The organism is Colwellia sp. 20A7 (assembly GCF_009832865.1).
In the GTDB taxonomy this organism is placed as follows: domain Bacteria; phylum Pseudomonadota; class Gammaproteobacteria; order Enterobacterales; family Alteromonadaceae; genus Colwellia.
Map to the genome: position 1 here is coordinate 288,358 of NZ_CP047130.1, position 115,343 is coordinate 403,700.

Sequence of the window (115,343 nt, forward strand, 5' to 3'; positions counted from 1 at the left end):
ATGTACTGGCTAATAGTATTGCACTGGAGAATCCGGGCAGTGTTTCAGGTATGGTCAATTTATCAAGTCCAGCTGATTCTGTCACTGTGCAGCTTTATAACAGTAATGGTGATCTAGTTGAAGAAAAGAACTTACCATATACCGGTGCTGGCTCATTACGTTTTGAGTTTGATAACCAAGGTGCTGGTGATTATGCCGTACGTGCTTATACAACCACAGACAATATACCTAAACAACTAGATACTTGGTTAAGTGGCGACGTTGAGCGCGTATCTGTAGGCGCTTCAAGCGACGATATTATATTACAAATTAATGGTCTGGGTAATTTTGAACTTACTGAAATTAACCAATTAGCTTAAATTATTAGGAAAGTAACATGTCTATATTGAATATTGGTCTTACAGGCCTGAAAAGTACGCAAACTGCGTTAGAAGTTACCAGTAATAATATTGCTAACTCGGCTACGGCAGGCTATAAACAGTCTGATGCTGAATTTGCCTCAGTATATAATGGTGGTCAGCAAGGTGGTGTTAAAGTTTCAAATATTAAAGAAGATTTTGTTACCAGTGGTGAAATAATTCGAACCGGTAATTCTCTCGATATCACAATTGACGGCCAAGGTTTTTTTGCTATTTCAGAAAACGGTAAAACAGCCTACACCCAAGCGGGTCAGTTTGGTTTAGATGCTGATTTGAATATAGTTAATGCCAATGGTAGTAGTTTACAAGGTTTTGGTGTTTCTGAGTCTGATGATGGCGGCGATCCAAGTATTGTGTCTGGTATATTAACTGATTTAAAAATTGAAGGTGCGAATATCCCAGCACAAGCAACGGATGGAATTTCTTTTAATGGTAATTTAAGTTCAGCGAGCGACCTTATTACGTATCCTATAGCCCCTGATACGTTTGATCCTACCGATGGCAGCCAATACAATTTTTCACAATCTACAGAAGTATTTGATTCATTGGGTAATAGCCATATTATGACGCAATATTTTAATCATACAGCTGTAAATACATGGCAAGTAATGTACTTTGTAGATGGCGAGCCTTTACCGGATACTGCTATAGCGAGTACTGGGGCGAATGGTACGCAAGATGTTGATGTAGATGGCACAACAATAACAGCAGGTGTCGTGACTATTTCATTTGATACTGATGGCCAAATGGATCCACTAGATCTTGCTTTCGTTGACCCCGTGCCACCAGCGGTAGCTGATAATAATGCCGATGATCCCTATGCTCAGCGTGAAATCACCCTAACGTTTACTGCTAGTGGCGGTGGTGCTGAGGTTGCTTTAAAACTAGATATGGTAAAAACCACCCAATTTGGTAGTAGTTTTGCCATGTATGAAAATGACGCAAGCGGTTATACGTCAGGTTCCTTTTCAGGCGTGACGGTTGCTGAAGACGGTAAGTTATATGCAACCTTTACTAATGGCGAATCTAAACTGCAAGGGCAAGTAGCATTGGCTTCGTTTGCTAATGTTAATGGCTTGCAGCCTGGTGATAATACTGTTTGGTATGAAACCGAAGACTCTGGTACGGCGTTGTTTAGTGAGCCCGATTCAGGCGCGATTGGCAAGTTACTTTCAGGCTCATATATGGGATCAAATGTTGATGTTAGTGAGCAGTTAGTTGGTCTAATGTCCTTTCAGCAAAATTATCAAGCAAATGCAAAAACAATTAGCACTGCTGATGAAATGATGCAAATCTTATTTAGTAATACCTAAAGGGCATAAGCAATGGAAAAGTTAATTTATACTGCTGTTTCTGGCGCGGAACTAAATAATACGGCATTGCGAGTCACTGCCAATAACCTAGCGAATGTCAGTACTGCTGGTTTTAAAGCCGATTTAGAACAAGCACAGTCAATGATGGTTACGGGTAGTGGCTTTCGAACCCGCTATCATGCACAAATGAAACCTGTGACTACAGATCTTTCACCCGGTCCTATTATGGATACTGGCCGCAATCTAGATATTGCACTCAGTGAAGGTGGGTATTTAGAAGTGCTTGATAACAATGGCGATCCTGCTTATACACGCTCGGGTAATTTAGAAGTAGATGCCGATGGCTTTGTAACTGTTAATAATAGACGTGTACAGGGTGCTGGCGGTGATATTCAATTACCTGAATTTGGTGAAATTGAAATCAGTCCAGATGGTATTATTAATTTAGTTCCTTTAGGTGGTGGCGTTATAGCAGAAGAAGCACAACTTAAACTAGCTAGCACCGATGGAATTTTAATTAAAGGCAAGGATGGCTTGTTACGAGCAGAGAACTTACAGCCACTTGCTCAGGACGATCAATTACGTCTTCGCACCGGAGCTCTAGAAGGTTCTAATGTGAACGCAGTACAAGAAATGATTAAAACAATGAATATTAGTCGTCAATTTGAAATGAACGTCAAAATGATGAAAGCAGCTGACGAATTAGCAAGTAGCGGCAATAAACTAATTAGTGGCAATGGTTAACGGTAAAAGGTTGTAACAATGAATTCAGCATTATGGGTAAGTAAAACAGGGTTAGCTGCACAAGATTTGCGCATGACCACTATTTCAAATAATTTAGCGAATGTTAGCACTGCAGGCTTTAAAAAAGACCGTGCAGTTTTTGAAGATTTGTTTTATCAGGTGCAAAAGCAGCCTGGAGCACAAGCTGATGAGTTGAATCAGTTACCATCAGGTATTCAAGTGGGTACTGGTGTACGTATTAATGGTACACAAAAACAGTTTACTGAAGGAAGTTTTGAAACCACCAGTAATCAGTTAGATGTGGCTATAGCAGGTCAGGGGTTCTTCCAAATAGAAAGTCCTGACGGTGAACTTTTATATACACGTAATGGTCAATTTCAACTTAATGCTGAATCCTTACTTGTGAATGGTAACGGTTTACCTTTAGCACAAAATATCGCGTTACCTGAAGGTACAACCAAAGTATCTATTGGCACAGATGGTACGGTTAGCGCTGTGGTAAATAATGATACTCAGCCGGTTGAACTAGGTCAGTTGTTACTTGTAAATTTTGCTAACCCTGCCGGCTTAGAAAGTCTTGGTGGAAATTTATATCGAGAAACTGCCGCGTCAGGAGAAGCCGTTGAAGGTGTACCCGGTGAAGAGGCATACGGTGGTTTACAACAATTTACTATTGAAGGCTCTAATGTCAGTGTTGTTGAAGAAATGGTAAGTATGATTGCCGTGCAGCGTGCTTACGAAATGAACGCTAAAGTGGTATCAGCCGCTGATGAAATGCTACGCTTCATTAATCAAAATTTGTAATTGCTATGTTTAATTTTACCGTAATCGTTACCGTCATTTTGTTACTAAGTGGTTGTAGTTCTAGCTACGACCAAGAGTATGTTCAATGCCCTGTTTTTGGTGGAGAACCTAAGTGTCCTAATATTAAAGAAGATAAATCAAAAGAAGATTACGAAATTGAGCAGGATGCTTCTCAAGTCGGCTTGAATTATGAAGATGGTAGTCTTTATAGTGAACAGTATATGTTTTCGCTTTATGCAGATAAACGCGCCTATCGAGTTGGCGATATTTTAACTGTGGTACTTAGTGAGCGAACTCAATCAAGTAAAAGTGCAGGATCTAGCCTTGATAAAAGCACCGATATTGATGTAGGTGTACCCTTTGCTGGTGGGCTCAATGTTGCAGATTTTAATCTGGGTGTTGGTTCAAGCACTGGCTTTGATGGTAGTAGTAGTACTAGCCAACAAAACTTTTTAAGTGGTGCGATCACCGTGCGCGTTACCCATGTGTTATCGAACGACACCTTGGTTATTCGCGGCCGTAAGCGTATTCAATTAAATCAAGGTGATGAATACATAGAAATTGAAGGGTTAGTCCGACCAGGCGATATTGATGTCGCTAACAGAATTTCCTCATTACGTATTGCGGAAGCGCAAATTAGTTATACAGGTAAAGGAACCTTTGCTGATGCATCAAGCCCAGGCTGGTTTACATCTTTATTCTCGCGTTATTTAAACCCATTTTAATATTGAGTATTTGACCTTATGTTGAAAAAAACTTTTACCGTAATGTGTATTTTCATCGGCTGCTTTTCGTTTAATACTCTTGCGGCTAAGTCACGTCCACTGCTTGATATTGTTGATGTATTAGGGGTTAGAGAAAATCAGTTGGTAGGCTATGGCCTAGTGGTGGGTTTACCTGGCTCTGGTGATAAAGCACAAATAAAATTTTCGGCACAATCGCTGAGTAATATGCTCAAGCAATTTGGTGTCACGATGGATGAAACAACGTTACCCAAATCTAAAAATATTGCCGCAGTGGCAGTACATGCTACTTTGCCCGCAATGGCAAGCCCAGGTCAAGCAATAGATATCACGGTTAATTCATTAGGTGATGCCAAAAGCCTTCATGGTGGCAGCCTTATGCTAACACCATTAAAAGGTGTCGATGGTAAGGTGTATGCGTTAGCGCAAGGTAATTTAGTTGTTGGTGGTATTAATGCCAGTGGTCAAAATGGCTCTTCGGTTACTATTAACGTTCCTACCTCAGGAATAATTCCCGGTGGCGGAATTATAGAACGAAATGTTAGTGATATGTTTAAAGTGCAACCAGATGTAGTGCTTAATTTAAAAGAGCCTAATTACCAAACTGCACGTAACGTTGTTAAGGCTGTTAACCAAGTGTTTGGGCCTGGAGTCGCACGTGCACACAATTGGGGGCGTTTGGTATTAAGCGCACCAATAGATGCTAATAGCCGCAATACCTTTATGTCTATGTTGCAAGATATTGTGGTTGAAGAGGGTTCTGAACAACCGCGTGTTATTTTTAATAGCCGCACAGGTACTGTTGTTATGAATGATGTGGTGAGAGTTAATCGTGCTGCGGTCAGCCATGGTAATTTAACAATAACAATTGCTGAATCTGAAGGCGCATCGCAGCCGGGAGCATTCTCCAATGGTAGAACAGTGCCTTTACAAGCAAGTGCTGTTGATGTGAATGAACAAAAGAATCATATGGTATTACTACCAGAGGGCACTTCGCTAGAGGTAATTGTTAAAGCAATAAATACTTTAGGGGCGACCCCAAGTGAGTTAATGTCTATTTTATTAGCTCTTGATAAAGCCGGAGCCCTCGAGGCTGAGCTATTAGTAATTTAGGAAAAGAAATGATAATTGATCCCCCAGATATCAGTGCGCAATCACTGGCGATTGATCCAAAAAAATTAGACTATATTACCGCTAATTTAAGTGAGCAAGATGGTATAAAAAAAGCTGCAGAACAATTTGAGGCTATATTTCTACAATTAGTGTTAAAAAATATGCATGCGGCGACTGAAGCAATGTCGTCAGAGAATGGTTTCTTTTCAAGTAAGGAACAAGCTCAATTTCGTGATATGCATGATGCTCAAACCGCCCAGCACTTAGCGGCAACGCAACAGCTAGGTTTAGCCGAAGCGATAATCCGTCAATTTGATGAAAAGTTTGAACCAGTAGAAAATAAATTTAAGGAAATGGCAGAAGGGGTCGCTGTACCTGATAAAGCTCATAATAAAAGTATTGTGCATGCAGCTGACCAGAGTGATTTTTATTCGAGTTCAGCATTTGCACAATCTTTAAATATAATTCCGATTAGGTAATTACAATGTCAATGATAAATAATGCACTCAGTGGACTTAATGCAGCCAATGTAGCCTTGACTGTTGCAGGTCAAAACGTGGCGAATGCTGCTGTTGAAGGTTACTCGCGTCAAGCTGCACATTTTGAAACCGCAGGCTCGCCCTTAGGTGGTGTAAATGTAATGTCTGTCGAGCGTATTGTTGACGCATTTTTAAATGATGACATATGGCGTACTAGTTCGGCTCTAGGCTATTATGAAGGTAAACAGGCTTATCTAGGTTATATTGAAGAAGTAGTTGGTACTGACACGTTAAATTTTAATGATGCTATCACTGAAATTAGTAATGCGTTTAGTGCCGCAGCGACAACACCTGACTCTTTAGCCTATCGTCAAGAGATAATTTCCACTTCAGAGGCTTTATTACAAGACTTGGCACAACTAAATGGAGCCTTAGAAGGACAATTAAGCAAGCTTAGCTTAGAAATGAGTAACCTGGCACTTAATTCTAGTTCAACAACGGCTCAAATTGCAGAGCTCAATAGTCAAATAACGCAGGCCGAAGCAAAAAACTTACCTACTTCTGAACTTAAAGACAACCGTGAACGTTTAGTGACAGAGCTATCAGATACTATAGGCATAGCGATAACAGACCGTGCTGATGGCAGTATAGATATAAGTACTTTAAGTGGTGCACCATTAGTTATTGGAAGTAAAGCGGCAGAAATCACCGTAAGTGGTACCACGGTAACAGCCGAGTTAGCTGGTCAATCTTTTCAGCTCAGCGATCAAGTTGGTGGCCGGTTTGGCGGTTTAATCAGTGCTGATACGCAAGTAATCCAACCTACTTTTACAAGTTTAAATACACTAGTAAAAGATTTGGCTGATGATATGAATACGGCATTGTTAGAAGGCTTTGATTTAAATGGTGCTGCCGGTATAGCGCTATTTGATTATAATCCTGTTAATCCTCTTGGCACGATAACTATCAATACAGCAATAACACCAGAGAAACTAGCACTTATTGGTGGTGAATTTGATATTGGCGGTACTTGGGTTGCTGCAGGTGGCTCCGGTGATAATACTAATATTGCTAATGTTGTGGCTGCAATCGCTAACAATGGCAGTGGCTTTACCTCGCTAGTTGGCGAGCTTGGCATTAATAGTCAACAAAATCAAAATAGCATCTTAACATCAACCACATTGAATGATAGCGCCGTATTAGCACGAGACAGCCGTAGCGGTGTAAACCTTGACGAAGAAGCGGCAAGCTTAATACATTTTCAACAAATGTATAGCGCAAATGCTAAAGTGATCACCACTGCTGGTCAAATGTTTGATTCACTATTGAATATGTTTTAAGGAAGAATACCATGCGTGTTAGCAGTCATCAGTTTCATTTAAATGCAATTAGTAATATCCAATATAATACAGCGCGCTTTAACGAAGCCTCTGTTCAATTAGCAACAAATGTAAGAATTGCGAAGCCTTCGGATGACCCGCTTGGTGCTGTTCTGTTGCTAAATTTAGATGCTGAATTAGACTCACTATCACAATATCAATCTAATATAGCATCGATTGATTTTACGTTAAGTCAACAAGAAGTAAAATTAACAGGTATTGTTAATCAAATATATTCGTTACAAAGTTTAATTACCACGGCCGCCGATGGCTCATGGGGTGAAGAAGAATTAAAAGCGCTTGGGCAAGAAATGTCAGTTATTTTTCCTGGCATCGTTGATTTACTTAATGGAACTGACAGTGAAGGGAAATATTATTTCTCAGGCAGTGAAACAAACACTAAACCTTTTGATTTAGATGCCGCGGGTAATTATGCTTATGTTGGTGATGACAATGTTCGTAACGTTGCTGTAACGGCAGACTCTAGCGTAGCCAGTAATATTACCGGAAATGAACTAGACCCCGGCGCTAATTTTTTAAATGCGATGAAAGATTACCTGGTCGATATTAATAATCCACCTGCGACAGGCGTTGGCAATGAATCTCGTGCTATGATTACTGAACTGGCTACCTTTTTAGGGACTATTACTGGTGGAGTTACCAAAATTGGTGGTACGATAGCATCGCTTGGCTCACTTGCGGATAGCAATCTTGATATTACTGCTGTTACTTCTAATTTACGTGATGATATAAGCTCAGTAGATTATCCCGCAGCACAGATTCAAATGAACGAAGCAATGGCTGCGTATGAATCATCTATGCAGGTATATGCAAGCGTGTCGTCATTATCGTTATTTTCATTTATATAACCAGTACATCATAATAGGCCATTGTCACTATGCTCGTTACAAGTAGCGAAAAACCCCAAGCCCCAGATGCTATAAAAACGGCTAAATCTGAGTCACTTGTAACCCAGCTAAAAGAGCGTGCGCCAAATCAAAACATAAATAAAGTAACGGCTAAGCAAGAGCAAGTAGATGTTTTGTCACGCTGGTCAGTGCGTGGCAAACTAAGTCAAGCATTAGCACAAGCAGAATATAGCGAAGCAACCTTACGTCAAATGTATACTGCATTAAGCGCTTTAGCTAACAAACTTAATACTCAAACGGCTACCGCTAAACCGAATTTCACACAGAAGAATGATGTACAGTCAACAATTGAATCAATGCAGAAACTGGCGGCGCAATCAGGCAGTGGTTTAAATAAGCAATTAAATCTTCGTAGTGAAAGCGATGTAAGTGTACGTCAGCTCAATGCGAATATTGATTTACTTTCAGCACGACCGCATGACGAAAAAATTAATTTATTAATGGGGCGAAGTGGTAAGTCGGTGGTGTTAAATTTACCTGCAAACCAAGGGGAAGCTAAAAATTTAACTAATATTCAAAACGCATTTGCTCGACAAGATATTAGTGTAGAGCTAGACCGAAATAATCATTTATTATTTAGCACTACTAAAGAACATGCGGGTTTACTTGATGAAACCTGGATTATGAGCGGTGAAGGTGTCAGAGTAGCAGCAGGCAACCCAATTTCAGTACCTTTAGTTGAGCCAAGCAATCCGCTTGAACAACTCGCACAAGTGTCTGAATCAAATAGCGAGATTCAAGCACATCGTGATAAAATAAAACAAGTACAACAACATTTAAGATCAAGCATACTTAAAGTTCAAGCGCAGCGTAAAGAGCTGTCTAGCCAGTTGCTCGAAATTGAAAGAGCAGCAACAAGTCTACAACCAAGCGAACTAACTGACTTAACCAATAGTATTGGTGACCAAATGTTTTATGCTGGTACTAACAGTATTAGCACTATTATGGCGCAAGCCAACATAACACATAGTCTAGTGCGCTATTCTCTTTATTAATATCAATAAAAATCAATTCAGCGAAAGATGACGCCGCGGCTTAACAAATAGCTTTATATTAAAATGCGTAAGTTAATATAAATGGCTATATCCACAGGATATGGCCATTTTTTTATGTCTATTTTATAAACACTATGTCTTGGCTGACTGTATATTATACCAATTTGATTAAATTTCTTCCCAACTCAGAGCTCTGCTCGATGTTCAATAACAAGGCAAATTTGTTTCGGTTTAGTCATTCTAAATCACATAAATTTAACGATGTTAGTGTACATCGAGCAAGCTCCCAGAGGGCGAGTTTAAACGGCTTATATGCTGCGTTATTAATTTTGACAAGGGAATAACCATTCTCTTCAATTAACGCCTTGCCTCTAAGTCTTTTAATTCTCGCTGAGTGGGAAAGAACTTAATCAACTTGGTATTATGCTAACAATACTTGTTGCCATGCTGGGTATTAGTTAATTACTCCGGGAATGTCCCTTGAGCAGAAAAATTTTACTTACTTACCTCAAATAAATACCAAATAATAAAGCCAAATTATTAAATTTTATAAATAATGCATTAAAAATGAAAAAAAATTTAATTTTATAAATTTTATGGTCGCTATAAGTTTTTAGGCAATGTTTATTGTTTTGTTATGACGATAAACAAATTTAACTAAAAAAGGAAATCTCATGGCTTTATCAATTCAATCAAATATGGCATCAATGTCAATCCAAAATCAACTAAGTCGTAGTAATGACAGTTTATCAACAGCACTTGAGCGTTTAGGTTCTGGTTTTAAAATTAACTCAGCGAAAGATGATGCCGCAGGTTTACAAATTGCAACACGTCTAAATGCGCAAGTAAAAGGTCAAGAAGCCGGTTTGTATAACAGCGCAAACGCGATGTCAATGATGCAAACAGCTGAAGGCGCGTTTGATGAGATAACGAATATTGCTTACCGCATGAAAGAGCTTGCTACGCAAGGTGCCAGTGATGCTAATGGCACTACTGAATGGGCTGCACAAGATGCTGAGTATCAAGCTTTGTCTGAAGAAATTCAGAGCATTATGGCGAATACTCGATTTGGTGATACTCAATTATTAGATGCTACAAATGGTAAATTCATAGCTGCAGTTGATTTTCAAGTAGGTGCTGATACTGCTGAAACCCTAAATGTTGATATTTCAGGTGGTTTAGCTGATGTTGAAACTGCTATTGCTGCTTTTGGTACTATTGGTACCGATGTTGCTACAATCCAGACTGAGATAGGTACTGTCGATGATCTTATCGCGGCAATAGGTACATCTCGTTCTGCATTAGGTGCATCAATGAACCGCCTTGAGCACACAATGACAAACGTAACAAACATGAAAGAAAACACCCAAGCGGCATCAGCTACATTGATGGATGCTGATTTTGCGGCTGAAACGTCTAACATGACTAAGCAACAGTTATTAATGAACTCAGGTATTTCGGTATTGAGTACAGCTAACAGCACAACACAAATGATTGGTTCATTACTTAACTAATCGTTTGATTATTTAAAGAGCTAAATTAGTTCGTGTTATAACGTAAAATAGCTATATAACTTATAGCTATTTTAATAAATAAAAATTCTTTGAGTTTTTATTTATTAAAATAAATACTTGGAGAATAAAATGTCTTTATCAGCATTAGGAATTGACCCAGCTAACTTGGCTAGTCAATATACACAAATTGAACGTGCCTCAAAAGATCAACTTTTAAGCAATAAAAGCAATGAATTTTCTAGTAAAATAAATGCATTTGATAGTTTGCAAAGCACATTAACCAGCTTTTATGATAGTTTGTCTGATAACCTTGCTAGTGATAGCAATTTTTTGGCAAATTCATCTACTGTGACTAATGAAACTGCACTTAATATCACAACGACAGGCAGTGCATCGCCAGGTGAATATGATATTTTTGTTGAACAATTAGCGCAATCACACCAGGTAGGACTCAGCTTTGATACCACTATACCGTTAAGTACTAATGGCGAATTGAATATTGATTTAGCAGGTGATTCGTTTAGTATCGATTTATCGACACTGGCAGCAGGCGCTTCGTTAAGTGACTTAGCAAGTGCTATTAATTCACATGTTGATAATAAAGGTGCTAAAGCAAGCGTTATACGCTCAGGCACTGAAACCTTTTTAGTGATGACAAGTGAAGAGTCAGGTGCTGCAAATCAAATAGCGATTAGCTTTTCCCCTGCTGCAACTTCTCCTGATCCGAATGGTAGTAATATAACTAATGCTATTACAGGGATTAGTGAACTTACAGCCGCACAAGATTCAATTGTTAAATTAGGGGCAACATCTGCTATTACAATTACCTCTACAACCAATACACTTGAAGATGTTATTGAAGGGGTAACATTAAACCTTACTCAAGCACAGGAGGTCGGTGATAGCCCTGCTCATGTTTCGGTTGGACAAGATGTAGATACGACCAAAAGTAATATTCAAGGTTTTGTTGATGCGTTTAACAATTTATCAAACAGTATAACAACAAACGATGATTTAAAAAGAGACAGCTTAGCCAGTAGTTTAGCTCGATCATTACGTAACGATTTTCAGGGCACGTTTGAAGGTAAAACACTGTATTCAGTGGGTATTGAATTTGACCGCAGTGGTAATTTACAAATTAATAGTGAAAGATTAGAAGCGGCATTAAGCTCTGATCCTGAATTGTTAACTAAAATGCTTACCGGTGAAAACGGCATAATGGCGAAATTAGAAGAAAGAATAGAGCCTTATACTAAAAGCTACGGGATAATGTCTGACAAAAAAGGTACTCTGCAAGCCAGTTTAGATATTGTTATTAGACAACAAGCGAGTCATGAATCTTCAATGCAGCAAGTATATCAACGTTATTTATCGCAATTTACACAAATGCAACAGACTATTGCGCAATTAGAATCTACAATGGGTCAATTTGGTTAGGGATTAATAATGTTAGATATAAATGACGGTTTTTCGGCTTACAAAAGTACGTCGATTGACGGACGTGCTGCCGGTGCAGATATTCATAAGTTAGTATTGATGTTATTTGATGGCTTTTTAGATGAATTAGAAAGTGTAACTGGCCATATTACTCAAAAACGCCATGATAAAAAAGCGCAAAGTATTGAAAAGATGATGCGTATATTAGGTGGTTTAGAAGCATCACTTGATTTAGAGTCGGGTAGTGAAGTTGCTGGTAATATGAAAAATTTATATGAACATTGTGGACAATCACTTTTACAAGCAAGCTTAAAGAATGATTTAAGCTTTATTGACTCTGTTCGCACTGTGATGACTAACTTACAAGAAGGTTGGAAAGGGTTAGGTTCACAGGTAGCATAAAGTACTAAGATGAATGTTTTTTATAAACCAGTTGCGATGCAACTGGTTTTTTGCTTTTAAGAGTACTCTGTTAGTGAGATTGGTATAAATACCTAAACGTTGTAATTAATGACAATTTTTCTACTTTAGTCCAGAAAAACAAGGTGAGTTTCGCGTCAATGGCTCGTCTATTACAAGTAAATTTAATAATGAAGTTAGGAAAATCAACTACAAGAGCAGCGTTTATTGAGCCGAATTCAGGTTAACGAATAAAAGGGGATCTTTTATTACATCTACTTCCCTTGGCTTCCGTTGTGCGGAAGTTCCGCTTCCGCATTGTGTTATACAAGCTGACTTTATTGCTTATATATCAATGCCTTGATAATTGGTGTGTTTTTTGCAATACTTCTAGATGAAATAAATTTGGTGTAGTCATTGCGAGTTTTTAAGCGGAACAATTATTTATGAATAAGTTGCAGGCCGAACAAAAAATACAATCACTTTTATTGTATATGGCAGAATCTATTGAAAAAGGTAACTGGCATAAAATTCGTGAAGCTGACCGCCAATTGATGTCTTTGATTAATGAGGCTAAACAAGCTGCTTGGTTTGTATCTTTTGAACCAAAGTTACTATTATTAAAACAAGATTATGAAAAGAAAATACAACTGATTAATGCTCAAAAACAAGATGTGAGTAAAAAAATGCAACGTCATCAAATTGATAGTGATGGAATACTGGCTTATAAACAATTGACAGAGAGCGCTGACTAATGACGGTTCAACTACGCCCACAATCTATAGCGCAACAAGACGTTTTAGGCGGTAGCCAAATAAAGGCTAATTCTTCACTGAGCAAAAATTCTTCTACGGGTCTAAACCCTTCATCAGGTGCAAATACGGCTGACTTAAGCTCGGCTACACCAACGTTAGCGAAAACATCGCAATCGATGGACTCGCAGTCGCTAGAGCAGTCTACTGATACTGGTGAAATATATGACGAGGCAGAGCAAGCATTTGTTTTTGTACTGCCTGATATTTCGACCGAGGATAACAGTTTAGAAGCGAGAGGTACGTTGCTTGATAATGAGCAACTAGACACTACAAATCAAGACACGCCTAATGAATTACAAGCCTTCATTCAAAACCCAAGAGCACAGAGCTTTAAAATACAAGCAATAACGTTACCAGTAGGTGCTACTGAACAGGCATTGGTACCAAACAATATTGCTGGTTCGTTATCAGGTTTAGCGCCTTCATCATCGGTTGAAAATGAAGCTGAGGTTAATTCTGCTCCGGTAACACAAGCGTTAGTTAGTAACGTTAACTCAATGAATAACATCGATGACAATGATACCTTGCCACTTCCAACGACTATTCAACAGGTTTCAGCCGCTCTTCATAACACAGTAAATGTTAGCACAACGTCAGAAGCTATTGTGCCGCTAATACAAGTAGATAAATTAATCTCAAGTAATCAACAGCGTGAATTATTAGTAAAGCCTGCAGGAGGTAATAATACAGTACAAGACCAATATTTAGCTACGCGACTTTTATCTGAGAATTCATCAAGCAACAGTGGTGTAAGTAATATAAATCATAAGTCTACAACGGTTGATGCTATTAATACACTGGCTTCATCTATAGTATTAAATGAAGAGAAAGACTTTCAAAAAGGATTAACTCAACAGGTTTTTAGCGGTGCTGAAAATCGTGAGCATACCTTCTCGAAACCTGCTTTTGGAGCAACAACAGATACTCAAGCTGTCAGTCAACAATGGCGTAAAGAGCAGTTAAGCAGTAATACCAGTGAGTGGGGACAACGTTTACTACATGTCCTGAGTGATAAAGTTAATTTACAAATAGGTCAACAAATACAGCGAGCACAAATACGTTTAGATCCGCCGCAGTTAGGTAGTATTGAAATTGCTATTAGTGTGGAAGGGGATAAAACGACAGTTCATTTAGTTGCAGGGAATGCGCAAGTACGTGAAGCTATGCAACAAACCTTGGATCAGTTACGACATTCATTATCGCAAGCTGGTGACGTTACCGTTGAAGTTGATGTGGGGGAAAAGCAACAACAATCAGATAATTCAGGTGATACATCTGAAATGGATATAGCTGACAATGCGGCTATTGAAGAAGAAGCTACTTTAAAAACAACAGAAAATAGTGCCAGAGATTGGTTGAATAGATTAGTTTAAGAATAGTTGGAGTACGGATAAGTGAATAAAATTGTCATAGGAATTATTGGAGTTGTGTTACTTGCAGGTGCTTTTTTTGCAGGTAAACTGTTAGACAGTCAAGACTCAGAAGAGCAAAGCAAAGGAGACGTTGTGAGTGCAACTGAGCAATATTTTGCTATGGAGCGTTTTATTATCAGTATTAACGATGAAAACTTGACTCGTTATTTAGTACTCGATTTAACGTTAGCTATCCCTGCTGATGCACAAAGCTTAACTACTGCGCAAACCTATACCCCACTTCTGCGTAATGAATTAGTAAAAATATTTGTGAACTTAGAGCGAGAACATGTGAAAAATGAGTTTTCTGATATAGAAGCAATGCAAAAAACATTGCTAGAAAAATTTAACTCGGTATTAAAGGCGAAATCGAGCCTTGAGTTAAGTAATGTTCTTATTACTAATGTTTTTATCCAGTAAGGAAAAGCATGTTAGTTCAAGCGGAATGGTCTGAACAAGCCAGTGATACTAGTACGTTGACGGCACAAAAAGAAAGTGAGTTACTCGCACAATATGCTTATTTAGTTAAGCGTGCAGGGGCTCATATGCGTACTCAACTAGGTGTTATTGTTGATGTTGATGATATTCAACAGATTGGTTTGGTTGCCTTGCTTTCATCAATACGTCGTTATGGACGTGATGCAGATGAAAAATTTGCGGCCTATGCGTTTAAATGTATTCGTGGCGCGATGCTTGATGAATTTAGGCGCGTTGATTGGCGACCGAGACAGTTAAGGCAGAAATCTCATAAATTAAGAGATTGCACCAGAGCATTAACAAAAGCCCTTGGCAGAGAGCCTAATGATAGTGAGCTATGTGAGGCATTAAAGGTAAGCCCTGATGAGTTATTAGAACTTCATTATATTACGCAAGCAGAAGCGATGGATAGCTTAGAAAGTTTACTTGATGACGGTGGTCAATATTGTGCTGCTGCTGATGATACACTGTCAAAAGCTGAATCAACAATGGAATTACAAACAGCGATGGCAACACTGCCGGCGCGAAATAAACTGTTACTACAGCTTTATTATACTTATGAAATGAATATGAAAGAAATAGCTTTGACCCTTGAACTCACTGAAGCAAGAGTGTGTCAACTCCATAAAGAGGCGTTAGTTGCCTTAACCCGAAAACTTCAACATAGCGAATAACTAAGGAAGCAAATATGCAACGATTGATAGGTCTACTGGTGGTGCTTGGTACCGTATTAGGTGGTTTTGCATTCGCCGGTGGGAATCTAGCCACAATGTGGCAGCCTGCTGAATTTTTAATTATATTTGGCGCTGGTATAGGGGCGTTAATTGTAGGTAACTCAAAGTTTGTATTGCTCGAAATGTTATCGCAGCTGAAGTACCAATTATTTAGTACTAAAAACAGTCATACAACAGACCTTTATCATGACATATTAATGGTAATGTACTCATTGCTTGATTTAGTTCAGAGTAAAGGTATAAAGGCATTGGATGATCATGTAGAGAATAGTGAAACTAGCTCGATATTTTTAGCTTATCCAAAAGTGGCTGAGTTTCCACAATTGGTCACCTTTATTTGCGATAATTTTAGACTTTATAGTATGGGTAAAATTAACTCTCATGACTTTGATGCGATATTAGAGCAAGAGATTTATACCATTGAAGAACAAAAACTAAAACCATCACATGCATTAGGTGATGTTGCCGAAGCAATGCCTGGTTTTGGTATTTTGGCTGCGGTTGGCGGGATTATTATTACCATGCAGCATCTTGATGGCCCAATGAGTGAAATTGGTTACCATGTTGCTGCTGCATTAGTTGGTACTTTTATCGGTATTTTTGCCTGTTATTGTTTGATGGCGCCTTTATCTTCAGCGATGGCTTCGTATGTAAAAAAACAAATGGCGTTGTTAGAATGTGTTAGAGCTATGCTCGTTGCGCACTCTAAAGGACATGTTGCTATTGTTGCTATTGATTCTGGACGCAAGCTTATCAATGAAGAAATCAAGCCTAGCTTTACCACCATGGAACAATGGATTAATAACCGAGCAGCATAATGTCAAATTCTGAACTGATTGTAATAAAACGTGGCCGTCGAAATAAAGGTCATGCTAAGCATGGTGGAGCATGGAAGGTTGCGTTTGCTGATTTTACGTTGGCAATGATGGCTTTCTTTATGGTACTTTGGATTTTAGCTATCACTAACGCTGCTGAGCGTAAAAGTATCGCACATTATATGCGTACTCATTCAGTGTTTGACGGCAGTCCTTCTTTTTTTGAACCGGGTAATAGCCCGTTCCCTATTGATTTAGGGGGGTCGCCATCAATTATTGATAATCAGGCCTCAAATCGTTTGCCACCGGATAATCCTATTCCAGGTATAAGTGAGTATCTTCAGGTTCCCAAAGGAGATAAAGAGCCACTTGCAGGGACGGGAGATAAACTAAATTCTGCTATTGATAGTGAGTTTGCCGCTTCATCAGAATTAAGTCTGTTATTAAAAAGTATTGAAGAGCTTTCTAAAGAAGAACTATTACATAACAATATATTAGTTGAAGAAGTGCCTTCAGGGTTAAGGATAATCATTAAAGATGATGACAATCATACAATGTTTGCTAGCTCAAAAAAAACAATGTCACCTTTTTTTGAAGATTTATTCTTATATTTAGGCGGAATGTTTAAAGATATTAATAATAAAATTATAATATCAGGGCATAGTGATGCAAGCCCATTTAAAGGGCAATCCTATACAAATTGGGAGCTTTCAGCTGCACGAGCACAACAGGCTAGGAAAATTATGGCCGCGGGTGGTATGCCAGCTTCGAGAGTCACGCAGGTTAATTCATTTTCTTCAAATCGTCTACTGAACAAAACAAATAAAACAGCAAGTGAGAATAGAAGGGTTGAGTTGTTAATACTTACAGCTGACGCTGAAAAGAAAATGAACGATCTATTTTCTGATGATAATGTTCAAAATCCTATTAAACAGTCAGCTAGTGCGGCTACGGCAAATAAGCCAGTAATGCGCTTGGAAAGTAATGATGAATGAAGAACAGATAATAGAACAAGAGCTGAAAAAAGAAAACGAACGCAATTATAAGCGTTGGTATTTAAATCATAAAGATGAGCATTTGTCGTTGGCAATACAACGAAGTGGTATTGCAGTTAAATTAAAGCACCCTTGGTTATTTGGTTATCAAATTTGCCAAGGAGTTATTAAAAATTTCAGTGTGGGTGGTGCAGGGTTATTGGTTCCGGCTGAAAAAAAATTACCGAAAAAAGTGGTTGTTGTTTTTAATCAAATAGACAGTTTTACTGCCTTGGTTAAATACAGTAAAAGCATTAACGACCAGTTGAAATTTGTTGGACTTGAATGGGCAACAAAAAACGAGCAAGAACGAATTGATTTAGTCGCAAGCTTGCAGACTTTATCCAAGTAAGAAAAATAACATGAATGTACTTACATTTTTAATTGGAAAGCGATAGCAATGAAAATTTTTTCCCCGTCAAGAAGTAAGCTTATTAAAGCTGAACAAGCGAGTAAATTAGCAGTGCTGCCTTTGACTTTAGAGCAACGAATTCACGAAGCGGCTGTTAAGTCGGCTGCCAATGTAAATTTAAATAAAGTGATAGAGATTGAACTGGCGAAGTTGTTTAATGATAGTAGCTTCTCTATTGAGGTAACGCCTTGTTCGTATTCGGCTATTTACAGTTGGTTCAATGAAGCTCCTCGGGTGTTTGTGAAAAGCGCCTCTTTTGTGCCAGAGGATGAAGATACCTATTTATCGTTCGATTATCAAAGTGCTAATCGGATGGCTGACTTATGCCTAGGTGGCGTGCTAAATCCAGTAAGTAAAAAAACACCAGATGACAGTTCAGCAGCAGATGAAAGTTCAGCTACAGATGACAGTTCAGCGGCAGATGATAGTTCAGCTACGGATGACAGTTCAGCAGCAGATGATAGTTCAACTACAGTTGACAATTCAGCCTCAGTTGAGAGATCAAAGTCTGAACTTAGTGCAACTGAGGCGCGAATTTGCGGCCGTCTGTTACAAAGGCAAATACAAGGCATACAATATTTATTATTTAAAGAACGCGGTAGTCTTGCTGCAGAAATTTGCAAAGATAAAGCTATACCCAATTCATTAAACCATTTAGCATTTAAAGTGAGGCTTATTCTTGAGGCAGAGGTAATCAGTTGGTTTATTTGGTTGCCGGTTAGTTTCTTTAGTACGTCAAAAGTGACTCACGGTCACAACACAGATGCCCAGCCATTATCGATGGCTTGTAGTCATAAATTTATAGTAAAGGGCTGTGTTGAAATGGCCTCAAAAAAAGTGACATTAAAACAATTAAAAGCGTGTATGAATGGCGCTATTTTACCTATTGAATTGAATACACCAGCGCTATTTAAACTGGGTAAAACAACATTTTTAAAAGGACAGGTTGCCGAGCAAGATGCTAACCTGACATTTCAAATTACCGATATACCAGAAAAGAGTGAATTATAGTATGAATGACAATTTAGATGCTGCATTAGACGCCTTAGATTTAGAAGATATCGACAGTGAATTAACTGATAGTAAGCCAAGTGATAATATGGCTTTATTTGAAGGTGTGCCTTTAACTATTACACTTGAAGTTGCTAGTACTGAGATTACCTTAGGTGAGTTAAGCCAAGCTAAGCAAGGTGATGTTCTTCGCTTAGATAAAGAGGCGGGACAACCTTTAGATGTTAAAGTAAACGGCGTTTGTTTTGCTCAAGCTGAAGTGGTGATGGTTGATGGTCAATATGGTTTGAAATTTATCAACGACGAAGAGTCATCTACGCAGGAATCATAAAGCAATGAGCAAAAGCGCATACATTAAAATAGGCTTTTTGTTATTGACTTTGCTGTTGCCGGGTTGGTTAAATGCGCAAGAATTAACGTTATTTTCTTTAAAGTCGACAGAGGAAGGTCAAGATTATAACGTAAAGTTACAAATTCTATTAGTAATGACTCTGTTGAGCTTAATTCCTGCGTTACTGATGGTACTTACTTCGTTTACTCGAATTATTATTGTGTTAGCTATTTTGCGTCAAGCGATGGGCTTACAACAAAGCCCACCTAATCGCGTATTGATTGGTATTGCGTTAATGCTGACTGTGTTGATAATGCGGCCTGTTTGGCAAGATGTTTATCATAATGCCTACATACCATTTCAAGAAGAAACTATTGGCCTTGAAGAGGCGTTACTTAAGGCTGAGGTACCACTTAGAGCATTTATGCTTAAACAAACGCGTGAAAGTGAATTGCATCAGGTATTACTTATTGCAAATGAACCCACTACGTTGAGTGCAGCAGAGATACCTTTTGAAGTGCTTATGCCTGCGTTTGTATTAAGTGAATTAACAACCGCCTTTCAAATAGGGTTTATGTTATTTATTCCTTTTTTGATTATAGATTTGGTGGTTGCGAGTATCTTGATGTCAATGGGGATGATGATGCTATCACCGTTAATTATTAGTCTGCCCTTTAAGTTAATGATATTTGTATTAGCGGATGGTTGGGCAATGTTGGCTGGAACGCTAGCAGCGACTTTTGGTATGTTACCATGACCCCAGAAATGGCAATGGAGCTAGTAGCAAGTGCAATTTATACTATCATCAAAATGATTTTAGTCTTAATTGTCCCTGGTTTAATTCTTGGCATTATAGTAGCAGTTATTCAAGGTGCGACTTCTATTCAGGAACAAACACTGACTTTTTTGCCTCGAATGATATTAACGCTATTGATGATAGTCTTTACCGGGCATTGGCTTGTACGGACGATGTTAGAATGGTTTGATAATTTAAAATTTATGATTCCAGGAATACTTGGTTGAACTCATTAATTGAGCTTACTAGTGGAGATATCGTTAGTTGGATGGGTACCATGTGGTGGCCATTTGTACGGTTTTCTGCATTACTTTGGTCCATGCCTATTCTTGACAGCCCAGTGGTAACACCTCGATCTAGAATTTTACTGTCGATGATGTTGTCCTTTTTAGTTGCCCCACAATTACCACTTGCTCCAGCGATTGATATTTTCTCTTTTGATGCTGTTATATTAACCGTTGAGCAAATTTTATTTGGTGTAATGATGGGTGTTTCATTACGTATTTTATTTGAAGTTATGGCCTTAGTTGGGCTTGTATTGTCAATGCAAATGGGCTTATCTATGGCACTTGTTATGGATCCCAGCAGCGGTAGCCAAGTCGCTTTATTGGGACAGATATTTTGGTTGATGGCAGCGTTACTTTTTTTTGCTGCAGATGGGCATTTAATAACCTTACATATTATGACACAAAGCTTTACGGTATGGCCGATAGGAACAAGTATTTATGATGTTGATATTCGTGCCATTCTCAATTTGTTTGGTTGGCTATTTGCTTCTACCTTGTTGTTATCTTTGCCTGGTGTTATCGCAATGTTATTAGTTAATTTAACCTTTGGTGTTGCTAGTAGAGCTGCTCCTTCTTTAAATATTTTTGTATTAGGTTTTCCAATGGCTTTGTTAATGGGCTTCTTTTGTGTATTTATGACGCTAACCTATACTGGTGGTGCTTTTTCAAGTCTGACTTACTATGTATTGTCTGTTTTTAATGATGCGATGGGCTAAATAATGTCTGAAGATAGTTCACAAGAAAAAACAGAAAAACCTTCCGAAAAACGCTTGAAAAAAGCACGTAAAGATGGACAAGTTGCGCGTTCTAAAGAATTGAATACCGCTATTTTGTTAATGACTAGCATTGCTGGCTTACTTTTTTTTGCGGATATGTTTTATGGCTTATTGTTAGAGATAATGCATAATACGATGATTTTAGATCATAGTATTTTGGATAATACAAAACTAATGCCTATTGCGATAGGCAATGCACTTTTAGATATGCTTTCCACGTTAGTCCCTTATTTACTTTTAGGATTTTTAGCCATGTGGATTACAGGTATTCTACCCGGTGGATTTGTTTTTTCAATTGGTCTGGTAGCACCTAAGTTCAGTAAACTTAATCCGATAAAAGGTTTAGGGAAAATGTTTGGTAAACAATCATTAACCGAATTACTCAAATCAATAGTAAAAATAGCGTTGCTTAGTATTTGTTTATACACCTTTTTAACGCAGTTGTGGGGGCAACTGGTGGCTTTACAAAGCCAAGACCTCAATGTCGCTATTTCTCATGGCATAGAGTTATTATTTCTAGCAATGATTATTACGGTGACATTATTACTCATTGTTGCAGCCATTGATGTACCTATTCAGCAGCATCAAACGCTGAGTAAGATAAAGATGAGTCACCAAGAAGTAAAAGAAGAACGAAAGTCATCCGATGGTAGTCCTGAAATAAAGAATCGAATAAGGCAAATTCAATACCAGCAAGCGAATAGGAAAATAGAAGAACGAGTGCCTAATGCTGATGTAATTATAACAAATCCAACCCATTATGCTGTTGCCATTCGCTATAGTGAAGACAAAGCAAAAGCGCCTTATGTTGTGGCTAAAGGGATGGATGAAATGGCTTTACGTATTCGTGAAGTTGCTCGTAGCCACAATAAGGAAATTATTTCATTACCTGCGCTTGCACGAGCCGTTTATTTTTCAACTCGTATTGATCAAGAAGTACCAAGAGGGCTTTATACTGCAGTTGCCTATGTTTTAACGTATGTTATGCAATTAAAAGCTTACAAACAGGGGCGCGGACAAGCCCCAGCCCCATTACCTAAACTTAAAATTCCTGCAAATTTGCAGAAACCATAACTGTGGAGTATAAAATTGAACTGGCGTAGCTTTACTCGACCTTATACAGCAATACCTGTATTACTTTTAGCCATTTTAGCTATGGTTATATTGCCTTTACCTGCCTGGCTATTAGATACGCTATTTACTTTTAATATCGTACTTTCTGTTATTGTTTTATTAGTGGCCGTATCAAGTAAAAGGCCACTAGATTTTTCTGTCTTTCCAACCATTTTATTAGTTGCGACGTTAATGAGGCTTACGCTTAATATTGCGTCAACTCGTGTTGTTTTACTACATGGTCATGAAGGCTCAGATGTTGCCGGGCGTGTAATCCAAGCTTTTGGTGAAGTTGTTATTGGTGGTAACTATGTAGTTGGTATTGTTGTATTTATTATATTAATGGTGATCAACTTTCTAGTTATTACTAAGGGTGGAGAGCGAATATCTGAAGTTGCTGCTCGTTTTACCTTAGATGCTATGCCTGGTAAGCAAATGGCAATTGATGCCGATTTAAACGCAGGTTTAATAGGTCCTGAGCAAGCGAAAGAGCGACGTGTTACAATCGCGCAAGAAGCCGATTTTTATGGCTCTATGGATGGCGCTTCAAAGTTTGTTCGTGGTGATGCTATTGCCGGACTGATTATTTTAGTCATCAATTTACTTGGTGGTGTCAGTATTGGTGTTTTCCAGCATGATTTGAGTATGGCTGAAGCATTCCAACGATTTGCTTTATTAACCATTGGTGATGGCCTTGTAGCACAAATTCCTTCATTACTACTTGCCGTTGCTGCGGCGATTATTGTTACTAGAATGAATGATGCAGGTGATATTAGTGAAACTGTTGGTTCGCAATTATTAGCCTCTCCTCGTGTCATTTTTACTGCTGCCCTAATAATGCTGATTCTAGGTGTTGTGCCAGGTATGCCAATGTTTGCTTTTGTGAGCTTTGGTTTACCCTTATTATATGCTGCTTGGCGTTTGCAAAAATCATCACCTGACGATGGCTTAATTGAAGCTGAAAGTATTACCGAGACAATATCTAATGAACTGATCGCACTTAAATGGAAAGACATACCGCATGTTGAACATTTGTCTGTTGAGTTAGGTTTTCGACTTGTTTACCTTGCCGACAAAAGCAAAGGTGAAGAATTAGTGAAAACATTGCGAGGTGTTCGTAAAAATTTATCTGAGCAATTAGGTTTTTTGCTGCCAGAAATTAGAATTAAAGATAATCTGAGATTAAATCCACAAGAGTATAAAATCAAACTTGCTGGGATAGCGGTCGCTGCGGCGCAATTAAATGCGAAACAATTGTTAGCGCTAAATACCGGTGATGTATACGGACAACTAGATGGTGAGTTAACAACCGATCCTGCCTATGGCCTAGAGGCTGTTTGGATAGCTGAAGAGGCGAAAGCTAAGGCCTTAAACATGGGGTATTCAGTTGTTGATTTAGGCACTGTGATTGCGACTCATACTGGTAAAGTTATCAAAGAGCATCTAGATGAATTATTTGGTTATGAGGATATTCAACGCCTCAATGAGCGTTTAAAAGAGATTTCACCAGGTTTAGCTGAAGCACTTGAAAAAGCATTACCGATTAATTTACAACTGAAAGTTATGCGCTTACTTTTACGTGAGCATGTTGCTTTGGGTGATATAGTAACCATTGCAGGCACTCTTATTGATAGTGTTGAAGTAACAAAAGATCCTATTTTACTTACCTCTGATGTTCGTTGCGCACTGCAACGAGTTCTGGTGAAACAAGTGATGGGTGAACGAGATGAACTAGCCGTATATAGCTTAGACGAAAAACTAGAACAAACGATGCAAAGTTCACTTGATCAAGCAATGCAGTCAGGCAAAGTGGCATTAGATAGCTTTCCGGTGGATCCTAATTTGCTCGGCCAATTTCAACGTACAATGCCAGCTATTATGGACGATATGAAAAGTAAAGGTATTACCCCTGTACTTATAGTGATTCCACAGTTACGACCTTTATTAGCTCGTTATGCTCGTTCGTTTACCAAAGGTAGCTTAAGTGTATTATCTTATAATGAAGTACCGGATAATGTGAGAGTGAATATTATTGGATCGTTAGGTTAGTATCCGTACTATATTTTAGGGGAAGGTTTTGCGTGAATGGCAGAGCCTAAATATAGTAGATTAACGCTTGTTTTTATTTTTTAGTATTGGCTTATTAGCATTCACTTAGTTGTCACACTTTTACATTATTGTGGTAGTTGTTTGCTAATGTGTTATTTGTTAAAAATAATGCTTGTTTAATTCACTTTATTAAAAAGCTATTAATTACAATACATTAAATATAAAGTAAATATAAAGTAAATATAAAGTAAATGCGAATTATGTATGAATATTTGATAGTAGATGATTGCAATTCAGCCGCCGTTACTTATAATGAATGAATCGAAATAGTAATTAATAGCTATTTTTTATGGAATCGGGTAGGAATAAACTAAGAAAATTAAATAGCAAACTATTTGAAAGAATAGGACGCAAAGCTTCCAATCTAAAGCTTAATTATTAAGTCAAGATTGTGGGAGTTACATTAACTTAGCGGTAGTTTTCATCTCACCTATATATATATGTGATGTTCCGCTTATTGCTAGTATTTTACAAGGAACGGGTACATAAATGTTAAATTGTTTCCCTCAATTTTTTAGTTTTATTCTATTTTTTTCAACCTTATTATTTACGCAGCAAAGTAAAGCAGAGCGTAACATTCAACAAACCTACGAAGACAGCACTTGGCAAGTCAGTGGTGATTCTTTTCATTGTCAGTTAACACAAACCATTGATGAGTACGCACAGCTGAGTGTAACATCTAAAGCAGGTGAGCCTCAAAACTTGAGTCTTCAGTGGTTATTAACTGATCGCGAAATTACCAATGTGCAAGTGTTTGCACGCCGAGCAGATTGGCAACCAGCACAAATATCACCTCCTAAGATAATGTTTAATTCATCTGAAATAGAACAGCAACAAGTTTATTTTTACTCAGGCATTGCCTCGTTATTACGAGTGATTAAACAAGGTTTTTGGCTTGATGCTATTATTGGCTTTGGTGATGAAGAGTTACGTTTAACGTTTGCAAATACGTTTAGTGATAATGTGATTTCAAAGTATCAAGCTTGTCGTCACCAGCTTGCGCCATTATCGTGGGATCAAGCACGAGATCATGGTTTTGAATTTGAATTGGGTGAGCGAATAGTAAAAAAACAGGCAGACATTACTTTTTTAAAAAATTTAGCGCGATATATAGCATTAGATCCTAACGTTGAAAAAGTCATGATAGATGGCCATACTGATGATGTAGGTTCACCACTGGCAAATAGATTGCTTTCTAAAGAACGAGCAGATGATGTAGCTGCTCGTTTAGTCGAATTTGGCTTGTCAGAAAATATGCTAGAAGTGCGTGCACATGGTCAGCGTTATCCTGTTGCTAACAATAGTACAATTCTTGGGAAATCTTCAAATCGACGAGTATTAGTTCGTTTATTTAGACGCTCAAATTGATTTCGACCAAGGAGAAAATGATGGATCAAAAATACCTATTGTGGTTTGCACACACAAAACCTAGTCGAGAAATTGAAAATACTGTAAGTGGTGAAAACTTTAAACTGTTACATACTAACTCACTTCCCGATGCAATTAGTTATTGTTTAGACTTAAAGCCTCAGCTGATTTTTATTGATGCTGATAATGATCAAATGTCACTCGTTGACTTAGTAACATTAGTTCGTAGAACTTGCAAAAATGGTCAAATAATATCACTTGTTGACTCCTCCCAAAGTGAGCTTGCTTCCCTGTCATTAAGTAAGGGCGGCGCAGTTGACTTTTTACTTAAACCTTTTTTTCCTGAACAGCTTAAATTAACTATCCGCAATGCTGAGTCTATGAAGCAAGGAGCAGAAGGTTTAATTGCTGTCTCTAATAAATCTCAACAATTGTTACGTTTAGCCAACCGTGCAGGGCAGACTAATGCAAGTGTGTTGATTATGGGAGAATCAGGAACGGGCAAGGAGAAATTGGCGCATTTTATTCATAAGGCGTCTGCTCGTGCAGATAAACCTTTCGTTGCTATTAATTGTGCAGCAATTCCAGAGAATATGCTTGAGTCAATGTTATTTGGCTATAACAAAGGTGCTTTCACTGGGGCTACTAGTAATCAAGTCGGTAAGTTTGAATTAGCTAACGGTGGGACGATTGTATTAGATGAAATTTCTGAATTACCATTAGAACTTCAAGCTAAGTTATTAAGAGTTATTCAAGAACGAGAAGTCGAGCGATTAGGCAGTCATCAACGTATTAAGCTTGATATTAGAATTATAGCTTCTTGTAATAAGCCGTTGCGAGAGCAAGTAGAAAAAGGTTTGTTTAGAGAAGATTTATTTTATCGTTTAGATGTTTTACCCCTTAGTTGTCCAACGCTTAGAGAGCGCTCTGAAGATATAATCCCATTAGCAAAACATTTTATTACTAAGTATGGATCAGAGAAGTTTAGTTTCAGCCCACAAGCTGAAGATATTTTACTTTGTTACAACTGGCCGGGTAATGTTCGTGAGTTAGAAAATGTGATTCAAAGAGCGATTGTCATGGCTAGAGGAGCAGAGATCCAAGTTGATGATTTGAATTTACCTCATTGTTTTCAACAAGCAGCAAAAATTTGTGCTAGCCAGTTAAGAAGTAATAAGAAACAAGCGGAATTTGATTATATATATGATTTATTAGGTCGCTTCAAAGGACACAGAAAACAGACTGCAGAGGCTCTAGGTGTTAGTACTCGTGCACTAAGATACAAACTTGCTGCTATGCGTGAAAATGGCATCGATATAGATGCAATAGCTTAAATTTAAGGAATTAAAAATGTCACCAATTGAAAGCCAAAGATTAATGCTGGGTAAAATGACTGATATGCAGCAAATTGCGACTGATCGTATTATGCCTGCTGATATTACTGCAGATCGAATTATGTCTACTGAGATTAATACGCAGTTTTATGGAAGTAGTGATTCTATTAGTGGAGATTTTAAAACGGTTGTGCGCTCTATTAATGAGCAGCAAAATATTTCAGGCCAAATGATGGCTGCTGTTGATACTGGGCGTAGTGATGACGTCGTAGGTGCAATGGTTGCAAGTCAAAAAGCTAGCTTGAGTTTTTCTATGTTAATGGAAATTCGAAATAAAGTGTTAAATGGCGTTGACGATGTCATGCGCATGTCGCTGTAATAGGAAAGTATTAAAGTATGAAAGGTGAATTAACAAAAGCTGAACCACAACCAGGTAATGAAGTGAACTTGCGCGAGAAAGTGGTTAACTTTTCCAATAAAATTAGTACAGCAGCGAGCCATGGTGAAAGAAACGTAGCAACAATTGCACTATTAGCTACTTTGGTTGCAGCCACTATTGTTATTATTTTATGGACATCAGCAAAAAATTACGTGCCTCTATATGGCAATCAAGAAAGTTATGATAAAGCTAATATTCTTGAAATTTTAGATAAAGAAGAAATTACCTTTCGAATAGATACTGATAGCGGTAATATCTTGGTGCCTCAAGAAAAGCTTGCTGATGCTCGTATCACTTTAGCTGCAAGAGGCATTAAAGCTTCTATGCCAGAAGGTATTGAAAATATTGGCACTAAAGTCTCAATGGGTACTAGTCAATTTATTGAATCAATGCAATATCAACATGCGCTCGAAGGAGAGCTTGCTCGTACAATAATCAATATGCAGGGAATACGTAATGCTCGTGTTCATTTAGCTATTCCGAAGCGTACTTTATTTGTTGGTCGTAATGAGCAACAAACTGCGGCATCGGTAATGGTTGATTTAGCACCTGGGCATGAATTGAAAGCTGAAAATGTTGAGGCGATTATCTCGTTAGTGATTGGTAGTGTACCTGGGCTAGATCCACGTTCTGTTTCTGTTGTTGATCAACGTGGCAAGTTACTCAGTGGTAACTTATACGATAGTACCCCTATCGGTAAGGAAACAGATAAGAAGCTCGCTTTTATTGAAAAAGTAGAGCGTAACATCGAGCAACGAGCATCGATTATGCTATTACCTATTTTAGGTGAAGGCAACTATCGAATTCAGGTCTCAACAGAAGTTGATTTCAGTGTTGTTGAGGAAACTAAAGAAGCCGTTGACCCTCAAAGTGTTCTTAAGCAAGAGCGATTAAAATCAGACTCTATGGAAGACCAATTTGCAGGCGGAATTCCGGGAGCACTGGCGAATGAACCACCATTACCTGACGCGAACGAAGAAGAAGATAACAACGAGCGAATTTCTGAACGTAGTGAGAGCAGTCGTGAATATGAAAATGGTCGTTCTGTAACACATACTCGCTATGAAGTTGGTCGTTTAACTACTATGAGTTTATCCGTACTGGTAAATGAGGCTGCATCGAGCACTGAAGACGGTTGGCAGCAAGAAAATCTTGATTCTTTAGGTCAAATGGTAAAAACCGCAACGGGATATAACCTAGAGCGCGGTGATCAGTTTAATATTACCAGCTTCGCTTTTGTTGAGGCAAAAGTACTAGCACCGGGTGAAGGATTACAGTGGTGGCAGATGCCTGAAGTACGTGAATATGCGCGTTATATTTTTGGTTTGTTGATAAGTATACTACTGATTTTATTTGGTGTACGTCCACTTGTGAACCATTTAATTAAAGGTAAAAATATTACGACTCCTGCTGCAAGCCTTGCTGATGATCAAGCGAATGCAGCTAACTCAGAGCACACGTTTGAGCGTCAAAGTACACCGCTTGATGACGCACTTGAGAAAAGTTCAACTGAAGAAAGTAAAACTGCTGGATCTAATGCTAATGCTAATTCTACTATTGCGCTACCTAAAATTGGTAGTGACTTTGAAGAGCAAATTGCACATATGCAATTATTGGCGAGCCGTGAAACTGAGCGTGTGACATCAGTCATTAAATATTGGGTAGAGCAAGGAGTTGAAAGTGAATCAGGAAAATCATGATGGTATAGATATATCAGCAAAAGGGCCAGATCGTGCCGCTATATCAATACCAGCACTAGACCGTGCAGCTATTTTATTACTCAGTATGGGTGAAGAAAATGCGGCAAGTGTTATACGTAAATTAGGTCGACGAGAAGTTAAAGCTATTTCAGAACGTATGGCAAAAATATCCAATATTACCAAAAATGATGTTGCTAATACACTGACCCACTTTTTTGATTGTTATCGTAATGAAAGTGGCGTAAATGGTGCTTCTCGTGCATACCTAGAACGTGCTTTGGATAAGGCTGTAGGTCGACGTCTTGCTCGAGGTATGCTTGATGATATTTACGGTGGTGCTATGAATGATGATTTACGTCGTTTGGAATGGGTGCCTGCCGAACTTATTATGCGTTTTTTAGAGCAAGAACATGTACAAATGCAGGCGCTATTTTTGGCTTTTTTACCGCCAGAGCAAGCGGCAGCTGTTATAGCACTATTTCCAGAGGCAAAACATGATGATTTATTGTACCGGATAGCAAGTTTACGCGAAGTCAGTGAACATGTAATGGACGATATTCGTTTGACAATTGAAGCTTGTATTGAATTTGTCGGTTGTCAAGTTGGTGCACAGGTTAATGGTGTTGATAAAGTAGCTGAAATTATGAGTCGATACAGTGGTAATAAGAGTCATATTATCTCGGTAATGAAAAAGCACGATAATAATGTTGCGGATGCGATCCAAGAGCGTATGTATGACTTTAGCAGTCTAACTTTACAGTCAGACGAAATATTATCTCAATTGTTAAATGATATACCAGATGAACTTTGGACGATGGCATTAAAAGGATCGAAACCTGATTTTATGGAACGTCTATTAAGCTCGTTACCTAAGCGTTTGGCACAAGTATATACACAGCAAATTGAAAACTTAGCATCACAGCCTGTTAGTAAAGTTGAAGGCGCTAGACGGGAAATTATGAACATAATACGAGATATGAGTAAAAAAGGTGAAGTTGATTATAGGCTCTTCCAAGAAGAAACGGCTGGTTAATGATGAGTGAACCGTTTCGATTTCCTACGCTGGAAAAAACTGATCAGCAGCAAAGCTTACATCAACGATTAGAGCAAGCCGAAAAGTTTGGTTGGCAAAAAGGCTTTGATGAAGGCGTGCGTCAGAACACTGAAGAAAAAAAAGAAAAAATGGCTCAGGAAATTAATGAGCGAGTGGAAGCGTTAATTAAAGAGCAGTTAGATGAGCATAAACAAGCATTACTTTCGCGCTTTAATGTTCTATTTGAACAGTCTGAAAAAAATATTAACTTACAGTCAGATGACGTTATTAAAGAGTTATGTGTCTTAATCACTAAAGTCACAAAAACGGTATTAGATTGTGAGTTAAAAATGCAGCCTGAACGTATGATAGTTCTTGTTCAGCAAGCTATAGAACTATTAGCTGGGCGCGACAAGATCAAGGAAATTATTTTTTCATCAGCCGATAAAGATTGGCTTGATGGCGTTGGCTTAGAGGTTTTTACCACACAGGTTACGTTTGATGAACAGCTACCCCAAGGTGATGTTCAACTGATTGCTGATAAGCAAACGCATAGTTTATCATTCTCGCAACGTTTAGATGCCTTGCTAAGTGAAGCTACTACTGCGCTACTGAGCGATGATTAATGAATAACACCCTATTAGATCGCTTAGGAAAAGCAACTTCCGCGTTAACATCTCCGCCGCTATTACAAAGCTATGGCCGCTTAGTCCGTGTAAATGGCTTAACACTAACAGCGGTGGGTGGCGTTTTTACTATGGGGAAAAAATATCAAGTAGAGAGTATTGATGGTACTTGGTATGACGTTGAAGTAATTGGTTTTCATGAGTCTGAAGCTTATTTAATGCCATTAAATAAAATACAAGACTTGTATGCTGGCGCTCGTGTTAGAGTGGCAAAAAATGAGCCTTCTATTTGTATTGATAAGCGATTATTGGGGCGTGTACTTGATGCACAAATGAATCCTATTGATGGCCTAGGGCCATTGGCACAAGATCAAAGTAGTGTCCCGCTTAAACTTTCAAAATCCGCTCAATTGAACCCCTTACAACGTAAAGGTGTAACAGAACCATTAGATGTTGGTATTCGAGCTATTAATAGTTTATTTGCTGTGGGTAAAGGCCAGCGCTTGGGGTTGTTTGCAGGGTCAGGGGTAGGTAAAAGTAAACTATTAGGTATGATGACTAAGTTTACCTCGGCGGATGTTGTTATTGTTTCGCTTGTCGGTGAGCGAGGTTGGGAAGTTAAAGAATTTATCGAACAAAGCCTGGGTCCCGAAGGCTTAAAAAAAGCAATTATTATTGCTTCTCCAGCTGATGATTCTCCTTTGCTTAGGGCTAAAGCTGCTGAGTTAAGCCACCAACTGGCAATTTATTTTCGTGATCAAAATCTCAATGTGCTGCTACTGATGGATTCATTAACGCGATATGCGCAAGCATACCGTGAAATAGGCCTATCTGTAGGAGAATTACCTGCTTCTAAAGGCTATCCACCTTCAGTGTATAGTAAATTAACTCAGCTGGTTGAAAGCTCAGGTAATAGCGAAAAAAGCCAAGGGTCAATGACGGCGATTTATACTGTACTAGCCGAAGGTGATGATCAGCAAGATCCTATTGCTGATAACGCGCGGGCAATCTTAGATGGTCATATTGTACTTGATCGTACGTTGGCTGAAAAAGGGCATTATCCGGCGATAAATATTGGTGCCTCTATTAGTCGTGTTATGCCAAATATTGTTAATCCAGCGCAACTGCAAAATTGCTATACATTAAAGAAATTATACAGCCGCTACTTACAAGTTCATGAGCTTATTCCTCTTGGTGCATATCAAGCGGGTAAAGATGCAGAACTCGATGCCGCTGTGACTTTATATCCAAAAATTGAAGCATTTTTGTGTCAAAATCTTAATGAAAAAATTAATTTTTCGGACTCTGCTTTACAGTTAGAACTGATAATGGGGAAGTATAATGCTAACTAAGTTTAAAGATATGCAAAAAGACAAGCTTGACCAAATGCTAGTTAAACAATCAGAATTACAGCAACGCAGTGCCCAAGAAAAACAACGTTTACAATTATTACAACAGCATATTGACAGCATGGAAAAGAATGTAAGCATGCAATCATCAATAGGTTTGCAAAATCTTTCTGGTATGAAAGTTATATTGAACAACTTATCTAACCAACAAAGTGAATTAATAACTCAGTCACAAAATGACGAAACACGCCAACAAAAAGCCTGTTTAACACAGATGAACTTCACAAAAGGAATAGAAGGGATTGTTCAAAGTCGGCATCAAGTAGCACGAGAACAAATACAGCATCAAGAAAATAAAGACCTAGATGAAATGGTTATTCAAGGCTATGTTCGGAATAAACAGATAGGCTAACCCCATTTACACTTAGTTGATAGGGTTAAATTACAGCGTAACCCTATAATGATAATAACTCATATTTAATCGATTTAACCCCATTTTACTCCTTCTTCAGGAGTTACCAATCTCACTAGCTATGTGATCATTTCTACTTGCTAAAATCACCAACTACATCGTTATTTAATAATTAGAACAACTAGTTATTGAAATAAATGCCTGTATTTAGCAATTTTTTCTACGTATAAAATTGTTCACTGAATTAATGAAACGAGTATTAAAATCAATCTCATGATCTTTTTCATCTTGATATTTATACAGTTCATTGTTTTTATTTGTATTTTCTTATTTATATTGCGATAAATAAATCAAAAAATACAAAAGTTAGTAATGAAATTAACGATAGCTGTCATTATTTTTATTAACAAATCTGTTGACTATATAAACTCTTGGTGGGATTATGCTCGGTAGTTGGGCATTTGCCCTGATGTGTTTATAAAAATAAAATAGTTAAATAAAGTGAAATTATTGCGTTAAATAATAGCTTCACTTTCTCTAGGTCTGATTTTGCTAATTGTTACGCAAATACTTTCGATCTTACTGAATTTACGGTTAATACATAAAATAAAATAAAAGAAAAATAATAGAGGAATAAATATGTGAATACATATTTATTCCTCTTAATATATGTTTATAAAATGAAAATGGGGAAGAACTTAAATGTCTGATATTCAGAGAGATAATTCATTTAGTGATATAAATGAAGAACAAATGCCCGTTGCAAAAAGCAAATTACATGGCTGGAAACATTTTGCCGGTTTATATGCTGGTGAGCATGTGGCCGCAACAGAATTTGTAATTGGAGCAACCTTTGTTGCCTTAGGTGCATCGACCAAAGATATCCTCTTAGGTTTGGTTATCGGTAACTTATTAGCAATGATGTCTTGGCGGTTATTAACAGCACCAATTGCCGTTGAAACCCGCTTAAGTTTATATAATTACCTTAATAAAATTGCGGGTAATTCAATGACTAAGCTTTATAATTGGGCTAACGTCGTTATATTTTCCGTAATATCCGCAGCCATGATCACCGTATCCTCTACCGCGGTCAGATTTTTATTTGATATTCCAGCACAGCTGAATTGGTACCCAAGCAGCTTTTGGTTTGTGGCTATTGTTCTAGCGGTAGGCTCTATAGTCGTGTTTGTTGCTATGTACGGGTTTTCTACGGTCGCTGACTTCTCCAAAATATGTGCGCCTTGGTTATTTGTTATTTTCATCGCGGGCTCATTCACGCTTTTCCCTGCGTTATCTAATCATGTTTTAGGAACCACAACCTTAACAGGGTGGGGCGATTTTATGACTATTGGTGATAGCTCTATTTGGACCGGATTTACCAGTGATGGTGAAAAGGGCATTGGCCTGTTTGAAGTTATTGGTTTCGCTTGGGCAGCTAACTCAATTACACACTTTGGTTTAATTGATATGGCTATATTCCGTTTTGCTAAACGTAAAAGTTATGGTTTGTTTTCTGGTGTTGGTATGTTCTTCGGTCATTACCTAGCATGGATATCGGCAGGTATTATGGGCGCAGGCGCTGCGGTATTACTTAAAACAAGTATTACCTCATTAGATCCTGGTGATGTTGCCTACCACGCATTAGGTTTAACTGGTTTTGTGATTATTATTATTGCCGGCTGGACAACAGCTAACGCTAATTTATACCGTGCAGGCCTAGCTGCTCAGTCTATTTTTGTAAATCAATCACGTGAAAAAACAACGGCGATTGTTGGTGTTGTTACTGTAATTATTGCGTGTTTCCCATTTGTATTCTCTCAAATGTTACCGCTATTAACTTATGCTGGTTTATTAGTTGTGCCCGTTGGCGGTATTGTATTTGCGGAACATGTTTTATTTCCAAAGGTTGGTTTAACGCGTTACTGGGCTCAATACCAAAAAATTTCTCGTAGTGTTCCAGCGATTGCCACTTGGGCTTTAGCATTAGTATTTGGCTTTGGTTTAAATATTTTAGATGTTATGTCTTTTTATTACTTATTCATCCCTACCTGGATATTTAGCATTGTTATTTATACCTTCTTAGCTAAGCAATATGGTGCTGATAAAGATTACACAAGAGAAGAAGCAGCAGAATTATTTGAGCAACAAGAAATTATTGCCTATCAAGCTGAGCAAGCTATTAACAACAAGCCTTTTATTCTTGATACAAGTTTAATAAGCAAACTGTTAAATGTTGTCTCAGTTATTTCATTATTAGTTATTACTGGCTTTGCTTGTCAGGTTATGTTTTTTAGCGAAAGCATGGACATTTATGATGCTAATAAAGCGGAATTTGAATTTTACTGTTTCATTTTTACTATCACGTATTTCGCTAGCGCCTATATGTCGCTTAAACGTGAAAAAGCGCTGAACAAGTAACAATTCAGTAAATAGTAATTTAAATAATACATCTAAAAAATTGGATAGCCTGAATGAGTGTTATCCAGCAAATATTTTAGGGTTAATCCTATTAAGTAAGGCTAAATACATGACCACTACCCCACTAAATGAAACCCAAAGCAGCTCGTTAAACCAGTTAACATTAGCTAATTTACCTAGCAATATTGATATTCCTACTTATGATCGTACTAAGCTTAAAGCGGGTATTGTGCATATTGGTGTCGGTGGTTTTCATCGTGCACATCAAGCGATGTATGTTAATGAATTATTGAAAAAACCTGGCTCAGAGCAATGGGCTATCTGTGGTGTGGGTTTACTAGAAAATAATCGTGGTTTACGTGATATTTTAGTTAAACAAGACTACTTGTATTCTTTAGTGGTACGTCACCCTAATGGCCAAATAGATAATAAAGTTATTGGCTCGATGATTGATTTTATCTTCGCACCAGACAGCAAACAAGCAGTGATAGAGAAGTTAGCACATAACGACACTAAAATTGTATCGTTAACTATTACAGAGGGTGGTTATAACCTAAACCCTATTACAGGCGATTTAAATTTAGAAAACGCCAGTATAATACACGATATTGAAAACCCTGAAGATCCAACTACCGCATTTGGTTATATCGCTGCGGCTTTGCAAATACGTAAAAACCAAGGCATGCCAGCTTTCACTGTGCAATCTTGTGACAACATTCAACATAATGGTGCTGTAACTCGTAAAATGTTACTTACTTTTACACAGCAGCAAGATCCTGAATTAAGCCAGTGGATTGCAACGCATGTTGAATTTCCAAATGCTATGGTAGATCGTATTACGCCGGTAACAACAAAAACTGATATCGAATACGTTGCTGACACTTTTGGTTTAACCGACGAATGGCCTATTACTTGTGAGTCATTCTCGCAATGGGTAATTGAAGACAACTTCAGTGACGGCCGTCCAAATTGGGATTTAGTTGGTGCTCAGTTTGTCACAGATGTAACACCGTTTGAAAAAATGAAAATACGTTTATTGAACGCAGGTCATTCAGTATTAGGTTTATTAGGTTCAATCCACGGTTACGCAACGATAGATGAAACCGTATCAGATAAAGACTTTGCCCAATACTTACGCGCTTTTATGGATTTAGAGGTTACGCCATTACTTGATGAGCTAGAGGGTATTGATTTAGAAGAATACAAAGACACGTTAATTGAACGTTTCTCAAATCCAAATATTAAAGATAACCTAGCGCGTATTTGTTCGGAAAGTTCAGCTAAATTGCCTAAGTTTTTAATCGCAACGATTAGCGAAAACTTAGCGCTGGGTCGTGACTGTTCATTAGCCACGTTAGTTATTGCAACCTGGTGTTTATACAGCGACAAACAAGTTAATGAAGCAGTAGAAGCGTTAGATATTCAAGATGCAATGCAAGGTGAACTTGCTAAGTATGCGCATAAAACCACTGAAGACAAGTTAGCTTTCTTAAGAATTAATAGCTTGTTTGGCGATCTTATTGAACAACCTGCTTTTAGTGAGCTGTATGCCCAAGCGATTGATGAATTATATTTACCAATAAGCAATATCAAAAATATTATGAAAAACACGCTTAACCAAAAACTAGCAGCGGAGAAATTATAATGAATAGCTTATTCATCAATGATAAAGCGCCAAGTGAAATCACCATCAATTGCTTTGGTGAAGTGTTATGGGATTGTTTTGCTAGTGGTAAACGTTTAGGTGGCGCGCCATTAAACGTATGCTTACGCTTAAACTCTCTTGGCATAAAAGCGCAAATGCTCAGTGCTGTGGGTGATGATATTTTAGGCCATGAAATATTAGAGCAAATTAAAAGCCGACAAATGAATACTGACTTTATTGCCGTTAATTCGACAAAGAAAACCAGTACGGTTGAAGTGACATTAGATCAAAGTGGCTCAGCCTCTTACGAAATTGTGGCAGATACAGCTTGGGATAACATTGTTTTAACGCCTGCACTTATTGAACAAGTAATGTCTGCTGATATTTTTGTTTTTGGTAGTTTAATTGGCCGTCAAGCAACCTCATTAAACACATTAAGAGAGTTAATAGAGGTAGCAAAATTTAAGATTTTTGATGTTAACTTACGTAAACCTCATTATCAGCTTGAAACTTTAGTTGAACTGATGAAAGTGGCAGATTTTGTTAAGTTGAACGATGATGAACTATATGAAATTGCGCATGCTATGGGCTCTAAATTTAACTCGTTAGAACAAAATCTTGAGTTTATTGCCGAAAAAACTAATACACCTTATATGTGCGTCACCAAAGGTTCTCATGGGGCTTTGCTTAAAATTAATGATAAAAACTATTATAACTCAGGCTTTCTTATCAACGTTGTTGATACGGTAGGCGCGGGTGATTCATTCTTAGGTTCTTTGATTTATCAGCTCTGTAATACAACTAATGCACAATATGCGGTTGATTTTGCCTGTGCTGTTGGTGCTATGGTGGCACAAAGTCATGGTGCGACACCTGAATTATCAATTCAAGATATTGAACAGTTTATTAATCCAGCGTAACGACAGCTAATTCAGTCATTGATTATATTGAAGAACCATTATCTGGCGCGACTTAACTTTTAATTAGTGCTGAATGGGTAATAACATAATCAATTTGGTATTATTGTAGTAGTATCTGTTGGATTAACTGACTGATTAACTAAGTAATTGAGCAAAACTCAATAAGGATAAGTAGAGTTGACCAAATCTATAGCTATATCTACACATGAACCGATACATTTAATTATCTTCGATTGTGATGGCGTGTTAGTCGATAGTGAAATATTAAGTCAGCGTGTATTGCTAAGCATGCTTAAAGAGCTAGGCGTAGTAGTATCTGAAGATTATTTCCTTACTAACTTCCTAGGGTTTAATTTTAAGCATGTTACGGCTAAAGTCTTTGACGACTTTTCAGTTATCCTTACTAGTGAATTTCGCGAACGCTATCGAGCAGAGCTTATTAAAGTTTTTGCCGTCGAGCTTCAACAGACAAATGATCTTGAGTGGATGCTATCTCAGCTTAAGGTAAACAGCTGTGTTGCTACGAGTGGTAGCCCAGAAAAAGTAAAAAACTCGTTACATTATACCAAGCTTGAAGACTATTTCGCTGGCAAGGTATTTACCTCTTCTGAGGTTAAAAACGGGAAGCCAGCCCCTGATCTATTTTTACATGCCGCTAAAAAAATGGGTGTTGCACCTGAAAATTGTTTAGTAATAGAAGATTCGAATGCAGGTGTGTGCGCTGCCCAAGCGGCTAATATGAATGTCATCAGGTATGTTGGCGCTAGTCATTTTAAAACTATCGTTACTCAAATGCCTGATGGTATTAATATTGATAGATTTAATAGTGATAGTTTTAAGAGTGTTTGTACAATTGAGCATTGGCAACAATTATTAGAGCAAGTACCTTCGCTTATTTCATCATGCAACATCGAGAGGTAACACGTGTTAAAGCGATCTAAGTCAGAAATAAGAAAGTTAGACGATGCCGCTAAAGCCGGTTGGTTGTATTACGTTGCAGGTAATACGCAAGAAGAAATAGCTAAAAAACTCAATATATCGCGTCAATCAGCGCAGCGAATGGTAGCATTATCAGTTAGCGAAGGCTTGATTAAAGTCAGGTTAGAGCATCCAATAGCTAAGTGCATGGACCTTCAGCTCCAGCTTAAAAGTCGTTTTGGCTTAACGTCATGTACGGTTGTGCCAAGCGACAATAGTGAGCCAAATTCTACATTAGGACTTGCTCAAGCGGGCGCTAAAGAAATAGAATTTCATTTAAAATCGCCAGAGCCGAAAGTAATAGCGATGGGAACTGGTCGAGTTTTACGTGCTTGTGTGGAAGAATTGGCTTTATTGAACTGTGAACAACATCAAATAGTTGCTTTATTGGGTAATATGGCTTTAGATGGTTCAGCTTCATCATACGATGTTGTGATGCGCATGGCTGAACATATTAACGCTAAGCATTATCCTATGCCTTTACCTGTACTTCCGAGCAGCAAAGAAGAAAAAGAACAATTGCATGCTCAGCGCTATATTGCGAATAATTTAAAATTAGCATCGCAAGCTGACGTTACTTTTATTGGGGTAGGTAATTTAGCCATTAATTCACCGCTTCATATAGACGGTTTTGTCAGCCCAGAAGAACTTGAAGAGCTACAAACTAAAGGCGCGGTAGGAGAGTTAATTAGTTGGGTATTAGATGTTGACGGTAATCTGATTGATTGCACTGTTAATCAACGAGTTGCTAGCACTCCTTTGAAAGTAAACCCTGATAAGGCTGTGTATGCTATTGCTGCGGGTGAAGAAAAGGTATTAGCAATATTAGGTGCGCTTAGATCTAAACTAATTAATGGCTTAATCACCAATGAATACACAGCCGAACGCTTATTAAGCATAGCGTAAAACCAGCAACATTTACTGGTGCTATGCTAAATTAATGATGACGACTAAGCTATCATGTTTTGTCAGACTCAATTATTGAAACAAACTTAAATTTTATTATAAAGGCTTATTAAACATGTTAACTAATTCACTGGCATGGCAAAACTTACAAATTCATTATTTAGACAGTAAATCAATTCATCTTAAATCATTGTTTCGTATGGATCCTGAACGATTTGATAGATTTACAATATCTGCCTCAGGATTAACCTTAGATTACTCAAAAAATCATTTAGTACCAGAAACTAAAGCGTTACTTGTTGAGTTAGCAGAACAATGCGGTGTTAAAGAAAAAATAGAAAAAATGTTTTCAGGTGAGCCGATTAATACTACTGAAAACCGTCCGGTGTTACATACAGCGCTACGTAATTTTTCTGATGAACCCGTGTATGTTGATGGCGAAAATATAATGCCATTAGTAAAAAGTACCTTAGACAAAATAAAAAGTTTTGTGGATGATGTCTCTTCAGGTGTTACCAAAGGTTATAGCGGCAAGGCATTTAAAGATATAGTGGCAATTGGTATTGGCGGCTCTTTTTTGGGGCCTAAAATTATGTCTGAAGCACTAAAACCATATCGTCAAAAGCACTTAAATGTACACTATGTTGCCAATGTTGATGGTTGTCATATTCATGATGTGTTGTCAGGGCTAGATCCAGAAACAACCTTGATAATTACCTCATCAAAAACCTTAACGACTCAAGAAACACTAAGAAACACTGAAACAGCTAAAGAATGGTTTTTAGAAAAAGCTGACATTAGTGATATTCAACATAACTTTGCTTGTGTATCGGCCAATGTTGAAGCGGCTAAAAGTTTTGGTATCAGCGAAGAAAATATTTTCCCAATGTGGGACTGGGTTGGCGGACGATACTCAATTTGGTCAGCCATTGGCTTACCACTTGCCATTGGTATTGGTTTTGACAACTATTTAGAGTTTTTAAATGGTGCATTTGAAATGGATGAACATTTTAGAAAAGCACCTTTTGAAGACAATATGCCAGTAATTATGGCGCTATTGGGTATTTGGTATCGAAATTTCCATGGTGCACAGTCGCAAGTATTATTACCGTATTATCATTATTTACGTGGTTTACCTGCTTATATACAACAGCTTGATATGGAAAGTAATGGTAAGTCGGTTAATCTAGATAATAAAGAAACAGACTACGATACTGGTCCTATTATTTGGGGTAGTGAAGGCACGAATGGACAACATTCATTTCATCAATTAATTCATCAAAGTAAAACACCTATACCGGTCGATTTTATTTTGCCGCTTAATCCGCATGTAGATATTTCGGATCATCATGACATGTTAATTGCTAACTGTTTAGGGCAAAGCCAAGCATTAATGGAAGGTCAAACAGAAGAACAAGTTATTGCCGCAATGACAAAAGCAAAATGCAGCACTGATGAAATTAGTTACTTGTCATCTCATAAAGTGATGAAAGGTAACAAACCTAGCAATACTTTACTTATGCCAAAACTAACACCTAAAGCGTTAGGTAGTCTTATTGCCTTGTATGAACATAAAGTTTTTGTGCAAGGTGTTATTTGGCAGATCAACTCGTTTGATCAATGGGGTGTAGAATTGGGTAAAGCCCTTGGCAATGAAATATTTAGTAAGCTGTCGAATGTGGATATGCCTTTGAACGAAGATGGTTCAACGAAAGGTTTGATAAACATTTGCCGAAACAGACGTAATATAAGTTAACGTCGTTAACCGGTTAAATACACAAAATATATAAGCCCTGGTGATTAATGTTATTGCCAGGGCTTAATTTTTAACAACACAACACAACACAACAAAATAGGCATTAATACTGCCAACTTTACCATCGCACCATTATCATTTTTACTTCATACTTATAAGACAATTCGAATGACTCGAATCTAATCTGCTAATTTTCAGTTAGTTTGATCTTTTAAGTTTGTCCTTATTAATAAAAAGTAGAGTATTGAAAAATTAGCCTTCCAATTCATAAAATATTAGCTGACTTGTTGCGTGAGCTAAAAGAGAACCCGAGTGTAGTATTGCAAGCTGAGCCAGGGGCTGGTAAGTCTACCGTTGTGCCGCTTGAGTTGTTAAAAGCTGACTTTTTGAATGGCCAACGAATTATTATGCTTGAGCCTAGACGAATGGCGGCAAGATCAATTGCTAATTACTTAGCTAAATGCCTGGGTGAAAAAGTTGGGGAAACCGTCGGTTACCAAGTCAAAAATGATAAGAAAATATCTGCGGCAACTCGGCTTGAAATTCTAACCGAAGGCGTATTAACAAGAAGGCTTCAGTCAAATCCTGAATTAGACGGTGTTGGGCTGATCATCTTTGATGAATTTCATGAGCGCTCTATTAATACTGATTTGTCACTTATGCTTTCGCTCGAAATTCAACAAGTGATCCGTGAAGATCTCCGTTTGTTAGTGATGTCAGCAACACTAGACACTAATTTAGTATCAAAGTACCTTGATGATGCCCCCGTAATGTTGTGTGAAGGAAGGGCTTATCCTGTTAGTGTTTCTCATCAGAAAACTGACAACAGACAGTTAGCATCAAATGTCTGTAAAGCGATATCTAATGTTATTCAAGATGAAGGTGATATTTTAGTATTCCTACCCGGAGTTGCTGATATCAAAAGGTGTATTTCACAGGCGACAACCGTATTTTCATCACATCAAAACCTTAAACTTATTGCCTTATATGGTGCATTGCCATTAGAAGAGCAGGAAAAGGCGATTGCATTAGCACCCCAAGGCACTCGAAAGGTTATTTTCACCACCAACATTGCAGAAACGAGTTTAACCATTGAAGGAATTACTTGTGTAATTGACTCAGGGCTTGAAAAGACACTTATTTTCAACCCTTCAAGTGGCATGTCAAAGTTAACAACAACAACGATATCAAAAGCCTCAGCTGAGCAACGCAAAGGTCGTGCCGGTAGGTTATCTGAAGGGAAGTGCTTAAGATTATGGAGTGAATCCGAACATAGATCGTTGAAGGACTATCAAGAAGAAGAGATCTTAAATGCAGATTTAGCTGATGCGGTGTTAGAGCTTGCCAGTGCTGGTCATTCTAGTTATGAAGAAATCAATTGGTTAACGCCCCCGCCAAAAGCCCATTATGATTCAACTCAAGATTTACTCGTAAAACTAGGAATGTTAGACACTTTAGGCAAGATCACTGCACTTGGTAAAAAAGCAAGTGGGCTACCAATTCATCCAAGGTTAGCCAAGATGATGTTGGCTGCCAATGACAAGCAAGAGCGCGAAGTTGCGTGTAATCTTGCTGCTCTTTTGTCAGAGCGAGATATATTACAGGGTAGCGGTAGTGCCGATTTATTGATGCGATTACAGGTTTTGATTGAGAGTGATACAGACAATATTAATAAAGCTTATGTCAATAGAAATACACTGAAAACGGTCGTAAGAGATGTTCGGACACTGCAGTCATCGATACAACATAAGAAAAGTAAAGTCGACATTTCAGGTCTTCCAGATATTGCCGCCTATTTATTGTTGCTAGCATTTCCAGAAAGATTAGCTAAAAGGCGTTCAGCCAATAGCCATAAATATCAATTAGCGAATGGTAAGGGGGTTTTTCTGGCAGAAGAAGATCCGCTCATTAATAATGAATATTTAGTGGTTAATGACTGTGATGCTCAAACCAAAGAAGGCCGTGTTTTTAGCGCCATTATTTTTAATAAGTATATTTTAGCTGAAAAGTTTTCTCATGAAATGTCAGAGAAAGTAGACTATGAATTAGCACCTAATAATAGCCGAGTATATGCAAGAATACTGAAAAAATATGGCAGTTTGATTATTGAAGAAACAAGAAGTAATGATGTTCCCGCAGAGTTCATATTAGACAGCATTCAATCTCTGATAAAAACCGATGCTAAAAGTATATTACACTGGACTCAGGAGTGTGAAGATTGGTTGAAACGAGTGGAATGGCTTGGTGGTAAGGTGGAAGCTTTTCCGGTGTTATCAGAAGCATTAATGATGGAAAGTGCCGAAAACTGGTTATTGCCTTACGTTACCAATATTAAAAAAATATCGGAATTAAAGCGAGTGAAAATACTGCCGTTATTATCCTCATTATTAACCTATGACGAATCAAAAATACTCGAGAAAGAAGCACCGGTAAGCTATACAACACCAAGCAATAAAAAAGTGTCAATCTTGTATGATAAAAACTCAGAACCTACCGTTGCTGTTGTATTACAAGAATTATTTGGTGAGCTTGCATCTCCCATGTTGGCTGGTAATAGCATTGCACTGCGCTTTGAATTATTATCACCAGCGCGAAGACCAATACAAATCACCAGTGATTTAGCTAACTTTTGGGGCGGATCTTATGTTGAAGTTGCTAAAGATATGCGCGCTAAATACCCTCGACATAGATGGCCTGTTGATCCATTTTCTGAAAAAGCAGGTAGCTCTAGAAAAAGCCGTAATACTTAAAAATTTAGATGATAGGCTTTTTCGATATTGATAATATATTGAGATTTTCAGCGTCAATGGTGAACAGGTAATTATTACGATTTATAGATGGCCTGTTGAGCCATTTTCTGAGAAAAGCAGGCCGTGCTATTAAACAAAAATAAGCGGTATGTAATATAAAGTATCAATTAGCATTTTGAATATGAATAAAAATTGTAGTTAAATAGCGGTATATCATTTGCTTAGATCTTTAACATACTATTAATACTTTACTTTTTCGAGGTCTCTTATTAGCACTCAAACACCATTATCATCAATTGTTGCTGGCCCTGTTGTCCGTCATTGTGATGTTGACCAAGTTAACTTTTGGTTGGTAACAACACAAAAATATAGTATTGCTTGTAAAATAGTGATGGCTAAAGATCATAACGTAATTTTTGATAAGCATTTAGATTCTGCAGAACTACAACAAATTCAAGTTGGTAAGCAGGCATTTATCAATCTTATTTCAATCAAGGTAGCTGACGGTTTACCTGAAAATGAATTATTAGCATATGATTTTTGCTTTAAAGACAGCGTTGCAGAATATAGCTTAGTTGAGTTATTACCCGAGCTGGTTTACCCGAGCCAAAGTCTACCTAGTTTCGTTATTAAAAAAAATATTAATAAGATATTACATGGCTCTTGTCGAAAACCTCACTTTAAAAGTAGTGATGCGTTATGTCAGGTTGATAACTTATTAAAAGGCAGTGATTTTTCAGCTGAAAAACGTCCTTCAATGTTAATGATGTCAGGTGATCAAGTCTATGCTGATGATGTTTCAGGCCCTATGCTGGTTGCTATTCATCAAGTAATAACAATACTTGGTTTATTCGATGAATCATGGAGTAACGAGTCATCGAATTCTCTTTTTATCAATAATAATCAGCAACTTTTTGACAGCCCATTTTGTTACTATCAAAGAGAAAAAATATTACCTCATGAAAGTGTTAACCGTGGCGGGATTAGTAAATATTTACCACTTAACAAACAACCTATATTCACATCTGATAATGCCAAAAATCATTTAGTGACTTTTGCTGAAGTCATGGCAATGTATTTGTTAGTTTGGTCGCCAGAGTTATGGGGCGTTGTTGATTTATCGTTAGAAAAACAGTCGAACATCCCTCTTTCATTTCATCAAAAATATCAAGATGAGCTTATTGTTATTAATGATTTTTCATCGGGGTTAACAAAGGTTAGACGTGCGATGGCACATTTACCGAGTTATATGATTTTTGATGATCACGATGTAACGGATGACTGGAATTTAACGCGAGGTTGGGAAGAAGCGGCCTATAACAATAGCTTTTCTAAACACATTTTAGGTAATGCATTAATTGGTTATTGGTTGTGTCAGGGGTGGGGGAATGCTCCTGACAAATTTACCGCACTGAATGAGGATATTCCAAAGCACTTTACTGACGTCGGCATAGAAGAGCATACGTCATTAATTAATAAGTTATTTTCTTGGGAAGAATGGCATTACACTTTGGCCACTTCACCTAAAGTAGTGGTGTTAGATACTCGAACAAGACGCTGGCGCTCTGAAAGTAATGCAGGAAAACCCTCAGGCTTAATGGACTGGGAGTCGTTATCTGAATTACAACAAGAATTGATAAATGAAACTGATGTTATTGTTGTTTCTCCTGCGCCAATATATGGAGTGAAGTTAATTGAAACCATACAGCGAGTATTTACTTTTTTTGGTAAACCTTTACTGGTTGATGCTGAAAATTGGATGGCGCATCCAGGCACCGCTAACGTAATGCTAAATATTTTTCGGCATTACAAAACACCGCCAAATTTTATTATCTTGTCGGGTGATGTTCACTATTCTTTTGTTTATGAAGTTACACATAGATTCATACGTAGCCATTCAAAAATATTACAAGTAACGTGTAGTGGTATCAAAAATGAATTCCCTTCCACTTTATTAAATACCTTAGAAAAGCTTAATCGATTTTTATATGCCACATACTCACCTCTTAATTGGTTTACGAAACGAAGGCGCATGAAAATTAAAGTACGTAAATTCAGTGATGAATCTAACATGAGTTTGTATAATGGTAGCGGTATAGGCTTGCTTAAAATAAGTGAAAATAACCAAAAAATAGAAACGTTTGTAATTAATGCTAATACTGGTGATTCTGTTGAGTTTACTAAGGTGTAACACTAATACAACTACAGCAGTTTAAATACTCAATGATTTATTAAACGGTCAATATCAGACAATCATCAATACTGGAATTTTATACCTAAATGACAACAAAGAAAAAAAGTAATAAAGCAGAAAATCCCGTTACATCAAAGCAGGGGAAAAGTGTTATTAAGTCACAAAAAACATGGCTACGCCGTATTACTATTATCGGTGCAAAACTTGCTGTAACGCTTTTTTTTACCCTCGCTATCTTTACTATTTATCTTGATGCTAAAGTGCAGCAAACGTTTGAAGGTCAACGTTGGCAAGTACCGGCGCAAGTCTATGGACAAATTGAATCGTTAACTATTGGTGAACAGCTTAATCTTAACCATTTAGCCAAATCGTTAAAATTAAATGGCTATAAGAAAGTACGAACCGTTACTGCTTCAGGGCAGTATGCTCAATCAGCTCATCGAATTATTATCTACCGTCGCTCGTTTGCCTTTCCACAAACAGATATTGTTAGCTCAGCTAATGCAACTCAATTAACCATTGATGTTTCAGCAGGAAAAATCAATCAGCTTTTTATTGATGATGTTCCCGTAACCTCATTGCAATTAGAGCCAATATTACTCGCTCGGTTAGTCCCTAATAATAAAGAAGATCGTATCTTAACTGCTTTAGAAAAGACTCCAACATTATTATTAGATACATTATTACTTATTGAAGATCGTGAGTTTTATCATCACCAAGGTATTTCTCCCTTGGGCATATTACGTGCGCTTTATAATAATATTATTGCAGGGCGAACTGTTCAGGGCGGTAGCACGCTAACCCAGCAACTAGTTAAGAATATGTTCTTAACGCAAGAGCGTACGCTGACGCGCAAAGTGAAAGAAGCAATAATGGCTATCATTATTGAAGTGCGCTATAGCAAAGATCAATTACTTGAAGCTTATATTAACGAAGTTTATTTAGGTCAACATTATGCTAATGGTATTTATGGCTTTGGTTTAGCGGCTAAATTCTATTTTGGCACAACACTTGAGGAATTGAATAGCGCACAAATAGCGTTGTTAGTTGCACAAGTGAAAGGGCCGAGTTATTACGACCCATGGCGAAACCCAACAAGGGCAAAAGAGCGTCGTGATTTAGTGTTAAGGTTAATGTTTGAAGAAAACTTTCTTACGGTGGAAGAGTTCAAACAAAGAGTTAGTTCGCCGTTATCAATACGTAAAGATAGACGTTTTAAAGCACAAGAATATCCCGCTTATTTGCAATTAGTGAAGCAAGAGTTAAATCAATTATTACCCTCTGTTCAGCAAAAAAATGGTATTCGAGTATTCACCGGATTCTCTCACTTGTCACAACAGTTTTTAGAACAAACTGTAGCGAATCAATTAACGACCTTAGAGAAAAAATATAAGCAGACTGACTTACAAGCTGCCATGATTGTTACCGATATTAATAGTGCTGAAATTAGAGCCGTCGTTGGTGACAGAAAAGCAGGTTACGCAGGTTTTAATCGGGCAATAAATGCGAAACGTCCTATAGGATCATTAATCAAACCGGCTATTTATTTAGCGGCTTTAGAGCGTTATGAACAATTTAATTTTGCTACTTTATTGGCGGATGAGCCTATTACGTTAACGAATGGTGTAGATACAAGTAATAAACAAGGAGAGCAAGCAGAGAAAGCGTGGCAGCCTAAAAACTATGATGGCAAGTACCGTCATCAAGTACCCTTAATTGATGGCTTAGTTAATTCTCTTAATATTCCTACTATTAATCTGGGGATGGCGTTAGGGTTAGATAATGTTGCTAAAGCGATCCACTTATTTGGTTTTGACGAAGATATTGTTATGAGGCCATCAATGCTACTGGGGGCGATTAATATGTCACCTTTACAGATTAATCAGTTGTATTTATCGCTGGCTAATCAAGGCTATGCTGAACAGGCGCATACAATTAACATCATTACGTCCAACAAGGGGGAAACCCTATGGCAATATCAAGCGAGTAATGCCCAAGTTATTTCAACTAATGCTGCTTATTTAATTGATTATGCTTTAACGCAGGTTGCCAAAACAGGTACTGCCAGATCGCTGACATGGCGATTGAAAAATAATGACGTAGCAGGAAAAACAGGTACCAGTAATGATTTACGTGATAGCTGGTTTGTTGGATATGATAACCAGCACTTAGTTACTACGTGGTTGGGAAAAGATGATAATAAACCAACAGGATTAACCGGAAGTAGTGGGGCTTTGGTGTTATTTTCTGACTTTATTAAAAAGCAGGGGGTTATGAATAAAACACGTATTAAACCTGAAGCTATAGCGACAACGTTATTTGAGGAAAAAACAGGACATGCAGTGTCTGATGAATGTGATAACACTAAAGCTTACCCTGCAATATCGGCTGGAATAACAGTAAAAGAAGGTTGCCTCAAGGAAAAAGTAGATGAGCGATCTTGGTTTGAAAAGTTATTTTCTGATTGATGTAAGCTTACCGTACGAAGTACACCTTAAATATATTCTGGTAAATGACAATGAAACAACTGTTTTTATATACAGCTTGTTATTTGTTGTGATATTGTTAGTTTATTAACAATGAAAATTTTATTTTTATTGAGCTCTCTTTTAACATGACTAAGGAAGAATAATGGCAGTTGAAAGTCGATTCGTCGTCATTAGACACGGGGTGGAGGCAAAAACATTTATGGATAAGAAATCAGCAGATGAATATGACAAAATGTTGGATATGGCTGATAACTTGGCTGATGTATTTGCGCAATCACCAATAGAATTAAGTGACAGTATTAGCGAAGAGCTAAGTATTTATTTAGCTCAACACCGTGAAGAAGTACTCGTTGCGTTACTTGCGAAGAAGCCAGCCAGTAAAGCACCAGCCAAAAAATCACCTAAAAAAGTTGTTGATAAAGCCCCTGAAAAAGTGGCTGAAAAAACAGTTGAAGCAAAGCCGGCAAAGCCAGCTACCAAGTCAGCTAAATTAACTAAAGAGAATTGATTTTTTAACACAAAATCAAAGGTTATCATGATTGATTATCAAGTTTTACGCAGTCACCGTAAAACACTTTCGTTGCAAGTAAAGCAGGGGCTTGTTTTTGTTCGTGCCCCTCATCATGTTGATGAAAAGTTCATTAGCCTCTTTATTAAGAAAAAAAGTGCGTGGTTGAAAGCTAAAATTACTGAACAAAATCAAACTGCTGATCTTTGTTGTGATTTTACACAAGGCTCAAAGCTATTTTTATTTGGACAATTGGTTACACTCAATATTGTCTTTGCTGAATCAGCTGAGAAATTAGACTCAAAAAATAGTGTATTTCTTGCTGAAGCAGTTACCGAACAACCAACGCTTACTGTTAAATTACCAACACGTATTCAGCATAAAAAACTCGATAAATTAAGCTTGGCAATGGCGGTTAAAAAACAGCTTGAGTGTTTTTTGAAGCAACAAGCCGAAGATATTATCTTACCTAAAGTCGAATTTTACGCGAAATTAACGAAGTTAGACTATAAATCAATAAAGATAAGACAATATCGTGCCCGCTGGGGAAGTTGTAATAGTAGAGGCGAACTAAGTTTTAACTACTTATTAATGATGTTACCAATGCAGGTTATTGATTATGTTATTGTTCATGAATTGTGCCACTTACGTTATTTAAATCACTCAAAACACTTTTGGCAATTGGTGGCTCAACACTTTCCCAATTATATTGAAGCACAGCAATGGGTAAAAACTCATCAGTCAGCTTTATATTGGCAGCCTCCTTCTTAGAGTTAAAGCGAGAGTAAACTGGCATTAATTTATCTGCATATCATTTTATGGGTAAATTCTATGGGTAAATTTTTTCTTGTCGTCTTTGTTAGGTTCTCTTGTAATTAGTTAACTATTAATATGTTAATCCACTTTAACTGAATAAAAATCATTCTATTATTGCGTTTTTATCAAAAATAATGAATATATCGATACCCTCTAAGGCTTATATACCCGTGATATGGTTGACTAATAGCCATATATAGCGTTTTTTTAATATATATGCATAACCTATAACTTTTTATTCTGTTTCTAATTGGTCAATAAATGTTGACACTATTAAGTAAATCAGGCATTTTATGACCCATGAATATTACATTTAGCCAAATTATTATTATTATAACCACCACCACCCGAATAGGATGATGGTTGCCGGCTGACGTGTAAAAAAAATAATTTTATCGAAGCTCGTAACCTGTAAAGGTTACGAGTTTTTTGCTTTCAAGAAAGGGAAAAAATAATGCGTGTACTTAAATTTGGTGGCTCATCGTTGGCATCAGCTGAGCGTTTTTGTCAAGTTGCTGATATCATAAAAGATAAAAGCCAATTGACCAAAGTTGCTATCGTTGTTTCAGCACCCCAAGGTGTTACTAATCATTTGGTAGCTATGGCTGAAAACATTACTGATGAAGCAAAATTAATCACCGATTTAGGACATTTCAAACGTGCTATTACCACCATTATTGAAGACTTGTCTGCAAGCTTAAGTAACTTTAATTCACATCATTGTGAACAAGCTTTGGCTAATTATGAGCATCAGTTACAGCGTTATATGCAAGGCGCGACTATGCTGACTTATTGTCCTGATCATATCCGTGCTCGAATTATTAGTACAGGCGAGCGTTTAAGTGTTGCCATTCTTGATTCAGTTCTACAATCTCAAGGTTTACAAGTTTCATTACTTTCACCAGAAAAATTCCTTTGTACTAATGACTCATCATTAAATGCTGTTGCTGACTTAGTGCTTTCTAAAGAGAAGTTTTCAATAGAATACGACAAATTGAATCAGATCTCATTAATGCCAGGCTTCATTGGTATCTGCATCGGCAAAGATAATAAAGAAGATCAGGTGACAACATTAGGGCGTAATGGCTCTGATTATTCTGCAGCCGTTTTAGCGGTATGTTTACAAGCAGAGTGTTGTGAGATTTGGACAGATGTTGACGGTGTTTATAATGCTGATCCTCGTATGATTAAAGAAGCTAAATTACTTGATTACTTGTCTTATCAAGAAGCAATGGAGTTATCTTATTTTGGTGCAAGCGTGTTACACCCGAAAACAATTGGTCCAATTGCTCAATATCACATTCCTTGTTTGATCAAGAATACAAGTAACCCTGCGGCACCAGGCACACTTATTTCAAATGAAAATGATCAGAAAAAGCGCGTTAAAGCGATATCTAACCTTGATGATTTAACTATGGTTAATGTTTCAGGCCCAGGTATGAAGGGGATGGTAGGCATGGCGAGTCGTGTGTTTGCTACCATGAGTAGAGAAAACATCTCGTTAGTATTAATTAGTCAATCATCAAGCGAATATTGTATTAGTTTCTGTATTCATTCAGCGGATGCTCAGCAAGCTGAAGAAAGCTTAAAAGAAGAGTTCGAACTTGAATTGCTTAATGGTTTACTTGAGCCAATTGCTTTAAAAGGTCAATTATCTATTGTGTCTTTAGTTGGTGATGGTATGCATCATCAACGTGGTGTTGCAGCGAAATTCTTTAGTTCACTAGCACAAGCACGCGTTAACGTTGTTGCGATTGCTCAAGATTCTTCAGAGCGTAGTATTTCGGTGGTAATCGAAGAAAGAAAATGTACTGCGGCAATGAAAGTTAGTCATCAAAACTTCTTTTCACATAAACCAGCAATTGATGTGTTCTTAGTTGGCTGTGGTGTAGTAGGCAGTGAGTTAATCGCACAAATTTCACGTCAACAAGAAAGCTTGAAAAAGCAGAATATCGCCTTAACTGTTTATGGTATCGCCAACTCAAAAGGTATGGTATTTGCTAAAGAAGGTATCGACTTAGATAACTGGCAAGAAGCGATGGCACAAGGCATTGAAAATAAAAATGCAGTTGAAGTTAATGCTAAAAACTTAAAAACTTTTGTTAGCGACAACCATTTAATTAACCCTGTGCTAGTTGATTCAACATCTAACGAAGCGTTAGCAATGAGCTACGTAGATTATCTAGCAGAAGGTTTTCATGTTGTTACACCGAACAAAAAAGCCAATACCGATTCATGGGAATACTATCAAGAATTACGTAGTACCGCGCAAGCAACTAATCGTCGATTCTTATATGAAACAACGGTAGGCGCAGGCTTACCTGTTATAGATACGTTACAAAGTTTGATTAAAGCTGGTGATGAACTACTACGTTTTGAAGGTGTATTATCAGGTTCGTTATCATACATTTTCGGTAAGCTTGATGAAGGTATGTCTTTGTCAGAAGCAACAGCCATCGCTAAAACAAATGGTTTTACTGAACCAGATCCTCGTGATGATTTAAGTGGTATGGACGTTGCGCGTAAATTATTAATTATGGCACGTGAATCAGGCATGCAGCTTGAACTTTCAGATATTAACATTGAGTCAGTATTACCAAGTGATTTTGATGATAGTGGTGATGTTGATACCTTTATGAGTAATTTACCAAAATTAGATGCTTCTGTGAGCGCTCGTTGTGCAGCAGCAAAAGCGGAAGGAAAAGTATTACGTTATATTGGTAATATCGTTGATGGAAAATGCCAAGTTTCTATTGAAGCGGTAGATGCTAGCCATCCACTTTATAGTATTAAAGATGGTGAAAATGCGTTGGCAATTCACAGTCGTTATTATCAACCTCTACCATTTGTTTTACGTGGCTACGGCGCTGGCGCTGCAGTAACTGCTGCCGGTGTTTTTGGTGATATATTAAGAACACTAGCGTGGGAGCAACAACACTAATGTCTACTTCATCTTCTTTGTCAGCTAATGTCTCTGTTTTCGCTCCTGCCTCAATTGGTAATCTTAGCGTTGGTTTTGATGTATTAGGCTTAGCCGTTAAACCTGTTGATGGTACTTTACTCGGTGATGTTGTTACTGTGGAAAGTGCAACGGAAGACAGTTTAGTTGTGGTTGGCGCTTTTGCTGATAAATTACCTAAAGAGAAAGAAAGTAATATTGTTTGGTCATGTTTACAATTGTTTAATCAAGCATTGGTTGCTCAAGGCCAACCGGTTTTTACTGTACAAATGACCTTAGACAAAAAAATGCCGGTAGGTAGCGGATTAGGCTCTAGTGCTTGTTCGGTAGTTGCAGCACTTGCTGGTTTAAATGCCTTTTACAGTAAAAATCATAACTTCAGTTTTGATGAAAAAACTGTACTCAAAATGACCGGGCAAATGGAAGCGCAAATTAGCGGAAGTTTACATTATGATAATGTCGCGCCTTGTTACTTAGGTGGCTTACAATTAATGGTGCCAGATAGCGAAGTTATCAGTCGAGTTTTACCCGGCTTTAATGATTGTTATTATGTTATGGCTTATCCTGGTATTGAGGTGTCTACTAAAGCGGCTCGTGATGTATTACCAACAAGTTATAGTCGTGCTGATGTGATAAGCTACGGGCAAAATTTAGCAACGTTTGTTGATGCATGTCATCGACAAGATAAAGCGCAAGCATTTTCGGTATTAACGGATGTTGTTGCTGAACCTTATAGAATTAATTTATTACCTAAATATCAACAAGCCCACGATTATTTAATGGCTGAAGGCGCTCACGCGGTTGGTATTTCTGGTTCTGGCCCCACATTATTTTGTATATGTGATAACGAACAACAAGCACAACGCTACGCGTTATGGCTTAAAGAAAATTATTTACAAACAGCACTAGGCTTTGTACATGTTTGCCAAGTAGATGAAGCGGGTGCAGTAGAAGTTTAATAGCATGGCTATAAGTCGCTAAAACATATTTAAGAATTAGTAGGATAAAACAGTGAAATTTTATAATTTAAAAGAAAATGACGAGCAAGTAAGTTTTGCTCAAGCAGTTAAACAAGGTTTAGGTAAAAATCAGGGATTATTCTTTCCTGAAACTATGCCTAAATTTGACAATATTGATGAATTATTAGCACTACCATTAGTTGAGCGTAGCGTTAAAATATTACATCCTTTTGTAGAAGAAGATCTCAGTGAAGCTGAATTAACTGAAATTGTTACTGATGCTTTCAATTTTCCTGCTGTGTTACAACCTATTAGTAATGATCGTGCTATTTTAGAATTATTTCATGGACCAACGTTAGCGTTTAAAGATTTTGGTGCACGTTTTATGGCGAAATGCTTACAAGTATTTGTTGCCAAAGATGCTAAAGCGACAGGTGAAACGAAACCGTTAACAATACTAACGGCTACTTCCGGTGATACTGGTGCTGCTGTTGCTCATGCTTTTCATGGTATTGATAATATCCGTGTAGTAATTATGTACCCTAAAGGCAAAATTTCACTACTACAAGAAAAGATGTTTACTACCTTGGGCGGTAACATTGAAACATTGATGGTTGATGGTGATTTCGATGACTGCCAAGCATTAGTTAAAAAATCTTTTGATGATAAAGAATTAGCGAATACTATTGGTTTAAACTCTGCTAATTCAATCAATATTAGCCGTTTACTAGCGCAAATTTGTTATTACTTTGAAGCTGTTGCTCAGCTTTCTCGTGCTAAAAGCGATTTAGAAAATATTGTTTTTTCTATTCCAAGCGGTAACTTTGGTAACTTAACTGCTGGTTTGTTTGCTAAAGCAATGGGCTTACCAATTAAGCGTTTTATTGCCGCAACTAACTTAAATGATACTGTGCCACGTTATTTAGAAACAGGTGAGTGGACCCCTCATACCACGGTTGCTACTATTTCTAACGCAATGGATGTGAGTAACCCTAATAACTGGCCGCGTGTAGAACACATGCTTAAGTCAGGTATTGTTGAAGATGGCTGTGTAACATCGGTTTCAATTGATGAAGAGCAAACACAATCTACAGTTATTGGCTTAGGTAAGTTAGGTTATATTAGCGAACCACATGCAGCTATTGCTTATAAAGCATTAAAACATAGTGCTGAAGAAGGTGAGTTTGGTGTTTTCTTAGGTACTGCTCACCCAGCTAAATTTAAAGATGTGGTTGAAAGTATTTTAGGCCAACCTTTAGGTTTACCAAAAGAACTAGCAGACTGCGCAGGCGAGCCAATCTTATCGCAAGATATGAGTACTGACTTTGCAGACTTACGTGCTTATCTTTTAAAGTAACCCACTGAAATAAGCGTTTATTATGATCAAAGCTCACTGGCAGCAGATAATTAAGCAAGAACAATTGCAAGATTACTATTGCCAGCTACAGGCTGAAATTACTCATCAAAGAGCACAGGGAATCACTATTTTTCCTGAAGAAAAAGATGTTTTTTGTGCGTTTGAATTTTCAGACTTAGCGGATGTAAAAGTGGTTGTGTTGGGGCAAGATCCCTATCATGGTGTTTCAGGAAAAGCGGCCTTAAAACAAGGTATGCCTGATGACATTCCTCAAGCTCATGGTTTAGCTTTTTCGGTTCAGTCTGGCGTCAAAGTCCCACCTTCATTAGTGAATATATACAAAGAATTAACTACCGATGTTGATGGTTTTGTTACGCCGAAACACGGTAATTTAACCGCTTGGGCCGAACAAGGTGTTTTATTATTAAACACTGTGCTGACCGTACAGCAAGGCATGGCGCATTCACATGCTAAGTTAGGCTGGGAAATTTTTACCGACAAAATAATTGAACAAATTAATCGACACAATAAGGGCTGTGTTTTTATTCTTTGGGGCGCTCACGCACAAAAGAAAGGACGCAATATTGATAACGCAAAACACCTTATATTAAACGGTCCTCATCCTTCACCGCTATCCGCTTATCGCGGTTTTTTTGGCAGTCAGCCTTTTTCCAAAGCAAATAATTGGTTGGTAGCGCAAGGTGTCGCTCCAATAGATTGGTGTTTGAATGCTTAACGCTACTCAAAATGTTGGTTTTGGGGACAAGTGTTGTAGCATAGCGGTATATATTGGTAATCAGCCACCAATGGAACAATATCAAGAGTTAAGTCAATTAACTACGCTTAGCTCAGGTGATATTGCTAATATAGTGCAACATTGCGGTAACGGCTGGCGTAAGGTTTTTAATGTTTACGCAAAGCTACTCTATAGCTTAGACACAGAACTTTTTTCTTTCAAAAAATTAGCCCCTACATGGCAAGAGTATAGGGACAGCTTTTTATTACAAGCCCATTCCAATACCGCATTATTATTCAATGCACCGATTTTATCGAGTCATAACCAAACAGCCTTTTCACACGAAAAAGTTATCCATATTATTATGGGAAGAACCTATGCTAAGTCGTTAGTTAATTCACAACTATTAACGGCACCACTGACTTGGCTTGATGATGAGTTTGCGATTAACCAGCAAGCAGGTGTTATTGTTTGTCCTTATTTTGATTATCGCCAATTATCTAATATCAAAATTGTGCGGTTAGCAGCATTAATGAAAAGTGTGCGTTAGCATGTTGATACGTATTCTTATGACTTTTATGTTAGCGAGTTTGGCTGCTGTTGTAGGCGCTGACACGTTAAAGCCTTTTACAAGTGATGGCTGTAGTGCATTTCCTGACGGTACTTTTGCACAAAAGAAATTGTGGTTAACCTGTTGCCAACGACATGATTTTGATTATTGGCAAGGAGGCACCTATCAACAACGATTAGCATCGGATAACCGTTTAAAAATGTGTGTAACACAAGTAGGCGAGCCTACTATTGCTGCACTGATGTTAGCGGGGGTCAGGGTGGGTGGTACACCTTATTTACCAACAAGTTTTCGATGGGGTTATGGTTGGAGTTACCCTAGATTTTATGGCGCGCTTTCTGTCGAAGAGTTGCGACAAGTTCAAATCCTTTCAGCAGATATAGTGCTTCAAATAAATTGATTTAGCGGGTTGGAATGGCGTTATTTAAAATAAATAATCATTTCCGCAGCTTCACAATGACAGTCATACCCACACAGAGTACAGTTATACCCCTGCTTACTGTCTTCGTTCCATTTATCTGGGTGAGATTTAACTAATTCCCCACCGCAATGCGTAAAGTAAGCGACAGCGCTATTATTAGGGCTCTGTTTCCAAAGGTGTGATATTCCAGCTTGAGCGCCTTGCTTTTTAGCTGTTTGAATAGAGAGTTGTAATAATGCTTTTCCTATACCTAAACCACGATACGCTTCATCTACAGTATTACACTTGAAGTAACAGCATTGCTCTTTAGGTACTTGCCATAACTCTGGGCTATACCATTGATCTATATTCCAATGCTCTGGCGCAAAAGTAATCCGAAAACCAATAAGTTTTTTATCGAGCTCTGTTTTCTCAGGGCTCGCATCTGAACTCCATAATGCGACATAACAACAGTTTTCACTTTTACTTATGCCACGAGAAGCCCAATCGGCGATGCTTTCTTCATTGAGGTAGCCATCACCATGTACTTCATTAGCTAAATGAATAACCTGTTTGAAGTATTGTGGTGTTAATTTTTCGTAACTAACATGTGGCATAATATTTATAAAAACTCCGCATTAAGGTTTATCGATAAGCTCACACTTGCTTTTGTGAGTATAGCGATCATACCGCAAATAAATAAAAAATAACAAAATCATCTCGCTATAATATAAAGTGTATTCATGCTTAATGCTCATATAGAGTAAGAGTTAATTTACCTAGTCAGATTAGAGTGATCGACAATGAGTGTCTATGAGACAGCTAGTAAATTTCAGTAATTGAGAGAATGAAAGATGTACGATCCAATGTTAGATGATTCACCTGGTTGTGGTATTCATTATCCTAATAGTTATTGGGCAGATGTTTCTGGAGGGCATAGCGAGAATAAACCTGAAGATGACGGACCGCTTACTAAAGATATTACAATTGACGTTGCCATAATAGGAGCGGGTTATACCGGACTTTCTTGTGCGCTACATTTGGCGCGCGAACATGGTGTTCAGGCACATATATTTGAAGCGAATCAAACAGCGTGGGGATGTAGCGGTAGAAATGCTGGCTTTATTTTAAAATCATCTGGCAGAAAACCTTACACTACAATGCAAAAGCAATGGGGTGAGGAAGTTATGCGTGGTATTTATCAAGAAATGTGCGCAGGTGTAGAAACCGTTAATAGCTTAATTAGCGAAGGGATTGATTGCGACCAACAAGAGGCCGGTTATATTAAAGTTGCGCATAATCCTAAGATGTTTAAGTCACTGCAAACACAGGCGACATTGCAGAAAAAAATGTTTAATTATGATGTACAAGTACTCTCAAAAAGTGAATTACATCAGAATTTTATGGCCGATGAAAATGCCTATGGCGCTATTCGCTATCAAGATGGTTTTGGGTTAAACCCGCTTAAATTAGCGTGGGGTTATCAAAAGTTAGCACGTCAAGCGGGCGTAAAAGTACATACGTCAACACCAGTACAGTTTGCACAAAGTAAAGCAAAGCATCAAGCTGGACAGGATATTGTGCTTACTACGCCGCAAGGCACTGTAAAAGCTAAAAAAATAGTTATTGCCACTAATGGATATACACCTAAAGGGTTTCATCCTTTAATAACGAATAGAACCTTACCTGTATTGTCACAGATTATAGTTACTGAGCCGTTATCGGCCGAGCAATTAGCGGCGTGTAACTTTTTAACGAGTAATGTGGTGATGGATACACGCGCACTAAAGTACTATTATCGAAAACTACCTGATAACCGTATTTTATTTGGCGGAAGAGGTGCTATTACAGGTAAAAGTGCTGATGATCCTTATTATGCTCAACGATTGTTATCGGTGTTAAAAACCAGTTTTCCAGCGCTTACTGCATTGAATATTGACTATGCTTGGTCAGGTTGGATTTGTATGGCACTTGATGATTTACCGCATATTTACCAAGGTGAAAAAGGTACTAAAAATGAAAATATTTTTTATGCCATGGGCTATTGTGGCAGCGGTGTGTCATTTTCGGTACAAGCAGGTAAACGTTTAGCCGAGAAGGTGGTAGGAAAAACATTACCAAACCTGCCTTTATATAACACGGCGTTACCTAAATTCCCCTTTGCCCCATTACGCAGAGTAGGGCAATGGGGATATTTTCATTACGGTATGATCAAAGATAACTATTTCTAGGCTAATTAATTTTAGGTCATTGATTTTAAGTTAATTAATTGTAAGTTAATTAACTTTAGGTCAATTAAAGGTTGTCGAGGCGACTTAACTTTTCATCTTGTTTAAAGGCGGCAATATTCTCGCTAAGCAAGTCAATTAATCGTTGTTGTGATTCATTACTTGCCCAAGCAATATGGGCAGTAATTTTTAAATTATCTACACTGTTTTCTTTTAAGGCAAGTAATAATGGGTGATCAGCAGGTGGTGGCTCTTGCTCTAATACATCAAGCACAGCGTAAGCTATTTGTTTAGTTTTTAACGCAGCCAGTAAATCAATGCTATTCACTAATGGTCCACGTGCCGTATTAATTAACAACGCATTAGCTTTCATGTTCGCTAATACATTTTTATTAATTAAGTTGGTTGTTTCTTTAGTTTGTGGGCAATGTAGGCTGATAATATCTGCTTGTGCTATTGCTTGTTCAAAGCTAACTCTTCCTTGGCGCACTGTCGTACTACCTGGTCGTTCGCTAATTAATACCTTCATATTAAATGCCGTAGCAAGATCCACAACCGTTTTTCCTAAACATCCGTAGCCAATAACGGCTAAGGTTTTACCTGAAAGCTCGGTAATAGCATTGCCATGATAGCAAAAAGTATCACTTTTTTGCCAATGCCCCTGAGCTGTATTGCTATTATGGTGAGATGTTTGTTGATAATACTCAAGTATTTGAGCAAAGACATATTGCGCAATAGAATTACCAGCATACCCACTAACATTGGTAACAGCAATATTGTGTTGGTTTGCCGCGTTGATATCAATATTGTTATACCCGGTAGCAGCGATACAAATTAATTTCAACTGTGGTAGTTGCGCTAACATTTCAGCGGTAAAAACTACTTTATTAGTGATAATAATCTCAGCATCTATACAGCGTTCAAGTATCTGCTCTGTTGTCGTTGTTGGGTAGCAAGTAAGGTTAGTAACTTCTTGCTCTATTGTCGCAAAAGATATGTTTGCGCTAAAAGTTTTACTATCTAAAAAAACGGCTTTCAAATTGAATTATTTCCTATTGTCTTTTTTGTCTTTATTGTTATCTTGCATGTTAGCAGTTTTTCGCCACTTAGCATTAATAAGGCTACGTTGTTTTATCCAGGGCGACCATCTTTTCTAGCGCGCATTAACATAGGCGCATAAGTTACTACAAATATTCCAAAGGCTAATAGCCAAAAAGACCCACTAATATCGATAAATAATAGCGTTTTTTCAGGCGCAATCCAGGGACCAATAGCACGAATAAGTGCAGCCAGTGTTATGAATATATAAGCCAATGTCATTGCTTTTGGAGGAGATAATGGACGACCTGTATGGCCTAATGACACCCTTGATATCATAGCTAAAATTAAACCACCCATGCCGCCAATAGTGATCAAATGCCAAATATGATTACTTGGTATTTCAGTCGTTAAGTAACTAGCGCCTAAAATGATTAACCCATAAGCAATAAATTTAATTGAGATATGTAAAGACCATAATAGTGGTACTTCAAGCGTTAACCAAGGTTTCCATCTTAACCAGCGCATTGTTTGAAACAGCCCTGCAATAATTAATAATACGCCAAAACTCAAATCAGCAAAGCCGAGAACAGGCTCTAATAACAAATACAACATTGCTATACCTAAACTGCCATTAGTGAGCAAATCTAACCATGGTAAAGGGTTTACTTTAGGCGTATTAGTACCGTTAGCAGTAAACATAGGCGTAACGCGCCCCGCCATTACTGACATTAAAAAAGTAACTAGCATCACGCCCGCGTATGCCGAATAATTGATGGTAAAGGTGTCAGGATAATAAATTGCTAAATGCATTTCTAAATTGGCAATAGAAAACAATAGTAGTACAGGCACAAAAAATAAATTGCGATATTGTTTAATCGCTATCAGTGGTTTTGCTAAAACAAAAGCAACGGCAGGTAAAAAGCTTAAATCAATAATCGTTGTTAATGTATTGCCTAATATGGCAGGAAACAGCAGGGCAATACGACCCATGAGCCAAATTAAAAACAAAATCAGTAAGGTAGTACCTTGAGCACCACGGGTTCCAGTCCAGTTTTGTACAGCGGTAAGTAAAAAACCTGCAATAATTGCACAGCCAAAACCAAAAATCATTTCGTGAATATGCCACCAATAACCTCCACCCAAAGGTAATAAAGTGATTGTGCCTTTATACATTAATAGCCAAAGTGTGACTGCAACCATACTGAAAATAGCACCACTAAGAAAAAATGGGCGAAAGCCTAAACGTAATAGTGGTGTGATTTTTTGCTCTTTTTCTAGGTCGGTAATTTGCATCATTGTTACCTTGTAAAATTCTTGAGTAATTTACTCGGGTATTATGGATGTATTGTAATGAAATAGTTTTTAATTTGCTTGAATTAGATCAATAAAATGTTCTTATCCGTAAGAGCTAATACAATTAATTAGAAGGTACATTAATTAAAAGTTAAAAGTTAAAAGTGACAGTCGCTCAAAGATGACTTCTAGTTTAGCGAGTTAACTGTAACCACTCAATTATAATAACCAGCTACCGATATCACAGTTGATTTTTCGCACGTATAAGAAATAATTAAAGCTATTTTGAATCGCTATTTCGCTTATGTTGTTATTTTTTGTTTTAAGGTGTTTTATAGACGGTCGACATTGTTAACCCTGAATTTTTATGATGTACGTTACACTTAATAACAAGCGTAAGTATAAATTAAATGCAAAGCTCGCAAGAAAGTATTCTATCGTCAGACAACCACAAGTTCAGAACTTAATAAATGGTATAACTTGACGGTTTTACTTTGAAGTAAGGATTATTTTTGTGTAATATACAGTTATATTTTATACATATATATGGATTAATAGTATTTTAAGTCCATATATATATGTATTTGTTATCCATAAAGTTCCATGTAAAGGTGGGATTTATTGGTTTTTGTTCCTTGTATATGGATAATTTTACGGTGTTAACATGAGTATAAAATATATTGTTATCAAGCAATATCAAGAAATTATTGATGCGGCAGCAAAACAAGTATCAAAATTGAAAATGCCTCCAGAAGGATGGCTTCGCACAAATAGAAAAGCACTACAAATGCCTGCAAAAATCATCATGAACAATGCCGGTATAAAATCAAGTGAGCTTTACCGTATAGAAAAAGCAGAAGTTGACGGAACGTTAACCCTTAATAAATTAAGAGACACTGCTCATGCTATGGGTTGTGATCTTCACTATGCTATTGTGCCAAAGGATGAAATTAAAAACCTTATTAAAAATAAAGCCCGTCTTCATGCGCTTACCTTACTGAAAAACGCCAGTGTGCATATGCAACTTGAAGAGCAAGGTACGACAAAAGCGCAAATAGAATCACAAGTTGATGAATTATCTAATAAGCTAATAAAAGAAATGCCTGAATGGTTTTTGGGGGAAACTAATGATCACTAACGACAGTATCGAAGGAGCTACCCCATTAGATCCCGATGAATTATCAGGTTTGAAATTCAAACATATTACTACACGGAATCAACTCGACGAATTAGAACAAGCTAATATTGTAAATGGTTTACTTTGGCTAAAGAAAAACAGTAACCGAGAGGATGTGTTAACGATTAATTTTGCTTTAAATTTACATAAAGCACTGTTTAAAGACGTTTGGAAATGGGCTGGGACGATTAGATTAACAGAGAAGAATATTGGTGATGACCCTTTTCAAATATCTGTAAATTTAAGAAACTTACTTGACGATTGTTCTGCTTGGATTGAGTTTGATACGTATCCGGCACACGAATCCATTTTAAGGTTTCATCATCAACTTGTAAAAATACACCCTTTCCCAAATGGTAATGGTCGATTTTCTAGAATCTACGCAGATCTCATTGCCAAGAAAGCATTTGACATACCCCTATAAACTGGAGAGGAAAAGCATTGGATACAATGACAGAAACTAGATCAAAGTATATTCAAGCCCTTCGTATTGCTGATAGCGGTGATATATCTGCAATGCTTTCTTTATATGGAGAAAGCTAGATTGTTTTCAGTAAAATTAACAAGGACCGTCGCTCAAATTTATATTGAACTATATCAATAAAAGATAATATAAAATGAAAGGTTAGCTTTTTCTAAAGGTTGGATGCTAACCAAGATAAAAATGAACACTTGGTTAGCCTTAACTTATTGATTAACGAAAGCTCTAATTTTACTGACCGATGAAGCCCCTACATTGGTTGCAATTGGCTCTCCATTTTTTAATAACAACAGTGTTGGAAGACCTCTAATACCATATTTTATCATTAGCTCTTGACTATTATCTGCGTCAATTTTAACTACTTTAAGGCTTTCGTTTTCTTGTGCTATTTGCTCTACTACAGGCGCAATCATTTTACACGGCCCACACCAAGGGGCGTAAAAATCAACCAGAATATCTCCTTCAAATTGCAGTACCTCTGTTTCATATTCTTCTGCAGTGATGGCTTTAACGGTATTTAATTGTGTTTGAACAGTCATTTTTTATTCCTTAAGTTTACAAATAGGTTTCCAAATAAATTTACAAACCGAAGTATATTCAAGTTGTATTAACTTGATTAGCCGTGTTTAATGAGAACTATTGTTCCATAAATGAAACAGTGATGTTTAATGATAACTAATTTAGATGATCTATTACTTTTTGTTGTATTAGTAGAAGCCGGGACTTTCACCGCTGGCGCCAAAAAACTCAACATGCCTAAATCAACATTAAGTAGGCGGCTAGCGCAGTTAGAAGATAAGTTAGGTAGTGAGCTATTGATACGTACTACACGTAACCAAACGTTAACAGAAAGCGGGCGCTTACTTTATTGTGCTTGTAAAAACCACATTGATGCGTTGAGCAAAGTGGAAGAGAAAATTGGCTCATTGATAGACCAGCCACAAGGTAATTTGAATATTCTATTACCGTTAGAATTCTTCAATAAAGTGATCAGTACGTTGATTGTAGACTTTGTGCAGTTATATCCAAAAATAGCCTTGAACTGTCAACATTACTCAGCAGCAATGCCTGAATTTGATCATCATTACGACTTATGTTTTGTGTTGCACGAGCAGACATTACCAGCATCTAATTGGATAGGAAAAGAACTGTTAAGTTTTCCTCAATCTATTTATGCGTCATCAGAATTTGATACGCGCAACATTAAAACGCCAGAAGATTTATCTCAATATCCCTGTATTCTATCGGAAGATGGCCAGCCATGGTTTTTTCGTGATAATAATAAGTTACAAGCTGTTTATGGTCAGAACCGCATTACACTTTCTAGTCCTGAAATGCGTTTACAGGCGACTCAGAAAAATCTTGGTTTGTGTAAGCTTGCTGATTATGTTTTACAGTCTTCGTCTCAAAAAGAGCAGCTACAACGTTTATCATTAACTAAAAAACCGACTGCGCAACGTTTAAGCGTGCTGTATCAAAGTAGAAATGTTGCGATGAAAACCCGCATTTTCTTGGATTTTTTTCAAAGTAATATTGGTCAATTACTTTGATTTTATTGCTGCTTAAATGTAGCTGTATATAAATACAGCTTAGTATGATTCCTTCTTTCTACAAGAAAGAAGGCAAAATGCCTTCTTTTACACATCAACCAGTCAAGTGGTATGTTTTTAACTAATTGATTTGCTGATAACAATCGAGTAATGTGAATATATTATAAAATTATGGACGATTAATACTCTCTTGTAGAAAGAAGGTATGTTGCCTCATAATAAACTGTTAGCACTATAGTCAAATTTCGGAGTAAATTTAAATTATGATTTTCCAAATTGAAAACTTAAATAATCAATCTGAAATATGTGAAGCATTAAAGTCACTTATTGAAGATAATATTGATGAATTAAAAAAAGAAATTATCGCGGATTTGTCTCATATTGATCAACGTGCGACAAACTATACAGGGTTAAGAATTGACAATATTTCCCATGCTAAAGGCAATGAATATCAATTAGACTACAGCTATGATTATAATATTTATAATGGTTGTGCTGATATGGATGTAAACGATGAGGTTGCAGATTGCTTACTTTTTACTATCGACGATGATGGGGAGTTAGAATTTGATTACCCCGTTTATGAAGAAAGAAGCACAGCCGATGAATTATAGTGCTAACAAGTTGCTCAAAAGGACAAAAAACAGTTTGCTGTTTTTCGTGCCTCAAACATTTTAGCAAACTATTTTTTGCCTCTTAGTAAGGCGTTAGCCTTCTCTCTTACATGGTGTTCATTTGTGACCTCTGTATTTAAATACATGCAATATAGACCTGAGTTCTTTGATAATTTCTTTTTGAAATTATCTCGCTTTGGCGAATTCAATGATCCATTTGAAATGGTTATGGGTAATTATCTAAGTTCCGCAGATAAAGAAGAATATGATTTAATCATGTCACTTTCTAGCACATTATCTGATGGGGCTGCATATTACGATATAGCATACGACGCGCAAGCTGGTGTTAGAGCAAGTATTGGAGTGTTATGTTTTGCGTCAGAAGAGAGCAATCTTTTAATGTGGGCGCACTACGCCAATAATCATGAAGGTATATGCATAGAGCTTGATAAGACGGCTGACTTTTTTACTGGAAAATATAAAAATGCTACTGAATTTTTTGGCGAAACAATGGATGATCACTACCAAAACATAGGTGAGTTACGAAAAGTTAAATATACACTTGAACGTCCAACTTACATTGAGCCAAGTGAGCTTGAATACGATACTGAGTCATGGTTTGTTAAATCACCAGAGTGGGAATATGAACAAGAGCATCGCTTGTTATTGCCTATTGATCTAGCTACGAAGCCTCCTAAATCAAATATGTATTTTTATGCTCTAGAACCAAAAATGATAAAATCAGTCATATTAGGCTGCCAAATGACTGTGGCTATAAAAAAAGAGGTTTATGAAAAATGTAGAAACCTTGGTATAAAGGTTCGTGAAGCGTACGTTCATTCTCATCAATTCAAACTTGATATTGTTGATTACGATGAACAGAATCAAAGTAAGTATATCAATATGTATAACTTAAATAGAATGACTCGCTAACAAAGAAGGCTAACAAGAAAATAAACAAGGACACGTAACAGTTGGCTACGTTTCGCTTCGCTCCACAATTTTAGCCAACCATTACTTAGCCTGTTATTTAGGCGTTATATGTATATTCCGATTGATGTTTGGTTTTTTGGAAAGGGCGTTTATAAACTTAACTATTTGTAAATGTTGCTACGAGTTTTAGCTATAATCGTTTATCTAAAGTTGTTAACTAGCTTTGTATTTATGGTAAGTTTTAACGTAACAAGTTAATCTATTATTAGTTACTGTTTGTAAATAGCTCAAATTTTAATGCATTTAAAACTACCGATTTTTACTCGTAGCTTTAGCGTTTTTAGTTTAAGTTTATCAACCATATAACAAGCAATTCAACGGGACACATACAGCTGGCTGTGCTCGTGCCTCGCAATTTTAGCCAGCTATATTTAGCCCATTAATTGGGCGTTATATGCCAATGAAATTTAGCTTTAAATAAAGTGATTTTTAGTGGATAGTTTTACGCTAAAGTAGGGTGTTCGTTTACACGAATAAGCATTGCCTTTTATTCCTTTTTCAAAGGAGGCAACGCTATTCATTTAGCTTAACCTTTTGTGTGTAGCGTAAAAGTTCACAGTTAGGTTATATTATTACGTGTGGCTTAACTTGTTGTAGTGATTGTTTATACTTTCGTTGCATATAACAAGGTTTTAAAGCCGGACAAATAACAGTTGGCTTTCGCTTCGCGATTATAGCCCAACTATCATTTGCCACTTAAAATGGCGTTAGGCATTTAGGGAAAGTATGGATACATCTCAACTCGAACATGAAGCCGAAGATTACATTTCAAGTTACCTAAATCGTCGTAGTTTACTTATTGCTAAACCAAAATTTGACGTTTTAGGTACTGATCTTTTAGCTTTTTCAGAAATGAATGACGGTGTTAAATTTTGCCGGATTCAATGTAAAGGGCGTTCACTTTTAAATAGTGATAACTCTAATGTTCATATTCCCTTAAATTATGTGTCAGATGGCTTTATTGTTTTTCTGTACATTGATGCCCCTTTAGTTGAACCTCAGTTATATGTATTTTTTCCTCAAGAGGTCAAAAATTGGAAACTAAATAAAAAGAATGATTTTGTTTTAACATTTTCAAGAAATAACTTTGAATCAAAATTATCGCCTTATAAGGTTTCAGACCTAAAGGTTAAAGCATTAAAATTGTTTATAGAAAATGCTAATGTAAGCGGGGAGTTTAAGAACTTGGTAGTTTCAGAAATTAACTTTTCTATCCCTGCACCAGTTTTTTCTATAAAGGCAACAGTTACGGGTGGCGAATAAATGCCTAACAAGCTGTTAAACAAGGACAAAAAACAGTTGGTTTTGCTCCTTCGTCGCTAATTTTAACCAACTATTTTTTGCCTGTTAACAGGGCGTTAGTTTACATGGATAGTTATGCGATCTACTCAAGTCTTAGGGTTATTATTTGCTGTAAGTGCCTTTTTTTTAGGCTCATGGATTTTAGGTGGTGTTGACTATGAAACATCAGCATCTGCTGGAGCGGGTGCCTTTTTTGGTTTAATGATATCCGCTATTCCTTGTATTGTAATTTCTGCAATATTATTAGTCCCATCATCAATCCAGCTGATTTCTAAAAAAAAGAGAAGCGCTTATGGGTTTAATAATACAAAATGGCAATTACTTCTTTTAGTAAACTTAGTAATATCATTTGGATATGTTTGCATTATTACTTTTATTATATTCACATATATAAAGGTGAAATTTGGGTTAATGTAAACTAACAAGGGTTTTCAAGCCGGACAAATTACAGTTGGCTATTTGTTCGTGCCTCACTTATTTTAGCCAACTGAAATTTGCCGCTTAAAACGGCGTTATATTTTTCTTCGTACCAGCATCAACTTTAGGCACTTTCAATGACTCCTGAATATAGAATCGAAACTGAAAAACAGATCACGGAATATCTAAAGAGTAATGATTTAGAAAACATTAAATATATGCAGGTTGAACAGACTTTTGATGATCTTGGTGTAGAAATCAACGTTTGGAATGTTAAGTTTTCTGAAAGCTCTTGGTGGGTAGTAGAAGGTGAAGGAGCACCAATGAATTTATACTCACAAGATGCAAATTATTTTTCGGCCGATGAAGCTTATTCATTTCATATGGGAATTACGCAGAGGTTGCAAGCTAAGCATCACCAAGAGTTTAAACATATCATTGATGAACTCCCATTAGACATTGAGCATGTTAAATCAATTAGCCGTCGTTTAAACCTAGCGTCCCAAGAACTAAATAATGTTAATGGCCCTGAAGATATTCAAAGTATTGGTCTTACTTGCAGAGAAAGCCTTATTGAATTGGCAGGAGTATTGGTAAATGATAACTTAACTGTTCTCAAAGACAATGACCTAAAAGCTAGCGACTTTAAAGGTATTTCTAATGCTGTCATTGCTATTTATGCTCAAGGTAGCAGTAATGCTAAATTAAGAAAAAGGTGTCGCGCCATTGCAGAAGCCGCATGGGATCATTCTTCCGAAATAGTACATTCACCAAACAGAAATATTCCTGACGCAAAGATTTGCTTGTTATTCACTTGCTCTGTAGTTTCTATTTTCCAAAATTTGTATTTAAAACATCTTGGGTTTGATTCAGAGCCTAAATGTAGTGAATGCAACAGCCTAAACTATGAGTTTCATGGAACAGACAATGAATTAGTTCTCGTTATGCAGTGTAATAGTTGTGGGCATGAAGAGGCTGTTCAACTGGAATCTGAGCAATAAAAAATATAACAAGTTGCTCAAGCAGGACAAAATACAGTTGGTTTTTTGCTCAATGGTATGGACTCCTCACCTTTGACCAAATAGGTTAAGGTGAAGACGCGAATCATTAGGAGCCCAAACCATGAAAAATTCTACCACTATCAGTATCGATTTAGCTAAAACTGTTTTCCAAGTTGCCTTATTTAATAAATATGGCGTAATGAAATCTAATAATAAAATGAGCCAAGCTAAAATGGTTCAGTTTATCGCCCAGCACCCAGAAGCAACTATTTGCATGGAAGCATGCGGAACCGCTCATTATTGGGGGCGTCGTTTTCAACAAAGTGGTCATAAAGTATTACTTGTTCCTGCACATATTGCCGCAAAATACCGCACAGGTAATAAAAATGATGCTAACGATGCGTTAGCTATTTATGAGTCAATTAATCGTCCTAAAACTTATTTTGTCCAAGTAAAAAACCTTGATCAGCAAGACTTGGCAAGTTTACTTAAGCTACGACAAGGCTATGTAAAACAACGCACTCAAACAGCAAATAGAATAAGGGGCTTAGGCCTAGAATATGGGGTTAAAATTCCTAAAGGTATTGCTAAAATACGCAAAGATTTACCATGTTTCCTGGAAGATGCAGAGAATGAGTTGACGACGTCTAGTCGATTTATTTTAAGGGATCTACTCGATCAACTTTTGTTGCTGGATGGTCAAATTGATGAATCAACGAATAGATTAGTTGCTAGAGCTAAGGAAGTACCTGTTTGTATACGATTGATTGCGTTGCCAGGTGTTGCTTGGATAATTGCCAGTGCGCTTTATGCAAGATTGGGAGATGGCTCAGCGTATAAGTGTGGTCGTGATGCCAGCGCAAGCGTTGGTGTAGTTCCTGCTCATTCAGGAACGGGTGGAAATAATAAGTTATTAGGGATAACGAAACGAGGTGATAGGTGTTTACGCTCATTACTTGTTCATGGAGCACGTTCAGTTGTTAGTCGAATTAAAGACAAGCAAGATGGGTTGAGTTGTTGGATAAGAGAGCAACTATCAAAGAATCATTTAAACAAAACTGCGGTTGCTTACGCCAATAAGCTAGTCAGAATGGCATGGGCTATTTTGAAGAGTGGTGAAGAATATCGAACACCTTTAGCTCAGTAGTGTTTGATAAACCTTGAAAAAGTAACTAAGTTAACCGAGTATAAGCAGTCGTAAAATAATAATGTAAAGTGTATCAACGCACGCAAGGCAAAACCTGTGAGGCACGACGGTATTCAAATACCTCTTACTCGTTAAGGAGCTTTGTAAGTGGATTAAGCCATTAAGGTTCGGGGTAGCTCCCCATCAGAAACCGAATATACGTGAACTTGCTACATACATTTAAATTTATTACGATTAACGGCTTGCTATGCAAGAGGAGTCCATATACGTGCCTCGCTTATTTTAACCAACTATATTTTGCCTCTTAGCAAGGCGTTGGTATGACTCCCCACGTCAAGTTAAACCGTAAAACATCCTGCTTTTTTTTGAGCCATGATTTTTCTCTTTTCAAGTTGAGTGAGTTAACGCATAGAATGAAGCAAGTAATTTCGTCGGTTATCATGCTGATATTCGTGGATTATTAACCTATTGGCTAACAGCGCCTACCTTACTTTTTCCGTCGTGACACCTAATTTCAGTCTATGCTCGTGGTTCAATGGCCGTTAGGCTATTGCCATCCTAACGCCCTCGGTGGTTGTGCCACATCCGATGCTTGACTCCATGCGCTAACTCAAAACTTTTTCTCATTTAATCTTTTCTCTTTTTCATGTTGTTTTCTTTATTTACGACTCACTTTTTGATTATGCTGGTACCCTTGAAATACGCGTACTTGGGTCAACAGGCACTAATATTACTTCTCGTGATATCGCCCAAATATATGCGAGCATTTCACGGGCAATGGCAGCGACAACAATATTACGATGCTTACCGCGTTGCATCAGGTGTTTGTATCGTCGGCAAAGCCTTAGTTGGGCTTTCCAAGCAATATCAATAACGACCTTAGGCAGTGTTTCTTGCCGCTTTTGTAGCTCGGTTGACACGTTTGCGTTGTGCTTATAGGTTTGAGCCCCTTCAATTAATAATCGACGTGCTCGGCCATTACCACATTTAGTGATGCCGCCTAGCTTTCGATTATCCCCACTTGAGTTTTCTTTGGGAACTAATCCTAAGTAAGCCATTAGCTTTCTCGGGTGGTCAAAGCGTCTTAAATCACCTAACTCAGCAATGGTACCTACAGCGACTAAAAAACGAATACCTCGCATCGCTTGCAATGCTTGAACGACGGGATAATAGCGCCATAGTTTTGCTTGATGTGCTAATTCATTAACTAATCGTTCAACGCGCTTAATACGTTCGGTAATGGTTTGTATCATTTCTTGCAGCACAATTTGTTGGCTTGGATGCGGCAAAACTAACTCAGTTAGCCAACGTAAATGTTGATTTGACCAATTGTCATTCACTTTGCAGGTGATGTTGTTGCGCAGAAATAAACCTTTAAGTTGGAATTTAGCATCTTTTAAGTCTTTCATAGCGGTTTCTCTTGCCCTGGATAAATCACGTATTGCTTCGTCTTCAGGCTCGGGGACATAAATCGGGGTTAGCTCCTCGTCTTTAAGGAGTTTGGCCAACTTCATTGCATCACGTTTATCGGTTTTGACTTTATCTCCTGGTTTTTTAGGGATAAGCGATGGCGCAACGACATAACAGCAATGACCTAAACTTGTCAGTAGACGGTAAATCCAATAGCCACATGGACCTGCTTCATAAACAAAATGCAATGTCGCATTAGGGTATTTAGATTGATATTGCCGAGCAAGTTTAGTGATTGCTGCTTTGGTTGTTTTAATTTTTCCTTGATGAACAGTTTTTGCGCCACGTTGGTCTTCAATGTGTGCAACTTCAGTAGATACTTTATGGGTATCTAAGCCAATGAAAAGTATGTTATGTTTATTCATGCTAGCCTCTATTTTATATTGTTGATAAATATATTATGGCTCTGGTTTGTAAAACTAACCCACGAATTTAGAGGCTAGCACTTTGTGGGGAGTCATTATGTCTATGAGTTTAAGTATGAATCAAGCTTTGAAAGTGTCGATAACTGAAGGTTTTAAAAATACTGCTTTAGGATTTTTGAGAATAAGAAAAAATCTAAATGTCACTCATTTTTCAGACGTTGAAACAGAAGGTTATTTAAAAGAAATCCTATTATCAACCCCGCTTGAGGATATAGAATCGAAGGGTAAAAACCATTATTTCAAATGCATTAGTAAAAATGCAATTTTAACGGTTAACTCTCATAGTTTCACTATTATCACCGCAAAGGAAATAAACAAGAGTCCGCGGGTAAAAAACTCATAACAAGTCACTCAAAAGGACAAATAACAGTTGGTTTTTGCTCCTTCGTCGCTTATTTTAACCAACTGTTATTTGCCTCTTAGTGGGGCGTTATTTCTCTATCGTAATTTCAACCAAAGGAGTGAATCGAAATGTTTTCACAAAAGGAAAAAAAAGACTTACAAAATATTATCCAATCAAATAAACATGAAATTTATGTTGTTTCATTTGAAGAAATGGATGCAATAATTAAGTCTTCGCCAAAAGGTAATAATCAAAATGTTCAAGTGGCGTGGAAAAAGATTAAAGGGAAAGTAGGTGCGGGAGTGAGTTATTATGCATCTGCCGATGATGTTGTAACAATGACTAAGCTTGTTGGTGATCTAGGTGGCGTTGGTGCAAGGGCATATATAAAGAATTACAGTGGTAAACCCCATATAATAATTAAAGGCCATCCAGGTTTAAGGACTATACTGACTGGAACCAAGTATGGAATAAAAAACCCGAAAGTAGTCTCTATTGGTTTAGGAAAGACGGGGGCAATAGCGGCAGCAAAGCAAGGCGGTATTCTAACGGTAATTCTCTTGTCAACTTATCGAGTTGTGGATTATTTCCTGACAGATCAAGCCACACTTACTCAGCTTATTGGTACTCTAGCTACTGATATTGTAAAAGTTGGCATAGCTACAGCTGCGTCAATAGGGACTGCAGTTATTGCTGGAGGTTTGACTCTTGCAATCGGACCAATTTTAGCAGTGGTTGTCGTAGGTGTTGGTATGTCAATGCTTCTCGAGTACGCTGATAATAGCTTGGGGATCACTAAACGAGTTATCGCTGGGTTAGATGAATTAGAGAGTAATGCCAAAAATTACCTAGCTCAACAAAAGAGAAATGCGGTAAACGCAACTGCTAAATCTGCAAATAAAATCATCGACCATACCATCAAGTCCGCGCAAAGAATTGCTATCAATTGGGTTAGGAATGCTTTGAGGGAATATATATCACCTTCAAGGAAAGTATGGTAATGGAAGATAGAGAAAAGCCATCATTAGCTACTCGCATTATTGGTGCGTTACTTTTCATTGCAGGCTCTTGTGCTGCATTATTTTGGTTCTTTTATCGAGTAGTTATTCTATTAAGTACTTCGCAGTCAGAAGTCGTAGTATTTGATAAAGGCTCCTTTTATATGCTGGGTGTTGGTGTTGGCATGTCTGTTCTCGCTTTCGCGGCTGTTCAAGAAGGTTGGATTGGGAAAGTATTATCAAAGAAACAGGCTGCTATTTTAACGAGGATTGCGATTGTTAGTCTTGCTTTAATCTTTATTACCCCCAACCTCTTTCACTATATTTCAGAGGCTTACTTTTCAAGTGAAGGTTACTCTGTATGTGAAGAGGCATCGAGCCAGTGGCTATTTGTTCGGGATATTGTCTATATCCAAGACACAATAGAATGTGGCGCTAAACTAAAAGAGAAATAACAAGGCGCTCAAACGGAAAAATTACAGTTGGCTGCACTCAATGGTATGGACTCCTCACCTCTGACCAAAATAGGTTAAGGTGAAGACGCCAATCAACAGGAGCCCAAACCATGAAAAATTCTACCACTATCAGTATCGATTTAGCTAAAACTGTTTTCCAAGTTGCCTTATTTAATAAATATGGCGTTCTAAAATCTAATGATAATTGGCTAACGTTAACAAAAGACTTTAGGCGGTTGTTTCATGGCGCAGTAGGACACAGTGATGTATTAACTGATTATTGCGAGCATAAAGGATTGAAGCGACGAACCAATGTTAATTGTTGTGATAAACTTCTCGCGTAACCATAATAACCACCTACCTATATCACGGTTAAATTTCCGCACGTCTAAAAATCGGTATTTCTCTTATTTATTTGATAATTTTATAGATATTGTCGATTATAACCGACATTATCTATCGCAGACTATTAGTGCGTTAAGCTTTCAAGTAAATCATGAATTTCTTGTTTAAGTTCTAAATCGCTAATTTTATTCGCACTTACTTTAGCATTTTGTAAACTTGTGCGGGCAGCTTCATTCTGACCTAATTCAATCTGTAGGCTAGCCATTGAAAAACCAATTGATGACATATGATCTTTAGAGTTGATGGCGATAGATTTTTCTAGTGCTTTTGTATAAATAATTAAAGCGTCTTCTAACTCTTCGGTAAAGTCAGCCAACGTTTCCCATTGTACTGGGTGGTCTTTAGGTGTATTTTCGTTGTCGATACAGATTTGATTTAGCTGAACATATAATAATTCAAATGTATTGTTATCATCTCTTTCCGCTGCTTCCATCAACCTTCCAGCCAAGTCATGAACTGACTTGTATACTTTTGTATTCATCATTGTTGCTAGTACCTTATTTATAACTAATTAATTCACTTACTCATTTGAACAAGTATATTATTTAAAAATTTTCCATACTAGGATTCATTTCAGTGTTTATATAGAGAATGGTTCAAGTAATCGCTTTTGTAATCTAGTATCGCCAAATTTTATCAAATTTGAATAAACAAACTTTTCAACTAATGCTTTATGAGCGAGTGTCCTTCTAATTCGTCGTGTGAAGGTACATAACAAGAAATTTTGATCTCCCCGATAAAACGAACACCAAAATCTTATTAAAAATGAGGTGAATGATTAATAAGGACCGTCGCTTAAGTGTACTCATATTTAAACTGCTCTCGATAAAATCAAGAGCATTTAAATCAAATAAGTTTAACCGCATACAATTTAAGATGAATACCTTAGCTACCCATTTCTTTATAGGTAGATACTTGTTAATGTGGTTTTAATTAAAAAAGATACCTTTATTAACCAAAGCATATCTTTTTTGTACACATTCACACTCTAGCTCGAGATGACTATGAAAAAAACAATCGTATCTACTTTTTTATTATCAAGTATTTTAATGGCCTGTACAGGAACGAACTCTACTGTTGAGAAAACAGCAACTGAAGCTAAGCTAGCAGTAATGTCAGCAGCGGAAAATGCGAGTGACGTTGAGCAATCTAAAGCATTATTGTTGGCAAAATGGGAAGGTCCTTATCAAGGTGTACCAGCATTTGATAAAGTTTCATTAGCCGGTTTAATTCCAGCAATGGAAGAAGCGATGAAAATCAACCTTGCTGAAATTGACGCAATTGCTAATAATTCAGCATCACCAACATTTGAAAATACGATTGTTGCGATGGAAAGAACGGGTAAAGATTTAGCTCGAGTTTTCACTTACTATGGCATTTGGCGTTCAAATGAATCTTCACCGGAATTTCGTGAAATTCAAGCTAAAATGGCACCAACACTTTCTGCCTTTTTCTCTAAAATAAATCAAAATAAAGCACTTTTTGCACGCGTTCAAGCAGTTCATAATAGTGATGAAGTTAAAAGTTTAACGCCAGAGCAGCAACGTTTAGTACACCTAACTTACAATGGCTTTTCTCGAAATGGTGCTACGTTAGATGGTGATGCGAAGAAGCGTTATGCAGCAATCAATCAAAAGTTAGCAGAATTACATACAAAATTTGGTGATAATGTTTTAGCCGATGAAGAAAACTATGTATTGTATTTAACTAAAAACCAGTTAGGTGGCTTATCTGAGTCTATTATCAGTAGTGCCGCTTCGGCAGCTGAAGCACGTGATCATAAAGGTGAGTATGCCATTACGAATACTCGTTCATCAATGGACCCGTTCCTAACTTATTCAACTGAGCGTGAGCTTCGTAAGAAAGTATGGGATAGCTATTATAGCCGCGGTAACAATGGTGATGAATTTGATAACAACGCCATTATTGCTGAAATTTTACAACTGCGTCATGAACGTGTTGGCTTACTTGGCTACAAAAACTATGCGTCTTGGCGTTTAGAAGATCGCATGGCTAAATCACCAGAAAATGCTATTAAATTAATGGAAAGTGTATGGCCAGCAGCAATCGCACGTGTTGATGAAGAAGTTGCCGATATGCTTGTTATTGGTGAAGCAGAAGACGGTATTGAAAAAATTGAACCGTGGGATTATCGCTTCTATGCTGAAAAAGTACGTAAAGATAAATACGATTTAGATTCAGCTGAAGTTAAAGAATACCTTCAATTGAATAAATTACGTGAAGCTATGTTCTACGTAGCAGGCCGTTTATTTAATTTTGAATTTACTGAAATTAAAGATGGCTCTGTGCCCGTTTTTAATGATGATGTACGTGTTTGGGAAGTTACAGATAAAACATCTAATGAGCATATTGGATTATGGTATTTAGACCCGTTTGCACGTAAAGGTAAACGTTCAGGTGCGTGGGCAACAACTTACCGCAGCTATACTACCTTTGATGGTAAAACAAACGTATTGTCTTCGAATAACTCTAACTTCACTAAAGGTGTTGATGGCGAACCGACATTAATTTCATGGTCTGATGCAGAAACTTACTTCCATGAATTTGGTCATGCATTACATTTCTTATCAGCAAAAGTAGCCTACCCAACGTTGAACGGTGGCGTTCGAGATTACACTGAATTTCAATCTCAGCTGTTAGAGCACTGGTTAGCAACGGATGAAGTAATCAACAACTACCTGGTACATTACAAAACGGGTAAGCCGATGCCAAAAGAGTTGATTACAAAAATTAAACAAGCTGCGAAGTTTAACGAAGGCTTTAAAACAACTGAGTACTTAGCGTCAGCGTTAGTTGATATGAAATTTCATACAGTTGACCCTACTGGTATCGACGCACAGAAATTTGAGCGTGATACCTTAGCCGCTTTAAATATGCCTGAATCTATGGTGATGCGTCATCGTTCAACCCAATTTGGTCATGTATTTAGTTCAGAAGGTTATGCTTCAAGCTATTATGGTTATATGTGGGCAGAAGTATTAACGGCTGATGCGGCGGAAGCTTTTGAGCAATCACCAGGTGGTTTTTACGATAAAGATGTGGCGGCTAAACTTGTTGAACATTTATTTAGTGTTCGTAACGCAGTTGATCCAGCAGAAGCTTACCGTGCCTTTAGAGGCCGTGACGCTGATGTAAAAGCATTAATGCGTGACCGTGGTTTCCCTGTTACCAAATAACTTGAGCTAGGTTTAAACAACTTAAGCTCGGCTTAAATTAAAATTAAGTGTTAAGTCTTGATTTAAAAACTCGCTTCGGCGAGTTTTTTGTTTCTGCTTACTTGTATTTGGCAGGTTATTTGGCAGATGATTTAGCAATTATCATGTCATCCTTTTTTGATTTAGCCAAAGTTTGTTAGACTAATACTTACTTGAATAATGAAATTGGTATTAACAGCATTTTTATGAAAAATTTATTGGCGTTATCGCTCATCATATCTTTCACCGTATTACTCAGCGCTTGCTCAGTTAGCCAAGAAAATTCCCCTTGGTTATTAATTGACAACTTTGAGCAGCAAACCTTAAGCAGCTGGCAGAATGCGGATACACAAAACAATACTAAGCCTTATGTTGCTAAGCCGCAAATAACAGAAATTCGTCTTGATAATTATATGGTTAACAATAATGATGTGGCTAACAGTAGTGATACGGTTAACAACAACCATTATCTGATTAAAAAACCGGCCAAAGATGGCGTTATCGGAAACCGTAAGGCACTTAGTATTAAAACATTACCTGAGCCTGTCGCAGTAGGAGAAACTTATACTTTTTATACGCGTATTCTGGTAGAAAGCTTTCCTAATAACCATGCTTTTGGCATTAGTAACCTAACTCCAGCACAGGTTAAAGACACCGGTTATAATGCATTTGAGCCGACATTAAGAGTTACTGATAAATTTGAGTCTAATGGCTTTAAAAATGATGGTACTTTAATGGTGAAAATTGACAGCGATAACAAGTATCGTCAGTACAGCAATGTTCAAAACTTCCTTGATGGGCGTTCAGCCAACCCTATGCAAACTAATGTTTGGTATCAAATTTGGTATGTCGTTAATAACAGCCGAACTGATCAAGGAGGACAATCTTATGATGTCTATTTGCAAGGCGGTGAATTTACAAAGCAAACCTTAGTCTATAAAGATGCCGCGTTTAGAATGAAAAGAGAGCAGGCCTTAATCACTTTTTTTGCTAATAGTAATACTGGTTCACATAAAAAGCCTTATGGTAATGGCGGCTTGGCGTATGACGACATTTATATGAGTAAAGGTGTTAATTTAACGAATCCTACAAAATGATAGGCAGTGTCTTACATTGCTTGTTCTCGTTACTTTGCAATTCATTAATGTGAATTACAGAGTAACGCTAAGCAGTTAACATTAACTACAGGCTTTAATCAGGCAGTTTTTTACCGTGTCGCCAAAACTTCTTCCACCGAGAAAAAATATTCTTAGGTAAGTAGCTGTGGTTATTACGTTTTATTCGTTTATAAATGTGCCATTGTTTTGGTATTAAATGAATAACAATATTTAAGTAATTTGGAATATGAAAATAGATTATTTCGTGATCTGAAGATAGCTCTTTTAATAACGTTAATAATAAATTAACTTCGTAATCAGTGGCGTCAGGCAAATTGATAGACAAACAAGTGTTAGGCGTTATATTCGCCGTTAAATGCTCTAATTGATCGACCGTATTATTGTAACTTTGAATTTCTTGCTGATAAACATCACAAACATACCAATCATAATCACGAGTATTCTCTTGTAGCCATTTTTTACTATCGTTGTACACTAAGTTAGCTTGATTATTTTGTGGATTAAAATATTGGTTAAAGCAATCTATTACTGTGTTGCTATGCTCAATACTCTGTAGGTTAATGTTGTTTGATATGTGGTGAATAAAGCGCTGAATATTACCGCCACCTAAACCAAGTTCAATCATGCTATTAGGTTTAAAAAATAATAACGGTAACATCATTGCTGTTTGGTGAGGCAGGGTTAATTTCCAAGGTTTACGCTTAAGCATGACGCTTTGAATCACTTGCTCGCTATGCTCATTGCTACAGCCAAAAGCAAGCCAACGATAGTGTTCATTCTCGTTTACTGATATAGCTTCTTTGTCTTGACTCAAATAAGTTAATTTTCCTTGTGCAACGTGCTTTGCTAATTGCATAATTCTCCAATGGGTTAATGAAAAGAACAACTATTACTAAAATAAATAATAAGGATAGACAATGTACACCTTAAGAGCACCTATTACAGCAGCGGAGTTTTCGCAATATTACCATTTACGGTGGAAAATATTAAGGAAACCATGGCAGCAAGTGCCTGGAAGTGAGCAAGATGCACATGAAAAATACGGTATTCATCGAATGATTATTGATGAACAAGATAATGTGCTGGCTGTTGGGCGCTTAGAAAGAGCTACCGAAAAACAAGGACAAATTCGCTTTATGGCTGTTGATGATAAATCTCAGGGATTAGGATTAGGTCAACAAATAGTTAACAACCTAGAAGCGCAAGCTAGCCAATTAGGTATGAGTGAAATAACGTTAAATGCTAGAGAAAACGCGATCAAATTTTATCAAAAACTAGGTTATCAATTACAAGGCTATTCCCATACACTTTTTGCAGATATTAAGCATTATACAATGGTTAAAGATTTAGTCGCTGCAACTCAACATAAAGTAGCAGAAGCAAAGGCTTTACAAGCTATTTGGCATAAAACAATTCCGTTAAGTAAAGCGATGGATTTACAAATAAGCTATTACGATGGCACTAAATTAATCACAATTTGTAATGCCGATTTTAATCAGAACTTACATCACACAATGTTTGCTGGCAGTATTTATACCTTAGCAACTTTAACTGGGTGGGGCTGGGTTTATTTGGCGCTACAAGAGCAACAACAAAACAATGCTCATCTAAACGGCGATATTGTTTTGGCTGAGGCTAATATTCGTTATCATTCTCCTATTAAAGAGTTAGCTTACGGACAAGTTTTGGAGCAAGACGTTTCAGGACAATTTGATAATTTATTACAAGGTAAAAAAGCCCGTATTAATCTCGTATCAAAGGTCTATTGTGGTGAGAATATTGCTGCTACATTTACTGGTAGTTACTTTATTTTGCCAACATGTAAACAAGAAAAGGACACACAGTGAAAATTCAATATTTATGGGTAATATTTACCTGCATGAGTTTTGTTGCACAAGCGCAACAGGCTAAAGAAGAACAAGCTATCGATAAGGTATTAAGCGAATTTCATCAAGCTGCAGCCGATGCTAACGCTAAAATATATTTAAATCTACTGACTGATGACGCTATATTTTTAGGTACAGACGCTACCGAGCGTTGGACAAAAACGCAATTTACTGACTTTGTTTTACCGTATTTTAATCAAGGAAAAGGCTGGGTATATGTAGCTAAAGAAAGAAATGTTAGTCTGTTAAATCAGTATAAAGTCGCTTTTTTTGATGAGGTTTTAGAAAACAAAAAATATGGCTATTGTCGAGGATCGGGCGTATTAGTCCAAACAGAGCAGGGCTGGAAAATAAGTCAGTATAATTTAACTTTCTTAGTGCCAAACGATATTGCTGAGCAGGTAGCTGAAACAATCCAAACTTATAAGAAAACACAATAATGGTTAAAGATATGAATGAATTTAAAAGTAAAGATTCTGTTGGCATTATTGGTTGTGGTTGGCTAGGGAAAGCGTTGGCGCAAACGTTAATTAAGCAAAACATTACAGTGCTGGCGACAAGTAGTAAGCAAGAAAATGTTGATAAGTTAAATCAACAATCCATTAATACTCAGCAATTAGTCCTACCTACAGATGCAGCAATACTTGCTCGCCATGACGTGTTTACCATGCAAAGCTTGGTTATTGCCATTACCCCACAGCTTAGGCAAGGGCGTGTGGATTACGCTGAAAAAATAGCTCAACTAGTGAATGCTGCACAACAAGTTGGTGTGGTTGACCGTATTATTCTATTATCGAGTACGGCGATTTACGACGGATTAGATGGTGACGTTGATGAAGATAGCGTACTTAATTTAACAATAGAAAAAGTGAAAATATTGAACGCGGCTGAGCAAGCAGTATTAAGCTTTTCTAAGCACCAGCCTAAATCAACAGCTAAGCAAGGAATTGTACTGAGGTTGGCTGGCTTAGTTGGTCCAGATCGTCATCCAGGTAAATTTATTTTAGCGAATAAAATGTTAAGTAATGCTAGGGCTCCGGTTAATTTAATCCATCAACAAGACGCTGTTGGCCTAATTGAAGCCTTGCTAGAAAAAACACTTTTACAAGCTATTTTTACGGGTGTTAGTGATACACATGTTACTAAAGCAGAATATTATCAAGTGGCGGCAAAATCATTAGGTTTAAAGCCGCCTGCTGTTGAACAAGAAAATAAAAACGAAGTGACTAAAATGGTCTTGGGTGATAAAACTCAACGCGCTTTAGGATATCAATTTATGTACCCAGATTTACTTGCTTGGTTGAATACTTAACTGAACAAGTAAGCTGGAACTCGCATCTTTAAATGGATTAAGTATAATAGCGTTAATCACTTGCTATTGGCTTATCGTTTGAAATTATTTTCTAAAACCTTTCTTGAACGCCATCGTTTAAAATTATTGTTTGTTCTTATTTGGTTACATATATCAGTGCTAGATTTAGTTTTTTTTACTTATCGTGGGCCTGTTTTTTTATGGAAAGAAAACTCTCAGCTTCTTACCATATTCGTTCACTTATCCATTGCTTTTGCAACGACATCTGTGTGTTGGCTAGTAAGTAACTATATCAAGAATAAGTCTAGGGTGAATTTGAATGTTAATCCTGATGGCCATGTAAATACTATAACCAAGAAGACTAAGTAACTATGCGAGTTGTGTTAGCACCTATGGAAGGTGTTCTTGATCATTTAATGCGTGAATTACTGACTAAGGTTGGTGGTTATGATTTATGTATTACTGAATTTATACGCGTAGTTGATCAGGTTATTTCAGATAAAGCTTTTTTGCGTTATTGTCCTGAACTAAATAATGCGAACGTTTATGGCTCTACTACCCAAGCAGGAACGCCTGTACGTGTACAATTATTAGGTCAACATCCGACATGTATGGCTGATAATGCTGCTAAAGTGATTGAACTTGGCTCACATGGTGTCGATATTAATTTTGGTTGTCCTTCCAAGATGGTGAATAACAATCGTGGTGGTGCAATATTATTAAAGGACCCCGAAAATCTTTATCAAATCGTCAGTGCTATTAGAAAATCGGTTCCTGAAGAGACTATTGTAAGTGCTAAAATACGCCTTGGTTATGAAGATAAAAGCCTAGCGGTAGAAAATGCTCAAGCCGTTGAAGCCGCTGGCGCCAATGAACTAACAGTACATGCTAGAACAAAAGTAGAAGGTTATCGACCACCTGCACATTGGGAATGGATTGGTAAAATAAAACAAAGTATTAATATTCCTGTGATTGCTAATGGTGATATTTTTAGCCTAAATGACGCGATAAAGTGCCGAGAAGTATCAGGCTGTCAGGATATAATGGTAGGTCGCGGTGCTTTAATGATGCCTAATTTAGCGCAAGTTATTAAAGAACAAGCTAATGTTATGCCATGGTCTGAAGTACAAAAGTTACTAGTTAATTATACGCGTTGTGAAACCTACGGTGATAAAAGCAAATATTACCCGAATCGCATTAAACAATGGCTTAAATACTTAAAGTTAGAATACACAGAAGCAGATACTTTATTTCAAGAAGTTCGTACCCTTAAAACAGCACAAGCGATAATAGATACACTTTCATGTAACTAATCGCTTGTTATGTTTTACTTGTTACTTTATCGCTAAGCTCATGATTAATTAATCATGAGCTTAGCGTCTTCGGTAAAGAATACCAATGATAAGATTATTTAACCTGAACTCAGGTTATTTAGAAACTTGGCAGTAACTGTTCAGGCATAAATTGGTTTAAGTCACCCTCACTGATAATTTCAGACGCTTCAACAATGTCAGGGGCAAAGTATCTGTCTTGATCATAAAAGCTCACGGTTTTACGTAACATGGCTTTAGCTTGCTCAATTATTGCCGACCCTTTAAGTGGTGCTCTAAAATCTAATCCTTGCACGGCAGCTAAATATTCAACAGCAAGCACACCATTCGTATTTTCGCTCATATCCGCTAAACGACGACCCGCAAAACAAGCCATAGATACATGGTCTTCTTGGTTTGCCGACGTTGGTAAACTATCGACTGAAGCAGGATGTGCCAAGCTTTTATTTTCTGATGCTAATGCAGCAGCGGTCACTTGTGCAATCATAAAGCCAGAGTTTACGCCGCCATTATCGACTAAAAATGGCGGTAACTTACTTAAGCTTGAATCAATTAATAGGGCCATTCTACGTTCAGACAACGAGCCTATTTCGGCAATTGCTAAGGCTAAATTGTCAGCAGCCATCGCAACAGGCTCGGCGTGGAAGTTACCAGCGGAAATAAAGTCACCTTCGTTAGCAAAAACTAAAGGGTTATCGGTAACGCCATTGGCTTCTACGTGAAGTACTTCTGCTGCTTGACGAATTTGCGTTAAACAAGCACCCATAACTTGTGGTTGGCAGCGCAATGAATAGGGGTCTTGCACTTTTTCACAATCAACGTGTGATTGTGATATTTCAGAGCTATCCGTTAATATTGCACGATAAGCCATTGCCGCATCAATTTGCCCTTTTTGACCACGAACAAAATGCACACGATGATCAAACGGTGCACGAGAGCCTAGCGCAGCCTCGACTGAAATTGCCCCAATAACGGTACCTGCAGCGTATAAGTCTTCGGCATGAAATAAACCTTCAAGAGAGAAGGCTGTTGAAGCTTGTGTACCATTAAGTAGTGCTAAGCCTTCTTTGGCAGCTAATGTTATCGGTTCAAGACCTGCAATTTTTAATCCTTCCGTTGCTGGGATTACTTGGTCTTGGTATGACATTTCGCCTTCACCTAATAAAGGTAAAACCATGTGTGCAAGTGGCGCTAAGTCGCCCGAAGCGCCAACAGAGCCTTTTTTAGGTACACAGGGGTAAACTTGTGCGTTTAGTAAAGTAATTAATGCCTGAATGACTTCTAAACGAATACCGGAATAGCCACGAGACAATGAATTGATTTTTAATACCATCATTAATCTTACGGTAGTATCTTCCATGTATTCACCAAAACCTGCTGAATGTGAAAGTACAATAGAGCGTTGTAATAGCTCCAATTCTTCGTTTTTAATACGAGTACTTGCTAACAAACCAAAACCAGTATTAATACCATAAACGACACGATTATCTTTAATGACTTGTTGAACGGCTTCAGCACTTTTATTTATTTCATTAAAAGCACTTTCATCTAATTTATATTGTATGCCGTCGTAACGACTCACACTGCGTAGCTGTGCTAGTGTGAGTTGGCCAGGGATAATATTTAACTCAGTAATTGGGTTCATTTTATTTCTCATTGATCATTGGTAAGTCTAAGCCTTGCTCTTTGGCACAGTTTATAGCGATATCGTAACCTGCATCTGCATGACGCATCACACCCGTTGCTGGGTCATTCCACAACACACGACCAATACGTTTGGCAGCGTCATCTGTGCCATCAGCGACAATAACCACTCCAGAATGTTGACTAAAGCCCATACCAACACCACCACCGTGATGTATGCTAACCCAAGTTGCACCACCAGAGGTTGACAATAAAGCGTTAAGTAGTGGCCAATCTGAAACAGCATCTGAGCCATCTAACATGCTTTCCGTTTCACGATTTGGTGAAGCGACTGAGCCAGAATCTAAATGATCACGACCAATAACAACAGGGGCTGAAAGCTCGCCAGTTTTAACCATTTCGTTAAATGCTAAGGCTAAACGTGCTCTATCTTTTAAACCAACCCAACAGATTCGAGCAGGCAAACCTTGAAAGTCGATACGTTCGCGCGCCATATCTAACCAGTTATGTAAATGTGGGTTGTCAGGAATAAGTTCTTTTACCTTGGCATCTGTTTTATAGATATCTTCAGGATCACCAGAAAGGGCAACCCAACGGAAAGGTCCAATACCTTCACAGAATAATGGGCGAACATAAGCAGGCACAAAACCTGGGAAATCAAATGCGTTGGTTACACCTTCTTCTAACGCCATTTGACGAATATTGTTGCCATAATCTGTTGTTGCCGCACCTGCAGCTTGCAAATCAAGCATCGCTTGTACTTGCACAGCCATCGACTTTTTAGCGGCTTTAACTACTGCAGCTTCATCGGTTAAACGCATTTCAGCGGCATGTTCCATGCTCCAACCTTGAGGTAAATAACCATTAAGGGGATCATGAGCTGAAGTTTGGTCGGTAACAACATCAGGTGTTACACCACGTTTTACTAGTTCAGTAAAAATGTCTGCGGTATTACCTAATAGACCAACTGAAATAGCTTCACCTTTTGCGTTGGCTTCATTAATAATAGCTAATGCTTGGTCTAAAGTTTTTGCTTTTTTGTCAACATATCGGGTTTTTATACGAAAATCGATGCGTGTTTCATCACATTCAACCACTAAAGCTGAAAAACCTGCCATAGTTGCTGCAAGTGGTTGCGCACCACCCATGCCGCCTAAACCACCGGTTAATACCCACTTGCCTTTAGCGCTACCGCCAAAGTGTTGCTTCGCCATAGCGACGAAGGTTTCATAGGTGCCTTGAACAATACCTTGTGAGCCAATGTAAATCCAAGAGCCGGCTGTCATTTGACCGTACATCATCAGGCCTTTTTTATCTAAATCATTAAAATGTTCCCAGTTAGCCCAATTAGGTACTAGGTTTGAATTAGCAATTAAGACACGTGGTGCATTTTCGTGGGTTTTGAATACACCTACAGGTTTTCCTGATTGCACCATTAAAGTTTCATCATCTTCAAGGCGGTTCAGTACTTCAATAATTTTGTCGTAACATGTCCAATTACGTGCTGCTCTGCCGATACCACCATAAACAACTAATGATTGCGGATGTTCAGCAACATCTGGATCTAAGTTATTCATTAACATGCGTTTTGCAGCTTCTGTTAACCAACTTTTTGTCGTGATTTTAGTACCACGATCAGCGCGAATTATTCTTGAAGTATCAAGGCGTAAGTCAGTTTTGGTTGTGTTAGTTGTATTAATAGTCATGTTATCTCTTTATTACTTTGAATCGCTTTATAATTAGAATTAAAACTTGAGGTGGCTACCCAATCGGTATTTATTGCCCGGTGTTGTTAATATGGCTAAACTCACCACGCCTTTACTTGACCAAGTTCTACGTTTTACTTGCAAGCAAGGGATGTTGTTACCTATGTCGAGCAATTGACAAACATCATCGGTTGCTAAAATAGCTTCAACTTCGTGGGTTGCTTCCGTTAACGGTGCAACATCCGACAAATATTCATGAGGTGTAGTACGAGTAAAATCTTGCAATAAATATTCAGGCACTAAGTTGGCATTAACATAACGTTGTTCTAGCTGAATTGGTTGGTTATTTTCAAAATGTAAAACTTGAGAAAAGAAAACCTGCTCATTGTTTTTTAAATTTAATAAAATAGTGACTTCTTTAGTCACTGCTACAGGTTCAAGTTTAAGCTGTTGCGCATGATGTTTATGACCACGCTCGCTAATTTCGTCACTAATATTACGAATTTCTAACAGAGAAGATTGTGATTTAAAAGTAGCTACAAAGGTGCCTGAGCCCTGGGCGCGAACTAGAATACCTTGTTCAGTTAATTCTTGTAGCGCTCTACGGGCAGTCATGCGACTTACATCAAATTGTTGTGTAAGTTCATTTTCTGAAGGAACTTTATAATGTTGAGGCCATTGACCCGATTCTATTTTATGGCAAATATGTTTTTTTATAACACTATATTTAGCAGGTTTTTTATTGTTTTTTGAGTTTGTCTCGCCCATGATATCGCCAATAGATTTTAAGTATGATTTACCTTATATATACGTTCTCATAATTCCTCTTTTAAAGCAATAGTTGTATATACAACTATTGCTAGTTTGCTTTTTATCGGCTAAAGTTATTCGCAATTAATGCGTAAATTTTGGTGATTATTGATGACCCCTCCTTCAACAGCAACAAATTCAGCAGCAACAAATAGTTTAGAAACTAATCCTAATCAATGGCAAACACTTTGGCTTAATGTCAATTTAGCTACTATGGCCTATGACAATGAAGGCATTGGCACTCAAAGTCATGCTAAGAATAACTATGGTGAAATCCTTGATGGTGCGTTAGCGATTAGCAATGGAAAAATTGTATGGTTAGGCAAAGCCGATAATTTACCTCGCTATAATAAAAATGACGTTAATGTGATTGACGGGCAAGGGCAGTGGTTAACACCGGGCTTAATTGACTGTCATACTCACCTTGTTTATGGGGGAAATCGTGCCAATGAATTTGAAATGCGTTTACAAGGAAAAAGTTATCAAGAAATTGCACAGGCTGGTGGCGGTATTATTTCCACAGTTAAAGCCACTAGAGCAGCCACTGAAGCTGAGTTGCTGGCGAGTGCACTACCAAGGTTAACTGCACTTCATCAACAAGGGGTCACAACCGTTGAGATTAAATCAGGTTATGGTTTAGATCTTATTAATGAAGTGAAAATGTTAAAAGTAGCCGGACAATTAGAGAAAATCTTACCTATAACGGTTAAACGTACTTTTTTGGGGGCCCATGCTTTACCAACAGAGTATAAGGATAATGCAGACGGTTATATTGATTTAGTGTGTGATGAAATGCTCCCTATTATTGCAGAACAAAAACTAGCAGATTCGGTAGATGTTTTTTGTGAGAGTATTGGGTTCAACCTTGCGCAAACAGAAAAAGTATTTAATGCTGCAAAAAAACATGGATTATCAATCAAAGCTCATGCCGAGCAGCTATCTGATCTAGGCGGCACTGAGTTAGCCGCCAAATATAATGCGTTATCAACTGATCATGTGGAATTTTTATCCGAACAAGGTATTAAGGCAATGAGTGCCGCGAATATGACAGCTGTGTTATTACCGGGGGCTTTTTACTTTTTACGTGAAACACAATTACCACCGGTTGAATTATTGCGACAACATGGCGTAGCGATGGCTGTAGCTACCGATGTTAACCCTGGCACTTCACCTCTTTGTTCCATTCTATTAATGTTAAACATGGCTTGTACTTTATTTAGATTAACGCCAAGTGAAGCACTTGCTGGGGTTACTTGTAATGCCGCTAAAGCATTAGGTTTATCAACAACAAAAGGGAAGCTTGCGATTGGTTTTGATGCTGATTTAGCGCTGTGGAATATAACTCAACCTGCAGAACTATGTTATCAATTTGGTGTTAATCCATTAAGCGCTTTGGTACAAAATGGGGATAAAGTTATTTAATAATTTTAGTTTAAAAAGAAATATTCGTAACCTGACCTTTTTGGTATACACTTAATATAATTAGGTAAATTAATTTATACTAAGGTATTTCCTTGAATAATAAGAGTATTAAGTTATTTCTGTTGTTGGGGATAGCATTGCTATCTACCAAAAGCTACAGTTCAAATCGTTGTGATGATGTTAATTCGAACAAAAATTGTGTGCAAATTTTTGTTGAAAGTAATACTGGGCAGGGGTTAAAAGATCTCGTGGTATACCTAGAACCTCTTGATGGGCAAAAGCTAGGGCATAAGTCAGAGCCCTTAGTCATTAATCAAGAAGGCAGAGCCTTCGATCCCTATATTAGCGTTTCTCAAGTCGATTCCAATGTTAATTTTGTTAATAAAGATGATATAACTCACCATATATATTCAGCAGGAAGTGAGAATAAATTTTCATTTAAAATTAAATCAGGAGAAACCAATGCTTCGGTTGAATTTACTCAACCTGCTGAAGTTGCTATGGGCTGTAATATTCATGACTGGATGAGTGGATTTTTATTAGTCGTTAATACTCCTTACTTTGCCAAAACAAATGCACAAGGATATGCTTATTTTGATATTACTGAATTAGGAAAATATAAAATTGTTGTCTGGCATCCGCAAATGAACAATACAGATAATCGTATGATTAAAGAAGTAAGCGTTGCACCTAATTCACAGTTTTCGTTTAAATTAAAGAATGAAATGGCTGGAATACCTGTACAAGAAAGTGATGATGATTTCGATTTTTTGTCAGACTATGAATAATGAAGGAAATTAGCCAGTGAAAAGCTTACAAAATAAAATATTTCTATTTTTTGTACTGTTGTTGCTTATGGTTCAAGCGATAGCTTTTTGGACTTTATATAGTGGTAATAAAAATCAAGAAGCAGCTGAAATTAATAATCGCTTAACCACGGCAAAAACTATTTTTACTGAACTATTTGAACGCCGTTCAGAATACCTTGTGGCATTTGCAGAAACAGCAGCGAAAGATTATGGGCTAAAAGAAGTCTTTAATGACGATACACGTAGCTTATTAGTTGCTTTAAATAACCATCGAAAACGCATTGATGCTGATTTAGCGATGACTATTTCAGCTGATGGGGCTGTCACAGGACAATTACAACGACACTTTCTGGATGATGAGCGTAATAAAATACAGCAAGGTACAGAGAGCGGTACAGCATTTCGCTACACCCACTGGCTTGATTCAGGACAGTCTTCACATCTTTACACTATAGATGAAGCCCTTTATCAAGTTAGCTTATCTCCTGTGACGGTTGGGACAAAAACCTTAGGTTGGGTTGCTTTTGGTTTTGAAATAGATAAACGATTAGCCATCGAATTTATGAACATTACTAATTTAAGTACTGATTTTATTGTTAAAGATAATGGCAGATGGCGCTTAATTGCTTCTTCTACAAACAATGAGGAATCTTCTGAAGAGTTGGCATTAGCTGAAAGAATGATCCAAGGTATTATCCCTGAACAATATATTGCAACTCATTCATTAATTACCGAGTTTGATGAGCAAGAAGTGGGTGTTGTGATGTATGGCTTGCGCGCTAATTTTGTCGCTTTACTGCAAGAGCAATGGTGGCGGTTTTTAATACTGGCAGCATTAACATTATTAGTATCATTAACCAGTGCCTATTTTATTGCAGCATCAATTAGTAGACCTATTAAGCGTTTGGTCGCGCAGGCTAAGGTTATCGCCAGCGGTGATTATCAGCAAACAGTGACATTAAATGATAATAATGAAATAGGGCAATTGGCTGATGAATTTAATAATATGCAGACAGCTGTATTACAGCGTGAAGAAGCAATTAAACACCATGGTAACCATGATTCCTTAACTGGTTTACCTAACAGAAATGTGCTTAAGAAAATATTAAAAAAGTATACAGAACAGCAACAAGCCTTTGTTTTATTACATTTAAACTTAAGTCGTTTAAAAGATGTTAATGATACTTTAGGTCATGATGTTGGTGATGAAGTAATCAAGGAATTCGCCTGTCGTTTACAAGTGTTATGTAAAGTAAATGAATTTAAATATTTGGTGCATTTAGGGGCTGATGAATTTGTACTAATTGTTACCGACTTAGACATAGATACGATTGTTGCTAAAATACAAGCCGCGTTAGAGTCAACATTTGACTATCAAGGTATTAGTTTACAATTACAAGCTCGCATGGGGATTGCAACATCGCCTGAGCATTCTAATGATGCGAAAACATTAGTACAAATGGCTGACACTGCATTACATCACACACGTGATACCGGCAAGTTGGTACAGGTCTATCAATCTGATCTTGATGTGAATACCGTTGAGCGTTTAAATTTAATTAACGATTTAAAACAAGCGATTCCTGCGGGCGAGCTTGAATTGCATTTTCAACCTAAAATGAACTTAGAGTCTAGAGTAATCACGCATGTTGAGGCGCTTGTTCGTTGGCAACACCCTCGTTTAGGTATGGTGCCACCTGATGATTTTATCCATATTGCTGAACAAACAGGGCAAATTAAAGCATTAACTCGCTGGGTTTTTACTACGGCTTTAGCTCAATTTAATACATGGAAAACATTAGATCTTGAGCTGAACGTGGCGATAAATATTTCAGCTGAAAATTTAAAGGAAGCTGATTTTCATCAATTTATTTGCAAGTCATTAATGAATGCGAATGTTCCACCAGAAAAAGTTACATTAGAAGTGACAGAAAGCTCTGTTGTTGATAACCCTGAATCAGCGATTAAGTTATTAAGTGCATTTAAAGAGCATGGTTTCAAAATTTCAATTGATGATTACGGCACTGGTTACTCATCTCTTGCACAATTAAAGCAGTTACCGGTACATGAATTAAAAATAGATAAATCTTTTGTACAACGACTTGAGCATGACTTGGATGATCAAATTATCGTACGCTCAACAATTGAGTTAGCTCATAATATGGGGCTTTACGTCGTTGCTGAAGGCATTGAAGATGAATTTTCATTGAATTGGTTAGCTGAGCATGGCTGTGAGTTAGCGCAAGGATATTTCATTAGTAAACCTAAACCTGCGAATGAATTAACAACTTGGCTGTTAGAGCAGAAAAAACCTAAAGCGCCAATAACTAATAATGAGATTAATACGTGATTAAGCTGAATACTCTTTCTTATCGTTGTATCAGCTTACTTTTATTGCTTTTTGTACAATTAAGTGAAGCTGCTGAATATAAATTTCATGGCATAGTTGATCTTAGAGCTAGCAGTACAAACTCTTCAGATAATGGTTACGTTGCTGGCGGGCAAGGAAAGTTTGGCGTAAGTGATGGACAACAACTTCATGTTGCTCAAGCGGGAATGGATATTAGTGCACAGTGGGACAATGGCTTAAGTGTGCATGGTGTTTTGAATAGCTTCCTAGATCAAGAAGACAGTGCCGCTGGAATTACCGAAGCCTATGTTAAATACCGTAGTTTACCGAATGAATCAGGATATCGGTTTCAGGTAAAAGGCGGGATTTTTTATCCTGAAATATCATTAGAAAATAATGCATTTGCATGGGCAAGTAAAGATACCCTTAATTCGTCGACATTAAATACTTGGATTGGTGAAGAAATACGTGTTTTAGGCTCTGAATTTAAAATTACACGTTTAGGTCGAATGAATAATGATGCTTACGACTTATCATTTTCTGCAACCGCTTTTGTTAATAATGACCCTTCAGGCGCTTTACTTGCTTGGCATGGTTGGACTATGAGCAGTAGGCAAACATTATGGGGAGAAGCTAGGGCTTTTCCTTGGTTGCCAGCACTAGCTGACGGAGAAGAGCTTGCAGCACAAGCGGATAAGTCTAAACCATTTTTAGAGATTGATGATGATATTGGCTATCACCTTCGAGGTGAGTGGTCTTTACATAATAAAGTTGAGTTGTCAGCAGGTTACTATAATAATAAAGCGACGCCTTATGATGTTATTAACGGACAATACGGTTGGCGTACGCGTTTCTATCATTTAGGTATGAGTTGGCACGTTTCAAAAAATCTTACGCTTATTTCACAATATTTGTCTGGCGACACTTTAATGCAAAGTAGTCCAGGAATGGATGTTGTTAATAATGATTACAGCAATGCCTTTGTCTCACTAACGTATAAATGGCAAGACTTTCCTTGGGGTGATAAGTCGGAAAACAGAAAACATAAGAGTACTATACGATTAGAAGATTTTTCTGTGACAGATAATGATGATACTTGGGGCGATAATAATAACGAAAATGGTCAAGCATTTACCTTAAATCATACTTATCGTTTTAGCCGCCATTGGTTTATATCAGCAGAGTTTAATTATATCGATAGCCAAAGGCTTGCCCGTACCTATTTAGATAACTCAACCGACTTGGTTGAAAAGCAAATTCAATTATCTGCACGCTATTTTTTCTAGTTAACCTGAACTCGGTTTAAAATATGTCTAATTATTCGTACTGATGGCTTATGTCATTATTTAAAAAGGTGTTACGTCTTTTATTCTGGTGGGAAAGTTAGAAAAAATACCATCAACACCTAGTGCTTGCATTTCTTTAATATCATCGAGTTCATCAACCGTATAAACAAATACTTTTAAGCCACGTTTATGTGCATCATCTACTAATGCTTGATCAATAAAGTTGACACTAGCATGAATGGAATAGGCATTAAGTTGCGTTGCAAATTTTGCGTATTCTAGAGGAATACAGCTCGTGAGAGCGCCAAGAGCAAATTCTGGTCGTTGTTGATTAATGTGATAGAGTAAATGATGATTAAACGAAGAAAGTAAAATATTATCAAGGATTAATGGCGAATTCTCTAGTGCACTATCAAGATAGGAAAATAGTAATTCTATGTTGCTAATACCTTTAAGCTCTATATTAATAATGCATTTTCCGGCAACTAATAATAATACTTCATCTAAAGTCGGAATTTTTTCACCTAACCCAGCATCTAAATCCTGTAAATACTTAGTATTATGCTGAGTTATTTTTCCTGTACCTGAGGTTGTTCGATGTAGCCATCGGTCATGAATAACATAGAGTATGTTATCTACTTCATGTATATCTATTTCAATACCGGCAACATCCATATCAAGCGCTACTTGAATTGCGCGTAATGTGTTTTCCGGCTCTGTACCACTTGCACCACGATGAGCAAAAATTAACATGATAGATTCCACTTTAGGGTGATGGTTATACTATTGGGTTTTAGTCTCGGGATTTAGTATAATGCTAAATCCCGAGACTACATCAATTAACTCTTTTTGAAAAGACAATGGCCGACAATTTAATGACCGATAACATGACCGATAACTTAGCATCTAATAGTTCAACTGCTGGAAAACGTTTAAATAAATATATTAGTGAATCTGGTTTTTGTTCTCGCCGTGGTGCGGATAAATTAATTGAAACGAATCGCGTTACTATTAATGGTAAGTTGCCTGAATTAGGGACTAAAGTTCAGCCAGATGATGAAGTTAAAGTCGATGGTAAGCTAATTTCAGCTAGTGCTAAAAACAAATCTGATCGTATTTATATTGCTTACAATAAGCCCATCGGTATTACGTGTACTTCAGAAGCGCATGTTCGTGGCAATATTATTGATGCGATAGGCCACAAAGAGCGTATTTTTCCTATCGGTCGTTTAGATAAACCATCAGAAGGATTAATTTTCTTAACGAGTGATGGTGATATTGTTAATAAAATTCTGCGTGCTGAAAACGCTCATGATAAAGAATATATTGTTACTGTAGACAAACCTATTAGTGAACGCTTTGTTGAACGAATGTCACGAGGTGTACCAATTTTGGGTACGATAACAAAACCTTGTATTGTGCGAGTAAAAAGCCGTTTTGTGTTTAGCATTATTTTAACACAAGGGCTAAACCGCCAAATTCGCCGCATGTGTGAGTATTTAGATTATGAAGTTAAAGCGCTAAAACGTGAACGTATTATGAATGTTAAGTTGGGTAATTTAAAATCGGGTCAATGGCGTGATTTAACACCCGCTGAAATGGACGAGATTAACCAAGCGGTCAGTGGTTCAAGAAAAACAGCGACAGAAACTGTTGTGAAAGCGAAAAAGACATACAGCGATTTAATAAAATAAGCGTAGTGAGCTATAAATTTTACTATCAAAAATAAGTTATTAGCTGAAATTTTATAACTGTTTAGCAGTAATTAACCAAGGTAAATCGCTTCCATAAAGAAAGACCCGACAGGTAAATGTTAGGTCTTTTTATCATTATTTATGAGTCACTTAGATCATTCCTGTATAAATTAACCTTGAATACCACCTTTCGTTAAGTTAGCTGGGTCTAACAGGCGAGTTAATTCGTCACGACTTAGCTCTGTATTTTCAGCGGCAACATCAATAATTGGTCGTCCTTCTTTATAGGCCAGTTTGGCAATTTCAGCCGCTTTCAAATAACCTATAATTGGATTTAACGCTGTAACCAGAATGGGATTGCGAGCAAGCGCTTCTGAAAGTTTTGTTTCATTCACCTTGAAGGTAGTTATCGCCTTATCTGCCATCAAATGGCTAATATTACTGAGTAGCTCTATACTTTCTAAGAGGTTTTTGGCAACAAGTGGTAGCATAACATTTAGTTCAAAATTACCTGACTGCCCAGCTATTGTGACTGTAGTGTCATTACCTATCACTTGTGCAGCTACCATAGTCGCAGCTTCAGGAATAACAGGGTTAACTTTACCTGGCATGATTGATGAGCCCGGTTGCAATGCTTCTAACTCTATTTCACCTAAACCTGCTAAGGGGCCTGAGTTCATCCAACGTAAATCATTAGCAATTTTCATCATAGTTACTGCGATAGCTTTTAATTGGCCAGACAGTGTTACCGCAATATCTTGTGAGCCGATATGAGTAAAGAAATTTTTTGCAGGTTTGAACTTAATTCCCGTTTTCTTTGATAAAGCGTTATTAAAAGTGGTCGCAAATTCAGGGTGTGCGTTAATGCCTGTTCCTACTGCTGTACCACCTTGTGCTAATGTTTGTAAGCTAGGTTGAATTCTTTGTATATGTTCAATATTTTGCTGTATTTGATCTGCCCATGCATGAAGGGTTTGTGCCATGCTTACGGGCATTGCATCCATTAAATGCGTACGACCAGTTTTAATAAAGTGGCTGACTTCATCGGCCTTATTGTTAATTGCGTCACGTAAATAGCTTAATGCTGGTAATAGTTTATTTTCTACTTCCAGCGCCGCACTAATATGGATGGTTGTTGGAATAATATCGTTACTACTTTGTCCATAATTAATATGATCATTTGCACCTACATTGTCACCAAAGTTCTTCGTGGCCAGTGTAGCTAACACTTCATTTGCATTCATATTTGAGCTAGTACCAGAGCCTGTTTGGAATACATCAACAGGGAAGTGTTGCATAAAATTTTCACCTAATAGTGTATCAACGGCTTGGCAAATTGCATCGCCCATTGGTAGAGGTATCTGTTTTAATTCACCATTTGCCTTTGCTGCCGAATATTTTGCAAGTAATAGTGCCTTCACAAACGCTTTCGGCATTTGCTGACCGCTGATAGGGAAGTTATTAATCGCACGTTGTGTTTGGGCGGCGTATAGTGCATTTTCAGGAACTTGTAGCTCTCCCATACTATCTTTTTCAATACGAAACTTTTCCATGGTGACTCCATCGTTAATAAGAAGATAGGCTTCTTTCTACATAATGTGTAGAAATAGCCAGTTCATTAAATAGGTGTTGTAGATGTTGTTCTGATTTATCATCATTCGCTATTTTTTTCAGTGAGCTAAGAGGAAGATAAATATTGTCTAGGCATGTGCAGCGCCAATGACGTGGTACTAAATCATCTACTATAGTTTCTAACAATAAATAGAATTGTGCAGTATATCGCTCGCGTAATAGCTTAGTTGATAAGTTGTCACTTTGGCCAATACTTAACCATAGTTTTAGTAACATAATATTATCAGGCTCTGTGCCAGTACGAATTTTTTGTTCTAGCAGCTGAGTAGCTGAAGGGCTATGAGAAGGCGGTGAAATTTGCATAGTAGACTAAAATATTTATTGCAGTTATTAATTATAAGATCAAATGTTAATGCAAATGATTTTTATTTGCAATGGTTGGGTTACTTATTAATGTAAGGATAAGTTTAAAGGTTTTACAACGATATTTTTAAATGAAAGGTGTGATATAAGCAGATCTGCTCAAAAAGGTATGTTTTTATAACTCACTTTCATCATAGGCTATTGCCTAAGTATGGACTGCTATTTTTAGGCGATAGACTATTATTATTGAAATGACGCACAGCATGAAAGCTAGTATTAAGTTTTCATTTTTGGAAGTGGGTGTTGTTTTATTTATTAAATGACTTACCCACCTGGCTGGATATTAAGCTTATTTTTAGTCACAAGCTTTGGCCGCTAGATGGGTAAGTAATCAATTTTATTTAGCTTTAAGCTACCTATATTAACAACTAATTTCCAATACCTATTAGCCTTGATGATAGTTCATCTAATACTTGTGGATCATCAATGGTTGATGGGATATCTATTGCTTGTCCATCAATCATTTGTCTTAGGGTTTTACGCAATATTTTCCCTGAGCGTGTTTTTGGCAGACGCTCAACAATGATCAATCCTTTTAAAGAAGCGATAGCGCCTATTTCTGCTCGGACTTTATCTTTCAATGCAGCGCATAGGCTGTCATCACTTTCCTCAATTCCATTTTTAATAACGACAAGACCAAAAGGTACTTGCCCTTTTAATGTATCATTAATGCCGATAACGGCACATTCAGCAACGGCATTATGACCAGACAAAACCTCTTCCATTTCACCTGTTGATAGTCTATGGCCTGCAACATTAATAACATCGTCTGTTCGGCCCATAATAAATAAATAGCCTGAATCATCTATATAACCACCATCACCTGTAACATAATAGCCAGGGTGTGTTGATAAGTAGCTTGATTTAAAACGCTCTTCATCTTGATATATAGCAGCTAAACAACCCGGTGGCATTGGCAGTTTTATTGCGACAGTACCTTGTTGGTTAGCATGAAGTGCTTTGCCGTAAACATCTAAAATTTCCACATTAAACCCTGGCACAGGGAAGCCGGCAGAGCCTGCTTTTGTTGGCATTAATTCTGTGCAGTTTTCATCGGTAAATGGTGTGCTAGCGATTGCCCAACCTGTTTCTGTTTGCCACCAATGATCAATAACAGGCAGTTGAGATTTATCGCTTAACCAATGGTAAGTTGCAGGGTCGAGGCGTTCTCCAGCAAGGTAGAGGCGCTGTAAATGTGATAAATCATAGTCATTCATTAATGCGCCATCAGGATCTTCTTTAGCAATAGCACGAAAAGCGGTTGGTGCACTAAAAAGAGCGTTAACCTTATATTCTTCACATACGCGCCAAAAAGCCCCTGCGTCAGGTGTTTTTATTGGTTTTCCTTCATAAAGAATAGTGCTACAACCAGCTATTAATGGGGCATACACAATATAAGAATGCCCAACAACCCAACCAACATCTGAAGCCGCCCAGAAGGTGTCTCCTGCGTTCATACCATAAATATTTTTCATACTGTAAAGCATGGCAACAGCATGGCCGCCATTATCTCTAACAACACCTTTAGGCTTACCAGTGGTGCCAGACGTATAAAGAATATAGAGTGGATCAGTGCTTTTAAGCTTTACAGGGGCAATGGCGTTTGCAGTTTCCATAAGTGTCTGCCAATTATGGTCGCGTTCAGCAATCATTGGTGCACTTAACTGTTCTCTTTGGTAAATAATGCAACTATTTGGTTTATGCTGGGCGAGTTCAATCGCGTTATCAAGCAGGGGTTTGTAAGGTATTACTTTTTCAATTTCAATACCACAGCTAGCAGTTACAACTACTTTGGGCTCTGCATCGTCAATTCTTACTGCTAGCTCTTTTGCAGCAAAACCACCAAATACTACGGAGTGAATCGCACCAATTCTGGCGCAAGCGAGCATCGCAATAGCGGCCTGCGGAATCATGGGCATATAAATAAGAACACGGTCGCCTTTTTTTACCTGCTGACTTTGTAGTACACCGGCAAATTTTGCAACTAGCTCTGTTAGCTCTGAGTAAGTGAATTTTTGCTTAGTATTTGTTACTGGGGAGTCATAAATAAGGGCAACTTGATCGCCACGACCTTGCTCTATGTGGTAATCAAGGGCAAGGTAACTAGTGTTAAGCTCTCCATCGGCAAACCAATCAGTCCAGTCATTATCATTTGTCGACAATATCGTTTTTGGGGCTGTAAACCAAGAAACAAGCTTTGATTGCTTCTCCCAATAGGTTTTGGTTGATTTTACCGCCTCTTCTTGTTGGTCTGCAAAGTTCATGATCTGTCCTACGTAAGTTTTTATTTATACCGACACTATAGAAGTGTCGACAAAATAAACCAATTAGACTTTCGGCTAGTTTTATAGCTACTTTACATTTAATAAATTGGCAGGAGAGAATTGATCGGTGAGCACACGTGTATCTTTTGGCCAGTCTTGATTGTTTTTAGTATTGACCATTTTTCGGTAAAGTAATGGAATATCAACACCATAGTAAGATAATTTTTTATCAAGTTTGTCGACATTATTCTTATTTAGGCTATTACTAATACGATTGTTAGAAAACCCGTTTTTACTCACTAAAATAATACGATTTGAATTAGCGCTATTAGCGACTTGATAAAAATCACCGAACACCGCTTTATAGGTTGCAGATTCGTGCGCATACAGCTTACTTAATGAAAAGGTATTAGAGCTTAATATGCCATTATCACTTAACAATGCTTTCGCTTCTTGTAAAAATTCTTTTGTCATTAGATGTTCAGGAATATAGTCGCCATTAAAAGCATCGAGAATTATCCAGTCATAACTTTCTTTTTTTAATAAGGCGCGCTTAATAAAAATACGACCATCTTGGGCGTAAGTATTTATTTTGTCATTCTCTACAAAGCCAAAATAATCACGTGCTACCTTTATTACTGCGGGATCAATTTCTATATTATCAATTTCACTTTGAGGGTAAAGTTGTGCCAACGTGTTTGACATTGTACCTCCACCTAAGCCAACAATTAAAATGCGCTTTGGTTGAGTGTTAAACAATAAACTCGCCATTAGTAGCTTAGTATAATTAAAGACTAAGTGGTCTGGTTTGCTTTTTAAAAAGCAACTTTGCTGAGTTTGAGTACTTCTCGTATTAAATTTTAAACAACGTAAATCGTTATTATCTTCTACTAAAATATTACGATAAAGAGAGCGTTCTTGATGTATTACTTCTGCTTGGGCTAAGGAGGTCGCCATTAATAATAATGAGAGAGTTACGGTAATATATTTAAGCATAATTGTTCTCAATTTTAGTTGATGGCTGTAATTTATGGACTAAAATTGCCAATACACCTAAGCTAGCAAGAATCGCGCTAAAGCTATATATAATCGTATTAATATCAAACCATAAAATTAAGTAGAAAGAAGTAACAATGGTGCCTAATGCGCTACCTAAGGTTGAGACAAAATAAAGCTTACCGGCAACCTGGCCACTTTCATCAGAGCTTGTCACTAATAAACGGACAGAATAAGGGGATAACATACCAAGAATAACGGTGGGGATAAAAAATAGTACCATGGATGCTAATAAAGAGCCGTAACGAGAGTCTTCAACACTAAGAAAAACAGCTTCCATTAGCCATTGACCAAACAAAGCAATTGGTAGCACCATGATGGCGGCAATAACGAAAATTCGTCCGTATATTGAAAGTGATGGAGAGCGCGTTGAAAGTTTTCCTCCAAGTAAATAACCTAAGGATAAACTCAACATGAAGACCGTAATAATGCTGCCCCAAATATGTACTGAGCTACCAAAAAAAGGGGCTAAAATTCTGCCACCTAACAACTCTATACCCATAATAGAGAAGCCACTGGTAAAAGCGAGTAAGTAAATTAAAATGTTTGGATAGTTCTTTTGAATATCTTGACTATTAGTTGAAGTTTTCAGTAGCTTAGCCCTTATCGTTATTATGATAAATACCAGAGTAAGCTATTTTATCGCCATTTGGTAGTGTACTGCGATAAAGTTACCACTAGGATCTTTATGATCGTATTCTTTCATAAAGTGCATACCCATTTTTTTCATCACAGTAATGGAGGCAATATTATCTTCCAAAGCTAAAGCCGAAAAAGACTGTATATTAGGCTGTGTAGCCAAGGCATTTTTAATGGCTATAGCTGCTTCAGTCGCATAGCCTTTTCCCCATGCTTTTTTGAAAAAGCGCCAACCCAATTCAATATCAGCTAAGTCAGGTTTATCGCTAAAGAAATCCATTGGTCGGGCTAATATCCAACCAAAATATTCTTGAGTTTTTTTGTCAGAAACGTGCCAAAGACCAAAGCCTTTTTCTGAATCCCTATAAGCTTTCATACGTGGTAAAAAAACCTCGGTAATGGTTGCCATACTCGTAGGCTTTCCGCCATTAAGAAATTGCATAACGCTTGGGTCTTGATCTAATTGCCATAATAATTGTGCATCTTCTGGCCCCATAAGGCGGAAGCGCAATCGTGTAGAGTTTTGGATTATCATGATGAAGCACCTGTATTTTTTAGTTATATATTGTAGGCATGACTATTCTCTGAATCAATGGGTTAACGACGTACTTAATACTTAGTGAGCAAATGGATGAATTTGTTTTATTTTGCTATCTTTATTTTGTTGAATATTAAAATGTGAGCAATAGTTAAATATAAATTGTTTTACTAAAATGAGTGATTCAATATCAATTGGAATGAATAAATTAAAAAGGAATAGTGAAATGAATGAAGAAATAAATTTGCCTACTGAGCACCCCGACGAAAAGCCGGTTAAGCCCAATTCAAGTCTAATTAAAGTACTGCTTTGGTTAGCTGTATTACTTTTTGTCCCTCAAATATTGATGTTTTTGGGCTTAGGAATTTTTTACGGGGTTCAAGATGCTGGTTTTAGTGAGGAAGCTATTGATGCCAAGATGACTTCTGTATTCACTTTGTTAATGATGACGCTAATTGCACCTATTATGACTATACCATTATTGAACGCAGCAACTCAGGCAAGTAATTGGCGAGAACGCTTTGATTTTTGGGCATTACAGCCTGTAATCACTAAAATTTTGTTTATTTCGTTAGGTGTAGGTTTCATGTTTTGGGGAGTCACTTCATTGGTAGGTGATTGGCTTAATATACCCATTGAACAGTTTATGTTGGACGTAAAAGCTGCAAGCGACAGTTTTATAGCCGTTATATTAGTGATAGTTACTGTGTGTTTCGTTGTTCCTGTTATGGAAGAGTTGATTTTTCGCGGTTGGCTTTACAGTAAAATAGCGCAAACCAAGTTAGGTAACATAGGGGCATTGATCTCAACCTCGATTATTTTCACTATTATTCATACTCAGTATGACAATATGATTACTTTTTTCATCATACTTCTACTTGGATTAGTATTAGCTTTTACTCGTTATAAAACCGGCAATGTTAGTTACAGCATTGCAATTCATATACTCTTTAATAGCTTAGGGATTATAGTGATGTTTTTCTTTATGTAAATTTTTATTCAGCAAGAAAGATCTAAGCTTATTTTTTGTTATTTAACCTGAACTCGGTTTAAGATATTTTTCATTAATTTCATTGGTTTAAGTTATTTAGCATAGTGTAGCAATAGTTAAAGAAGGGCGAAAACTATCGTCCTTCTTTAACTATTGGGTATTTTTAAAAGTATTAATTGTTAACTTAATAAGGGTTTTAAAAAGCGAGCGGTATGTGAACCTTCATGTTGTGCTACTTGTTCTGGCGTACCGGTTACTAATATTTCACCACCACCTGAACCACCTTCAGGGCCTAAATCGACAATCCAATCAGCGGTTTTAATCACATCAAGATTATGTTCTATCACGACAATAGTATTACCATCATCACGTAAGCGATGAATTACATGCATTAATTGTTTAATATCATGAAAATGTAAACCGGTTGTTGGTTCATCCAATATATATAACGTTTGTCCTGTGCCTCGTTTCGATAGCTCTTTAGATAATTTAACGCGTTGTGCTTCACCACCTGAAAGTGTCGTTGCTGATTGCCCTAGTTTTATATAACCTAAACCAACATCAAGTAAGGTGTTAAGTTTGCGTTTTATCGCTGGGATAGCATTGAAAAATTCAAAAGCATCTTCAATTGTCATATCTAACACTTCATGAATATTTTTACCTTTATATAAGACTTCTAGTGTTTCTCTGTTGTAACGCATGCTTTTACATACATCACAAGGTACATAAACATCAGGTAAAAAGTGCATTTCTACTTTAATTAGGCCATCACCTTGGCAAGCTTCACAACGGCCGCCTTTAACATTAAAGCTAAAACGACCCGATTTGTATCCTCGAGAACGAGACTCTTGTGTTGCAGCAAAAATATCACGTATAGCAGTAAATATACCGGTATAAGTGGCAGGGTTTGAGCGAGGTGTTCTACCAATTGGACTTTGATCAATCTCAATAACTTTATCAAGATGCTCTAAACCCTTAATAGATTTATACGGGGCAGGTTCATCAAGTGTTGCACCGTTAAGTTCAATATGTGCGAGTTTATATAAAGTATCGTTAATGAGTGTAGACTTTCCTGATCCAGAAACGCCAGTAATACAAGTCATTAATCCGTTCGGGATAACTAAATCAACATTTTTTAAGTTGTTGCCGCTAGCACCTTTTAGTTCAATGACATTTTTCTTATCAAATGGATGGCGCTTTTTAGGAATTTCAATACACTCAACACCAGATAGATATTTACCAGTAAGTGAGTCCTTACATTTTAAAATATCATCTACCGTACCTTGAGCGATAATTTCTCCGCCATGAACACCGGCACCAGGGCCGATATCGATGACAAAGTCGGCAGCACGAATAGCATCTTCGTCATGTTCGACAACGATAACAGTATTACCTAGATCACGTAAGTGAATAAGCGTGCTTAATAAACGTTCGTTGTCTCGTTGATGTAAACCAATGGACGGTTCGTCGAGCACATACATTACGCCAACCAAGCCGGCACCAATTTGGCTTGCTAAGCGAATACGTTGTGCTTCACCACCTGAAAGTGTGTTAGCTCCGCGAGATAAATTTAAATAATTTAGCCCAACATTTACTAAAAAACCTAAACGTTCATTAATTTCTTTTAGAATTTTTTCTGCAACTTGTCCTTTTTGTCCGGTTAATTTTAAACTTTGAAAGAATTCAAGGGCATCAGCAATGGCATAATCAGCAACAACCGTTAGTGGTGTGTCGGCAATAAAAACATTACGGGCTTCTAAACGTAAACGGCTACCGTTACAGTCAGGACAATGTTGACTATTTAAATACTTTGATAACTCATCACGTACCGCATTTGATTCAGTTTCTTTATAGCGGCGTTGCATGTTGTTAATAATGCCTTCAAATGGATGTTTACGTAGCACTACATCGCCACGGTCATTCATATATTTGAATTCAATTTCTTGTTTACCACTCCCGTACAGTATTGCTTTACGGGAATCTTCGGTTATCGTTTTAAAAGGTTTGTCGATTGAAAAATCATAGTGTTCAGATAAGGCCTGTAACATTTGGAAATAATAAAAGTTACGTTTATCCCAACCACGTATAGCACCACCGGCAAGGCTTAAGTCTTCGTTTGCTATAATGCGGCTACTATCAAAAAATTGTTCTATACCTAAACCATCACATGTTTGGCAAGCACCTGCAGGGTTATTGAAGGAGAATAATCTCGGCTCCAGCTCTTGCATACTATAACCACAATGTGGACAGGCAAAGTTAGCTGAAAATAATAACTCTTCTTTATCTGGCTCATCCATAAAGGCTATTTTTGCCGTACCGGATGTTAACGCAAGTGTTGTTTCAAACGATTCTGATAAGCGTAACTGAATATCTGGACGTACTTTTAAACGATCAACCACCACTTCAATGGTATGTTTTTTCTGGAGTTCTAATGTTGGCGGATCTGATAAGTCACAGACTTCCCCATCAATTCGAGCACGGATAAATCCCTGTGCAGCTAGGTTATCGAGTAATTTAACATGCTCACCTTTACGGTCTTGTAATACCGGCGCAAGCAACATCACTTTAGTACCTTCTTCAAGTGCTAAAACACTATCTACCATTTGGGAAACGGTTTGGGCTGCTAAAGGTTGTTTGTGCGTAGGACAGCGCGGTTCACCCACACGAGCATATAATAAACGTAAATAATCATAAATTTCAGTGATGGTACCGACTGTAGAACGGGGATTATGTGACGTTGATTTTTGCTCAATAGAAATAGCCGGCGATAAACCTTCAATGTGATCGACATCGGGCTTTTCCATTAACGATAAAAACTGGCGTGCATAGGCTGACAAAGATTCAACGTAACGACGTTGACCTTCAGCGTATAAAGTATCGAAAGCCAGTGATGATTTTCCTGAGCCTGAAAGCCCAGTAATAACCACTAATTTATCACGAGGGATAGTTAAGTTAATGTTTTTCAGGTTATGGGTACGTGCGCCTCTTACTTCAATACTCTTCATTTTTTATCTATTAATTTATAGTCAAAATCACAGCGAAACATTATGGCATAAAGAGGGGCATAAAGAAAAATGATGTTCAGTTATTAAACGCTTTTATTTTGTGATTCTTCTAGATCCTGTTTAGGGACGTATGTTTGAGTATGGACACGTGATTGGCAAATAAGCTGTCATTGCGTAGATCACTTAATACGGAATCTTATTGAAGGATCAGTGTCATGGTTTAAATTATGAATCCAGTTCAGATGGCGGCTTTAAGTTCAGTATAATGATGTTTAGAGCGATATTGACTAATATAAACTTTATTTTTACTCTTATTAGGCGTAGTCTCAGCGAGTGTTTTTTTGCTGATAATAGCGTGCTAAACTAGCACAGTTTTTTTACTTCTCCCTTTATTTCCTATTAGGTAAACATTTTCATGAGCGTTTCAGGTTTAAACCGTATTGAGAAAAGAGCTGCATTCTCACTTGCCAGTGTTTTTGGTGTGCGTATGTTAGGGCTATTTATGATTTTGCCAGTGTTTGCTATCTACGGTGAACAGTTAGCTGGTTATAGCCCATTATGGTTAGGTCTTGCTATTGGAGCTTATGGTTTAACGCAGGCATTACTTCAAATACCAATGGGCATGTTATCAGATAAATATGGGCGAAAACCTGTGATATTGGCAGGTTTGGTGGTGTTTCTTATTGGCAGTGTTATTGCCGCATTGTCTACTACTATTTATGGCGTCGTTATTGGTCGAGCAATTCAAGGTATGGGTGCAATAGCAAGTGCTATTCTTGCCTTAGCAGCAGATTTAAGTCGTGAAGAACAGCGGCCTAAGGTAATGGCCACAATCGGTATGTTCATCGGATTGTCTTTCACTCTTGCGATGATTTTAGGGCCTATTGTGGCTGATGCTTTTGGCTTAAGTGGCTTATTTTGGTTTACTGGTTTTTTAACTATTTTAGCCATGTTGATGATCCAATTTATGGTGCCTTATTCTGTGAGTAAAGCCCCTCGAGGTGATAATGTTGCCTTACCTGAACAAATCTCTAAGTTAATTAAAAATCCGCAGTTGTCACGCTTAAACTGCGGGGTATTTATTTTACATATGTCGTTAACTGCCTGTTTTGTTACTTTACCTAAGCAGTTTGTTGCTAGTGGCTTAGCCTTAGAAAATCATTGGCAATTATACTTACCAACATTGCTTGGTTCTTTCTTTTTGATGGTACCGTTTATGATTATCGCCATGAAAAAAGAGCAAGAAAAACCTATGTTTAGTGGTGCGATTGCTTTGTTAAGTCTTGCACTATTTTCACTATGGTTATTACCTACAGGGCTTTGGAGTTTAGTTTTTTCAGTTGTGCTTTTCTTTACCGCATTTAATTATTTAGAAGCAACGATGCCTTCTATTTTATCTCGACTTGCCCCTGCTGGTGTGAAAGGTAGTGCTATGGGTATTTATTCTAGCAGTCAATTCTTAGGGGCTTTTGCCGGCGGTATTATTGGTGGTTTGGTTGCGTCTCGTTATGGCGAGCAAAGTATATTTTTAGTGATGGCTCTACTTAGCTTGATTTGGTTAGCCGTTAGTTTTGGTATGAAAAAGCTTAAAAAATCTAAAAACTTTAGTTTTATTACTAATATTAAAACAGCCGAAAAAGTAGAAGAAATTTCTGAAATATTGATTAGTATGCCGGGTATTATTGAAGCAACACTTGTGCAAAATGAGGCCAAAATGGGTGATAAAGAAAGTAGTAATGCAGTAGCTTATTTAAAGGTGGATGAAAAGCTCGTTGATTTACTTGCGGTTAAAGCACTGTTACAACAAGATCTTAGCTAATGTTACCATTGAAAAACATATCGCGTTTAAAGCTATTAGAAATTGTTGCGCGTATTAATTTTTTTAAACGATTAACGCTTCAAGAGCGCGAGTTACTATTAAACTCGTCAGCTTGCTATAAATGTTATAAAGATAAGTTTGTGCAAACCGAAGACGATCATAATAGTAATTTTTATATTGTGTTATCAGGTAAAGTCGCCATCAGCAAAAATGACACTGATAATATCGTTGGTTATATTTCTGTCGGTGAATTTATTGGTGAAAGTAGTTTTATTAATAAAAGCCGTAAAAGCGCATCAGCAAAAGCAATAGATGACTCAATTATACTTTGTATAGATCAAGATGCTTTACGTGATTTACCTCTCAAAATTAAAGATAAATGTAAAGATGCTATTATCGAAGGAATGGCGAGTAGAATTGCTTATTTAACAGAAAACATTCAACAGCTGTCTTAAATTTTCTATAACAGTCTTTTTGAACATAGCTTATCGGTAATGAGTTATCTCAAAAATACATACCTTATCGAAAAAATTCTTTTTTGTTGGAAATTTATTATATGGCAAATGTTAACGTTTCAAAACAATTAGCTGACTTACCTAAAGATGAGTGGGCCGAATTATCAATAGATGTTAGTTGTTTTTCTAGTCAAGGTCTAGCGTTTGATAAGCTTGTTAAACCTTTTGAATTAACGTCAAAAGGTAAATTAACACTGTCAATGAGTGATGTTTCCTTTGAAGCTAAAGCTGGAGAAACTGCGGCTATTCAGTGTCAGTAGACTCGTGAAAAAAGTGATATAACTAGTTTTATAGACTTTTAAAAACCTCATCTTGAATCAAGTTCATGATGAGGTTTTTTTTTGAAAATTATGGTAATGCCTTTTCATAATTACAGTGATTATATTTTCGTCATTCCGTCATTTTGTAGGTGTGTTGATACGGAATCTACTTGAGGTTAGCAGTGTAACGTTTGAGGTGCTGAATTAACAACGTCTCTTATTGTATTGAAAAAATATAATCACATAGTTGATTAGTACCAATAGTTATATCGACATCATCACCTTGATATTTATCAAGTAATGCTAATCCCATCGGTGATTGTCGTGTGATCACTGTAATATTTTGACCCGACAATTCACATCGAAATCCACCTGCAGCAGGACCAATAAAAAACCAATGTTGTTTAGTGCTGTCTTTCGCAAGTTGCACCAATGCCGTTAATTTTATTGGCTTGTCTTCATCAAAAACTACGAAATTAGAGTCTTGATATGCTTTAAGTGCCGTTTGTAATTCTTGTACACGTCGAGATTGTCCTTCAGCTAAATAGCTGGCCTCAATCGCTAGCGTATCATATTGGGTTTCGGCAACACTTTGATCATCTACCGCAGCTGCATGCGCTTCATTTGCGGCATTAATCGCTTGATTTAATTCTTTACTTAGCTCATTCATCACTAAAGAAGTTAAAGCTGTTTTATCAATATTTACTTGATTCATATTCATTTTTTTTGTGGTTAATCGTATTTGATAATGAGGACATTTAAGGGGCAAACCCTTAGATGAAATAAGTATATTACCTTTAGATATATATACTACTAATATTAATGCATTATTAATATTTTTAAATTAATCTGACAGGTGTCAAAATGTACTTGTGTTTTTGTTTGAAGATGGGTAAATTAACAGCAACTACACTATCTGGTTTGACCAATAGGAAATAATATGACAACACCAAATGAAATAAATAATTCATCCATAGAGCAGCCTTTTCCTCATTTATTAGCCCCCTTGGATTTAGGTTTTACTCAATTAGCTAATCGCACTTTAATGGGGTCTATGCATACCGGATTAGAAGAAGAGCGTGGTGGTTTTTCAAAATTAGCCGCCTTTTATGAAGAACGTGCAAAAGGTGGTGTTGGGCTAATTGTTACTGGTGGTGTTAGTCCTAATAAGCGTGGCACAATTGCACCTTTGGGTAGTGAATTAAGTCATTTTTGGCATGTAAATAAGCATAAAGAAGTGACCGCAGCTGTTCACAAATACCCAACAAAGATCTGTTTACAGTTATTACACACAGGTCGTTATGCTTATCATCCTTTTAGTGTGGCGCCGAGTAAAATTAAATCGCCGATTAATCCTTTTACTCCTAAAGCAATGTCTGATGGCCAGATTCGAAGTACGATCAAAGATTATGCTTATGCCGCTCATTTGGCCGATAAAGCTGGCTATGATGGTGTTGAAATAATGGGTAGTGAAGGTTATTTGATCAATCAATTTGCTTGTCTTCGTACTAACCAACGTGATGATGACTGGGGCGGCGGCATTGAAAATCGTATGCGCTTAGCTATTGAAACAATTAAAGCTGTACGTGCAAAAGTAGGTGAAAATTTCATTATTATCTTCCGATTATCAATGTTGGATTTAGTTGAAGGCGGTAATACCTGGGACGAAGTCGTTTTAATGGCTAAAGCTGTTGAGAAAGCAGGTGCTACCTTAATCAATACAGGTATTGGCTGGCATGAAGCTCGTATACCTACGATAGTGACCTCTGTACCAAGAGCGGCGTTTACTTGGATTACTGAGCGAATGAAAAAAGAAGTATCGCTACCGTTAATCACTACAAACCGTATTAATACCCCTGAAGTGGCTGAAGAAATAATCGCATCAGGGCAGGCGGATATGGTGTCTATGGCTAGACCATTTTTAGCTGATGCAAACTTTGTTAATAAAGCAGCGGCCAATAAATCAGATGAAATTAATACCTGTATTGGGTGTAATCAAGCTTGTTTAGATCATGTTTTTGAGCAAAAAAGAGCGTCATGTTTGGTTAACCCTAGAGCTTGTTATGAAACTGAAATAAACTTTGAACCAACGAATAATCGTAAAAAATTAGCCGTTATTGGTGCTGGTCCAGCAGGTTTAGCGTTTAGTGTTTACGCGTCTGAACGAGGACATCAGGTTGAACTTTTTGACAAAATAAGTGAAATTGGAGGACAGTTCAATGTTGCTAAACAAATTCCAGGTAAAGAAGAGTTTTTTGAAACTTTACGTTATTTTAATAAGCAACTTACGTTACATAATATTCCAGTGCATTTGAATAATGAACAGAGTGCCGAGTCTCTATTGGCTGCTGGGTTTGATGAAGTTATTTTAGCGACGGGCATCAAGCCTAGAAAATTAGACATTGAAGGTATCGACCATCCTAAAGTGTTGAGCTATTTACAAGTGTTACGTGAAAAAGTGCCAGTGGGAGAGAAAGTGGCTATCATTGGTGCCGGTGGTATTGGTTTTGATGTGGCAACATACCTTTCAGAGTCAGGTGAATCACTAACCACTAACCTTGATGCTTGGCTAAAAAATTGGGGTGTTGATAAAAATTACCAAACCTCGGGGGCATTATTAGAGCCGAGTGCAGCGTCTTCTGATAAACCAGAGAGACAAATCACCTTGTTACAGCGTAAAGCCACAAAAGTCGGTAAAGGTTTAGGAAAAACATCGGGTTGGGTACATCGTGCTAATTTAGTTAAACATGGTGTGAAAATGGTACCAGGTGTTAGTTATAAGTCAGTAACTGATGAAGGATTAACTATTGAAGTAAATGGCGAAGAAAAGTTGCTTGATGTTGATAATATTATTATTTGTGCAGGACAAGAATCAAATCGAGATTTACAACAAGCGCTTGAAGACGGAGGTTTAACCGTACACTTAATCGGTGGTGCTAATGTAGCTTCTGAGCTTGATGCTAAGCGTGCTATTCGACAAGCTGCTGAATTAGCGATGATAATATAATTATTCTAGTAAAGGTTAATAAGCTTTTCTATTGTTATTTTACTCTTTATTTACACGCTATTTTTGTTGAAAAATCGTGTAAATATAGGGGTAACAATGAGTATTATGTTTTCATCTACGAACACATTAACAAATAAACTTGCATTTAATAGGCGTTTATTTGCTAAATAGCAAATATTGAAAGCCACATCTAATCATACCTAAAATATTTCATCTCACAGTGTAAGCGAGTAAAAACCTGTTACAACTTGCTGTTAGTTTATAGAGACAATTAATAAAATTTACTTTAGAAAAGTGAAAACTGACGTATACTGCTGAAAATGCATGTATAGTTAAGCCCCTTAACCTTTGACTTTTGAAATGAAAAATTTAGTGATCAGCAATACAGATATTGAAATATTCTCTACTCCAAAACAATATAAGCAACAACTATTATCTTTAATTGCTAATGCCCATCGTCGTATATATATAACTGCACTTTACTTACAAGATGACGAAGCTGGCAGAGAAATATTGCATGCTTTGTATAAAGCTAAAGAAATCAGACCCAAGCTAGAAATTAATATTTTTGTTGATTTCCATCGAGGTCAGCGAGGTTTAATTGGAGAAAAAGACAGTTTAGGCAATCGTGCTTTATATCTTGATTTAGCCGCGCATTATGACGAAAAAATTTCAATATATGGCATTGCTGTTAAGCGAAAAGAGCTATTTGGTGTATTGCACTTAAAAGGCATGGTTTTTGACGATCAACTTTTCTATACCGGTGCAAGTATTAATGACATATACATGCATCAAGGCTGTCGTTATCGTTTAGACAGATATTATCAAATTCATTGTTCTTCATTAACTAACAGTTTTTGTCAGTATTTACGTAATACCTTTATTAATTCAAACCTAGCACCATTACTTAATGAACCTGATTTACCTAGCCCTATTGATCAAAAACGCAATATTTTAGCCTTAAAACTATTATTGAAAAAATCAACTTACTCGATAAACTCAACAAGTAATAATAAAAATTCAGGTGTGATTACTAACCCAATATCAATAACACCTTTAATAGGATTTGGGCGAAGAAAAAATCACTTGAACAAAGTTATTCGTCAAACAATTAGACATGCACAAAAAAAATTATTAATTTTTACACCTTATTTTAATTTACCTCCTGTACTGGCAAAAGATGTTGTTAATGCATTAAAGCGTGGCGTGAATATCACCTTAGTTGTTGGTGACAAAAAAGCGAATGACTTTTATATTGCTGATGAATCTGAATTCAGCACTATTGGTATAGTCCCTTATATTTATGAAATGCTCTTAAAGCGTTTTGTTAAACGCTATCAAAACTTTATTGATCAAGGGTTATTGAATATATATTTATGGCAACATGAAGATAATAGCTTTCATTTAAAGGGAATTATTAGTGATGAACGTTACCATCTACTGACAGGCAGTAATTTAAATCCACGGGCATGGACATTAGATTTAGAAAATGGTTTGTTACTGGATGATCCTTCAAAAGGTTTAATGACTAAAGTGACGCCAGAGCTTGTTACTATTATGGAGCATACTCAAAAAATAAATCACTTTAGCGAACTTGATGCAGTAAGTGATTACCCAACAAAACCAAAGAGATTACTGAATAGGATTCGTATTGCTCAGCTTGATCGTATTTTGAAACGCTTTTTGTAGAATAGAGTCAAGCATAGTTAAAAAGATTGCTTAGCTTCAATTCTAATCTCAAAGGTATCAATATTTGGATTGTCGCTTTGGGGGAAAGCAAAGTCGACATGAATTACTTGCTGATTTCCCGCTGAATGTGGTGAATAAAATCTCGCTCCCATACCTACTGAGTATAACCAACCATCTTCAGCATTGGGTTCTATTCCTGCTACGTCAATTTCACCAAAGGTTCGGGCGGTATCTAAAAACGCAGCACCAGCAAGATCAAATACCTTAAATAGATTTATTTTGGGGTAATAACGTATTTCGTTGGTAAACTTTACACTGTGCTCACCATGCTGATACTCCAAAGGAAAGCCTCTCAAGCCAGAGTCACCACCAACACTAACAAGTTGATCAAGGTATTGATTATTACTGATGACATTGGTGTTGTTAAAGTAGTAGCCCCAATTATCATTAAAGTTATAAAAATATTCAGCATCAATATTTAGTAATAGTCGGTCTTCACGTTGGTGGTATATATCACCGCTTAGCTCTATATTGAGTAGTACAAGAGCATTATCATGCACTTCAAATCCCTTATGAATGTTCGCTTGAAATAATGCCCAAGCACTATTCTCTTTTTCTCCATCACTAATACCTAAACGCGAGCTAAATTGCCAACCATGATTAAAATCTTCTATTTGTGTTATTAAATGAATATTAGTGAGTTTTTTAAAGTCTTTTTCTATGTAATCGAAGCCGACCCAAGGGTAGATGAAATCACGGTCTTGCGGTAATAAGAGTGAGTTAGGGTTATCATTTGCATTCTCAGCATAATAAAATTTATGTTGATCTTGTGTAACACCAACATGGTATCGAGCGAGTGCACTTTTATGATTAAAACCTAACCAAGAATATTCAGCGTTTTTATATTTAAGGTCATGGGCAAATATCGCCAATTTATCATTATTTTGATAAATAGTATCATTACGTGATTCTTCATCGAAACCAATCATGTAAGCATTGTCAGTATAAAAACTAGCAAAATGCTTTTGTAGGAATATCGCTTGTTGAGTACCGTCGTCATTGTCTGCAAAGTGTAATTTTAAATCGATATTTTTTTGGCTGAATAAAGGAATAGTCGTTCTAAGTTTATAGCCTTTACGTTGTGAGTTTCTATAAGTTTCAATTTCTGCATCAACACCTAAGCCAGCAAGATTTCGTTCCTTAATACCAAAACTATAGGTACTTTCACCTCCTTGGCGACCAAAACTCACGGTTGGCATTAATGACCAGTTATCCCAAGTAGTGATGGTAATGTTTTCTGCTAACTCATCACTTGTAACTTGTGCGGCACGTAAGTATTTTCTACTACGTAAATGTCGCTCTAATTCTGCCATATCAGCCAAATTTTTCGTGCATTTATTGATAAAGAACGCGGCTTCATTTTCTAATGTAAGTTGCTTTGTTGTTATATGAATCGCATTTGCCCAACGATGTATAAAAAGAAAGCCTTTTTCATTTTCATCAAAAATAGTTTGTGGGTTAAAGGTAATATTTGGTTGTTCGAGGCTGCATTCTTCTATTTCGAGAATTTCATTTTTGCTATTAGATTCTTGTGCATAAACCTTAGTTATAGTACTAGTGAGTACCAAAAGAATGGTAGTGGTTATGAACAATAGTAAATGTGAAAGTTTACTGTTAATAGGAATGATCAGAGTCCTTCTGTATAGTCTAGTGAAATAATCACAAACAAGATAAACGAGCGTTTCAACGAATTTCAGTATAACTTAACTATTGTATTTAATTGATATGTTATTTAATCTTTTCTTTATTTTAAAAAAATATACTTTAATCGATGGAAATTACTAGTCATTACAAATGACTATAACTAAAGAGAAATAATAATGTTCACAGAAAAGTTAATGCCACGTTTTAATGATACAGACGCACTTGGTCATATCAACAACACGACTATTCCTGTGTGGTTTGAAGGTGGCAGAGAGCCCATTTTTAGATTATTTATTCCAGATTTAGACCTATCAAAATGGAAATTAATTATTGCCAAAATTGAAGTCTCTTATCACGGTCAATTATTTTATGGGCAAGAGGTTGAAATACGTACTTTTATTGGTCGAATTGGTGGCGCTTCGTTTGATGCTTATCAAGAAGTTTGGCAGCATGGTGAAAAATGTGCCTCTGGTAGTGCTTCAATGGTTCACTTTAATTACCAAACACAAGCCTCTGAGAAAATACCAGATGATATTCGTATTGAATTAGCAAAGCATTTATATCAACAATAGGCTTTACTTTTCGCTAATACGATATAAATCAACTAGCTAAAAATAAATAACGTTTTAAACGCAAAAAGCACTCGAATTTGATCGTATCTCACTATAGAATTACTCTCTTAATCAAATTTTTTAAACTCTAGAATAACTGTGTGTTAAGTACACAAATTGTTTTAGAAAAGCACAATTCAATAGGATGTTTCATGGCGGGTGTAAATAAAGTAATTATTGTAGGTAACTTAGGTAAAGATCCTGAAGTGCGTTTTATGCCTAATGGTGGTGCGGTGGCAAATATCACTGTAGCAACATCTGACTCATGGAAAGATAAGCAAACTGGTGAGCAAAAAGAAAAAACAGAATGGCAC

The 115,343-nt window shown here is 37.2% G+C and carries 105 protein-coding genes and 1 riboswitch (2 of these 106 only partly in view); of the genes, 85 read left to right on the forward strand and 20 right to left on the reverse strand.

The window, feature by feature from the left end:
* From GQS55_RS01200 to GQS55_RS01455, 52 genes are all read left to right on the forward strand, one after another.
* Window positions 1-359: the 3' portion of a flagellar hook assembly protein FlgD gene (locus GQS55_RS01200; RefSeq protein ID WP_236559718.1), read on the forward strand. Its footprint begins 298 nt before the window's first position; the window shows 359 of its 657 coding nt (coding positions 299-657); the start codon falls outside the window, past its left edge; the stop codon is at window positions 357-359.
* 17 nt (window positions 360-376) lie between these two features.
* Complete coding sequence (locus GQS55_RS01205; RefSeq protein ID WP_159817181.1) at window positions 377-1,732, forward strand: flagellar hook protein FlgE; 1,356 nt, start codon at window positions 377-379, stop codon at window positions 1,730-1,732.
* A 12-nt stretch (window positions 1,733-1,744) separates the two neighbouring features.
* Window positions 1,745-2,476, forward strand: coding sequence for a flagellar basal body rod protein FlgF (locus GQS55_RS01210; protein WP_159817183.1), 732 nt, complete (start codon window positions 1,745-1,747; stop codon window positions 2,474-2,476).
* An 18-nt stretch (window positions 2,477-2,494) separates the two neighbouring features.
* Window positions 2,495-3,280 (forward strand): flagellar basal-body rod protein FlgG, encoded by a 786-nt coding sequence (gene flgG / locus GQS55_RS01215; RefSeq protein ID WP_159817185.1) that lies wholly within the window; start codon window positions 2,495-2,497, stop codon window positions 3,278-3,280.
* 5 nt (window positions 3,281-3,285) lie between these two features.
* The gene (locus tag GQS55_RS01220) at window positions 3,286-4,005 is read left to right on the forward strand and encodes a flagellar basal body L-ring protein FlgH (RefSeq protein WP_159817187.1); all 720 of its coding nucleotides are present in this window, start codon (window positions 3,286-3,288) and stop codon (window positions 4,003-4,005) included.
* A gap of 18 nt (window positions 4,006-4,023) precedes the next feature.
* A complete protein-coding gene (locus GQS55_RS01225) occupies window positions 4,024-5,136 on the forward strand; it encodes a flagellar basal body P-ring protein FlgI (protein ID WP_159817189.1) in 1,113 nt (370 codons plus the stop codon).
* An 8-nt stretch (window positions 5,137-5,144) separates the two neighbouring features.
* A complete protein-coding gene (locus tag GQS55_RS01230; protein WP_159817191.1) occupies window positions 5,145-5,615 on the forward strand; it encodes a rod-binding protein in 471 nt (156 codons plus the stop codon).
* Window positions 5,616-5,620: 5 nt separating this feature from the next.
* Window positions 5,621-6,955: a flagellar hook-associated protein FlgK gene (gene flgK, locus GQS55_RS01235; RefSeq protein WP_159817193.1), complete on the forward strand. Its 1,335-nt coding sequence runs from the start codon at window positions 5,621-5,623 to the stop codon at window positions 6,953-6,955.
* A gap of 11 nt (window positions 6,956-6,966) precedes the next feature.
* Window positions 6,967-7,863 carry a flagellar hook-associated protein FlgL gene (gene flgL / locus GQS55_RS01240; protein ID WP_159817195.1) on the forward strand — a complete coding sequence of 299 codons (897 nt, stop codon included), beginning with the start codon at window positions 6,967-6,969 and terminating at the stop codon, window positions 7,861-7,863.
* Between the two features lie 29 nt (window positions 7,864-7,892).
* A complete protein-coding gene (locus GQS55_RS01245; RefSeq protein WP_159817197.1) occupies window positions 7,893-8,918 on the forward strand; it encodes a flagellin in 1,026 nt (341 codons plus the stop codon).
* A gap of 674 nt (window positions 8,919-9,592) precedes the next feature.
* Window positions 9,593-10,432 (forward strand): flagellin N-terminal helical domain-containing protein, encoded by an 840-nt coding sequence (locus GQS55_RS01250; protein ID WP_159817199.1) that lies wholly within the window; start codon window positions 9,593-9,595, stop codon window positions 10,430-10,432.
* Between the two features lie 129 nt (window positions 10,433-10,561).
* Window positions 10,562-11,869 (forward strand): flagellar filament capping protein FliD, encoded by a 1,308-nt coding sequence (fliD, locus tag GQS55_RS01255; RefSeq protein ID WP_159817201.1) that lies wholly within the window; start codon window positions 10,562-10,564, stop codon window positions 11,867-11,869.
* 9 nt (window positions 11,870-11,878) lie between these two features.
* Entirely contained in the window at window positions 11,879-12,271 is a 393-nt protein-coding gene (gene fliS, locus GQS55_RS01260) for a flagellar export chaperone FliS (RefSeq protein WP_159817203.1), read from the forward strand.
* Window positions 12,272-12,714: 443 nt separating this feature from the next.
* The gene (locus tag GQS55_RS01265) at window positions 12,715-13,023 is read left to right on the forward strand and encodes a hypothetical protein (protein ID WP_159817205.1); all 309 of its coding nucleotides are present in this window, start codon (window positions 12,715-12,717) and stop codon (window positions 13,021-13,023) included.
* The gene (locus GQS55_RS01270; protein ID WP_159817207.1) at window positions 13,023-14,456 is read left to right on the forward strand and encodes a flagellar hook-length control protein FliK; all 1,434 of its coding nucleotides are present in this window, start codon (window positions 13,023-13,025) and stop codon (window positions 14,454-14,456) included. Before GQS55_RS01265 ends, GQS55_RS01270 begins: the two co-directional genes overlap by 1 nt.
* 21 nt (window positions 14,457-14,477) lie before the next feature.
* Window positions 14,478-14,915: a flagellar basal body-associated FliL family protein gene (locus tag GQS55_RS01275; RefSeq protein ID WP_159817209.1), complete on the forward strand. Its 438-nt coding sequence runs from the start codon at window positions 14,478-14,480 to the stop codon at window positions 14,913-14,915.
* A gap of 8 nt (window positions 14,916-14,923) precedes the next feature.
* Window positions 14,924-15,646: a FliA/WhiG family RNA polymerase sigma factor gene (locus GQS55_RS01280; RefSeq protein ID WP_159817211.1), complete on the forward strand. Its 723-nt coding sequence runs from the start codon at window positions 14,924-14,926 to the stop codon at window positions 15,644-15,646.
* Between the two features lie 14 nt (window positions 15,647-15,660).
* A complete protein-coding gene (gene motA / locus GQS55_RS01285) occupies window positions 15,661-16,524 on the forward strand; it encodes a flagellar motor stator protein MotA (protein WP_159817214.1) in 864 nt (287 codons plus the stop codon).
* Window positions 16,524-17,516 (forward strand): flagellar motor protein MotB, encoded by a 993-nt coding sequence (locus GQS55_RS01290; RefSeq protein WP_236559719.1) that lies wholly within the window; start codon window positions 16,524-16,526, stop codon window positions 17,514-17,516. The genes motA and GQS55_RS01290 overlap by 1 nt, the downstream gene beginning before the upstream one ends.
* On the forward strand, window positions 17,506-17,907 hold the full coding sequence (locus GQS55_RS01295) for a PilZ domain-containing protein (protein ID WP_159817216.1): 402 nt from the start codon (window positions 17,506-17,508) through the stop codon (window positions 17,905-17,907). The genes GQS55_RS01290 and GQS55_RS01295 overlap by 11 nt, the downstream gene beginning before the upstream one ends.
* A gap of 48 nt (window positions 17,908-17,955) precedes the next feature.
* Window positions 17,956-18,978, forward strand: coding sequence for a flagellar motor switch protein FliM (locus GQS55_RS01300; RefSeq protein WP_159817218.1), 1,023 nt, complete (start codon window positions 17,956-17,958; stop codon window positions 18,976-18,978).
* Between the two features lies 1 nt (window position 18,979).
* Window positions 18,980-19,309 (forward strand): FliM/FliN family flagellar motor switch protein, encoded by a 330-nt coding sequence (locus GQS55_RS01305; RefSeq protein WP_159817220.1) that lies wholly within the window; start codon window positions 18,980-18,982, stop codon window positions 19,307-19,309.
* A gap of 4 nt (window positions 19,310-19,313) precedes the next feature.
* On the forward strand, window positions 19,314-20,066 hold the full coding sequence (gene fliP / locus GQS55_RS01310) for a flagellar type III secretion system pore protein FliP (protein ID WP_159817222.1): 753 nt from the start codon (window positions 19,314-19,316) through the stop codon (window positions 20,064-20,066).
* Complete coding sequence (locus tag GQS55_RS01315; RefSeq protein WP_159817224.1) at window positions 20,063-20,332, forward strand: flagellar biosynthetic protein FliQ; 270 nt, start codon at window positions 20,063-20,065, stop codon at window positions 20,330-20,332. Before fliP ends, GQS55_RS01315 begins: the two co-directional genes overlap by 4 nt.
* Complete coding sequence (gene fliR / locus GQS55_RS01320) at window positions 20,329-21,108, forward strand: flagellar biosynthetic protein FliR (protein ID WP_159817226.1); 780 nt, start codon at window positions 20,329-20,331, stop codon at window positions 21,106-21,108. The genes GQS55_RS01315 and fliR overlap by 4 nt, the downstream gene beginning before the upstream one ends.
* A 3-nt stretch (window positions 21,109-21,111) precedes the next feature.
* Window positions 21,112-22,242, forward strand: a complete 1,131-nt coding sequence (gene flhB / locus GQS55_RS01325) for a flagellar biosynthesis protein FlhB (RefSeq protein ID WP_159817228.1) — start codon at window positions 21,112-21,114, stop codon at window positions 22,240-22,242.
* A gap of 15 nt (window positions 22,243-22,257) precedes the next feature.
* The gene (gene flhA, locus GQS55_RS01330) at window positions 22,258-24,330 is read left to right on the forward strand and encodes a flagellar biosynthesis protein FlhA (protein ID WP_159817230.1); all 2,073 of its coding nucleotides are present in this window, start codon (window positions 22,258-22,260) and stop codon (window positions 24,328-24,330) included.
* 375 nt (window positions 24,331-24,705) lie between these two features.
* Window positions 24,706-24,796, forward strand: a riboswitch (cyclic di-GMP riboswitch).
* Between the two features lie 83 nt (window positions 24,797-24,879).
* Complete coding sequence (locus tag GQS55_RS01335) at window positions 24,880-25,758, forward strand: MotY family protein (protein ID WP_159817232.1); 879 nt, start codon at window positions 24,880-24,882, stop codon at window positions 25,756-25,758.
* A gap of 20 nt (window positions 25,759-25,778) precedes the next feature.
* Window positions 25,779-27,092, forward strand: a complete 1,314-nt coding sequence (locus GQS55_RS01340; RefSeq protein WP_159817234.1) for a sigma-54-dependent transcriptional regulator — start codon at window positions 25,779-25,781, stop codon at window positions 27,090-27,092.
* 16 nt (window positions 27,093-27,108) lie between these two features.
* On the forward strand, window positions 27,109-27,471 hold the full coding sequence (locus GQS55_RS01345; RefSeq protein ID WP_159817236.1) for a flagellar hook-basal body complex protein FliE: 363 nt from the start codon (window positions 27,109-27,111) through the stop codon (window positions 27,469-27,471).
* A gap of 17 nt (window positions 27,472-27,488) precedes the next feature.
* Complete coding sequence (fliF, locus tag GQS55_RS01350) at window positions 27,489-29,231, forward strand: flagellar basal-body MS-ring/collar protein FliF (RefSeq protein WP_159817238.1); 1,743 nt, start codon at window positions 27,489-27,491, stop codon at window positions 29,229-29,231.
* Window positions 29,212-30,264, forward strand: coding sequence for a FliG C-terminal domain-containing protein (locus GQS55_RS01355; RefSeq protein ID WP_236559720.1), 1,053 nt, complete (start codon window positions 29,212-29,214; stop codon window positions 30,262-30,264). Before fliF ends, GQS55_RS01355 begins: the two co-directional genes overlap by 20 nt.
* Window positions 30,264-30,890 (forward strand): FliH/SctL family protein, encoded by a 627-nt coding sequence (locus tag GQS55_RS01360; RefSeq protein WP_159817240.1) that lies wholly within the window; start codon window positions 30,264-30,266, stop codon window positions 30,888-30,890. The genes GQS55_RS01355 and GQS55_RS01360 overlap by 1 nt, the downstream gene beginning before the upstream one ends.
* A complete protein-coding gene (locus GQS55_RS01365) occupies window positions 30,890-32,242 on the forward strand; it encodes a FliI/YscN family ATPase (RefSeq protein WP_159817242.1) in 1,353 nt (450 codons plus the stop codon). Before GQS55_RS01360 ends, GQS55_RS01365 begins: the two co-directional genes overlap by 1 nt.
* Entirely contained in the window at window positions 32,232-32,651 is a 420-nt protein-coding gene (locus GQS55_RS01370) for a hypothetical protein (protein ID WP_159817244.1), read from the forward strand. Before GQS55_RS01365 ends, GQS55_RS01370 begins: the two co-directional genes overlap by 11 nt.
* Before the next feature lie 702 nt (window positions 32,652-33,353).
* Window positions 33,354-35,069: a purine-cytosine permease family protein gene (locus GQS55_RS01375; RefSeq protein ID WP_159817246.1), complete on the forward strand. Its 1,716-nt coding sequence runs from the start codon at window positions 33,354-33,356 to the stop codon at window positions 35,067-35,069.
* 109 nt (window positions 35,070-35,178) lie between these two features.
* A complete protein-coding gene (locus tag GQS55_RS01380; protein ID WP_159817248.1) occupies window positions 35,179-36,714 on the forward strand; it encodes a mannitol dehydrogenase family protein in 1,536 nt (511 codons plus the stop codon).
* On the forward strand, window positions 36,714-37,634 hold the full coding sequence (locus GQS55_RS01385) for a carbohydrate kinase family protein (RefSeq protein WP_159817250.1): 921 nt from the start codon (window positions 36,714-36,716) through the stop codon (window positions 37,632-37,634). Before GQS55_RS01380 ends, GQS55_RS01385 begins: the two co-directional genes overlap by 1 nt.
* Window positions 37,635-37,811: 177 nt before the next feature.
* The gene (locus GQS55_RS01390) at window positions 37,812-38,555 is read left to right on the forward strand and encodes an HAD family hydrolase (protein WP_159817252.1); all 744 of its coding nucleotides are present in this window, start codon (window positions 37,812-37,814) and stop codon (window positions 38,553-38,555) included.
* Window positions 38,556-38,558: 3 nt separating this feature from the next.
* Complete coding sequence (locus GQS55_RS01395; protein WP_159817254.1) at window positions 38,559-39,518, forward strand: sugar-binding transcriptional regulator; 960 nt, start codon at window positions 38,559-38,561, stop codon at window positions 39,516-39,518.
* Between the two features lie 115 nt (window positions 39,519-39,633).
* Complete coding sequence (pgi, locus tag GQS55_RS01400; protein ID WP_159817256.1) at window positions 39,634-41,274, forward strand: glucose-6-phosphate isomerase; 1,641 nt, start codon at window positions 39,634-39,636, stop codon at window positions 41,272-41,274.
* A 263-nt stretch (window positions 41,275-41,537) separates the two neighbouring features.
* Entirely contained in the window at window positions 41,538-44,024 is a 2,487-nt protein-coding gene (hrpB, locus tag GQS55_RS01405) for an ATP-dependent helicase HrpB (RefSeq protein ID WP_268892441.1), read from the forward strand.
* Between the two features lie 349 nt (window positions 44,025-44,373).
* Complete coding sequence (locus tag GQS55_RS01410; RefSeq protein ID WP_236559722.1) at window positions 44,374-46,215, forward strand: alkaline phosphatase family protein; 1,842 nt, start codon at window positions 44,374-44,376, stop codon at window positions 46,213-46,215.
* A gap of 89 nt (window positions 46,216-46,304) precedes the next feature.
* Complete coding sequence (gene mrcB / locus GQS55_RS01415; RefSeq protein ID WP_159817258.1) at window positions 46,305-48,686, forward strand: penicillin-binding protein 1B; 2,382 nt, start codon at window positions 46,305-46,307, stop codon at window positions 48,684-48,686.
* Between the two features lie 163 nt (window positions 48,687-48,849).
* Window positions 48,850-49,215, forward strand: coding sequence for a YebG family protein (locus GQS55_RS01420; protein WP_159817260.1), 366 nt, complete (start codon window positions 48,850-48,852; stop codon window positions 49,213-49,215).
* A gap of 27 nt (window positions 49,216-49,242) precedes the next feature.
* Window positions 49,243-49,986: a M48 family metallopeptidase gene (locus GQS55_RS01425; RefSeq protein WP_159817262.1), complete on the forward strand. Its 744-nt coding sequence runs from the start codon at window positions 49,243-49,245 to the stop codon at window positions 49,984-49,986.
* 499 nt (window positions 49,987-50,485) lie between these two features.
* Window positions 50,486-52,972 (forward strand): bifunctional aspartate kinase/homoserine dehydrogenase I, encoded by a 2,487-nt coding sequence (gene thrA / locus GQS55_RS01430; protein WP_159817264.1) that lies wholly within the window; start codon window positions 50,486-50,488, stop codon window positions 52,970-52,972.
* Window positions 52,972-53,949, forward strand: coding sequence for a homoserine kinase (gene thrB / locus GQS55_RS01435; protein WP_159817266.1), 978 nt, complete (start codon window positions 52,972-52,974; stop codon window positions 53,947-53,949). Before thrA ends, thrB begins: the two co-directional genes overlap by 1 nt.
* A 52-nt stretch (window positions 53,950-54,001) precedes the next feature.
* Complete coding sequence (thrC, locus tag GQS55_RS01440) at window positions 54,002-55,306, forward strand: threonine synthase (RefSeq protein WP_159817268.1); 1,305 nt, start codon at window positions 54,002-54,004, stop codon at window positions 55,304-55,306.
* A gap of 22 nt (window positions 55,307-55,328) precedes the next feature.
* Window positions 55,329-56,042, forward strand: coding sequence for a uracil-DNA glycosylase (gene ung / locus GQS55_RS01445; protein WP_159817270.1), 714 nt, complete (start codon window positions 55,329-55,331; stop codon window positions 56,040-56,042).
* Complete coding sequence (locus GQS55_RS01450) at window positions 56,035-56,592, forward strand: DUF6942 family protein (RefSeq protein ID WP_159817272.1); 558 nt, start codon at window positions 56,035-56,037, stop codon at window positions 56,590-56,592. The genes ung and GQS55_RS01450 overlap by 8 nt, the downstream gene beginning before the upstream one ends.
* A gap of 1 nt (window position 56,593) precedes the next feature.
* The gene (locus tag GQS55_RS01455) at window positions 56,594-57,013 is read left to right on the forward strand and encodes a hypothetical protein (protein WP_159817274.1); all 420 of its coding nucleotides are present in this window, start codon (window positions 56,594-56,596) and stop codon (window positions 57,011-57,013) included.
* Between the two features lie 20 nt (window positions 57,014-57,033).
* On the opposite strand, the gene GQS55_RS01460 is transcribed toward GQS55_RS01455, so the two are convergent.
* Window positions 57,034-57,630 (reverse strand): GNAT family N-acetyltransferase, encoded by a 597-nt coding sequence (locus GQS55_RS01460; protein ID WP_159817276.1) that lies wholly within the window; start codon window positions 57,628-57,630, stop codon window positions 57,034-57,036.
* 237 nt (window positions 57,631-57,867) lie between these two features.
* On the opposite strand from GQS55_RS01460, the gene GQS55_RS01465 reads away from it, so the two are divergent.
* The gene (locus GQS55_RS01465; protein WP_159817278.1) at window positions 57,868-59,244 is read left to right on the forward strand and encodes an NAD(P)/FAD-dependent oxidoreductase; all 1,377 of its coding nucleotides are present in this window, start codon (window positions 57,868-57,870) and stop codon (window positions 59,242-59,244) included.
* 64 nt (window positions 59,245-59,308) lie between these two features.
* On the opposite strand, the gene GQS55_RS01470 is transcribed toward GQS55_RS01465, so the two are convergent.
* Window positions 59,309-60,280: a D-2-hydroxyacid dehydrogenase gene (locus GQS55_RS01470; protein ID WP_159817280.1), complete on the reverse strand. Its 972-nt coding sequence runs from the start codon at window positions 60,278-60,280 to the stop codon at window positions 59,309-59,311.
* Between the two features lie 92 nt (window positions 60,281-60,372).
* Window positions 60,373-61,575 carry an NnrS family protein gene (locus tag GQS55_RS01475; protein ID WP_236559723.1) on the reverse strand — a complete coding sequence of 401 codons (1,203 nt, stop codon included), beginning with the start codon at window positions 61,573-61,575 and terminating at the stop codon, window positions 60,373-60,375.
* Between the two features lie 664 nt (window positions 61,576-62,239).
* On the opposite strand from GQS55_RS01475, the gene GQS55_RS01480 reads away from it, so the two are divergent.
* Together GQS55_RS01480 and GQS55_RS01485 are read left to right on the forward strand one after the other, a co-directional pair.
* Window positions 62,240-62,713 (forward strand): hypothetical protein, encoded by a 474-nt coding sequence (locus GQS55_RS01480; RefSeq protein ID WP_159817284.1) that lies wholly within the window; start codon window positions 62,240-62,242, stop codon window positions 62,711-62,713.
* The gene (locus tag GQS55_RS01485) at window positions 62,703-63,176 is read left to right on the forward strand and encodes a mobile mystery protein B (RefSeq protein WP_236559724.1); all 474 of its coding nucleotides are present in this window, start codon (window positions 62,703-62,705) and stop codon (window positions 63,174-63,176) included. Before GQS55_RS01480 ends, GQS55_RS01485 begins: the two co-directional genes overlap by 11 nt.
* 263 nt (window positions 63,177-63,439) lie before the next feature.
* Here the strand turns inward: GQS55_RS01485 and trxA are convergent, their stop codons facing one another.
* A complete protein-coding gene (gene trxA / locus GQS55_RS01490; protein ID WP_159817286.1) occupies window positions 63,440-63,772 on the reverse strand; it encodes a thioredoxin in 333 nt (110 codons plus the stop codon).
* A gap of 129 nt (window positions 63,773-63,901) precedes the next feature.
* On the opposite strand from trxA, the gene GQS55_RS01495 reads away from it, so the two are divergent.
* The 7 genes from GQS55_RS01495 to GQS55_RS01525 all read left to right on the forward strand — a co-directional run bounded on the left by GQS55_RS01495 (window position 63,902) and on the right by GQS55_RS01525 (window position 70,257).
* Window positions 63,902-64,783: a LysR family transcriptional regulator gene (locus GQS55_RS01495; protein ID WP_159817288.1), complete on the forward strand. Its 882-nt coding sequence runs from the start codon at window positions 63,902-63,904 to the stop codon at window positions 64,781-64,783.
* 263 nt (window positions 64,784-65,046) lie between these two features.
* Entirely contained in the window at window positions 65,047-65,397 is a 351-nt protein-coding gene (locus GQS55_RS01500) for a hypothetical protein (protein WP_159817290.1), read from the forward strand.
* Between the two features lie 123 nt (window positions 65,398-65,520).
* Window positions 65,521-66,330 (forward strand): DUF2971 domain-containing protein, encoded by an 810-nt coding sequence (locus GQS55_RS01505; RefSeq protein ID WP_159817292.1) that lies wholly within the window; start codon window positions 65,521-65,523, stop codon window positions 66,328-66,330.
* Between the two features lie 786 nt (window positions 66,331-67,116).
* Window positions 67,117-67,653 carry a hypothetical protein gene (locus tag GQS55_RS01510; RefSeq protein WP_201294548.1) on the forward strand — a complete coding sequence of 179 codons (537 nt, stop codon included), beginning with the start codon at window positions 67,117-67,119 and terminating at the stop codon, window positions 67,651-67,653.
* A gap of 114 nt (window positions 67,654-67,767) precedes the next feature.
* Complete coding sequence (locus GQS55_RS01515) at window positions 67,768-68,109, forward strand: hypothetical protein (RefSeq protein WP_159817294.1); 342 nt, start codon at window positions 67,768-67,770, stop codon at window positions 68,107-68,109.
* A gap of 137 nt (window positions 68,110-68,246) precedes the next feature.
* Window positions 68,247-69,110, forward strand: coding sequence for a hypothetical protein (locus tag GQS55_RS01520; protein WP_159817296.1), 864 nt, complete (start codon window positions 68,247-68,249; stop codon window positions 69,108-69,110).
* 121 nt (window positions 69,111-69,231) lie between these two features.
* Window positions 69,232-70,257 carry an IS110 family transposase gene (locus tag GQS55_RS01525; RefSeq protein WP_159817298.1) on the forward strand — a complete coding sequence of 342 codons (1,026 nt, stop codon included), beginning with the start codon at window positions 69,232-69,234 and terminating at the stop codon, window positions 70,255-70,257.
* A gap of 680 nt (window positions 70,258-70,937) precedes the next feature.
* On the opposite strand, the gene GQS55_RS01530 is transcribed toward GQS55_RS01525, so the two are convergent.
* Window positions 70,938-72,092, reverse strand: coding sequence for an IS110 family transposase (locus GQS55_RS01530; protein ID WP_159817300.1), 1,155 nt, complete (start codon window positions 72,090-72,092; stop codon window positions 70,938-70,940).
* Between the two features lie 97 nt (window positions 72,093-72,189).
* Here GQS55_RS01530 and GQS55_RS01535 point away from each other — a divergent pair, with 97 nt between their 5' ends.
* From GQS55_RS01535 to GQS55_RS01550, 4 genes are all read left to right on the forward strand, one after another.
* A complete protein-coding gene (locus GQS55_RS01535; RefSeq protein ID WP_236559725.1) occupies window positions 72,190-72,495 on the forward strand; it encodes a DUF3781 domain-containing protein in 306 nt (101 codons plus the stop codon).
* 128 nt (window positions 72,496-72,623) lie between these two features.
* A complete protein-coding gene (locus tag GQS55_RS01540) occupies window positions 72,624-73,496 on the forward strand; it encodes a hypothetical protein (protein ID WP_159817302.1) in 873 nt (290 codons plus the stop codon).
* Window positions 73,496-73,948 carry a hypothetical protein gene (locus GQS55_RS01545; protein ID WP_159817304.1) on the forward strand — a complete coding sequence of 151 codons (453 nt, stop codon included), beginning with the start codon at window positions 73,496-73,498 and terminating at the stop codon, window positions 73,946-73,948. Before GQS55_RS01540 ends, GQS55_RS01545 begins: the two co-directional genes overlap by 1 nt.
* Window positions 73,949-74,058: 110 nt before the next feature.
* The gene (locus GQS55_RS01550; RefSeq protein ID WP_159817306.1) at window positions 74,059-74,292 is read left to right on the forward strand and encodes a hypothetical protein; all 234 of its coding nucleotides are present in this window, start codon (window positions 74,059-74,061) and stop codon (window positions 74,290-74,292) included.
* Window positions 74,293-74,417: 125 nt separating this feature from the next.
* Here the strand turns inward: GQS55_RS01550 and GQS55_RS01555 are convergent, their stop codons facing one another.
* Window positions 74,418-74,837, reverse strand: a complete 420-nt coding sequence (locus tag GQS55_RS01555; protein WP_159817308.1) for a tetratricopeptide repeat protein — start codon at window positions 74,835-74,837, stop codon at window positions 74,418-74,420.
* 520 nt (window positions 74,838-75,357) lie between these two features.
* On the opposite strand from GQS55_RS01555, the gene GQS55_RS01560 reads away from it, so the two are divergent.
* Window positions 75,358-77,550, forward strand: coding sequence for a M3 family metallopeptidase (locus GQS55_RS01560; RefSeq protein ID WP_159817310.1), 2,193 nt, complete (start codon window positions 75,358-75,360; stop codon window positions 77,548-77,550).
* A 218-nt stretch (window positions 77,551-77,768) separates the two neighbouring features.
* The gene (locus GQS55_RS01565; RefSeq protein ID WP_442872185.1) at window positions 77,769-78,665 is read left to right on the forward strand and encodes a hypothetical protein; all 897 of its coding nucleotides are present in this window, start codon (window positions 77,769-77,771) and stop codon (window positions 78,663-78,665) included.
* Window positions 78,666-78,759: 94 nt separating this feature from the next.
* Here GQS55_RS01565 and GQS55_RS01570 read toward each other — a convergent pair whose 3' ends face one another.
* Complete coding sequence (locus GQS55_RS01570; protein ID WP_159817315.1) at window positions 78,760-79,542, reverse strand: hypothetical protein; 783 nt, start codon at window positions 79,540-79,542, stop codon at window positions 78,760-78,762.
* Between the two features lie 61 nt (window positions 79,543-79,603).
* On the opposite strand from GQS55_RS01570, the gene GQS55_RS01575 reads away from it, so the two are divergent.
* From GQS55_RS01575 to dusC, 4 genes are all read left to right on the forward strand, one after another.
* On the forward strand, window positions 79,604-80,533 hold the full coding sequence (locus GQS55_RS01575) for a bifunctional GNAT family N-acetyltransferase/hotdog fold thioesterase (RefSeq protein WP_159817317.1): 930 nt from the start codon (window positions 79,604-79,606) through the stop codon (window positions 80,531-80,533).
* On the forward strand, window positions 80,530-81,012 hold the full coding sequence (locus GQS55_RS01580; protein ID WP_236559726.1) for a nuclear transport factor 2 family protein: 483 nt from the start codon (window positions 80,530-80,532) through the stop codon (window positions 81,010-81,012). Before GQS55_RS01575 ends, GQS55_RS01580 begins: the two co-directional genes overlap by 4 nt.
* Before the next feature lie 11 nt (window positions 81,013-81,023).
* Window positions 81,024-81,884 (forward strand): NAD(P)-binding domain-containing protein, encoded by an 861-nt coding sequence (locus GQS55_RS01585; protein WP_236559727.1) that lies wholly within the window; start codon window positions 81,024-81,026, stop codon window positions 81,882-81,884.
* Between the two features lie 371 nt (window positions 81,885-82,255).
* Window positions 82,256-83,197, forward strand: coding sequence for a tRNA dihydrouridine(16) synthase DusC (gene dusC, locus GQS55_RS01590; RefSeq protein WP_159817321.1), 942 nt, complete (start codon window positions 82,256-82,258; stop codon window positions 83,195-83,197).
* 118 nt (window positions 83,198-83,315) lie between these two features.
* On the opposite strand, the gene hutH is transcribed toward dusC, so the two are convergent.
* From hutH to hutC, 3 genes are read right to left on the reverse strand one after another with little or no spacing between them, the layout of a single operon-like run.
* Window positions 83,316-84,860, reverse strand: a complete 1,545-nt coding sequence (gene hutH / locus GQS55_RS01595) for a histidine ammonia-lyase (protein ID WP_159817323.1) — start codon at window positions 84,858-84,860, stop codon at window positions 83,316-83,318.
* 1 nt (window position 84,861) lies between these two features.
* Complete coding sequence (hutU, locus tag GQS55_RS01600; RefSeq protein ID WP_159817325.1) at window positions 84,862-86,565, reverse strand: urocanate hydratase; 1,704 nt, start codon at window positions 86,563-86,565, stop codon at window positions 84,862-84,864.
* A 39-nt stretch (window positions 86,566-86,604) separates the two neighbouring features.
* Window positions 86,605-87,333 carry a histidine utilization repressor gene (gene hutC, locus GQS55_RS01605; RefSeq protein WP_159817327.1) on the reverse strand — a complete coding sequence of 243 codons (729 nt, stop codon included), beginning with the start codon at window positions 87,331-87,333 and terminating at the stop codon, window positions 86,605-86,607.
* Window positions 87,334-87,588: 255 nt separating this feature from the next.
* Between hutC and hutI the strand changes: the two genes are divergently transcribed.
* The 4 genes from hutI to GQS55_RS01625 all read left to right on the forward strand — a co-directional run bounded on the left by hutI (window position 87,589) and on the right by GQS55_RS01625 (window position 93,242).
* On the forward strand, window positions 87,589-88,797 hold the full coding sequence (hutI, locus tag GQS55_RS01610) for an imidazolonepropionase (RefSeq protein ID WP_236559823.1): 1,209 nt from the start codon (window positions 87,589-87,591) through the stop codon (window positions 88,795-88,797).
* A 137-nt stretch (window positions 88,798-88,934) separates the two neighbouring features.
* Window positions 88,935-89,585, forward strand: coding sequence for a hypothetical protein (locus tag GQS55_RS01615; RefSeq protein ID WP_159817331.1), 651 nt, complete (start codon window positions 88,935-88,937; stop codon window positions 89,583-89,585).
* A gap of 16 nt (window positions 89,586-89,601) precedes the next feature.
* Window positions 89,602-91,956 (forward strand): putative bifunctional diguanylate cyclase/phosphodiesterase, encoded by a 2,355-nt coding sequence (locus GQS55_RS01620; RefSeq protein ID WP_159817333.1) that lies wholly within the window; start codon window positions 89,602-89,604, stop codon window positions 91,954-91,956.
* Complete coding sequence (locus tag GQS55_RS01625) at window positions 91,953-93,242, forward strand: hypothetical protein (protein WP_236559728.1); 1,290 nt, start codon at window positions 91,953-91,955, stop codon at window positions 93,240-93,242. The genes GQS55_RS01620 and GQS55_RS01625 overlap by 4 nt, the downstream gene beginning before the upstream one ends.
* Window positions 93,243-93,302: 60 nt before the next feature.
* On the opposite strand, the gene GQS55_RS01630 is transcribed toward GQS55_RS01625, so the two are convergent.
* Window positions 93,303-93,995, reverse strand: coding sequence for a glycerophosphodiester phosphodiesterase (locus tag GQS55_RS01630; protein WP_159817335.1), 693 nt, complete (start codon window positions 93,993-93,995; stop codon window positions 93,303-93,305).
* Between the two features lie 134 nt (window positions 93,996-94,129).
* Here GQS55_RS01630 and rluF point away from each other — a divergent pair, with 134 nt between their 5' ends.
* Window positions 94,130-94,936: a 23S rRNA pseudouridine(2604) synthase RluF gene (rluF, locus tag GQS55_RS01635; RefSeq protein ID WP_159822467.1), complete on the forward strand. Its 807-nt coding sequence runs from the start codon at window positions 94,130-94,132 to the stop codon at window positions 94,934-94,936.
* A gap of 170 nt (window positions 94,937-95,106) precedes the next feature.
* Here rluF and GQS55_RS01640 read toward each other — a convergent pair whose 3' ends face one another.
* The 6 genes from GQS55_RS01640 to GQS55_RS01665 all read right to left on the reverse strand — a co-directional run bounded on the left by GQS55_RS01640 (window position 95,107) and on the right by GQS55_RS01665 (window position 101,425).
* Window positions 95,107-96,489, reverse strand: coding sequence for a class II fumarate hydratase (locus tag GQS55_RS01640; protein WP_159817337.1), 1,383 nt, complete (start codon window positions 96,487-96,489; stop codon window positions 95,107-95,109).
* A 13-nt stretch (window positions 96,490-96,502) separates the two neighbouring features.
* Entirely contained in the window at window positions 96,503-96,871 is a 369-nt protein-coding gene (locus tag GQS55_RS01645) for a hypothetical protein (RefSeq protein WP_159817339.1), read from the reverse strand.
* A gap of 428 nt (window positions 96,872-97,299) precedes the next feature.
* Window positions 97,300-99,195, reverse strand: a complete 1,896-nt coding sequence (locus GQS55_RS01650) for a propionyl-CoA synthetase (protein WP_159817341.1) — start codon at window positions 99,193-99,195, stop codon at window positions 97,300-97,302.
* An 87-nt stretch (window positions 99,196-99,282) separates the two neighbouring features.
* Window positions 99,283-100,191, reverse strand: a complete 909-nt coding sequence (locus GQS55_RS01655; RefSeq protein ID WP_159817343.1) for a spermidine synthase — start codon at window positions 100,189-100,191, stop codon at window positions 99,283-99,285.
* Window positions 100,184-100,753, reverse strand: coding sequence for a fused MFS/spermidine synthase (locus tag GQS55_RS01660; RefSeq protein WP_159817345.1), 570 nt, complete (start codon window positions 100,751-100,753; stop codon window positions 100,184-100,186). Before GQS55_RS01660 ends, GQS55_RS01655 begins: the two co-directional genes overlap by 8 nt.
* Before the next feature lie 132 nt (window positions 100,754-100,885).
* Entirely contained in the window at window positions 100,886-101,425 is a 540-nt protein-coding gene (locus tag GQS55_RS01665) for a GNAT family N-acetyltransferase (protein ID WP_159817347.1), read from the reverse strand.
* A gap of 229 nt (window positions 101,426-101,654) precedes the next feature.
* On the opposite strand from GQS55_RS01665, the gene GQS55_RS01670 reads away from it, so the two are divergent.
* A complete protein-coding gene (locus GQS55_RS01670) occupies window positions 101,655-102,419 on the forward strand; it encodes a CPBP family intramembrane glutamic endopeptidase (RefSeq protein ID WP_159817349.1) in 765 nt (254 codons plus the stop codon).
* A gap of 179 nt (window positions 102,420-102,598) precedes the next feature.
* On the opposite strand, the gene uvrA is transcribed toward GQS55_RS01670, so the two are convergent.
* Complete coding sequence (gene uvrA / locus GQS55_RS01675) at window positions 102,599-105,424, reverse strand: excinuclease ABC subunit UvrA (protein WP_159817351.1); 2,826 nt, start codon at window positions 105,422-105,424, stop codon at window positions 102,599-102,601.
* Window positions 105,425-105,839: 415 nt separating this feature from the next.
* Between uvrA and GQS55_RS01680 the strand changes: the two genes are divergently transcribed.
* The 3 genes from GQS55_RS01680 (at window position 105,840) to GQS55_RS01690 (ending at window position 108,018) form a co-directional block, all read left to right on the forward strand.
* Window positions 105,840-107,243, forward strand: coding sequence for an MFS transporter (locus tag GQS55_RS01680; protein ID WP_159817353.1), 1,404 nt, complete (start codon window positions 105,840-105,842; stop codon window positions 107,241-107,243).
* Complete coding sequence (locus GQS55_RS01685) at window positions 107,243-107,698, forward strand: Crp/Fnr family transcriptional regulator (protein WP_159817355.1); 456 nt, start codon at window positions 107,243-107,245, stop codon at window positions 107,696-107,698. The genes GQS55_RS01680 and GQS55_RS01685 overlap by 1 nt, the downstream gene beginning before the upstream one ends.
* 101 nt (window positions 107,699-107,799) lie before the next feature.
* The gene (locus GQS55_RS01690; RefSeq protein WP_159817357.1) at window positions 107,800-108,018 is read left to right on the forward strand and encodes a putative glycoside hydrolase; all 219 of its coding nucleotides are present in this window, start codon (window positions 107,800-107,802) and stop codon (window positions 108,016-108,018) included.
* Between the two features lie 217 nt (window positions 108,019-108,235).
* Here the strand turns inward: GQS55_RS01690 and GQS55_RS01695 are convergent, their stop codons facing one another.
* Window positions 108,236-108,733 (reverse strand): hypothetical protein, encoded by a 498-nt coding sequence (locus GQS55_RS01695; RefSeq protein ID WP_159817359.1) that lies wholly within the window; start codon window positions 108,731-108,733, stop codon window positions 108,236-108,238.
* 225 nt (window positions 108,734-108,958) lie between these two features.
* Between GQS55_RS01695 and GQS55_RS01700 the strand changes: the two genes are divergently transcribed.
* Both GQS55_RS01700 and pssA read left to right on the forward strand, forming a co-directional pair.
* Entirely contained in the window at window positions 108,959-111,025 is a 2,067-nt protein-coding gene (locus GQS55_RS01700; RefSeq protein WP_159817361.1) for an oxidoreductase, read from the forward strand.
* A gap of 360 nt (window positions 111,026-111,385) precedes the next feature.
* Entirely contained in the window at window positions 111,386-112,714 is a 1,329-nt protein-coding gene (gene pssA / locus GQS55_RS01705) for a CDP-diacylglycerol--serine O-phosphatidyltransferase (protein WP_159817364.1), read from the forward strand.
* Between the two features lie 17 nt (window positions 112,715-112,731).
* Here the strand turns inward: pssA and GQS55_RS01710 are convergent, their stop codons facing one another.
* Window positions 112,732-114,342 (reverse strand): hypothetical protein, encoded by a 1,611-nt coding sequence (locus GQS55_RS01710; protein WP_159817366.1) that lies wholly within the window; start codon window positions 114,340-114,342, stop codon window positions 112,732-112,734.
* A 252-nt stretch (window positions 114,343-114,594) separates the two neighbouring features.
* Between GQS55_RS01710 and GQS55_RS01715 the strand changes: the two genes are divergently transcribed.
* Together GQS55_RS01715 and ssb are read left to right on the forward strand one after the other, a co-directional pair.
* Complete coding sequence (locus GQS55_RS01715; RefSeq protein WP_159817368.1) at window positions 114,595-114,990, forward strand: acyl-CoA thioesterase; 396 nt, start codon at window positions 114,595-114,597, stop codon at window positions 114,988-114,990.
* 191 nt (window positions 114,991-115,181) lie between these two features.
* Window positions 115,182-115,343: the start of a single-stranded DNA-binding protein gene (gene ssb / locus GQS55_RS01720; RefSeq protein WP_159817370.1), read on the forward strand. It continues 513 nt past the right edge of the window; only the first 162 of its 675 coding nucleotides appear in the window; the start codon lies at window positions 115,182-115,184; the stop codon falls past the right edge of the window.

What these genes read in the sequence shown, in the direction of transcription:
- GQS55_RS01695 (WP_159817359.1), bottom strand. Translation starts at nt 108,733, where the DNA reads ATGAATCAAGTAAATATTGATAAAACAGCTTTAACTTCTTTAGTGATG.
- GQS55_RS01700 (WP_159817361.1), top strand. Translation starts at nt 108,959, where the DNA reads ATGACAACACCAAATGAAATAAATAATTCATCCATAGAGCAGCCTTTT.
- thrB (WP_159817266.1), top strand. Translation starts at nt 52,972, where the DNA reads ATGTCTACTTCATCTTCTTTGTCAGCTAATGTCTCTGTTTTCGCTCCT.
- GQS55_RS01555 (WP_159817308.1), bottom strand. Translation starts at nt 74,837, where the DNA reads ATGATGAATACAAAAGTATACAAGTCAGTTCATGACTTGGCTGGAAGG.
- GQS55_RS01225 (WP_159817189.1), top strand. Translation starts at nt 4,024, where the DNA reads ATGTTGAAAAAAACTTTTACCGTAATGTGTATTTTCATCGGCTGCTTT.
- hutI (WP_236559823.1), top strand. Translation starts at nt 87,589, where the DNA reads ATGGCCTATGACAATGAAGGCATTGGCACTCAAAGTCATGCTAAGAAT.
- ung (WP_159817270.1), top strand. Translation starts at nt 55,329, where the DNA reads ATGATCAAAGCTCACTGGCAGCAGATAATTAAGCAAGAACAATTGCAA.
- flhB (WP_159817228.1), top strand. Translation starts at nt 21,112, where the DNA reads ATGTCTGAAGATAGTTCACAAGAAAAAACAGAAAAACCTTCCGAAAAA.
- GQS55_RS01270 (WP_159817207.1), top strand. Translation starts at nt 13,023, where the DNA reads ATGACGGTTCAACTACGCCCACAATCTATAGCGCAACAAGACGTTTTA.
- GQS55_RS01645 (WP_159817339.1), bottom strand. Translation starts at nt 96,871, where the DNA reads ATGCAAATTTCACCGCCTTCTCATAGCCCTTCAGCTACTCAGCTGCTA.
- GQS55_RS01420 (WP_159817260.1), top strand. Translation starts at nt 48,850, where the DNA reads ATGGCAGTTGAAAGTCGATTCGTCGTCATTAGACACGGGGTGGAGGCA.
- GQS55_RS01665 (WP_159817347.1), bottom strand. Translation starts at nt 101,425, where the DNA reads ATGATAATCCAAAACTCTACACGATTGCGCTTCCGCCTTATGGGGCCA.
- GQS55_RS01630 (WP_159817335.1), bottom strand. Translation starts at nt 93,995, where the DNA reads ATGTTAATTTTTGCTCATCGTGGTGCAAGTGGTACAGAGCCGGAAAAC.
- GQS55_RS01345 (WP_159817236.1), top strand. Translation starts at nt 27,109, where the DNA reads ATGTCACCAATTGAAAGCCAAAGATTAATGCTGGGTAAAATGACTGAT.
- hutC (WP_159817327.1), bottom strand. Translation starts at nt 87,333, where the DNA reads ATGGGCGAGACAAACTCAAAAAACAATAAAAAACCTGCTAAATATAGT.
- GQS55_RS01550 (WP_159817306.1), top strand. Translation starts at nt 74,059, where the DNA reads ATGAAAAATTCTACCACTATCAGTATCGATTTAGCTAAAACTGTTTTC.
- rluF (WP_159822467.1), top strand. Translation starts at nt 94,130, where the DNA reads ATGACCGATAACTTAGCATCTAATAGTTCAACTGCTGGAAAACGTTTA.
- GQS55_RS01560 (WP_159817310.1), top strand. Translation starts at nt 75,358, where the DNA reads ATGAAAAAAACAATCGTATCTACTTTTTTATTATCAAGTATTTTAATG.
- GQS55_RS01510 (WP_201294548.1), top strand. Translation starts at nt 67,117, where the DNA reads ATGGATACATCTCAACTCGAACATGAAGCCGAAGATTACATTTCAAGT.
- GQS55_RS01360 (WP_159817240.1), top strand. Translation starts at nt 30,264, where the DNA reads ATGATGAGTGAACCGTTTCGATTTCCTACGCTGGAAAAAACTGATCAG.
- GQS55_RS01340 (WP_159817234.1), top strand. Translation starts at nt 25,779, where the DNA reads ATGGATCAAAAATACCTATTGTGGTTTGCACACACAAAACCTAGTCGA.
- GQS55_RS01545 (WP_159817304.1), top strand. Translation starts at nt 73,496, where the DNA reads ATGGAAGATAGAGAAAAGCCATCATTAGCTACTCGCATTATTGGTGCG.
- hutH (WP_159817323.1), bottom strand. Translation starts at nt 84,860, where the DNA reads ATGAACCCAATTACTGAGTTAAATATTATCCCTGGCCAACTCACACTA.
- GQS55_RS01365 (WP_159817242.1), top strand. Translation starts at nt 30,890, where the DNA reads ATGAATAACACCCTATTAGATCGCTTAGGAAAAGCAACTTCCGCGTTA.
- GQS55_RS01480 (WP_159817284.1), top strand. Translation starts at nt 62,240, where the DNA reads ATGAGTATAAAATATATTGTTATCAAGCAATATCAAGAAATTATTGAT.
- GQS55_RS01370 (WP_159817244.1), top strand. Translation starts at nt 32,232, where the DNA reads ATGCTAACTAAGTTTAAAGATATGCAAAAAGACAAGCTTGACCAAATG.
- GQS55_RS01315 (WP_159817224.1), top strand. Translation starts at nt 20,063, where the DNA reads ATGACCCCAGAAATGGCAATGGAGCTAGTAGCAAGTGCAATTTATACT.
- GQS55_RS01530 (WP_159817300.1), bottom strand. Translation starts at nt 72,092, where the DNA reads ATGAATAAACATAACATACTTTTCATTGGCTTAGATACCCATAAAGTA.
- GQS55_RS01220 (WP_159817187.1), top strand. Translation starts at nt 3,286, where the DNA reads ATGTTTAATTTTACCGTAATCGTTACCGTCATTTTGTTACTAAGTGGT.
- GQS55_RS01640 (WP_159817337.1), bottom strand. Translation starts at nt 96,489, where the DNA reads ATGGAAAAGTTTCGTATTGAAAAAGATAGTATGGGAGAGCTACAAGTT.
- GQS55_RS01690 (WP_159817357.1), top strand. Translation starts at nt 107,800, where the DNA reads ATGGCAAATGTTAACGTTTCAAAACAATTAGCTGACTTACCTAAAGAT.
- GQS55_RS01680 (WP_159817353.1), top strand. Translation starts at nt 105,840, where the DNA reads ATGAGCGTTTCAGGTTTAAACCGTATTGAGAAAAGAGCTGCATTCTCA.
- pssA (WP_159817364.1), top strand. Translation starts at nt 111,386, where the DNA reads ATGAAAAATTTAGTGATCAGCAATACAGATATTGAAATATTCTCTACT.
- GQS55_RS01670 (WP_159817349.1), top strand. Translation starts at nt 101,655, where the DNA reads ATGAATGAAGAAATAAATTTGCCTACTGAGCACCCCGACGAAAAGCCG.
- GQS55_RS01205 (WP_159817181.1), top strand. Translation starts at nt 377, where the DNA reads ATGTCTATATTGAATATTGGTCTTACAGGCCTGAAAAGTACGCAAACT.
- GQS55_RS01485 (WP_236559724.1), top strand. Translation starts at nt 62,703, where the DNA reads ATGATCACTAACGACAGTATCGAAGGAGCTACCCCATTAGATCCCGAT.
- GQS55_RS01280 (WP_159817211.1), top strand. Translation starts at nt 14,924, where the DNA reads ATGTTAGTTCAAGCGGAATGGTCTGAACAAGCCAGTGATACTAGTACG.
- GQS55_RS01385 (WP_159817250.1), top strand. Translation starts at nt 36,714, where the DNA reads ATGAATAGCTTATTCATCAATGATAAAGCGCCAAGTGAAATCACCATC.
- dusC (WP_159817321.1), top strand. Translation starts at nt 82,256, where the DNA reads ATGCGAGTTGTGTTAGCACCTATGGAAGGTGTTCTTGATCATTTAATG.
- GQS55_RS01475 (WP_236559723.1), bottom strand. Translation starts at nt 61,575, where the DNA reads ATGCAAATTACCGACCTAGAAAAAGAGCAAAAAATCACACCACTATTA.
- GQS55_RS01685 (WP_159817355.1), top strand. Translation starts at nt 107,243, where the DNA reads ATGTTACCATTGAAAAACATATCGCGTTTAAAGCTATTAGAAATTGTT.
- fliF (WP_159817238.1), top strand. Translation starts at nt 27,489, where the DNA reads ATGAAAGGTGAATTAACAAAAGCTGAACCACAACCAGGTAATGAAGTG.
- flgL (WP_159817195.1), top strand. Translation starts at nt 6,967, where the DNA reads ATGCGTGTTAGCAGTCATCAGTTTCATTTAAATGCAATTAGTAATATC.
- GQS55_RS01500 (WP_159817290.1), top strand. Translation starts at nt 65,047, where the DNA reads ATGATTTTCCAAATTGAAAACTTAAATAATCAATCTGAAATATGTGAA.
- GQS55_RS01210 (WP_159817183.1), top strand. Translation starts at nt 1,745, where the DNA reads ATGGAAAAGTTAATTTATACTGCTGTTTCTGGCGCGGAACTAAATAAT.
- GQS55_RS01515 (WP_159817294.1), top strand. Translation starts at nt 67,768, where the DNA reads ATGCGATCTACTCAAGTCTTAGGGTTATTATTTGCTGTAAGTGCCTTT.
- GQS55_RS01300 (WP_159817218.1), top strand. Translation starts at nt 17,956, where the DNA reads ATGAAAATTTTTTCCCCGTCAAGAAGTAAGCTTATTAAAGCTGAACAA.
- GQS55_RS01655 (WP_159817343.1), bottom strand. Translation starts at nt 100,191, where the DNA reads ATGCTTAAATATATTACCGTAACTCTCTCATTATTATTAATGGCGACC.
- motA (WP_159817214.1), top strand. Translation starts at nt 15,661, where the DNA reads ATGCAACGATTGATAGGTCTACTGGTGGTGCTTGGTACCGTATTAGGT.
- fliP (WP_159817222.1), top strand. Translation starts at nt 19,314, where the DNA reads ATGAGCAAAAGCGCATACATTAAAATAGGCTTTTTGTTATTGACTTTG.
- GQS55_RS01295 (WP_159817216.1), top strand. Translation starts at nt 17,506, where the DNA reads ATGATGAATGAAGAACAGATAATAGAACAAGAGCTGAAAAAAGAAAAC.
- GQS55_RS01380 (WP_159817248.1), top strand. Translation starts at nt 35,179, where the DNA reads ATGACCACTACCCCACTAAATGAAACCCAAAGCAGCTCGTTAAACCAG.
- flgK (WP_159817193.1), top strand. Translation starts at nt 5,621, where the DNA reads ATGTCAATGATAAATAATGCACTCAGTGGACTTAATGCAGCCAATGTA.
- GQS55_RS01290 (WP_236559719.1), top strand. Translation starts at nt 16,524, where the DNA reads ATGTCAAATTCTGAACTGATTGTAATAAAACGTGGCCGTCGAAATAAA.
- GQS55_RS01455 (WP_159817274.1), top strand. Translation starts at nt 56,594, where the DNA reads ATGTTGATACGTATTCTTATGACTTTTATGTTAGCGAGTTTGGCTGCT.
- GQS55_RS01460 (WP_159817276.1), bottom strand. Translation starts at nt 57,630, where the DNA reads ATGCCACATGTTAGTTACGAAAAATTAACACCACAATACTTCAAACAG.
- GQS55_RS01495 (WP_159817288.1), top strand. Translation starts at nt 63,902, where the DNA reads ATGATAACTAATTTAGATGATCTATTACTTTTTGTTGTATTAGTAGAA.
- GQS55_RS01525 (WP_159817298.1), top strand. Translation starts at nt 69,232, where the DNA reads ATGAAAAATTCTACCACTATCAGTATCGATTTAGCTAAAACTGTTTTC.
- GQS55_RS01265 (WP_159817205.1), top strand. Translation starts at nt 12,715, where the DNA reads ATGAATAAGTTGCAGGCCGAACAAAAAATACAATCACTTTTATTGTAT.
- GQS55_RS01250 (WP_159817199.1), top strand. Translation starts at nt 9,593, where the DNA reads ATGGCTTTATCAATTCAATCAAATATGGCATCAATGTCAATCCAAAAT.
- GQS55_RS01660 (WP_159817345.1), bottom strand. Translation starts at nt 100,753, where the DNA reads ATGGGTATAGAGTTGTTAGGTGGCAGAATTTTAGCCCCTTTTTTTGGT.
- GQS55_RS01535 (WP_236559725.1), top strand. Translation starts at nt 72,190, where the DNA reads ATGTCTATGAGTTTAAGTATGAATCAAGCTTTGAAAGTGTCGATAACT.
- GQS55_RS01375 (WP_159817246.1), top strand. Translation starts at nt 33,354, where the DNA reads ATGTCTGATATTCAGAGAGATAATTCATTTAGTGATATAAATGAAGAA.
- GQS55_RS01450 (WP_159817272.1), top strand. Translation starts at nt 56,035, where the DNA reads ATGCTTAACGCTACTCAAAATGTTGGTTTTGGGGACAAGTGTTGTAGC.
- GQS55_RS01540 (WP_159817302.1), top strand. Translation starts at nt 72,624, where the DNA reads ATGTTTTCACAAAAGGAAAAAAAAGACTTACAAAATATTATCCAATCA.
- thrA (WP_159817264.1), top strand. Translation starts at nt 50,486, where the DNA reads ATGCGTGTACTTAAATTTGGTGGCTCATCGTTGGCATCAGCTGAGCGT.
- hutU (WP_159817325.1), bottom strand. Translation starts at nt 86,565, where the DNA reads ATGACTATTAATACAACTAACACAACCAAAACTGACTTACGCCTTGAT.
- GQS55_RS01230 (WP_159817191.1), top strand. Translation starts at nt 5,145, where the DNA reads ATGATAATTGATCCCCCAGATATCAGTGCGCAATCACTGGCGATTGAT.
- fliS (WP_159817203.1), top strand. Translation starts at nt 11,879, where the DNA reads ATGTTAGATATAAATGACGGTTTTTCGGCTTACAAAAGTACGTCGATT.
- uvrA (WP_159817351.1), bottom strand. Translation starts at nt 105,424, where the DNA reads ATGAAGAGTATTGAAGTAAGAGGCGCACGTACCCATAACCTGAAAAAC.
- GQS55_RS01465 (WP_159817278.1), top strand. Translation starts at nt 57,868, where the DNA reads ATGTACGATCCAATGTTAGATGATTCACCTGGTTGTGGTATTCATTAT.
- fliD (WP_159817201.1), top strand. Translation starts at nt 10,562, where the DNA reads ATGTCTTTATCAGCATTAGGAATTGACCCAGCTAACTTGGCTAGTCAA.
- GQS55_RS01520 (WP_159817296.1), top strand. Translation starts at nt 68,247, where the DNA reads ATGACTCCTGAATATAGAATCGAAACTGAAAAACAGATCACGGAATAT.
- mrcB (WP_159817258.1), top strand. Translation starts at nt 46,305, where the DNA reads ATGACAACAAAGAAAAAAAGTAATAAAGCAGAAAATCCCGTTACATCA.
- GQS55_RS01650 (WP_159817341.1), bottom strand. Translation starts at nt 99,195, where the DNA reads ATGAACTTTGCAGACCAACAAGAAGAGGCGGTAAAATCAACCAAAACC.
- GQS55_RS01425 (WP_159817262.1), top strand. Translation starts at nt 49,243, where the DNA reads ATGATTGATTATCAAGTTTTACGCAGTCACCGTAAAACACTTTCGTTG.
- GQS55_RS01585 (WP_236559727.1), top strand. Translation starts at nt 81,024, where the DNA reads ATGAATGAATTTAAAAGTAAAGATTCTGTTGGCATTATTGGTTGTGGT.
- GQS55_RS01245 (WP_159817197.1), top strand. Translation starts at nt 7,893, where the DNA reads ATGCTCGTTACAAGTAGCGAAAAACCCCAAGCCCCAGATGCTATAAAA.
- GQS55_RS01570 (WP_159817315.1), bottom strand. Translation starts at nt 79,542, where the DNA reads ATGCAATTAGCAAAGCACGTTGCACAAGGAAAATTAACTTATTTGAGT.
- trxA (WP_159817286.1), bottom strand. Translation starts at nt 63,772, where the DNA reads ATGACTGTTCAAACACAATTAAATACCGTTAAAGCCATCACTGCAGAA.
- GQS55_RS01335 (WP_159817232.1), top strand. Translation starts at nt 24,880, where the DNA reads ATGTTAAATTGTTTCCCTCAATTTTTTAGTTTTATTCTATTTTTTTCA.
- flgG (WP_159817185.1), top strand. Translation starts at nt 2,495, where the DNA reads ATGAATTCAGCATTATGGGTAAGTAAAACAGGGTTAGCTGCACAAGAT.
- GQS55_RS01715 (WP_159817368.1), top strand. Translation starts at nt 114,595, where the DNA reads ATGTTCACAGAAAAGTTAATGCCACGTTTTAATGATACAGACGCACTT.
- pgi (WP_159817256.1), top strand. Translation starts at nt 39,634, where the DNA reads ATGTTAACTAATTCACTGGCATGGCAAAACTTACAAATTCATTATTTA.
- GQS55_RS01575 (WP_159817317.1), top strand. Translation starts at nt 79,604, where the DNA reads ATGTACACCTTAAGAGCACCTATTACAGCAGCGGAGTTTTCGCAATAT.
- GQS55_RS01305 (WP_159817220.1), top strand. Translation starts at nt 18,980, where the DNA reads ATGAATGACAATTTAGATGCTGCATTAGACGCCTTAGATTTAGAAGAT.